Below are 115,343 nucleotides of genomic sequence, written 5' to 3' on the forward strand. Positions count from 1 at the left end.
ACTTCCACTAAATGAAAAAGAAAAAGTAAAAGCATAATAGTCAAATACGTAAAAATGGAGGAAAGCATATGTTGCAAAATATAGGGGTTCCCGGTCTGATCCTGATTCTGGTTATCGCTTTGATCATTTTTGGGCCATCCAAGTTACCTGAAATCGGCAGGGCATTTGGTCATACATTAAGAGAGTTTAAAAACTCAGCTAAGGACCTTATGACAGATGAAAAGGAAGAGGAACGTACCAAGTAAGTGATTAGGGGCTGACTCAGGTTAGAAAGCTTTACCTTTCTTGAGTTGGCTTTCTTATTTTTATAAGAAAGAAGGTTGTATCTGTATGAGTACTGAAGGGCAAACACTTGTAAACCATCTGGGAGAGCTGAGAAAGCGTATTATCATCACATTACTCTCTTTTCTTACTTTTCTTGTTGGTTCCTTTATCTTCATTCAGGACATGTACAAGTGGCTTATTCGGGATCTAGATAAGGAATTGGCTGTATTGGGGCCAAGTGAGATTCTTTGGGTATATTTCATGATTTCAGGCGTTTGTGCCATGGCGCTGACGATTCCGATAGCGGCCCATCAAACGTGGCTGTTTGTGAGACCGGGACTGACGGAGAAAGAAAGGAAAACCACGCTAGCGTATATACCGGGATTGTTTTCATTATTTATCACTGGACTTAGCTTCGGATACTTTGTGGTGTATCCAACCGTCCTCACTTTTTTATTGACCTTATCTAATGGACAATTTGAAACGATGTTCACGGCAGAAAAATATTTTAAATTCATGATCAATCTGACATTGCCATTTGGTTTTTTATTTGAGATCCCACTCATTGTCATGTTTCTGACATCAATAGGGATCATCAATCCCATGCTGTTGTCCAAAGCGAGAAAGATGTCTTACTTTGTCTTGACGGTTATCGCCATATTCATCACTCCACCGGATCTTATATCCGATATCTTGGTGATCGTGCCGCTACTGGTCCTATATGAATGCAGCGTGACTTTATCAAAGATCGTGTATAAAAAGAGGAATAAAAGACAATCAGAAGATGACAATGTGATTCGTATGAAGAAAACGTCCTAATAGGTCGTTCATCAGCCTTGATCATGAAAGGTCTGATTGTAAATGAATTTAGATCCTACAAGAAAAAAAGTTAATTGAATAGGCTCTTTTCGCAAAGATTGTTGTTTTCTAGCATAGAATCTGCCAGGGTTCTGTCAACCAGTTTATGCTGGATGGTGAGGGGAACTGCTCCGCTTGCAGCTAGCGTTCGGCCGAGCCTCCTCAGCTTAGCCGAACGGGGTCTCGGCACGCCTGAAATCCGCCGGAGTCTGCGCAGTTCCCCTCACCATCTTTAACAGAATTTTCATGACAGAGCTTCAAGATTGCAAGAAAACAATGTAACTAGAAAAAATATTTCTTCTTCCTTAAAAGGAAAATCAATCTCTACTTACCTTAAATGAGATTGTTTGCAAAATTCTTGTTATTATTAATATCCATTAAGGATACATGCTCAGAAAGTTGATTCTCGCTGCAGGATGCTCGACTCCTGCGGGAAATAGCTGGACAGGTGAGACCCCGGAGGCTCACCGCCAGCCCCGCGGAAAGCGAGCATCCTGGAGCGGAAACCGACTATTACATTCTCCTCTACAATAGCAACAAACTATACAAAAAGAGCCATTGAATAAAAAGTATTACCTAAAACGTACTGGAGGTTTAACCATTGTATTGCGATTACCATGTGCATTTAGAAGAAGGTCCTTATTCATTCAACTGGATGAAAAGGACCTATCTATCCTATGAAATGCTGAAACAAGTCCATGATCAAACTCATTCCAAAGAATGGCTCGAACATACATTGAGGCTTATACTCAATCGGGTTCAAAAAGGATCGTATGATGAACAATGGCTGGATCTATATTTACAAGTGGCCATTGAGAAAGGTCTTAAAGAAGTGGGAATTGTGGAGCACTTATATCGATTTAAAGAGATGCGAGGATATTTTGAACACCATATCGATCTTGGTTCCTCAGAACTTGGGAAGCTTCAAACAAAGTGGTTAGATCAAGTCATGACAGAGGGAGTAGATGAGTTTCTTTACGCAACTGAAAGAGCGAAGAAGAGATGGGAAGAAAAAGGGGTCAGGCTAAGAGTCGGAATAGAAGCTGACTATTTTGATGGTGGGGAGCAAGAGTTGGCTAGTTTCATTCAGCCAATTGACTGTGATTTTATCAGCGGCTCTGTGCACTTCCTTAATGGCTGGGGTTTTGATAACCCGTCTGCAAATGGGCTATTCCTTCAATATGATCTTAAGACATTGTATTCACAATTCTATCAGACGATTGAGAAAGGGATTAAAACGGGATTGTTTCAATACATGTCACACCTTGATAATTTGAAGGTCTTTGGACATCGTCCGGATGAAGCGGATCTTATACCTCATTACCAATCAGTTGCGAGAGCCTTAAGGGATCATGATGTAGCGACTGAAATGAATTCCGGATTATACTACCGCTTTCCAGTCAAAGAAAAGTGTCCTAGTCAATCATTCACATCTATTTTAGTAGAGCATGGCGTACCTTTTACTCTATCATCAGATGCTCACTTTCCAGAGAACATAGGAGCTTATGTTCATGAGAGCATGTCTAATTTGAAGAGTCTGGGAGTTAGAAAGATTGCCACTTTTGAGAAAAAGAAGCGAATAATGGCAGATCTACCGAAAACAATATAAAACAACAAAAATTATGAGTACGATCCTAAACTTCCGGGTAGAGTGGTATATGAGAATGGTAAATTAATTCAGGTTCCTCCATTTGCCCGTCCCAGAAAAATTGAGTTACCCGAACCTTATGGAGAAGGAATTCAATATATCATTCCTCATGCTGAGACAAAAACCCTGGCTAAAGCACTAAGATCCAAAGGAGTTCAACTCATTGAAGTCCGTGGAACATGGCCAGAGAAAAACATGAACTTGATTAAGTCCTTATATGAATATGGTATTTTGAGAAACGACAAGGTTGAAATCAACGGAGGGGAGGTAGGGGTCAAAGCCACTTATCGAATAGCAGAATTTGACCAATTTGACTTCATCATCAGTGACATAGATGGTCCCGAAGAATGGGAAGATGCAATACTGAAAAAGAAATGGGTCATCGGGTGAAATAAGAGGAGGGACGGACCTAGAAAAGGTCCGTCCCTCCTTACTTCTCATTTCATTTGTGAATCTTTTACTTTCTTCATGAAATAGTTAAGGTCGATTCCATCATAAATAAGTAAAAATAATATTGCTCCTAAAATGGCACAAATGGCGACTTCAGGACCGATGAAAGCGAAGATGCCTCCTAAAATAAACCCAAGTAAAATAAATAAAAGCCTCAATGTATCCACTCCCAATTAAAATTGCTTTTAAATGGTAACATGAATTTAGACTTATATGGAGGATGAATAGAGGTTTCACTTCTATTTCCTTCACCTTGATCATCTTCCATAATCACTTCTTACTCCTCACGAAATTCTACTTCGTCTGTCCAGTCACTTGATCAAACGGTGTGTAAAAGAGGGGGACGCTTTTCTTTTTAACAAACACTTCATAAAAACCGATCAGCACCAATACGGTTACCGCTGTTGGGAAACCTACAGTAAAAAGATCGATCGAATCCATATTATGAATCGGCACCGGCGGTTGTCACGGAAACAGCCGAAATGGTTGCAATCATCGTTGCTTGCTGCGCTTGTATGAGTGTCTCAATGGCAGTCGATAAACTTGCTTGCATCACAGGAGAGTTCTCAATCTTATCACTGATCAAAAGGTTCACGGCCATCATCAAATTGATATCTTTGTGCCATTTGAAGTGCTTTTCAGAGTTAAGCTCTTCCCAAACATCCTTTACTTGATTTACTAAGTTCGAGTCTGCATTCACAAAAGATAGTAGAGCGATTTGAGGATAGAACATCGCCTTCGTCTTGATGCCTGCTTGCTTCATGGTGTCAAACAAATGGATGCAGCGGCTGACAAGCTCATCTTGATACGCTTCATCGTGCAGGGAAAGGATGTGACTCATGCTTTGGAGATCATTCCCTTTCCTGAATCCGGCAACGTTCAATTTCGTATAGAAGCCTTCAATCGTATGGATCAACTCACCCTGATCCTCTTCTCTTAGAGCAAGCAGAGTGGCAAAGGGATAATCACTATGCCCTGTTAAAAAGATATGCTGCTCTCTCATTTTTTTATAAACCTTCATTGCATGAAAGGACATGTCTGTACTGTAATCATCATTCGAAAGCAGGGTCATGGCTGCTATATAGGTGAACGTTCCTCTTGAAAATCCAGCTTTTACTAAAGAATCATATATGGCAAGGAACTCATGGAACTTTGCTTCTGGCGTTTCAAAACGCGTAACAAGCATCGCCGCAAAAGTAAATCGGATTTCATGCTTTAACGTCGAAAATGTACCGACTTCATTTTTAATAAAATCACTGAACTCTACAAAACGGTCGAGGTCAAAAGCGCGTTCATTCGTTACGTACAACGAAGCGACCATCATTAAAGACCGGGAGTCCGATACCTTCCAGCGCAGTCGCTTCTTTAATTGTGAATAAATATCCTTATATCCCTTCACTTTATTCATCACATCTTCCATCCAGTTCACATCCCTTATTTTGATTGTTAGTAAGATATACGATTGAATGGTAAAAAAGTTTCGTGCGAAATATGTAAAGGACCCTTGACGTTAAGTTTCCTTTACATTAAGATATGGAAATATAAGGAGGTATCCTTCTTTGAAAAATAAACTAGTAGAATACCGTAAGACGTTTGGATACTCCCAGGAAAGATTGGCTGCTAAGTTAGGCGTATCAAGACAAACCATCATTTCGATTGAAAAAGGGAAGTATGACCCTTCTTTGAATCTGGCTTTTCAGCTGGCAAATGTATTTGAAGCTTCAATTGAAGAGATTTTTGTATATGAAGAGAAAGGGGAAACAAAATAGTGCAAACAAAGGCATATCTGATTTTAGGGTGGGTTCTGACCATACAGACTGCTTTCTTGTTCTTCGTCGGCATAACGGCAGAGGAATTTCCATATTTCGCGCTAACTCCCATGTCCTTGACAGTGTTAAGTTTTTGCATGCATTATCTTTATCCACAGTTTAAGCAAAAGGATGAGCGGATGAAGATGATCCGGGAAAAGGGGATCTTTTACTCGTACTTTGCCATCCTGGTGTTTCACGTCATTTTCATGACAATCCTGCAATTTGATGTGATTCAGCTAACAGCCTTGAATCTATTAAATGTCTTCACCAGCCTCACCATCATGACCGTATTTATCTCTATGGTGATTGTGGCGAAAATCTACTAAAGAAGAGAGGGACGGACCTTGTAAAGGTCCGTCCCTCGTCATCAATCCTTTTCCACATCCACCATTTTCAATGGGGAATCATCTTCACTATCTTCCACTATATGTTTAAGCTTGGAGAGCTTATTGGCCCAGAACTGCTCATAATACGATAGCCAGTCCTTTAATTCTGCCAATGGTTCAGGCTGCAAGTGGTAAATTTTTTCCCTTCCTACCTTTTCACCCTTTACCAATTCAGCTTCAGAAAGAACGGTGAGATGCTTCGCAATGGCGGTCCGGCTCATAGGGAAGTGAGAGGTCAGGGCAGAGATCGGCATCTCTTTTTCAGAAAGTAGTCGAAGTACTTCCCGGCGTGTCGGGTCTGCAATCGCTTGAAACACATCATGTTTAACAGCAGACATTTAACCTTCTACAACCTTTCTCAGCTTCTCATCCACAATGCCAACCCACCCTTTGGCCATTCTGTCGCGAATGATAGAGCTTTTTTCATGAGCTTTGGAAACAACCGCATCATCATGTTTCCAGCCGCCATGGATAAGCGTAAATTCTGTTTGATCTCCTACCTCTTTTAAAATAAATGAAACGACCCAGCCATCTGTATCCCATGAGAATGAGAGCTTATGGGGAGGATCAATCTCCAATACCTTACAAGGAGAAGGTCCAAAAGGGGATTGAATATGAAATCCGTGACCTACTTCCGGTTCAAAATCATTGGGCATGAACCAAGAGGAAATCCCATCTGACGTAGAAACCGCGTCCCATACTTTTTGGATGGAAGCGTTGAATAGAACGGTTTGTTTAATATCTTCTAATTGATTTGATTTCATGAATGTCTCCTGCTTTCTTTGGGAATAAGTAACACCAATTGGTTTTGTTTTCATGATATAACACCATATGGTTTCAAGTCAATGGGTTGAAATCAAAAAGAAGGATATAGATGGACGTTTGTAGAAGTAGAGTCTCGGAATATAAAATTAGAGTAGTTTGTAGTATATGTTTTGCAGGTGAAATTTAATCGGTAAACACGGTGGTCATATCATAATATAGCCACCGGTCACACAAAAGCACAGAATGACAGGATGACTCAAATTGAGAATGATACATTTAGATAGCGGGAAGGAGAAACGAGAGTGGAAATGCTGCACAGGATGAATGATTGCATTCAGTATATAGAGGACAATCTGGATGGGGCAGTCGAGATGGAAGAACTTGCCCGGTTGTCACTCAGTTCAAAGTTTCACTTTCAAAGGTTGTTTTCTCTTGTAACCGGGTATACAGTGGCTGATTATGTCCGGAAGAGAAGACTCACATTAGCCGCCCAGGAACTGATCAATCAGAATGCAAAGGTCATTGACGTTGCTTTCAAGTACGGATATGAAACACCGGAATCCTTCTCGAAAGCCTTTCGGAAGGCCCATGGAGTTTCGCCATCCCAAGTAAGGGAAGCCGGAACATCCTTGAAGGCATTTCCGCGAATCTCCTTCCAAATACAACTTAAAGGAGAAGTTGAAATGGATTATAAAATTGTGGATAAAGAAGCATTTCAAGTGATTGGAAAAGGAAAAAGAGTTTCTACCTGTAACGGTGAGAATTTGAAAGACATCCCTGCATTTTGGGATGAAGTGAACACGACCGACTTGGACAGGAAGATTTGTGAAGCAGCAGGAAATAACGAGATGCTCGGAATTTGTATGGAGTTTGACCATCCTAATGAAGAGTTCACCTATTTTATCGGGGCGGAGAAAAAGAGTGAAAAGAATCGTTCATTGGAGGTAAAAGAGATTCCGGCTGCGACCTGGGCTGTCTTTGAATCCGTCGGTCCGATGCCACATGCAATCCAAGGCGTATGGAAACGAATCTACTCTGAATGGTTTCCTTCGACCGGATATGAACATGGCGGAGGTCCCGAATTTGAATTGTACCCGCCTGGAAACCCGAATGGTGAGAATTATCGTTGTGAGATATGGATTCCGATAATGAAGAAATAAGGTTAGATGGCCCCTGTACGGATGACGTAAGGGGGCTTTTCGTATGAATAAGCTTTCAACATAATGAAGTTTAAAACTATTCATTATGTAGAGAGCATTTTGATGGAGATAGCATGTAATTTAGAGGAGTCGAAATTTTAAAAGGGATTTTGTTATCGACAATGTTTATTTTATCAACTTAAGTTTAATTATATAAATATCTTTATTTTCCTTCAAAACGCTTCATTAACTCCTCAAGATAAGGTCAATTTCACATTCTCTCATTGCGTTTCATACTCACTTGACTCACCCTTATCCATCATGTTACTATATGGTCACACATTACATGTGACCAATCATTCACATGTAAATCACAATGAAAGGATCGTTAATATGAAAGACGAACTTTCCACTTTATTTAAGGCGCTGGGGCACCCGATACGAAGGGAAATCCTGGACCTGTTGAAACAGACAGCAAGAACAACCGGTGAACTGAATGAACATTTTCCCGAGGTGACAAGATACGCGATCATGAAGCATTTGACAATTTTGGAGGAAGGGAATTTGGTGGTGGTGAAGCGGGAAGGCAAGTACCGACGAAATTACCTTAACGCGGTTCCACTACAGGAAATGCACAATCGGTGGGTAGGGAAGTATATGGAATCTACCGCCAATTCGCTGTTAAAGTTACGGGCATTAGCAGAAAACAAAGGAGGAGAAGAAGGAATGGAACAAAGTAAAGTATTTCGTATTGAGCAAGAAGTGATGATAGATGCACCAAGGGATCAGGTATTTAAAGCGTTAACCGAGCAAGCGGGGGATTGGTGGGAGTTTAAATTGGCTCCTGAGGGAGTAAGTTCACAATTCACATTCGATCCTGTACCCGGCGGGCAATTTATTGAGAAATGGCGTGAAAATGAAGGAGCTCTATGGGGAACGGTGTATTACGTAAACGCTCCGGAAGAAATCCGTCTTCACGGGCATCTTGGCATGCAAGGCGCAGTCAACAGTGCTTATACCTATAGACTCGTTGAAAAAGGTGAATCCACTTTACTTCAATTATCCCATGCTGCTTCAGGAGTCATCGAAGACGATTGGGAAGAAAAACATTCTGAAGGATGGACCTATTTACTCGGGACGCTGTTAAAAAATTATGTTGAACAGAAATAATCAAACAAGTATTGATCGTTTCGTTCAAGGAGAAATATGATGGTAGATATATATACAGCTATCACAATTAAATGTCCAGTTCAAAAAGTTTCAGAGTATACTGCCAATCCAGATCACGCACCACATTGGTATGTAAATATTGATTCGGCAGAGTGGTTAACGGAAAAATCCTTCTCCAACCACTCTCAGATCGAATTCAAAGCGAGATTTTTAGGACGTGACCTCTCTTATGTATATGAGATTGTAGAGTTTGTTCCCAATAAAAGACTTGTGATGAAAACGGCCAATGGTCCGTTCCCGATGGAGACTACGTATTTATGGGAAGCTTTGGACGAGAAGACTACAAGGATGACCCTCCGAAACAAAGGGAATCCCAAAGGCTTCTCTAAATGGTTGACCCCTTTAATGTCGATTATGATGAAAAAAGCGAATAGAAAGGATTTAATAAGAGTCAAGGGAATATTAGAAAACTAGGCCAGGAAACGTTTTCTTAGCTGCCCCTTATCCTTTGGGAACCGATCTCCTCAAGTTAAAAATAGGAGCTACCTGATCAGGTAGCTCTATAAACTAGTAGCATCTTCCATGAAGAGATTGAATTTGCCCCCGGATTTCTCCACCAGGATTCTGTTCAGTGTGGACATTTACATACGTAAGCCCCTTTTCCATTAGATGGACCAATTCTTTTACGTTTTTGACCCCTACATTATTCATTACAATATCTTCATCTGTTATGACTCCTTGAACAATTCCTTTTCTTGTTGAGATTCCATTCTGCTCTGATAACGTATCCAGATCAGCTCCGAAAAGGAAAACAAGTACAGGTCCATTTTCGTTTCGACGGCCAAAATGGATATGGGCTTGTACGAAGTTACGGATGTTTTCGACTTTTAAAGTGAATCTTATCTTCGTACATTGCTTATTCACAACAAATTTTGCAATACCGAATGCTTGTGAATTGACGGGTGGGACCTCGTTTCTTCCTTTCAATCTGGCGAGAAAGTATCCTTCCATTTAATCACCTCCTTTTAAATGTTTAATGCATCTTATTCATCAAATGAAGGTCTGTATAGTCAATGGGACCAGCTTTTCCCCAAAACCCTGTAACCTTAAGAAAACAACCCATGGGTATAATGGTGAAGTCTCAACTTAACCACTGAAATGAAGTTCTAGATTGCCTCACGAAAAGGGATAAATAAACGATTACTAGAGAATGTAATGGGGCTACTTGACCTGACACAGGCTGAATTCTCTATCTTCTGTCAGGAATTTGTTATACTGGTTAGGTTACTCCTTGTATTCACTTTTCAGCTGAGGAGTGTTTAAGCAGTCTATCTTTGATTTTTGCGGAGGAAGTCATGTCAAATCGAAATAAAGGAATACTCCTATTACTTCTATCAGCGTTTGGTTTCTCCCTTATGGCGGCGTTCGTGAAGCTGTCAGGAGATGTGCCGACGATTCAAAAAACATTTTTCAGGAACATCGTTTCTGCATTTATTGCATTCGGTTTTGTCCGGTATCATAAGGAACGTTTATTCGGGAAGAAAGAAAATCAGAAGCTGCTGTTGCTGCGCTCCAGTTTAGGTGCTGTCGGGATCGTCTTGTTCTTCTATGCAATTGATCATCTGGTGTTATCCGATGCCGATATGTTGAACAAACTAAGTCCGTTTCTGACCATCATCTTCTCGGCTATTTTCCTGAAGGAACGAACGAAGGTGTTTCAAGTGGTGGCCATCATCATAGCGTTTATCGGAACATTGTTTATCATCAAACCAGCGTTTTCCTTTGATACCATCCCTTATCTCGCGGGAGTTTTCTCGGCTATTTTCGCAGCAGGTGCATATACAGTCCTTCGAGTGTTGGGAAGCAGAGAAAAATTCTATACGGTAGTCTTTTACTTTTCATTCTTTACGACCGTCGTACTTATTCCGTTCGTTATCGCTTTTTATGAACCGATGAGCGCTCAGCAGTGGATTTATCTATTATCCGCCGGCGTTTTCGCCACAGTTGGTCAGTTCGGAATTACGATGGCCTACAAGTTCGCACCTGCAAGGGAAATATCAATTTTCTTCTATTCAACAGTCGTATACTCCGCCATGATCAGCATCTTCTTATTTGGGCAGATTCCTGATGTTCTAAGCATCATCGGATACATCATCATCTTTGCTGCTTCGTTTTATATGTTTTTGAAAAATAATCAAGCAAATAAAAGGCAGGAAGCATAATCGACATGTACCCATCCATCAATATATGGATGGGTATTTTTTTATGGAGATAAAATGAAACATTTTCCATTTTTCATTCGTAGATATACTATAAAGGTTATGACAGGAGGATGAAAAAGAGTTCATGATGAAAAAGGTGCCTGACTCTTGATCAGCCAGGCACTTACTTCTTACATTATCCGGTATACCCAATCACAATCCCCGATCATCGTTTCATCATGCGTCACCATAATGGTGTAAATGGGGATCGTCATCCACGACAAGTATTGAAATCATAACTCATCCTCTTTTCCGTCACCTGTTTTTATGAATCAACTTTAGCACAACTCACGCTGCATAAACTAATTTATTACCCATTCCAGTACTGTTGGATATAATATAGATAAAAATATCTTTCACCCATATCTTTTTCACCAATTCATCCGTTATAAGTATGAGAGGATTCAAAGGAGTGAGGACAATGCAAACGAGGTCTGGCTTAAAAAAGAATGAAGGACAGCCAAACGATGAAGTCATGGAAGAGCTTGTTCCCAAGCTCTATCGATACTGCTATTTTCTGACGAAGAGCAAATGGGACGGGGAGGACTTGGCTCAAGAGTCCATCTGTAAAGCATTGAGTCATTACCCTGCTGTACAGAATTGGAGTTCATCTTTACTCAATAAAATCGCTTATCATCTATGGGTGGATAAAGTCCGCAAACAGAGTAAGGAATCGATTGGCGGAGTCCCGGAAGTGAAGGCAGAAGACATTTCTAAAGAGGGGATCAGTCTTGAAACCATTGAGAAGCTTTCAAGAAAGATGACCCCAAAACAGTTAGTCACCTTTGTTTTGAAGGAAGCGTTTCAATTCAAGATTTTTGAAGTGGCAGATGTTCTGGGGATGAAGGAAACCGCTGTAAAAGCCTTGCTGAATCGATCGAGGGAAAAGCTGAAAAAATTCTCCGAAGATGGAGACGGGAGCGGGGTTCAAACCTACTGGAATGAAACTCTTCAGGAAGAATTGAACGCGATTTTATACCGTAGCCTAATGGCCCAGGACCCCAGCCTTCTTTTGGCATACATTCCCATCTTGCTTGCGCACGCTCCTGCCCAAGGCCGAATTGTACGAACGTCTGACTCTCCTTCAAGCATCCTCTCACTAGCTGCATAATGAATGAAGGAGGAAGTAAAAGATGAATACCATACCTTATGTCATTGAACAGTCAAGCAAAGGGGAACGATCCTACGATATTTACTCAAGATTGTTAAAAGACAGGATCATCATGGTAAGTGATGAAGTAAATGATCAAATGGCCAACAGTATCGTGGCTCAGCTATTATTCCTGGCTGCAGACGACCCCGAAAAAGACATTTCCTTATATATCAATAGCCCGGGTGGCTCAACTTCAGCAGGGTTCGCCATCTTTGATACGATGAACTATATAAGTCCCGACGTTCGAACGATCTGCACTGGAATGGCGGCTTCTTTTGGCGCAATGCTCCTGCTCGCGGGGACAAAAGGTAAACGTTTTGCCTTGCCAAACAGCGAAATTATGATCCACCAACCATTAGGTGGTGCAAGGGGGCAGGCGACAGACCTGGAAATTTCAGCGAAACGGATTCTGAAACTTAGACAGCACATCAACGAAATTATTGCTGAAAAAACGGGCCAGCCTGTTGAAAAAGTTGCACTTGATACTGATCGTGATTATTTCATGAGTGCGTATGAGGCGAAGGAATATGGCATTATTGATGAGATTATTGAGAAGAAATGATGGAAGAGGGAGCGGTTATAGTGACCGTTCCTTTTTGTGTTTATGGGAGGTGTGGCGATGCCAGACACATGGGGCTATAGTCGTACCTGGTACATTGAAGGGAGATTGTACCAGGTACAAACCAAACCCTAACCGATATGCCATTATCCTGGTAACGAGTATGGCATTTCCCGCTTATTTAGGAGCATGGTATTTTCACAAGTTGAAAGGCAGATTTACCAGGATTCTGATTCTTTATTTTTCCCCTCCTATCTATTATCCTTAGATAAAACAGTCTGACAAAAAAGAGGGACAATCATGAAAAAAATACATAGCGATGTGATTCAATTCCGTGGATCTCATTATGATTTTGGTTATATGCAAGGGTTAAGGATAAAGGATTCGATCACAGTGAGAAATCGTGAGAATCAGTGGAAGGTAAGAAAGCCTCGTTTCTCTATTAACATGGAGGAAGCGAAGCAGGCGATCCTGAGATTTGCTCCTGGTGTATGGGATGAGCTTATCGGATTACAGGAAGCGCTCGGGTGGAAGATGGAGAAGGTTCTGCAGGAGTTTGGCGGATACCGTGTTGAATATACGAAGTCCGGCTGCTCGATTATGACGGGGGAAAATTATTTGATAAGGAATTATGATTATCATCCGAAGACGTATGAGGGAAGATATACGTTTTACCAGCCGACGGACGGCGGGTATAGTATCATCGGACCGAGTCAGCGGGTAACAGGGCGAATGGATGGCATGAATGAAAGGGGATTGGCAATTGGATATAACTTCATGCATCGTAAAAATCCAGGGGATGGCTTTATTTGCTGTATGATTGGACGTTTGATTCTGGAATCATGTGGAGATGTATCGGAAGCCGTTGAGATGCTAAAAGAAATTCCTCACCGGCACTCGTTTAGTTATGTTGTGTATGACAGAAGCGGTGAAACGTTTATTGTTGAAACGTCTCCTCGTGGCGTGGAGATCCGGCAGTCAAATACGTGTACGAATCATTTTGAAGTGATGAAGCATGAAAATAGAAATCATTTAGTGGATTCGAAGCGAAGATTAGGAATCCTTCAAGAAAATGAGTCTTCAGATGCTATTAGCGCCTTTCGCTTAATGAACGACACGGATAAAGGCGTTTTCTCAGATTTATACGGAAGCTGGGCTGGGACCATCCATACATCGGCTTATTTTCCTAACGAACTGAAAGCATGGTTTGCCCTGGGGGGAGACCGGGAACCGGTTGTCTTTGATTTTGCCAAGTGGCTTGAAGGGGAAGATGTTGTCCATGAAAAGATCATGGGTGAGGTGGATACGCATATTCCGTTTGTGCACTTAGATTCAGGAGCCGATTGGTTTAAACATTAGAATTTCATAAAAATGACCCCGGTACTGTAATCGGGGTCATTTAAGATTAAACGAACTTCACGATATCTTCATACGGTCGACGCGTTTTCGGTGCTGGATCCTTCACCCGGTAACCGAATGCCACCATGACTGAAATGCTGAAACGGCCATCTTCCAACAATCCTTCTTCATCTAAAAGCGAGTTCATCTTGTTGATGTCAAAGCCTTCGATTGGACACGAGTCGACACCGATTTGAGCGGCTGCTGTCATCATATTTCCAAGGGCTAAATAGGTTTGCTTTCCGGCCCAATCGTATAGGGGACGATTGCCTTCGAGCAAATCGAAATCAACCTTTTGGAACTGCTCGATCTTTTCTAAGTATTTTGACATATGATCTTCTGGAAGGTGTTTCACATTTTTAAAATGATCCTGTAAGTATTGTGAATCGTATTTCGTATCTTTTTTCGTTCTGGCCAGGATCACCACGAAATGACTGGCTTCAGGCAGTTTTCCGTATGCTCCCCAAGCTGTGTTTTTGATTTTTTCCCTAAGTTCAGGATTTTGAATCACGACGAATCTCCAAGGCTCGAAACCAAATGAACTTGGTGACAGACGACCTGTTTCCATGATGAACCTGAAATCGTCATCGGGTACTTTCTTATTTGGATCGAATTCCTTTGTTGCATGTCTGAAATGGTAAGCATCTAAAATGTCTTGCTTTACTTGTTCTTTACCAGCCATTGAACATTCACTCCTTATCCATTGATTCAATCATGTTAAATTTATCATAAGTGAAGAGGTGAATCATGTGATGTGCCTGAATAACTCAATTTTGATTGGAATTTTGGGAAAATTGAAACATATGGCCTATTTGGTGCGTAGATAAGGAAAAAGTTCAGCAGGGAAAGGAGATGAGAGTGATGGAATTTGTTTGGATTTTAATTTCAGCCATTGGTCTATTTGTTTTATTTTATTGGCTTATGGGCTACCGAAAAGGACATATCCAAATCGATTTTGAAGAACGATATTTTAAGGAGAAAGAATATATAGAGGCAATCAAAAGAGAGCTTGAAGACCAGGGAAGGGTCGTTCAATATAAAGGGAATCGAAAATTTGTGGCAGATGGACAATCCTACTTATTTATAGAGCGGAATGTACCGATGCAGCGGACGATTTTAAAGCCTGTAAAAGAGTGAAGGCGTGCCGAGGCACGCCCTTTGAATGTCTAGTATAATACATATGATACGACAATATATAACACGGTTATAATAAAGGATGGGGCTATATATCTCCACTTGTTCATCACTCTTGTCGGGCGAAGAAGCAAGTATACGATGACGAGTGTCATTAATAATCCTAATCCCGCGATAAAGATATGGGAGGTGTCGACTGCTTCAAGTATGGCACCTTTTCGGTAAAGGACATCGGTCAGGACGAGCAATTGTATGTTAAACAGATTGCTTCCGAGAATTGAGCCGATCGCCATATTGTAGTTTGCCAGTTTAAAAGCAGCAAGGACCGTCACGAGCTCAGGCAGGGAAGTGGAGGCAGCGATGAGAAAGCTCCCGACAAAGCTTGCATTCATGCCCGTTGCCTTTGCCAATTGGTCACCTGCAATCGATAACACACTTCCTGATGCAAATACTATAATCGCCGCGATGATAAAACCTATGACGGCCGTTCTCAGGGAGTAATCCTTCGTTGATGCGGATCCCCCTTCAGAGTCATCTCCGGAGACAAATTTCATCGCAACGAAGTATAGGGTGATGATGATGAACATCTCGATTCCAACGCCAAAAAATTCAATGGAACCTGGCAGGAAAAGGGAGAAAATGATGATCGTGAGAAACAGGAATCCAAATAGGGCAGAAGGAACATTTGCCTTCCTGTTCACCTTTTGGAACAATCTTCTTTTACGATAAATCAGATCGACCGCTGCCAGGATAAAAAGATTGAACACATTACTACCGAGCATGTTTCCTACGGCAATATCAGGGTTATCGATATAAACCGCCGTTAAGCTCGTTGTCAATTCAGGAAGTGACGTTGCCCCTGCAATGAGGAATGTCCCTACGACAGCCCCACTTAATGAAGACTTCTTACTGATGACATCTCCGAACTGATTCAGGTAAATAGCAGCCGCAACCACGATGGCGGCAGCGAGTAAAAAAACAATGTAAACCATATAATCTCCTCCAAGCCAGCGCATACAAAAAAGACCCCGGCACAAATTTTGTACCAAGGTCTTGCGTGCTGAAGAATGAGCTAAAGCCTGATGAACCAGGTATTTTCATACCGGGATGACGATTCACCAGCCGTTTACCGGTCGCTACTCCCCTTGTTACTATTAATGTATTAGGATTTTGAAGGTTTGTCAATGAAAGTGCTTATATAACTTTATGAGGAGGCGAACGTGTGAAAGTGGAAAGGGAATATCAAGTGAAACAAATAGTTGATTATGATATCAAAGGGAAAATGAAAGCTGAAATACAAGAATTATTATGTGAATGTTTTGGAGATGACTATCCTGATGATAGAATTTACTTTAAACAGATTCCTCATTTCAGGTATCTCGTACATAGCGAAGATCGACATTTAGTGGGGCATGTAGGGGTGGATTACCGAGTCATGAATTTAGAAGGTGAGCCTATAAATGTATTGGGGATAATCGATTTGTGCGTTTCAAAGGGGAGTCGCTCCCTGGGAATCGGATCACAGCTTCTCTTCGAAGTGGAAAGGTTCTGTGATGGCCGTAACATCGATTTCCTGCTTTTATTTGCCGATGATCGATCCTTATATGAAAAAAATGGCTTCCAATCGGTGTCCAACCAATGCACTTGGATGAAAATCAACGACCAAAACCAGACCACCCGAGGCATCGGCACAGAAACCATAAACGAAATCATGATCAAACGAGTAGGTACCAAAAAATGGTCAAGCGGCCAGCTGGACATGCTTGGCTACCTCTACTAAACTTTGGGTCCGAGAGGGACGGACCTTCATGAAGGAGTATGTATGAAGGAAGAGTATTATGATGTATTGTTAGGTGTTCGAACGAGTGAGTTGCAGATGGGGTTTCACCGGTCTTTTCATTATCATCGGTATGAGCCGACTCCGTATCAGGCACTGGATGAATTATTCCAACATTATAAATTAAATGACAGTGATCGTGTGGTCGATTTCGGATGTGGAAAAGGGCGATTGAATTTCTTTATCCACCACCTATTTCAATCCACCGTTGTTGGCATTGAAATGAATGACGAGTTTTATGAAGAAGCTGTGGCGAACCGGGAAAGCTATTTAAAAAAGGCGAAAACCAAACGTGATAATCTCTACTTTTATCACTGCCTGGCAGAAGAGTATACAATCCATCCAAAGGATAACCGATTCTACTTTTTCAATCCGTTCTCTGTTCAAATTTTCATGAGGATCCTCAATAACATCCTCTTTTCAGTGGAACAATCACCACGTGATATCGAGATCGTGTTGTACTATAGCTCGGATGATTATGTGCATTATTTAGAAGATCACCCCCTTTTCGTTTTGCGGAAAGAGGTGAATTTGTCAGGGGATTATGAAAAGAATGAGTATGAGAGATTTTTGGTGTACGGGTTGATGTATTGAATGGGGTGTCTCCTGACTATCTTTGGGAGGGCATCTTATTTTTCTGAAAAGCCAATATTTTTGATTTATGCGCTTTCATATCGGAGAATAGTGACATGGCATGTGAAAAGTAAAAGGAGGCGGATGGAATGAGAATACTAGTTGTTGGTGCAGGTGCAGTGGGTGGCTACTTCGGAGGTAGATTGATAGAGAAAGGCGAGGATGTTACGTTTCTCGTCCGTGAGCGAAGAGAGCAGCAGTTGAAAGAGCATGGATTGCATATTGAAAGTGTACATGGTGATTTTCACTGCGAGCCGAAAACGCTGAGATCAGCAGAAAAAGCAGAGCCCTTTGATGCCATCATCCTTTCAACCAAGGCATATCATCTTAAGGGAGCAATCGAGAACCTTCACACCTTTGTAGGTGAAAATACGATGATACTGCCACTTTTAAACGGAATGTCTCACGTTGACGATCTTATAGACGCATTCGGGGAAGAAAGAGTGATAGGCGGTTTATGTTTTGTGGAGTCGACGCTTGATTCCGCAGGGAAGGTCATTCAATCGAGTCCGATTCATGATCTCGTTTTTGGAGAAAGAAGTGGTGAGCGAACGGATAGAATTGTGAAGCTTGAAGAGGCCTTTTCAGGAACGAAGGCAAACTTTCGATTATCTGACACCATCGAACAGGAAATGTGGCATAAATATTTATTTATCACCACTCTTTCAGGAGTCACATCCTTATATCGTTCACCGATCGGACCGATTCGGGAAATAGGAGAGGGTGCAGATATGATCAAAGGAGTCCTTTATGAAGCGGCTGAGATTATGAGAGACTTGAAAGCGCCACTTGCTGAAAAAATAGAAGAAGCTCAATATGATAAAATCAATCAAATGGGCTATAGTATGAAGTCATCCTTACAGCGGGATATGGAAAAAAACCTCTCCGTGGAAGCCGAGCATTTATACGGATATTTATTGAAGGCTGCTGAAACACAGGGGATTGAAGCCCGTGTGTTGCGTTTGATTTATGGAAATCTGAAGATATATGAAAGAGCGAATTCGTAAGGAATGAGAAACATCCGATACTTTAAAATGGTGTCGGGTGTTTTTTATATGGGATCGGCTTTTGAATTTGGTGGGATGGTCAGCTGAATACCACATCACCCAGCTGACCATCCCAAACACATGTCCATTTCTCATATAACTTACTTATAAAAAGAGGTGCTCAAATTCCTTGAAGGAACGACCTTATACAAGCGTTGCAGGACCACAAGAGAAACAGAGGTCACGACTATATCCAGCGGCAGATACGCAACCATCCATCCCCAGGCAACCGTGTAACTGAATCCGCCCGGTGCTTCCGCCCAAAATATTAGTGCCAGGTACATGAAATTCGTTCCGATTATGTAATTTAACAATAAGGCGAGGATTCCTGCAGTGAGATATCCTCCAAATGTGCGCTTCCTTTCCAAGACCATTCCCACGGTGAATGCGACCGCGATAAAGGATAGAATAAATCCAAAGGTAGGACTGAGTAAACTTGAAGGTCCTCCTTTAAATTGCGCAAACACCGGTGCCCCTACTAATCCCAGAGCTAAATAAACCGTCATCGCCTTCGCTCCCACCCGGCTTCCAAGCATTCCTCCGGCAATGATGGCAAACATCAACTGAAGGGTGACAGGAACTCCTCCAATCATTAAAAACGGAGAAACATTCGCCCCTACTGCCATTAAAGCAGCCAAAAGACCACATAAGACCATTTCTCTAGTTTTTCCCATTTCCATTTTCTCCTCCTTAAAACTGTGATATGATTGTTATTATCTTAAATGTTAACCTATTTGTAAATAAGGTTAACATAAATGGAGGGAAATTATGAAAGGGTTTTTCATTACCGGCACAGATACGGATATCGGAAAAACGATAACGACTGGATTGTTAACAAAGTACTTCTTGGAAAAGGGCATTGATGTATTTCCATATAAGCCCGTGCAAAGTGGAGCTGTCTTGAAAAAAGATAGACTAGTAGCACCCGATACTGAATTTTATGAAGAGGTCACTAATCGTTCTTTTGGAAAAGATGCGAATACATATTTATTAAAAACGGCAAGCTCTCCTCATCTGGCAGCTGCAATTGACGGGGTGACGGTTGAATTGAAGTCAATTTTAGAACAGGTGGAGAAGTTACAAAGTACTCACGAACTTTTATTGGTTGAAGGAGCGGGAGGACTGATTGTCCCGTTAAACGAAGAAGAAACCATTCTTGATTTAATCGAACGAGTGTCACTGCCTGTCATTCTTGTCGCGCCGGCTGGACTTGGCACAATTAATCATACGGTCCTGTCTGTGATGGCATTGAAACAAAGAAGTATTGATATCGCAGGAATCATCCTTAATCAGACATCCATAGATGAAATGCCGGAGATTGAGCGGGACAACAAACGAATGATCGAAACATTAACCGGTGTAAAGGTAATCGGTGTGCTGCCATACATATCGCAGGATTCTTTTGCAACAATCGATGTAAATGAGTTATTCAAGAATTGGAAACTAGAAAGGTCGGAGGAGGACGTTCAGAATGAATCAACAGCAACTTATTGAAAAAAGCAGTCAGTATATGTGGCTTCCGTTTACACAGATGAAGGATTATGATGAGAGCCCGCTGGTGATTGAAAGCGGGGAAGGCGTTTATCTTCGGGACATCTACGGGAACGAATATCTTGATGGTTATTCTTCCCTTTGGTTAAATGTCCATGGCCATCGCAATGAGGAAATCAATCAAGCGATCAAGGATCAGCTCGATATAATCGCTCACTCGACCTTGCTCGGTGCCACCAATGTTCCATCTATTTTGTTAGCCGAGAAATTGGTTGAACTTTCCCCGGAGAGATTAGCGAGAGTATTTTATTCAGACAGCGGTGCAACCTCTGTTGAAATTGCCATTAAAATGGCTTATCAATATTGGCAAAATAAAGGGAAACCGGAAAAGCAGAAGTTTATCACTCTTCAAAACGCATACCACGGAGATACGGTCGGTGCGATCAGCGTCGGGAAGGTGGACATTTTTCACAGAGTCTACAAATCTCTAATGTTCGAATCACTCGTTGCTCCGTTCCCCGACGTGGTCCATCATCCTGATTTAGTAGATGAGGAAGAGATTCGAGATTTTGCACTTCAGGAACTGGAAGAGATTTTTAAAGAGCATCATCATGAAATTGCCGGGATGACAGTAGAGTCGTTGATACAAGGTGCTGGCGGCATGAATATTATGCCAGAGGGCTACTTTAAAGGGGTCGAAAAGCTTTGCCGGAAATATGAGGTTCTCCTGATTGTCGATGAAGTGGCTACAGGCTTCGGCCGCACAGGAAAAATGTTTGCTGTCGAGCATGAACAAGTCCAGCCTGACATCATGACTGTGGCAAAAGGGATTACAGGTGGATACCTCCCGATTGCAGCAACCCTCACCACCGAAGAAATCTATGAAGCTTTCTATGATGATTACACATCACTGAAAACCTTCTTCCACGGCCATTCCTACACAGGAAACCAGCTTGGTTGTGCTGCGGCATTGGCGAACCTGGAGATCTATGAAAGAGAAAACCTGATTGAGAGAGTTGAAGAGAAAGCGGGGATCATTGAATCCCTGTTAGCTCCATTAAAGGAACATCCCCATGTGAGCAGCATTAGACAACTTGGTATGATATGCGGCATTGAGTTGGTACATGATAAAGCCAGTAAAAAGCCGTTCCTGTGGGAAGACAGAGTCGGCTACCGGACCACCATCAAGATGCGTGAACTGGGTATGCTGACACGGCCGATCGGAGACACCATCGTCTTCATGCCGCCACTCGCCACAACCGAAGAAGAACTTAAGAAAATGGTACGGATTATGGAAGATGCAATAGAAATCACAACGAAGAAAGCAGTTGGGGTTTAGGGACGGACCTTCAACCACCCCGCGTAGCTACACAATATGTTAGAGAGAGGGACGGACCTTGGAAGGGGTTCGTCTTTTTTTTGATATTACGGTAGTTTAACAGGTGAAAAAACGTTGAAAATTCACAGGCAAATTATAGAGGGGTTTTAACAGTCAAAATAACGTTTTAATTCAACAGGAGAAAGATGGTGATTTGAAAGGGAGGCAAAAAAGAGAGAATGTACCAGGTACAAAACCCCTGAATTGTACCAGGTACACCAAAATAACCACCTCTCAACAACAAAAAAGGAAACCATTCCCCCGAAAAAACGTATATATCAATATCCATCACTTTGGATCAAAAGGAGGTCCGAAAATGAACAAAACAATCTGGATAAGCACACCAATAGTTCTCATCGCTGCCATATTTACCTGGCTTACATCAAATGCCTCTAATGCCCTCACCCTATTAGCAGCCTATGGAATCATCCTTTCCTTCCTCGTCTACTTCTCTTTCTTCAAAATTAAAAAGTGAAAAAAGAAGGGACGGACCTCCAATCACCCCGCCCGAAAACCAAAACGTTGATTTAACGGGATTTGAGTAAATGAAGAGGTCCGTCCCTCTCACTGAATTGCTTCCAATAAGAAGTCTACGATGTGGATTGCACGCATTTTGTTGGATAGGCCTTCTCGTTCGATGCCGAGTTTCATTTGGAGGAGGCAGCCCGGGTTTGATGTGATGATGGTGGTTGCCTGGGTTTGTTCGACGTTGTCCATTTTGTGATCGAGGATCTTCATGGACATTTCGGATTCAACGATATTGTAGATCCCGGCTGACCCACAACAGTGATCGGCTTGCTTCATCTCGATGTAGTCAGCACCTTCCACTGATTGAAGGAGGAGCCTTGGTTCCAAAAATGTGCGCTGCACGTTTCGCAAGTGACATGAATCCTGATACGTGATTCGTTGAGAGGAAACGTTCAATTTCTTTTTATGAAACTCTAATTCTACAAGAATGGACGAGATGTCTTTGATTTTATTTTTAAACTGAACCGCACGATCTTTCCAATCGGGATCATCCTTCAGTAAGTGATCATAGTCGACGAGAAAGGCTCCGCATCCCCCGGCATTGGTGATGATGTAATCGACTCCATCCGCTTCAAAAGCCTCGATGTTTCGCTTTGCTAAATCCTTTGCCGAGTCCTTTTCACCGCTATGACCATGCAAGGCTCCGCAACAGGTTTGTGTTTTCGGAATCACGATGTCACAGCCTGCCAGCTGTAATAGTTTCGTAGTGGCATTATTTGTTTCCAGAAACATCGTATCCATTAAACAGCCAGAGAAGAAAGCGACTTTTTTACGAACGTCACCAATCGAGGAAAGAGACGTTGGGCGTTCCTTCATGCCTTTCAACTTTGGAACTTGAGGAAGTACGCGTTCCATTGTCGCCATGCTTTCTGGAAAAAGTTTCATAACCCCCGTCGTGTGTACCGCCTTCTGCAGTCCCGAGCGTTGATAGATTCCAAGAAGGTTTGTGACCATTCTCATTCTGCCAGGGTGCGGGAATAATCCTTCAAAAACGGTTTTTCTAAGAACCCGTACAGGAAGGGAGTGTTTTTTATTTTGATTGATGATATCTCGTGCCTCTTCTAAAAGGTGACCGTAGTTAACACCGGAAGGACAAACAGGTTCACAGGCTCTGCAGCCTAAGCATAGATCCAATGTTCGTTCGACTTCTTCATCAGGTTCTATGACACCATCCACCACTGCCTTCATTAGGGCGATCCGACCGCGCGGGGAGTGGGATTCTTTAAATCCTGATTCAATGTAAGTAGGGCAGGAAGGGAGACAGAAACCGCATCTCATACAATTCAATAGTTCATCTTCATCCAAGCGGTCTTTAAATTCCTGTTGTATCTTTTGTTTTTCTAGAAGGGTTGTCATCTTGAAATCACCACACGTTTTCTTGATTCTTTAGCGAATACTTTGTTCGGATTCATAATGTTATTTGGATCGAATGATTGCTTGATCATTTTCATGGCTGCAATGCCCTCAGGTCCCAGTTTCCATTCGAGATAAGGGGCTTTCATCATGCCGACTCCGTGTTCTCCGGTGATGGTGCCGCCCAATTCGATGGCATGAGCGAAAATTTCTTCGAATGCCGCTTCGACACGTTCCATTTCATCATGGTCCCTGGCGTCAGTCGCAACCGTAGGGTGAAGGTTTCCGTCCCCTGCATGACCAAAGGTACAAATCTTCAACTCATAGCGCTCGGATATATCATTGATTGCTTTTACCATCTTGGCGATTTCCGAGCGTGGAACCGTCGCGTCCTCTAAAATCGTCGTCGGTTTGAGACGGGCGAGTGCCGATAGGGCAGAACGGCGGGCGGTACGAAGGGCATCTGCTTCTATCTCCGTTTTGGCTAATTGAACGGATACAGCTTTGTTCTGTAAACAAACTTCTTCCATTCGTTTCATATCACGTGCAACCACTTCCGGAGGACCATCCTGTTCGATCAAGAGCACCGCTTTTACATCGGTTGGCAAGCCGATTTTGGCAAAATCCTCAACCACCTCAAGTGTAGGCTGATCTAAAAATTCAAGGGTAGTCGGAATGATACGATTGGCGATAATGCTGGAAACACTTTGGGCTGCTGCTTCAATATCCTGATATAGGGCGAGCATCGTTTGCTTCGTTTCCGGCATGGGAACTAGCTTTAAAGTCGCTTCGGTGATGACACAAAGCGTTCCTTCCGAGCCGACAAATAGCCGGGTCAGGTCATATCCAGCAACATCTTTCGCTAGTTTTCCCCCGGTACGGATGATGTCTCCGTTAGGGAGAACGGCTTCCAATGCCAGCACATAATCTCGGGTAACGCCATATTTCAGTCCTCTCAAACCACCGGAATTTTCGTTAATATTCCCACCGATTGTTGAGATTTTCATGGAGCTAGGGTCAGGAGGATAGAAGAGCCCCTTTGCTTCAACTGTATGAATGAGATCCAGGGTCACAACACCAGGCTGGGCGGTTACGGTTAGATTTTCTTCGTCCACCTCGAGAATCTTGTTCATATGGGTGAATAAGAGAACAAGTCCGCCTTCAGTAGGGCAGGTGCCTGCGCAAAGATTCGTTCCGGATCCCCTTGGGACGATGGGAATGCAATGCTCATTGCAGATTTTCACGACTTCTGATACTTCCTCTGTCGAGCGGGGAACGATGACCCCGTCAGGCATGGACTGGTAGTTAGGAGTTGCGTCATAGGAATAGACAAGCTTTTCCGCGGGAGTATCCCGATAATTTTCGTCGCCGACGATTTCGATGAACCGTTTTTTGATGTCAGGAGTGATCATACTAATTTCCACCTTTTTTAACATGTTTTTCAAATCTTGTATAAAAAGAGTAAAGAGACGATACCTGACGATGGGTCAAGGTCCGTCCCTCCTAAAAGGTTATTTAATTGCGGCTTTGATGGCTGAGCGCAGGTGGCCTTTGTGAAGGGTGAGAAGGTTGTAGACTTCTTTTTCTTCGAGGCCTGTCAGAAGCGATAGGATGGCAGGTTTGACACTGCCGTATATTTCAAGGGCTTCGGTTGCTTCTTGTTCGGTGACGTCCGCTGCTTCCATGATGATGTTGTGCGCTCTGACTTTCAGTTTTGCGTTTGAAGGCATCACGTCGACCATGAGGTTACTGTATACTTTGCCAAGTTTGATCATGGATGCGGTTGTGAGCATATTCAGAATCAGTTTTTGGGCTGTTCCGGCTTTCATGCGTGTCGAGCCTGTGACGACTTCCGGACCGACTTCAGCGATGATCGAGTGATCGGCCACTTCACACATCGGGGATTTAGGTGAGCATACAACAGAAGCCGTTACAGCACCTCTTGATTTTGCTTCCTTTAAGGCCCCTATTGTAAAAGGCGTCCGTCCGCTTGCGGCAATGCCAACGACGACATCATTTGCACCGACTTCACGGATGGCGATTTCGTTGCGGCCTCCTTCTTCATCATCCTCTGCGCCTTCTAAGGGGAATTGGATGGCCCTTTCACCACCCGCGATGATCCCGATCACCTGGCCGGGATCAGTGCTAAAGGTAGGCGGGCACTCTGATGCGTCAAGGATGCCCAGGCGTCCGCTTGTACCTGCACCTACATAAAGAAGTCGGCCGCCATTTTCTAAACCTGCAACGATGGAATCGACCACACGTGAAACAACAGGGATGGTTTTTTCCACGGCGTATGCAACTGTTTGATCTTCTCCGTTGATTTTTTCTAAAATCTTCTCCGTGCTTATTGTATCTATGTTCAATGTATTAGGATTTCTTGTTTCCGTCAGTATCTTATGAAGGTCCATTTGTATTGTTACCTGCCTTTCATATATATGGGCGTGGTGTGATGGTGCCTAAAATAACAGACCTACTGGCCCCTGTTGCACCTGGAACGTTGCTTGGATTGCCATGCAGTGTTTCGTTTGCCAATAGGGCAAAGGCAATCGCTTCTTTCGCATCGGAAGAATAACCGATATCTTCCTGAATAAGAATTCCTAACTCTGGAAGAAGCTCCCGCATCATACGGAGAAGCGTCCCATTATAGCTTCCTCCTCCGCCGATGATCACTTCATTTATCGAATGTTCAGGGAGAACAAAATTCTCATAGGCATCCGCAATCGTCATAGCTGTAAAGTAGGTTGCCGTCGCAATCAGGTTTTCTTTCGAAAGATCACCAAACTCGTCAAGAATCCGATTTACGAATACTTCTCCAAACAGCTCACGACCAGTTGACTTTGGAGGTTTTTTAAGGAAGAAATCCTTCTCCCATTCCATCCATTTCTGTGCGACGTCTTTATGGACCGTTCCTTTCGCAGCAATAGCTCCATTCTCATCAAAAGATAGACCTAATAGTCGCTCGCATAATCCATCTATAACCATATTTCCTGGACCAGTATCAAACGCGAATACTTCGTGAAGAGCGCAATCTTTAGGAAGTACGGTCACATTCCCGATACCGCCAATATTCTGCAGAAGTCTTCCCTGGTCTTTTTTTCGATAGAGAAGGAATTCAGTATAAGGTACAAGTGGTGCCCCTTCACCGCCGGCGGCCATATCCATGGAGCGGAAATTGGAGACGACTCTGGTGTTTGTACGGTACGCAATCACGCTCGGCTCACCGATTTGCAGAGTGGAAGGAACCGAATCTTCCGTATGAAAGGGCTGGTGATAAACCGTTTGCCCGTGAGATCCGATAAAGTCTAACTCCTCTACAGAAATGCCAGCCTCTGCACATACCTTCAAAACTGCATCAGCATAAACGTCTCCAAGCTCAAAATGCAAGCTGGAAAGGAGGGGAGTGGACGATTCTGTGACACTCATCACTTCAAAGATTTTCTTTTTTACTTTTGGAGGGAAGGGAGCCGTTGAATAATGGGCGAGCTCCACTTTTGTATCCGTGCCGCTGCCTTCAATTGAAACAAGAGCAGCATCCACCCCATCCACAGACGTACCGGACATTAACCCGACAGCTAAACGTTTACTCATTTGACAACCTTCCTTCCCTGATGGCTTTGGTCACATCGACTGCCCCGGTGGCAGGGGAGGTTGAGTCGACGATATAGGATGCGTTTGGAAAACGCTCTGAAATTCTTTCTTTAAAAACGGATTGCACCACCACATTATGTTCAAGGACACTTCCTTTTAAGGCGATAACCGGTTTCGTACCGATCTGTAGTTTCTCCAATAAGGTAATCGTTTGTCGGGCAAGTTGCTCCCCGGCATTTTTGAATAAAAGAAAGGCCGCGTCATTACCATCCTCAGCTTGCTTGTGAACCACTTTCGCAAGCTTTGCAATTTCACCTTTGGAAGAAGAATAGATAAACCCTTTTAACCCTTTCCCATCACTTGCACCGATTTCGTTTAATATGTCACGGGAGAGAGGGGAAAGAGGTTTGCCGGAATCCATCTCCATGGAAATCTGTTTACAGGCTTCAATTGCAATATGATAAGCACTGCCTTCGTCACCAAGTAGATGTCCCCAGCCTCCGGTTGTTCCTTCCTCTTTCCCGTTTCGTCCATAACAAATCGAGCCCGTTCCCGCAATGGTCATCACACCGTTCTGATTCCCGATTAAACTGAAATAGGCGAGGGTGGCATCATTCAAAAGGATAATAGGCAGGGAAGTCACCCTTTGTAACTCCGTCTTGATTCGATGTGCGAGATTTCCAGACTCTGCACCTGCCATCCCGATCACAATATGGGACACCTCTTCAGAAGAAGTATGATCCAAGCATTGTTGAATCACGGATGAGAGATTGGTTAATGCCTCTTCAAAGGAAACCGTGGGATTACCGTGTCCGGATAAGCTTTGAAACAGGATGTTCTTCTCTAAGTCAAGAACGAGTCCCTGTATTTTTGTCCCGCCTGCATCGATTCCTATTACTCTAGTCATCTAAAGAAACCTCCACTTTACTTGGTTTGAAAGGCAAATTTACCCCAAGGCTCAAGGTAATCCAATAAGAAGATTTCTTCTTCGCGGATACGTCCAACCACATTGGTTTTGCCTGAGTTCTCCATATCTTGAAGCGCGATCTGAAGTTCTCCTGCATACTGGGCATATAGGTCGTTTTCAATCACAATATCACCGCGTTTAATGTCTGCCGTATTATGTGGAGCGAATTCTCTTCCACGATATTTCACGCGGCTTTGAGTCGAGCGGATCAAATAATCAGACACGTCACCACGATAGAAGTGCGGTTCTTCAAATATAATCGTCTTTTCTAAGTCTGTTGTCGTTTCATGGGTGTCGACTGTAAAGGTCAGCTTCGATGTGTTCAGTTTGCTAAGCAGCTGCATTTCACGTTCTGATGCATAAGCGTTACTGATAATGACATCATCAATCAACCCAGTTGCAAAAAGATGCTTAGCCTGGACATCGATCGGAAGGTTCCGGTGCATTTCTAGCGTGGGCAACCCTTCCGTGACCGGCCAAGGACCGAATGTTGCATCGGAAGAAGAGACAAACGCAGCCGTTCTCATCCCGAAGTCTTTAAACTTTTTACTGCATTCAATAAAGAATGGATAGGATAAACCGGAGTAGCGATGCGGATAGAAGTTATGACATCCAAGCAATTGATCCTTATTAGGCTGATATGTCATAATGTTGTCGATGTATTTCGTTGCATTACTCATATTGAGTTCTATTTTTAAATCATAAGGGTTATACGACATCATCGATTCTTCGTGACCTGTATATCCAAGGTCAAGTCGGATACCATGAGCACCCAGATCGGCAAAAAAGGATAAATCATCATACGAAATGTTCAGTTCTTTGAAAATACGGGGACTGATGTCAGCGATGACTTCCATGTTTTTTTCACGGGCAAACTTAATCGTTTCTTTAAAATTTGAGATGATTCCATCCTTGTCCCCCTCTACTGATAATAAGCAGGTGAACACACGCTTAAAACCGTAAGACGCAGCCAGTGCCAGATATTCTTTGTCCTTTTCAGTCGTGGAATGGTTTGGGTAAATTGAAACTCCCAGTCTTTTACTCATTGGTAGGCCTCCTTAAAATTAGTTGTTTTCAAGTTTATCTATTCTTTTTAACAAGGGTATCATTTGTTCAATTAACGAGATTTCACTGATAGAGGTCATCAAGTGGTCCTGGGCATGAATCATCAGAAGTGATTTTTCAAAGTCTTCTCCATTGATTTCAGCCTGAATGAGACTGGTTTGCGTTTTGTGAGCTTTGTTCAGTTCTTCATGGGCTGTTTTCAGCATCTCTTCAGCTTCATCAAACTTACCTTCATGTGCCTTTGCCAGGGCTTCATATGCGGTGCTTTTTGCATTCCCGCCGTTTGATATAATTTCAAAAATCTCCATTTCTACGTTGCGTACCTCTGCCATTGTGTATTCCTCCTCATTTCTGTTTAGAACTGGTTTCTACTAGAATAGTAAAATAAAAGTTTAAATATTTTAAAATAATATTGAAATTTAATTTCATTATCGCATATAATCATATTAAACTGAAAGCCTTTTCAAGACAATCATTTTTTTGGAGGTGACCATGACGGAATTTCAAGTATTAAAACACATCAAAAGTCAGATGGAGAACTACACCCCGTCTGAAATTGCGGTTGCTCAATATGTGTTGGAGTTTCCTGAGAAAGTAATGGAAATGACGACAAAGCAACTTTCACAATCATGCGGCAGCAGTGAAGCAGCCATCATCCGGTTCTGTAAACGGATCGGAATCAATAGTTTCAGCGGTTTGAAGATCGAACTGGCCAAAAGCAGCAACATCGAAGAAACAAAAAGTCATGACATCAATACACTCCTGCACTTTGAAGACAATCTTGAAACCGTATTCAACAAAGTACTGGTGAATACCTATCAAGCGATCAAGAACACGGAAAAGCTTTTCTCCATAGATGAACTGGATCGGGCTGTGAACGCGTTCCATAAAGCTGAAAGGGTATACCTGTATGGAGTAGGCGGTTCAGCCGTAGTAGCGGAGGACTTTACGCAAAAGCTATTACGACTGAACTATCTCGCATTTCAAGCGAGTGATATCCATGTGCAAATGATGATGGCCGCAAACTTAACCGAAAGAGACGTTCTCTTCGTCGTCTCCACATCTGGTCAGACAAAGGAAATACTGAAGCTGATGAACGTCGCTCAAGAAAAAGGGGCCACAATCGTTCTATTGACACAGCATGGGAAATCCCCGGCAAGAAAGCTTGCTGATATCGTCTTGACGATTTCCGAGGAAGAACACAATATCAGAATCGGGACCATGACGGCAAGAATTGCTCAACTCGTCGTGATTGATGCTTTATTCGTCGCTTTATGCATGAAAAAAGGACATGGCGTTTACGAGCAAATTATTCATACACATGAAGTAGTTCAAAGGATGAAAGAGGAGGAAGAGTAGAAATGAGAGTATTATTCGTATGTTCAGGTGGAATGTCCAGCGCAATTGTTGTGAATGCACTGAAAAAAGAAGGGGACAAAGCAGGAATTGAGATGGAAGTCCATGCAATCGGGACCGGTGAAGTATCTGAGGAAATATCCAAGGGATGGGATGTTTGTATGGTAGCACCGCAGATTCGACACCGTTTTGACCAAGTGAAGAAAGCCGCTGATGAAGCGAATGTCCCTTGTGGTCCGATTCCTCCACAAGCGTACACGCCACTTGGCGGTCCTACTTTACTGAAAACAGTAAAAGAATTAACCAACTAATTTAATAGGAAACAAGGGGGTACAAACATGCAAAAGTTTGTGAATTTTCTAGAGAACAACTTGTCAGGTCCAATGGCCCGACTCTCTGAACAAAGGCATTTACAAGCAATCCGGGATGGGGTTATTTCAGCACTGCCATTTATCATCGTAGGTTCTTTTTTCCTGATCTTAGCTTTTCCACCGCTTCCTGATGGCGGAATATTCGGAGACATCAAGCAGTGGGCCGCTGACAACATCGTCGAAATCCTGATTCCCTACCGACTGACCATGTTTATCATGTCGCTCTATATAGCCTTCGGGATCGGATACAACCTCTCGAAAAGCTATAACCTGGATCCATTATCCGGTGCACAAATTTCAGTAGCTGCACTTCTATTAACGATCACACCTAAAGTAATGGACGGAGAAGGATGGGTCCTGCCAATGACCAACCTCGGGGGTCACGGATTATTCGTCGCCATGGTCGTCTCGATTCTGGCAGTTGAAATTTTACGTTTCTGTAAAACGAAAAACATTACGATCAAAATGCCTGAACAAGTACCGGCATCTGTATCACGAAGCTTTGAAGCACTTATTCCTGTAGCGATTGTTATCATTTTAGTTTCATCCATCACAGTCTTAGCTGGAGTCGACCTCCATCATATAGTTGGTGTCGCTGTTGCTCCATTGGTTACAGCAGGTGACAGTATTTTCGGAGTATTGGTTCCAGTATTCCTTATAGATTTCTTCTGGTCATTCGGAATTCATGGTGTGTCAGTTGTAGGAACGGTGGCACGTCCGCTTTGGGAAGTATTCCTTGTGAACAATGCCGATGCTGTTGCCAGTGGCAATCCGATTCCACATATCGCTCCAGAAACGTTCTATCAGTGGTTCATATGGATCGGTGGATCAGGAGCAACTCTTGGATTGGTTCTTGCTATGGTCTTCTTTGCACGTTCGAAATACTTGAAAGCACTGGGGAAAACATGTCTAGTACCAGGTGTATTCAATATTAATGAGCCTATAATTTTTGGAGCTCCAATCGTATTGAATCCGATTCTAATCATACCTTTCATCACGGTTCCTTTAATAACGGCAACAATTTCGTATGTGGCAACGACAGTCGGATTAGTATCACCAACTTACATTATGCCGCCATGGACACTTCCTGCACCGATAGGAGCTTACCTGGCAACGGGTGGTGACTGGAGAGCGATTGTCATGGTTCTGATTAATATCGGAATTTCCTTCGCAATCTACTTCCCATTCTTAAAGATGTACGACAAAAAAATGTTGAAAATGGAAGAAAACGAGCAACAAGCGGCGTAAAAGAAAAGGGGAGGCGGCTCGATCAGCCCCGACAAGCATAAGACAAGTCCACCGGAAAGGCGTTCTTTGCCTTTTTGGTGGGCTGGACTTATGACCTCGAGGGGCTAGCCGCCGCAGCTGGACAAAGAAAAGCGGAGGCGGCTTGATCAGCCCCGACAAGCATAAGGCAAGTCCACCGGAAAGACGTTGTTTGCCTCTAGCAGAATACGATCATATCAAAAAGAAGAAGTGGGGGTCCTAGGATTCCCACTTCTTCATTAGCATTAGGAGTGATTCAAATGACAGAAACGGTTGTCCCGAAGCGAATCGGTTTTAGAAGTGTGTTTGTTCTTTTAATCTCCGTATCTATTGGACTTTTACTTCTTTCCAATCCTTTGATGAGTGCGGGACTCGCAAAGGATTGGAGCGTATTTTTGGCAACGGGGATTTCGGCTTCGATTGGACTCTCATTTGTTCTTTTGAAAATTGAAGGTCCCGTTGAAGATGCTTCCGTTAAAAAGAAGCGCGTTTTATTAGCAGTGTTTGTCAGTTTCTTAATAAGCTTTATTCTGGCCTTTGTTGCCAAGTAATCTCGAGGAGGCATTCACAATGAAGAACGGAATCAAGGTCGTTACGATCGGCGGGGGCTCAAGCTATACTCCCGAGTTTGTTGAAGGATTGATCAAGCGTTATGATGAGCTTCCAGTGAGTGAATTGTGGTTGGTGGATATTGAAGCAGGGATAGAAAAACTTACTATAGTCGGGAATTTAGCGAAGAGAATGGTAGAAAAAGCAAAAGTACCGATGGAGACTCACCTTACACTGGATCGGAAAGAGGCGTTAGTAGATGCTGATTTTGTCACGACTCAAATGAGAGTCGGACAACTAAAAGCGAGAATTCAAGATGAGAGGCTCCCGATCAAGTATGGGATGATCGGCCAGGAAACAAATGGGGCCGGGGGATTGTTCAAGGGAATGAGGACTATTCCTGTTCTGCTTGAAATTTCTGATGAAATGCAGGAGCTTTGCCCAGACGCCTGGTTGATCAACTTTACCAATCCGGCAGGCATGGTGACAGAGGCTTTACTGCGTTACGGGTCACATCCTAAGGTCGTCGGTGTATGTAATCTTCCCATTAATACAAGAATGACATTGGCCAAGCTTCTAGATGTGGAGGTAGAACGACTCCATATCGATTTCGCAGGATTGAATCATATGGTGTACGGCTTGGACGTTTTGGTGGACGGTGAGTCAGTTTTAGGGGACGTTCTGGAAATCATGAGTAACCCTGACAAGCAGGTCAGCATGAGGAATATCGCGCCGCTTCCATGGGAACCGGAGTTCATTAAGAGTCTCGGAGTCATCCCATGTCCTTATCACCGTTATTTTTATAAATCGAGTGATATTTTAGAAAAGCAGCTAGAAGAATTCAAGACGGGGACCACCAGGGCAGAAGTAGTTCAGCAATTAGAAAATGAGCTTTTCGAACTTTACAAGGATGAAAACCTTGATATCAAGCCTCCACAACTCGAACAAAGGGGAGGGGCTTATTACAGCGATGCGGCTTGTAATCTCATCTCATCCATTTATAATGACCATGGAGACATTCAAACGCTGAATGTCCAGAACGACGGTGCAATTAGCGATTTACCACGGAGATCTGCTGTAGAAGTGAACTGCGTCGTTACCAAGTCTGGTCCTAAGCCGATTGAAGTCGGCGATCTGCCGGTGGCTGTGAGTGGACTTGTTCATCAAATTAAATCTTTTGAACGTGTTGCTGCGGAAGCATCAGTTACAGGATCCTATGAGAAAGCGTTGCTTGCCATGTCGATCAATCCGTTGGTGACGAGTGATGTGAAGGCGAAGCTACTGCTGGATGAAATGCTTGAGGTTCATAGAGAGTATTTACCGCAGTTTCGTGAACGATTAAGCCATAGTTAAGGAAAAAGAGTGTCTCAAATGTTGATTTGGGGCACTTTTTTCCGTGGATTTGCGAGGAGAATGGGGGTTGGAAGTGGTTTTGGTTGAGATATTATCGACTTTGACCAGTTTAATATCAACTTTCGATGAATAGGCGATGCTTAAGCGGGTCCGGAATCAGTTTATTTTCAACTTCACACAACTTATTTTCAAATTCCCAGATTTATTTTCAAAACCGCCTAAACTCATCCCACACTAAATTCCACCACAATCCCCATATCTTTCCCTCCCGGACGAGCATACCATGATACAAAGACCCTTTTCCGAAAGGATACCACGCCCATGATGCCAGTTAAAACAAAGATTGCCGCCTCATTATATGCTACGATGTCAATCAGCTTCTGGGGCATATCATTTGTATCAACGAAAGCAGTGTTGGACGCCCTTGATCCTTATACACTACTCGTTCTACGGTTTGCGATCGGAGCTCTGTATCTGCTCATGCTCTTACTTTTAAAAAGATATCGCCTCACCATTCCGATCAGATATATCCCTCACTTGATAGTGCTGGGTGTACTTGGCGTCTTCATTCATCAAGTAATCCAGGCGACAGTACTCCTTATCATTGATGCATCTATGAAGAAGGGGAGAGGGGAAGACCTGGTGACCCTCCATCACTATTCTCCGCCCATTCAGGGTATGATGGTGTACGACTTGGAAAAATGTGCTACCTATGTGGTATCGGAAGAATGCGGGGCATGGTGGCCGGATCATATCAGACAAAAGGTAAAGGAAATGCAGTTGAAGTAGAAAGAGAGTTTCTCCATAGCGGAGAAACTCTCTTTCTATCATTATCGTACTCTTACCCGTACTGTTTTGGCATCCTTACTTTCCACACCTGTCGGAGAAACGGACGTAACTCCATATGTGTACATTCCACCTTCTTCAGCTGAAGTATCTTCATATGTTGTAAGCCCTTCTTGAGAATACACGACATCCACAATGTTAGCTGGATTCTCGTAATCTCCTTCTTTCACGCCATCAAAGCGATAGATGACATATTTTCTTGCATCGGTGTGCTTTTTATCATCTATCTTTATCGTGATACCTTCTTTATGTTTATCCGCTTTCACCGTGTTCGGTTTCTTTGGAAGTGTTTCATTGTTCCAAGGAGTGGCAGGGGTTAAAGCAGGCTCGGTGTAAACCTCGTTACGTATAATATCGGCGTAACCAAGCGGGTTTTCAAATATTTGTTTGAGAGAGAAATGCATTTGCCCAAGTGCCGTTCCATTTTCACGGTTGTCCACTATTTGTTCAGGCAGCTCGTATGGATTGAACCATTCCTGGTCAAAGTTGTCCCCTACTTTATAGTCTGCCATCCCTATATAAAGATTAACAGGATGATTGTACGCATACTCATTCACTTCCTGACTCCACCAATCTAATAGAACGGAGTAGTTGGCAACAGCCAGATTCCTGGACCAATAGATTTGAGGGGTAATATAATCAATGCTTCCATCCTTGATCCATTGACGTGTGTCTGCATATAGATCGTCATAATTCGTTTGTCCCGCTTGTGTATCGCTTCCAGTCGGATCATCAGCAATATTTCTCCATACACCAAATGGGGAAATCCCAAATTGAACCCATTCTTTAATGTCTTTGATGGCTGAATTGATGTCAGCTACAAGAACGTCAACGTTATTTCGTCTCCAATCTTCAATATCGTCAAAAGTGTTGCCATATTTCTCGTATGTATCTTGATCTGGGAAGGTTTCTCCTGCAATTCGGTAAGGGTAGAAATAATCGTCCATGTGAACGGCTTCGATATTATAATGACTCACCAATTCTTCAACTGTATCAATCAAGTATTCTTGGACTTCAGGTATACCCGGATCCAAATAATATTGCTTGCCATATTTCACCACCCATTCAGGATGAAGCTTGGCTACGTTATCATCTGCAAGTGACTCAATCGTTTGATTTGGCATCGTGATTCGGTAAGGGTTCACCCATGCATGAACCTCGATTCCGCGCTTATGAGATTCATCGATCATGACCTGAAGTGGATCATAACCCGGGTCCGTTCCTTGCTGTTCCCCTGTAATATATTGGGACCAGGGAGCCAGTTCAGAAGGATAGAAGGCATCTACAGTAGGTTTCACCTGATAGATGACGGTATTAAACTTCAACTCTTTTAGCTCGTCAAGGGTCTCTGTAACCCAATCCGTATACTCCTGCTTGTCCATTCCGGCTTTCACATCAATGTTTTGAACCGTTGCAATCCATGCTGCACGCATTTCATGTTTTGGCGCCTGAGTTTCCGAAGCTTTTGCTTTTCCTGTAGAAAAAGGAAGAGCAAGCGAGAACAATAAGACGGCCATGATCATGTACTTCACTGCTTTCATCAACAAATCCCCCGCTTTCATTAACTGATTTCTTATAAAAGAAATCGTTTTCATTTTGTTGAAATAATACTTCATGAAATAAAAATAAAACATGAAATATTATTTCTAATTTCATTATAAGGTGTTGGGTTCTTATGGTATATAGTACCAATGAGGTGAAAAAACTGAATATTCTATCACTTATAAGGATGATTTGACTAGATAAATAGTTCTGAAAACAAAAGAAAGGGAAAGAATGAATACAGAATGTTTCGAACAATCGGGTTGCAGTGGTGGTAAAATAGGATTGAGAAGTGAAGAGGAGAGTTGATGAAATGTTCAAGGATATAACGATAGATCAATGTGATGTCAATAACTATACATTCGTAGATGTGAGATCTCCTTCTGAATACAGGGAGATGACGATTCCGGGCAGTATAAACATACCCGTCTTCAATGATGAAGAGAGGGCAGAAGTCGGGACTCTCTATAAGCAAGTGAGTAAAGAGAGGGCTACGGAACGGGGGCTGGAAATCTTCTCAGGAAAGCTCCCGGATTTTATTAAAGAGTTTCAAAAACTGGATGGTGAGATTGTGGTTTTCTGCTGGCGGGGAGGGATGCGTAGCAAAGCGGCTGCCACCTTCCTGGATTTAATGGGTGTGAAAACTTCCCGTATTCAAGGAGGGGTCAGGGCGTATCGTCACTGGGTGTTGAATGAACTGGAGAAATTCGATTTAAAGCCTCAAGCCTTTGTGTTAAACGGTGGAACCGGTATTGGCAAAACAGCCATCCTCAAACAGCTTCAAAATGAAGGGTATCCGGTCCTGGATATTGAAACGTTAGCCAACCATCGAGGCTCCATTTTTGGACAAATCGGATTGACACCAAGCAATCAGAAAACCTTTGATTCCCTTCTGCTTAAAGACTTGATGGAGCTTCAGGAATCTCCCTTTATATTATTTGAAGCAGAAAGCAAACGGATCGGTAAGCTGCTTCTCCCTGACTTTTTAGTGGAGAAAAAGCAGAGTGGTTTTCATATCTTTATTGAGATGCCAATGAAAGAGAGAGTCAATCATATTTTAAATGAATACCGTTTACACGAGCATCATGATGAATTTGCAGAAGCGTTTCGATGTATCAAGAGACGTATACATAGCCCGATTGCCAACCAAATAGAGGACGAGCTGAAAGAGAAGAATTATAAGCTGATTTTAGAGCTTTTAATGGAATACTATTATGATCCAAGATACTACCATACGGCGAGTCAGTATCCTGGAGATCAAAGGGTGACGATAAAAGCTTCTTCTATTGAAGAGGCATGCGAAGAAGTGAAGAAATTTATAAAAGGAAGCGTATCTATTCATGAAAACCTCAGTTTACAAAGATAGGGTCGAAAAAATCATTTTATAGAAAGGGATTGACCGTGTGGTGCACCACATGGTTTATGATTTAGGTGTGAGGTGGAAAGAATGTACAAGGTAAGCGAGTTTTCCAAGATGACAGGACTGAGTAAGGAAACACTGCGGTATTACGCAGAGATCAAATTGCTTGAACCTGTGTATATCGATCCTGCAAACAACTATCGCTATTATGACAATGGATCCTATCTGGTGGGACGTTTATTGGTCTATTTAAGGAGATTTAACTTTTCCATTCAAGAAATGTTAACCGTCGTAAATGACGAGTCCTTTGAGAATTTGGAACAATTGATCCGGGCCAAGAAAAGGGATTTAGAATCTGAAATAGAGCGCATACAATCAGTGATCGAAGAAATGGATGATTTCTTTGAGATAGGAATAGGAGAGGATAAGGATGATTAAATGGCATGAAGAACGGATCATTCCAGTCAATATTGAAACGATTTGGCATTTGTTTGAAATTGAGAACATTCAACGGATAATGCCGAACGTCGTTGAAAACAAGGTACTGGAGCAAAAGGAAGGCGTGGTAGGGTCCACATATCAGCAGAAATACAAAGAAGGGAAAAGAATCGAGACGTATATTGTAGAAGACCTCGAGTATGAGAACACCCCCGAGAAAAAACACAATAAAATTGGTTTCACACTCGCCAAAGCATTTGAAATCAAAGCTGAATTCACCCTCCATAAAATAGACGACTACCAAACCAGATTCATCTATAAAGGCGAAAACAGAGGTGTGAACTTCCTGGGAAAAGTCTTATTAAAACTGGGAGGGGAAAAAAACAACAACAAAGTCGTCACCGAATTCATGGATCTGGTAGAAAGCGAAGCATTGAAAGAAGCGAATAAGTAGCTCAGAAGAGGGACGGACCTCCACGAATCGTGGAGGTCCGTCCCTCTTCATCTGTTTGAATTTTGGAATCGAAGGGAAAAGAAGAAGAGTTTCAGGAGCTGGATTTCAGGGGTGAAAAAATTTTTTTAATTAAAATTTTGCATGAAAATTCATGTTGGGTTTTGGTGAAAAATGTTTTAGTGAGTGATTTTTTGAAAGCGATTTCTTTATGATTATATCAAGCTTTTAAAGATTCTGAATATTAAGTTAAAATAAACATTTATATATCAACGTTCATCCTTATTATTACATATATATTTGGAAAATAACCACTTTTCCCGCTAACTTAATTTTTCGTTTTTTCTAAATTTCATGATATACTAACGAAAATTAAGAAAATTTAATTAACCGGTTAATTATTCAAAAAATATACAAGTTTGGTAGAGGAGGACATTGGATGAAAACGAATCTTCCTGTAGCGCAAGGCATGTATGATCCTGCGCAAGAACATGAAGCATGTGGAATCGGAATGATCGCAAATATTGATGGGACGAAAAGTCATAACATCGTCCAGAATGCCATTAACATTCTGTGTAACTTAGAACACCGCGGAGGACAATCAGCCGATACAAGTACTGGTGACGGTGCAGGTATCCTCACTCAAATCCCTCATCATTTCTTCAAAAAGCAATGTGAGAAAGAAGACATCATCCTTCCACGAAAAGGAGAATATGGGATCGGGATGGTGTTCCTTCCTGAAAATTATGAGAAGCGCATGAAGAGTAAAGAAATCTTCGAACGCATCATAGAAGAAGAAGGTCAGAAGACACTTGGTTGGAGACCTGTTCCTCTTAATGATTCCTTTGTAGGTAAAGTAGCATCGAAGTCAAAACCGTTTATCCGTCAAGTCTTTATTGGTGTATCCGAAGACATAAAATCCCGGATGGATTTCGAGCGCAAGCTGTATGTCATCCGGAAACGAATTGAAAAAGAAGTGGCGACTGTTGAGGGACAAGAAGATGTCTATCTTTGTAGCTTGTCGTCCACGACCATCGTTTACAAAGGGATGCTCATACCTGAACAGCTCGATTCCTTTTATATCGACCTCAACCATCCTGAGTTCCGGTCAGCTTTAGCCCTTGTACATTCCCGTTTTAGTACAAACACTTTCCCAAGCTGGCAGCGATCTCATCCAAACCGATATACGATCCATAATGGTGAATTCAATACATTACGAGGTAATGTGAACTGGATGCGGGCACGTGAGAAGCTGTGCCATTCAAGTGCTTTTAAAGAAGAAGATCTGGAAAAGATCCTTCCTGTCATTGATGAGACAGGCAGTGACTCCTCTATGTTTGATAACTGCTTTGAATTCCTTCATTTATCAGGAAGATCCCTTGCTCACACTGCCATGATGATGGTACCGGAGCCTTGGGAAAACGATGACACGATTCATCCGAAGAAAAAGGACTTCTACGAGTATCATAGCTGTTTGATGGAGCCGTGGGATGGACCGGCAGCCCTTGTGTTTACGGATGGAAAACAGATTGGTGCTTGCCTTGACCGAAATGGACTTCGACCTGCACGTTACTATGTGACTAAAAGCGGTATGATCGTTCTAGGTTCTGAAGTAGGGGCCCTGGATATTTTTGCTGATGACATTGTGTACAAAGATCGATTACAGCCAGGAAAAATGCTGCTTGTTGATCTGGAAAAAGGAAGAATCATTCCCGATGAAGAGATTAAGCTGCGCGTTGCCTCTGAGCATCCGTACAGACATTGGTTGGACAACAATAAATTTGAACTTGAGGAATTACCTGAAACGACACATGAGCCAGTTCAACTGGATTCAGAAGAAGTGGTATTGCAGCAGCAGGCTTTTGGCTATACAAATGAGGAATTGAACAAAATCATTAAGCCGATGGTGACGGACGGAAAAGATCCGGTTGGTTCCATGGGATATGATTCACCTCTTGCGGTATTATCGAAAAAGCCACAGCTTCTATATAACTACTTCAAACAGCTATTTGCTCAAGTGACAAACCCGCCGATCGATGCGATTCGAGAACAGATCATTACATCTGTAGGAACAACGATTGGAGCAGAAGGTAACCTGGTTAACCCGGGTCCTGAAAGCTGCAGGCATATCCATTTAAAGACACCGATTTTAACCGGGGAAGAGCTTGAAAAGATTCGTCACCAAAACGAAAAGGGCTTCAAAGCCGTTACTTTATCGATTTTATTTGATGTAACAGATGAGGAAAATCAGCTTGAAAGCACGCTGGATGCTCTGTATGAAAAAGCCGACAAGGCCGTTGAAGCCGGTACGACACTCCTTATTTTATCTGACCGTGGAGTTGTGAAGGACAAAGCAGCCATTCCAGCACTCCTTGCCGTTTCAGGACTGCATCATCACTTAATTCGCCAAGGAACGCGTACAACTGTCAGCATCCTTTTGGAATCAGGGGAACCAAGAGAGGTTCACCATTTCGCAACCCTACTCGGATATGGTGCAGAAGCAATCAATCCGTACTTAGCCTATGAAACACTGCGTGATCTGATCGATAAGGGCGAGCTGCAGGACACCACTTACGAACAAGCGGTGCAAAGATTTGTGAAATCAGGGACAGACGGTGTTATCAAGGTTTTATCTAAAATGGGAATTTCGACGATTCAGAGTTACCGTGGAGCACAAATATTTGAAGCGGTAGGCATTCATAAAGATGTGATTGATAAATATTTCACCCGTACAGCGTCTAGGTTAGGCGGAATCGGGATGGATATCATCGAAAAAGAAGTGCTTTTGAGGCATCGAAAAGCGTTCAATGACCGAAAAGATAATCAACGCACATTGGATTCGGGAGATGAATTCCAATACCGAAAAAATGGAGAAGATCATGCGTACAATCCAAGTACGATTCACACTCTTCAACATGCATGCCGTACGAATAATTATGAGTTATTCAAAAAATACTCCAGCATGCTGACAGACGAAAAGCAGAATCTTCAATCGCTGCGCGGACTTCTTTCGTTTAAAGAAACGAAGCCTATCCCGATAGAAGAGGTTGAATCAGTGGAAGAAATCTGTCGCCGCTTCAAGACTGGTGCCATGTCATTCGGATCCATCAGTCAGGAAGCCCATGAAGCATTAGCGGTTGCCATGAATAAAATTGGCGGAAGGAGCAACTCAGGTGAAGGTGGGGAACACCCCAGCCGTTTCACCCCGGACGAAAATGGGGATTCAAGACGCAGCTCGATCAAACAAGTTGCTTCTGGACGCTTCGGTGTAACGAGCCATTATCTGGTGAATGCCGACGAAATACAAATCAAGGTTGCTCAAGGAGCGAAACCTGGTGAAGGGGGACATCTCCCTGGAAAAAAAGTATATCCTTGGGTTGCTGAAGTGCGGGGATCTACTCCTGGAGTGGAATTGATTTCACCACCCCCTCATCATGATATCTATTCAATTGAAGACCTTGCCGAGCTGATTTATAACCTGAAGAATGCAAACCCGCAAGCCCGCATCAGCGTAAAGCTGGTATCAGCTGTAGGTGTTGGAACGATTGCTGCAGGTGTGGCAAAAGGTCGGGCGGACGTTGTGTTAATCAGTGGATATGACGGGGGAACAGGTGCTGCACCGAGAACCAGTCTGAAACATACAGGATTGCCATGGGAGATCGGTCTTGCCGAAGCTCATCAGACCCTATTACTGAATCGTCTTCGTGACCGGATTGTCGTCGAGACTGATGGGAAAATGATGACGGGCCGGGATGTTGTTGTTGCATCGCTTCTAGGGGCGGAAGAGTATGGATTCTCCACTGCACCGCTTGTTGTTCTTGGATGTGTAATGATGCGTGTTTGTCATATGAATACATGTCCAGTCGGTATTGCGACACAAGACCCTGAGTTACGTAAAAAATATACAGGTGACCCTGAACATGTAGCGAACTTCATGCGATTTGTTGCCCAGGAAACAAGAGAGCTTATGGCTCAACTTGGTTTCAGAACGATCAATGAAATGATTGGGAGAACTGATATCCTTGAAGCAAACAAAGCGATTGATCATTGGAAGGGGAAAGGAATCGACCTTTCTGCTCTTCTGCATCAGCCGGATGTACCTGAAAAGGTGGGCCGCTATGCGACAAGAAAACAGGATCACGAACTTGAGAAAACCCTGGATTATCAAGAACTGATTCCTCGTTGCCGCCAAGCGATTGAAACGGGAGAACCGGTTGAATGGACGACAGCGATTCGAAACATTCACCGTGTAACCGGCACGATGCTTGGAAGCGAAATTACAAAACGTTATGGGGCTGAAGGCTTACCGGAAGATACAATCCGCTTGACGTTTAAAGGATCTGCAGGACAAAGCTTCGGTGCCTTTATTCCAAAAGGTCTGACGCTGAGACTTGTCGGGGATTCAAATGACTTCGTAGGAAAAGGTTTATCAGGCGGGAAAATCATCGTTCATCCCGATCCAACCGCTACGTTTATTCCTGAACGAAACACGATCATCGGCAACGTATCCTTCTACGGGGCGTCTGGTGGAGAAGCATACATTTATGGAGTAGCCGGCGAGCGCTTCTGTGTCCGTAACAGTGGAGCGCAGGTAGTCGTTGAAAGCGTCGGGGATCACGGATGTGAATATATGACAGGTGGAAAAGTGGTTGTACTCGGCCTTACAGGTCGAAACTTTGCTGCCGGTATGTCAGGTGGAGTCGCCTATGTACTGGATGAGGATGAAAACTTCCGATCAAGATGTAATCAAGAACTGGTTCTTGTTCAACCATTATTTGACCCGGAAGAAATGAAAGATGTATACGACATGATCGAGAAATACGTTCATTATACAAATAGTAACAACGGCAAGAAGATTTTAGCGAACTGGGATTCTTACGTGTCAAAATTTGTACGCGTGATTCCGAAATCGTATCTCAAGATGAGAGAACGGATCAGTCAGCTTGAAAATAGTGGATTAGAGAAATTCGATGCTGAAATGGCAGCATTTGAAGAAGGTACAAAAGAAGAGAAAAAAGTGTTAGAACCAGCGAAATAAAGAGGGAGGGGGATACTATGGGAAAACCAACTGGATTCATGGAATATAAAAGACAAACATTAGATGAAAGAAATCCAGCTGAACGTACGAAGGATTGGAAAGATTACACCTCTCCTCTTTCGGATGAAGAAGTCAAGAAACAGGGGGCGCGCTGTATGGATTGCGGCGTTCCTACCTGTCAGTCTGGAATGGAAATCAACGGAGCGACAACTGGTTGCCCCGTATATCACTTAATACCGGAATGGAACGACCTTGTGTACCAGGGACAATGGAAAGAAGCACTTAAGCGCGAGCATCAGATGAACAACTTTCCCGAATTCACCGGTTTTGCTTGTCCGGCACCATGTGAAGGAGCATGCGTACTAGGGATCAACGAGCCGCCTGTAGCGATCAGAACTGTGGAACGCTCGATAATCGAAAAAGGGTTTGAAGAAGGCTGGGTCATTCCAGAACCACCCGAATACCGCTCAGGTAAACGGGTGGCGGTCGTAGGTTCTGGTCCAGCAGGATTAGCCTCAGCTGCTCAATTGAATAAAGCAGGCCATCTTGTGACCGTTTTTGAAAAAAATGATCGTGTAGGCGGACTGTTAACATATGGCATTCCAGAAATGAAATTACCTTATTCAGTCGTTAAGCGCCGCGTCGATATTTTAGAGAAAGAAGGCATTGAATTCGTTACGAATACCGAGGTTGGGAAAGACTACACAGTCGAAGACCTGCGTGAAAACTTTGATGCAGTCATACTTTGCGGAGGAGCGGCCGTTCATCGTGACATCCAAGTAGATGGACGAGATTTGAAAGGCGTTCACTATGCAATGGAATTCCTTCATTCGAATACAAAAAGCCTATTGGATTCCAACCTGGAAGACGGAAACTATATTTCTGCTGAAGGAAAAAACGTCATCGTCATCGGTGGTGGAGATACAGGTACAGACTGTTTAGCCACTTCGGTAAGACATAACTGTAAAAGCCTCACTCAGTTTGATATCTATGATAAAAAGGGTGCCATACGTGATGAAGTCGGAAACCCTTGGCCGCAATACCCAGTCATTCACCGGGTCGAGTACGGTCAAAAAGAAGCAGCAGAAGTACTTGGAGAAGATCCACGTGCGTACGCTGTCATGACCAAGAAGTTTGTCGGTGACGAGCATGGTCATATCAAAGAAGTTCATACGATTAATGTAAAGCTTCGTTATGACGAAGATGGAAACAAGATCCGTGATGAAATTCCTGGAACGGAAAAAGTATGGCCAGCAGATCTTGTCCTTCTGGCAATCGGATTCAGTGGTCCGGAACAAGACCTGATCAAAGAGCTTGAAGTCGAAACAAATAGCAATTCCACCGTTAAAGCAGAATACGGCAAATACCTGACCAACGTCGAGGGAGTCTTCGCAGCAGGAGACATGCGCCGGGGCCAAAGCCTCATCGTCTGGGCCATCAACGAAGGCCGCGAAGCAGCCCGCGAATGCGACCGCTACCTCATGGGCACAACTGAATTACCTTAATAGAGGGACGGACCTCCTCGGGCATGATGCCTGATGGGGGTTTTTCTTTGTTTTATGGATTGTATGTAGTGAATTATGGTAGGGATGATTGTTTAGGGTTGAATATTCACATATTCAATTCTAAACAGGTTGGAACCAGAATATTTTTTATGGGAGAGGTTTTGTCCTATTTACTAGACAAAGCAGCTTGAAGTGAAAAATAGACTGATAGGGGGAAAACAAAATGATGAAATATCTTCAGCGCATTGGTCGTTCGTTGATGCTTCCGGTTGCCGTTTTGCCGGCTGCTGCGATTCTGATGGGGATTGGGTATTGGATCGATCCGACCGGCTGGGGCGCGGATAGTCCGATTGCAGCCTTCTTAATCAAGGCTGGCGCTTCGATCATTGATAATATGTCGATTCTGTTTGCAGTCGGTGTAGCACTGGGTATGGCCAAAACAAAGGATGGTTCTGCAGCACTGAGCGGCTTGGTCGCTTATCTCGTGATTTCGACGCTCCTTTCAACGGACTCGGTTGCACTGCTTCAAGGTGTGGATACCGCAGCGGTCAATCCGGCATTTGAGAAAATCGGTAATCAGTTTGTCGGGATTTTGTCAGGGATCGTTGCGGCAGCTATGTACAATCGATTCAGTCATGTGAAGCTTCCGGATGCACTTGCCTTTTTTAGTGGAAAACGATTGGTTCCGATCATGTCGGCGGTTGCCATGCTGGTTGTATCAGGCGTGATGCTGTTTGTTTGGCCGGTTATTTACACTGCTCTAGTTTCATTCGGGAAAGAAATCAGTGGATTAAGCTTCACGGGTGCGGGTTTATATGGATTCTTTAATCGATTATTAATTCCTACTGGATTGCATCATGCCTTGAATTCAGTGTTCTGGTTCGACGTTGCCGGTATTAATGATATCGGGAACTTCTGGTCAGGTAAGGGTGAAAAAGGTGTGACGGGTATGTATCAGGCTGGGTTCTTTCCGGTTATGATGTTTGGTCTTCCTGCAGCGGGGCTCGCCATCTATCATGCTGCGAAGCCAAGTAAGAAGAAGCAGGTGGCGTCACTGATGCTGGCAGCCGGTTTTGCTTCCTTTTTTACAGGAGTGACTGAGCCTCTCGAGTTTGCCTTCATGTTTGTGGCACCTGCCCTATATGTAGTACATGCGGTGTTGACAGGATTATCCCTGGCCATTGCCTCCTTCTTTCAATGGACGGCAGGATTTGGTTTCAGCGCAGGGTTCGTCGATTTTGTCCTGAGTTCAAGACTTCCTTTAGCGAATTTTCCGTACATGCTGCTCATACAAGGTGTCGTATTTGCCCTTCTCTACTATTTCTTGTTCCGTTTCATGATCACGAAATTCAATCTTATAACTCCGGGGCGTGAAGAGGATAATGAAGATACAGTAGTGGGGAGTGAAACAGTACTTACTCAAAGCGAAAGGTTTGCTGTGATGGCAACGGAGATTTATGCAGGGCTCGGCGGAAATGATAATGTAACATCGGTTGATAACTGTATAACAAGATTGAGAGTGGAAGTGAAGGAGATGGATGCGGTGGATCAGGCTCGAATCAAAGCGACAGGGGTTCCGGGACTTCATGTGGTTGGGGAAAATAGCATTCAAGTGATTGTCGGGACGTCGGTGCAGTTTGTGGCTGATGAGATTGAGCGGATTCGAGGGTAGGGATTGTAGTTAGTTCAAAAGAATGGATAGCAAAATGAGTCAGATTTTGCAGAATGGCATATATATCGTAAATATGGCAGATAAATCCCCAACACGGCAGATAAACGAAACCGAAAGCCTTCCGCCCCAACTCCCGCACCATGAGTTGGGGTCTCTTTTTCTTCCAAACTGCAAAAATCTCTCGAATAGTCTATACTTTACCCTATAGAATTCTTTCCCAGAAAGGTTTTTACCATGAAGAAACTTAAAGAATCGGATCTTTATCATCCGATCCAAAAACATTTTCATAAAAAGGGTTACCAGGTGAACGGTGAAGTGAACGATTGTGATGTGACTGCCTTTAAAGAAGACGAACTTGTGATTGTAGAATTGAAGCTTTCATTGAATGTCGAGCTTCTTATTCAAGCGACAAAGCGGCAGAGACTCACAGACCTTGTGTACATTGCGATCCCGAAACCAAAGCGTCCCCGATCAAAGCGGTGGAATGATGTCTGTCACTTGGTTCGCAGATTAGAGCTTGGTCTGATCACCGTTTCATTTACAACGAAAACGCCAAAACTTGATTTTGTCATACATCCGGAAACCTTTGACCGGAATAAGAGTATGAAGAACAGCAAGCGGAAAAGAGAAGCTCTTGTAAAAGAAATCGAAGGGCGCAGTGCAGATTACAATGTAGGCGGAAGCAATAAAACGAAAATCATGACAGCTTACAAGGAAAACTGCATTCAGATTGCCTGTTACCTGGAAACACACGGGCCCATGTCACCGAGGAACTTAGCTAAGTTGGGTACGGGTGCGAAAACTCCCTCCATTCTTCAGAAAAATTATTACCGCTGGTTTGAGCGGGTAAAAAGGGGAGTTTACCAGATAACGGAGCAAGGAAAAAAAGAGCTGGAGAAGTATCCCGAACTTGTAAGCTACTACTCTAAGAAAATAGAAGAACAATAGAAAGAGCCTGCCCCGCAACCGGAGAGCAGGCTCTTCTTTGCATCTCACTACTAGTATCCGCATTCTTCACATATACATTACATCAGAGCAGATATCGGGAGGAAGGATAAATGTATGAAAAAGAAGATTGAGAACACGATTCATAAAATGGTGAGTGATCTTCAGCATAAACAGAATGCAGACGGAAGCTGGTCCTTCTGCTTTGAAAATAGCGTGATGACCGATGCATATATGATCATTCTTCTACGTTCCCTTGAGATGGATGATGAAGAGCTTGTGGGACGGCTGGTGAACCGCCTTTGGAAAGTGCAAACAAGGGAAGGGACATGGAAACTTTTTGAGGATGAGAAGGAAGGAAATCTGTCTTCAACGATTGAGGCTTACTTTGCCCTCATGTATAGCGGAAAGGTGAAGGATGATGATAAGAGACTTGTGAAAGCGAAACATTTTATAGAGAAAAAAGGGGGGGTTCACAAGGCTCATTCAATTACGAAAAGTATGCTTGCTATTCATGGACAATATGATTGGAAGTATTTAGTTCCGATTCCCGTTGAATTTTTATTGATTCCTAAACAATTCCCTCTGAACTTTTGGGATTTCAGCAGCTACGCACGAGCTCATTTAGCACCACTGCTGCTCCTGAAAGATCAGCGATTCTCATTAAAAACAAAAAACAGACCACAAGTACAACATCTGTCCCGCGGACCATATGAAGTGAGATACAGTGAAAGGGAGCTGAAATTATTTTCGAAAATCAACGAAGGCCTACAGTCCTTAATAAGTATTCCATCCCATCTTCATCAACAGGCCCGGCAGTTTGCACAGCAGTACATGCTGCAACGGATAGAATCAGATGGAACGTATCTTAGTTACTTCAGTTCGACTTTTTATATGATTTATGCCCTTTTGGCTTTGGGATATAAGAAGAGTGATTCCATCATTGTAAAGGCGATACAGGGATTAAAAGAGATGGCATGTGAAACGAAGAAGGGCATACATGTTCAAAATTCTCCCTCAATCGTGTGGGATACAGCCCTGATCACCCATGCCCTTCAGGAAGCGGGGGTGGATGCACGAGACCACTCTATAGAGAAAGCGGTGGAGTACCTTGGTAAGAAGCAACACTTTCGTTATGGAGATTGGGCGATGGAGAGCAGAGTGAAGCCCGGGGGATGGGGCTTTTCAGAGAGCAATAACATTCACCCTGATGTGGATGATACGACAGCGGCTCTCAGGTCCATTACCTATTCAGCTGCAGAGAATCCACTTGTCCGGCAATCATGGGATCGTGGGATTGAATGGATCATCGGTATGCAAAACCGTGATGGAGGCTGGCCGGCATTTGAAATAAACAAGACGAAAGGTATCCTTACTTCTTTTCCAATGGACGGGTCTGAGGCAGCGGCAATCGATCCATCAACTCCTGATCTAACAGGAAGAACACTGGAATTTCTCGGCAGCCGGGCAGGTCTGACCAAAGACCATCCACAGGTGAATAGGGGGATTCAATGGCTGAAACTGATGCAAAAGGACGAAGGATCCTGGTACGGGCGCTGGGGTGTCTGCTATATCTATGGAACATGGGCGGCCATCACGGGTATGAAAGCAACGGGAGTGCCTTCTTCTGATAAACATATCCAAAGAGCAAAAGCTTGGCTGGAAAGCATTCAACACAAAGACGGTGGCTGGGGAGAATCCTGTTACAGTGATCAGGAAAAGACATACGTGCCTCTTTCCTTCAGCACCCCCTCGCAAACAGCATGGGCACTTGAATCTCTCATCTGTATCGAAGACAAACCAACTCCTGCAATTGACCTGGGTATCATGGCGATTCTCGAATTAATGAATGGAGAAGCAGATGACTCATCCAAAACGTACCCCACGGGAGTCGGTCTGCCAGGGAACTTCTATATTCATTACCATAGCTATCAATGGACTTGGCCCCTGATCACACTCAGTCGGTACAGAGAGAAATACGGGTGAGGGACGGACCTCTTGAGGTCCGTCCCTTCATGCGATAAAATAAAAGTAAGAATTTTCGGACAAAGGTGTGGTTGTATGGTAAAAGTGGATTCGTTTCCTTATCCTTTTAAGGGGGAGGTGTACCGCCGGTATTCCAATAATTCGGTTCCTTTGGATGAGCCGTGTAGTGTGGAGATTACATCGTCTTATCAAAAAGAAATCAAGCTTAAACGGGATCTGCTTACGCATCATCCCGAGCGGTGCTTTCAGTCCCAGCGGCATACCTTGAAAGCTCAATGGGAAATAACAGAATTGGTTATTCACCATCTCACTACGTATTATCCTCAACAGTTTTCCCTTGGAAAAAATGAAGGGAAATGGACGTTCCACAATCACATTCTAAATGAACAAACAACATTTATACTCGGGGATGAATCCACTTTATCCATGGAACCACTCGATTTTATCGGTCGACATGTGCAAGAAGATTTAATTTTGATGATGCAGCGGGATGGGGATTTATATTTGGATGCGGGTCAGCTTTGTTTTCCTGCTAATTGGTCCCTTGCGTTTAATACAGGAATGAGTTTTAAGGAGATTCATAAGCCGATTCCAGGTTTTAAAGAAGAAGGCTTGGATCAACGGATTCTGACGTTTTTAATGCGTATGGAAGCAGGAGACCCATGGATTAGGAGGAATTGGTCGTTAATGGCGGGAAATCGCTTGGATACTTCACTTGAAACCTTTGATCAGTGGGGGAAGAACAGAAGACAGGTTACAGTGGAAAATGCGGGTGAATTCGTTCATTTGCGAGTAGAGGTACAGAAATTGTTCCGATTACCGGGCTCGAATGGATTACTGTTCACGATTCATACCCACCTCCTCTCACTGGAAAAGTTCACTCGAAACCCGGAATGGACCGAAGAGTTTTATCAGATCCTGCAGGAGCTTCCTGCACATATCTCTGATTACAAAGGGATTTCCTTATTTAATGATGTGGTCATCGAGTATTTGAACGAGAAGCGGGTGATGAAATGAAGAACGAGATAAAGCCAGCGTTCGTCCCGAGGAAACGAAAGTACTTATTTTTTGGTGATCAAAAGGGGATGAAACGGCTGACTCACATCATTAAAAAAGTAATGAAGGAGAATGTCTCCTTTGAAGTGGTTTTCCTGGGTGAAAAGGAAGAAACCGATATCTCACTGTGGTTGCGAAATCAGAAGATGGGCACTTTTCTTTACATAGCAATGGAGTGGAGTAAGCTGGAAGAGTTCATGCACCTAGTCGTGGAAAGTGGTTTTTCTGAAGAGGAAGCGCAGTTTATTGGCAACGGTGTCAGAATGATCGATGTGTTCTGTTGCAAATGTCATCAGAAAACAAAGATTGATAGCGGAAAATTGGATAGACTCCCGGCGACCTGTTCCCATTGTCACTTAAAGCTGTCCGTTTCCGACCATTACTCTCCATTACAAGGTTCATATCTCGGTTACGCTACCTTAGAAACGGGGAGTGACGGAAGGTGAATCTTCATAAAACAATCCCTGTCCAAGTCAGGTCTATTCATCAGGAAACCCCTGTTGTCAAGAGGTTTACTCTTGTTCATGAACATAACGGACCCCTTCCTTATTTTAGCGGGGGTTCCCATATCACTACATATGTTGAGCTGGATGGACAAACCATAGCCAGATCGTATTCCTTAACGAATCCACCTGGTCAAAAAGCCGCCTATCAAATCGCCATCCGTCTAAATGAAACGTCTCAGGGAGGATCTCTGTATTGGCATGAACAGATGAAGGTGGGGGATACCTTACGAGTGGGATTTCCTCAAAACCATTTCCCACTGAGTTTTAAAGCAAAACATCATGTATTCTATGCGGCGGGAATCGGCATTACCCCCTTCATGTCCATGATGGCTGAACTCAAAGATGAGGGACGGACCTTCGAACTTCATTATGCAGTGAAATCAATTGAGACTTGTCCTTTCTACTTCTTTCTATCGGAAACCTATCCTGAGCAGATTCACTTTTATTTTTCAAAAGAAAAGAGATTAACAGATGCAAGTCTTTGGGAACACAGAGTGGGAACCCACGTTTATTTCTGTGGTTCCCCTTCATTTATCGAAGAATTCACCAGAAGTGCCCTTGAGATCGGATATCCTTCGTCGAGTGTTCATTACGAACGATTCACTCCTCAACAGCCGCTAATACGTCGAAGATTTGAAGTGGAATTAACGAGTGGCGAAACCGTTTCTGTTTCGGAAGAAGAGACACTGTTAGAAGCACTGCTCAAGTCAGGGATCCTGGCTCCCTATTCCTGCCGGGCTGGCCGTTGCGGGACGTGTGAATTACAAGTGTTAGAGGGAAAAGTCGATCATGCTGATTCCTTTCTGGATGAGGAAGAACGGAAGGACCATCGCTCGATTCTGTCTTGTGTATCCCGTGCTCAGTCTGGGAAGTTGCGAATTCAGTTGTGACAGTGGCATACAGGATGTTTTTCTTATAGAGTAAATAATATACAGATCCAGCATAATGTAGAATGACGCTTAAGAAATGGAGGGTTCGCCATCACCGATCTAAATACATTATTTCGCAAAAGAATACATTATCCAGCCACCGGGAAAATATCCTTTCACCAACTAGATACCATTTTAGAAGAGACAGCTAAAAGCATCCCATTCGAAAATCTATGTGTTATTGGAAATACATTCGCCGATCTTACCAAAAAAAATCTAGTGAATAAAATGCTCGTGAAGAACGAAGGTGGTCTATGTTATGAATTGAACTCATTGTTATATTTATTTTTGATCGAAAATCAATTTGATGCGGTTCTTGTTCGGGGAGTTGTTTACAATCATGATAAAGAGCAGTACCAGTCGATAGGAAGAACCCATGTGGTCATATTAGTCTCTCATAAAGATACAACATATGTGATTGATACGGGTTTTGGAGGGAATCTCCCGTTAAAACCAGTACCATTATCGGGAGAAGCTGTGGTCTCTTCAAATGGGGAATTTAGACTTAAAGAGGTCGACAGTATCCATGGAGATTACATCTTTGAAATGAAATTAAAGCATAAGCATTCGGAATGGAGAACCGGATATGCTTTTGATTCGGGTGATCCCATAAAGAATGTGACTCAATTGAATGACATTCAAACAATTATTGCCAACCATTCAGATTCCCCTTTTAACAAACATCCATTATTGACAAAACGGACGAATGACGGGAATGTGACCTTAACGGATACGTCCTTTACCCACTGGAAGGCCGGAGAGTTAACGAAAAGGGAGATAGACCTTGAAAGTTATAAAGAACTGCTGAATTCCTGGTTTGGTTTCCAGCATAATAAAAAAGACCCGGAATAAATCCGGGTCTGCTTATTCACTTCCCTAGTATGGACATGATGCCTTTATAGATAAGGAAAAGTGAGAATATGAGAATAGCTAAAACGCCTATGATGTCCGTTACTGGGGATACACTTGCTAAGAACGTACCTGCTAAAGGAACCTTCAACAATGCGAAACCGGATAGAATACCCGCTACTAACAAAAGAATAAAACGATCCATTCTGTTCCCCTCCTTTCGAGGTATTATATGTTCAAGGTGATAGGAAGTTGAACCCATTCTTTTGTCAAAATTCATAAAGAAAAAAGGAATGAGCCTATTCGATAGGTTCATTCCTTTTGTTTCATCAATGAATTATAATCCCAGTTCTTCCAAAATAGATTCAAGTGTTTTCCCATCTACTGACTCTACTGGAGAAGGTGCGTCCTCAACTTGTTCATTCTGTAATAAATAGTTCTTCTGCACAAACTTGATATCGTTAGCGTTGACCCTACCATCAAAATTGATATCTGCTGCACGATGATCTGTATTCCAAGCATCCTGAATGGCAATGGCATCATAGATATCGATGACGTTGTCCTGGTTGACATCTCCCCCGACAGGATTCAGGTTCGTAGGTCTATGATACTTTCCATAAAGCTCCCCGTTATACTCATAACCGATTCTTTCTGTGTTTTTGGTCAAGAAGTGGCCAGGTACCTGAACTTTTACTTCATATGGATCTTTGCTTAATGGAAGTTTCTCAATGGAATACTCCCCATTTTCCGTGATGGAGGATGGAGTAAAGACGTCTCCGGTTGACTTCTTAAATTCTATTGTTGCGCCAACTTTAGTCCAATCTTTCTTAGCATTGTAGCCACTTCCACTATCGAATCCTTCCGGGCTTACAAAGCCCCTAATTGAGTTAAAGTCCGGATTTACAGTGAATTCTGCACCAGCATGTAATAGATCCATTGTTTCATTGTTAGAATTCGTTACGGTAACAGTTGGATCCAGGGCGTCTAATTTAGTGAACAGTTCATCTTGAACCTTCACTTGCACATCAACAATCGCGCTATGATCGAATGATTGAATAGGTTCATTGAACGTAACCTTGATCTGGTTTCCATCAAGTGTCAGCGAAGCTTTATCGGAAAATTCCCCGGATAACTTGGCATCGATCACTTCTGGTTGAAATCCGTAATAATCTTCAAATGTCCAAGTGGCTTCCTTTGCATCTTGAATATTATCCAGTGCTAGAGTTGCCTGTACGGTTTCACCAGTTGTAACGGTTTTCGCATCAGTTTTAAGATACGCATTCGGTGTACCTTCTTTAATGAAGAAATAGTTCTTCATCGCACTATTGTTACCGGCCATATCATAGCCCTTCATTCTGAAGTTAAGGGCTTTCACCTTTTCATTCATCGCAATTTCTTCGACAAACTTACCGTTTTCATCCATATAAAGCGGGGATGAAGGAAATGCTGAATTCCAGTAATAAATCATAAAGTTTTTGGATTGATCTGCGTCCATTCCTGCTTCTTGCATATCTTCAATAAGTGGATCTGTAATTTCAATCTCAAATGGATAGGTTTCCTGACCTGGTTGATATTCAAGGAACGGTGATTCACCATCCAGGGAACTCTTGAATTGAGGTCCTTCAATGTCGATATAGAAATGCTCTGTTTTTGTTTTTACTTTTCCTTTTGGATCTGTCATCGCGTACTTGATTTTATAGTGACCAGGTTTGGCGATGGTGACTTCTTCAGAAACCGGATCCTTCTTATCACCTGTAAATGCGTAATAGCTTCCTTGGAATACTCTTAATAAATAGTTGTTATCGATCAGGGCATTCTCCAGATCAAGTGTACCGATCAGCCCTAAATCTTCCTCTGTTTCCCCATCCTGTAGGATAATATCCATACTTTTCATCGGTGAACTCAGATTGAATTCAGCTATTGCCCATGGGTAGCGGAAAGGATCATATCCATGTGTATATTGAGAAGGGGCAAAGGCAGGTGATAATAATTCAAGTGTATTAAAGCCTTCTTCCGCCCTCTTTACACTAAATGGCACCCGGTAACTTTCGGATGGATCATGACTGTTTGTAAAGACCAGGTACCCTTCATATATCCCCTTCGCAGCGGTTTTCGGCATCGTAAGGAATAGATTTGAGGTCTTTTTCTTCCCTCCGTTCACCTTGATGGACTTGTCAGCATTTACGACAACTCCATTTTCTTTGAGGCTTAAGGTGCCTTCCTGTACATTTTCTACAACACGAATGTCAAACGTTTTCTTTTCATCACTATTGTTGGTGATTTCAAAGCTTTTTTGTACGCGGAGGTGAGCCCCTTCAGCCACTACCTGATTACCGAAGCTCAATCCGCCTGTCGGATTATCGATCGGGATCAGTTCTTCTCCACTAGGAATCAACGTCTCATCTTTGATTTGAATCTTTGTCTGACTGTGAAGGGCTTGATACGGATCCAATCTTCCTGCACCTACTTCAAATACACTGTAATCCCCATTTAATGGATCAGCAGAGTTCATGAGAATGGTTTTAATATCAGCAGGCTCAAGATCCGGATTCTCTCCTAACAGTAAAGCTGCAACTCCTGCAGTGAAAGGAGAAGCCATAGAGGTTCCTGATAATCTCGAGTAAGCATACTTATAGTCATCCGTTTTTTCTGGATCGATCATATAGGAAGGGAAGGTCGACAGAACGCTGACTCCGGGAGCTACCACTTCAGGTTTCGTATCATAGCTCTTATTAACAGGACCTCTTGAACTGAAATCGGCTAAATGGTCACCTTCAGTCATGCTTTCTTCTAAGTTTGTAAAGGTGAAGTTGGATGTTCCACTGGTCATCGCAGCTTTCAATTCTTCCCCGGCAGCCAGTGTCATAGAGAAGGCAGGGACATAATTTGTTGATTCACCAAGATTATATCCTACATGGCCTTCAGCATTGTTATACATAATCACAGCTTTGGCTCCATGTTCCTTAGCAAATTTCACTTTGTCATTCAGTGCGAAATTTCCTCGCTGAACAAAGGCAATCTTTCCTTCTACATTTTTATTCTCATAGTCTTCTTCATAACCGAATCCAACATCTACCAATTCTAATGTTTGATCTTCTAAACTGGCAAATGAATGTGCGAACCCTCTTGCCATACTTACAATTTCCGCTGACCATCCATCTGACGTTTGACCGGTAAAAGTGGTTTGTGAGACAGGAACATCACTTGCACCTACTGTTAACGCTAAAGCAGCTGTACCAGGGGAGCCGAGGGTAAAGTCATTTGGTCCTGCATTCCCTGCTGAAACAACGGCTGTCACACCGTTTAATACGGCATAGTTAAGGGCTGTGCTTGTAGGATAATATGGATCATTGACACTGGCGCCCAATGAAAGGTTGATGACATCCATTCCATCCTGAACAGATTTTTCAATTCCTGCAAGGACGTCTTCTGTGTAACCACTTCCATAAGGGCCGAGGACGCGATACACATATAGATCTGCATCCGGGGCAACACCCTCTACGGATACTTCACTATCATTCTCGTTTTGTCCTACGATGGTTCCGGATACATGAGTACCATGAGAAGTATAATAGGAACTTCCCGTATAACTGAACTCCGGTTCACTCGTATTCTCCCAATCTTCATACGTTGCTTCCATTGGGTCAGCATCATCGTCAACAAAGTCATATCCACCTTTGTAAGCATCTTTAAGGTCAGGATGGTTATAGTCAATACCTGTGTCGATGACACCGACTTTGATTCCATCTCCTGTAATTCCTTCCTTATGTAGTTCATCTACATTTAAATAGGGGATGCTTTCAACAGACGTTGTGATTTCTCTCTCAACATCATTTGGAAGGTCTTGTTTAACGGGATCGATCGTAAATGCCTGATTTTTAAACACAGCTTTAACGGCTTCGGATTTAAGCAGTTGTTCTACTTGATTAGCCGGAAGGGTCATTGCTACACCGTTATACGCTTCTTTATAGGCTTGGGTGATTTTGGGCACTACCTTTTTTCCTTTTAAGTGGCTTGTTGATAGGTGCGCTGCTACATCTTCTTTGAAAATCTTATGTTCTTTCTCCACTTGGGCTTTGGCGTCTGCTTTCTTTATTGATTTTCCTTGTACTGCCGCTTCTAATACAGCTACATGTCCAGGTTTGGATTTAAATTGGACGATAACGGAGATCTCTTCGTCAGATGCCAATTCATTCGACTGAAATCCTTGGAGGCCCTCTACGTTATTTATCTCCAGTTGATGCAAGGCTTGTCTTTGGGCTTCAGTCAGGGAAGATAAAACTGTTTCTGCTTTCCAATCCTCAGCTGTAGCTGTTGGCATGGAGTAGTTCGACACTGGGGATAACAGTAATCCAGTGGATAGTGCAATCAAAGCCGATTTCTTTGTGATGGAAGATCCTTTCATCATTTCTACCTCTTTTCTGTTGTTGGTTAGATTATTCTAAAGATTAGTACAATTCTTATTGTAAATACAAAGTTATCATGTTTGTATGGGGGTTTGTTTAGGGACCATTTGACTATTAAGTAGTGTAATTTCATTGATTTTTGTCTGATTTTGAAAGGAGTTTCAGGAGAAAAGATGTAAAAAAATGTTGGTGAATGGGGGTTGTGACCAATGCCAACGGTCTACGTAAAAAAAAGAAAAATGAGGCTGGGACAAAACTAAAAAACCACGATAAAAAGACGAACAATAGAAGTGTAGGTTCTTTATACCGCTAATGATTTCCGTGCAAGACTACGCTTTCCGCGGGTAGCCCGTGAGCCTCCTCGGCAAGCCTGCGGGGTCTCACATAAGCTACTTTCCCGCAGGAGTCTTCGTCTTGCACTCCAATCAACCGCTGGAAACAGCTAAAATCAAATGATTCGAAAATAAATAATAAACCCGAACAAATCTGCACACTAAGAAGCAGGTTTGTTCGGGTTTGACTTAGGATAAAAAACTTTTGTCCCAGCCTCATTCAATACGAGGGCTACTCTAATTCATAATAACTAATTTCATTTGACATCTTATCGGATGCAAGTGTGAAACCTTTCTCTGATTGTCCGGTTTTCACATAATATAAAAATAGTTGTCTTTCATAATGCTGATACATCAACTGGCTCCCCGTTTTTCTGAAATGGGGGAGGGCTGTTCGTTCAATATACTCGTATAATTCTTTTTCATTCTCATTTATGGTAAGTAAGTAAATCTCAAAGAATACGTGGCTTGGATCCTGATGCTGAGTGGCCATATTCAGTCCTTTTGTCGCTAAGTGATTGAGTTCCCGGGAAGATAGTAGGCGCCCTTTCATGCAAGCAAGTATATATCCACTGAGCGTAACTAAATAATTTGATGCCGGTGTTTCGTCATGGATAAGCTTTAATGCGCTTTCATAGGATGCCTTTGATTCAGAATATCGTTTTCTCCTAAAATATTCGAATCCAAGATTGTTATGGATCTTATGCGCCCGATCGTTTGAATTGACTGATTCACAGACTCTGAGGAGTTTATCATACTGCTGTTTTGTTTCTTCCATATCAAAGGGTTCTTTGGCATTCAATTGGATTAAAATTAAGGTTTCCGAATCGATAACCCTAAGGATATTCAATGTTTTCTGGAAAAATTGCAAAGCTTTTTGCCCATAATAATAGGCAAAGGTATTTGAATGAATGGAATGATACGCTAATGCCAAATGAAAATAATATTCGGAGTTGGGATATTCATCGTCAATCTGTTTTAATACTTTTATGCAAGAGTTAAATTGTCTTGTTGAATGATAGTAGATCCCTTTGACATGAAGCAATAAATTTTGTTCGAAAGGGGATAGAGAATAGTTTTTGTTTTCGAACATGCCCAGGATTTCTTTTGCTTTTTCATGTTTGTTCAAAAATAAATAATATCTTGCCAGGAAAAGGTTGTATTGGATGATGAAGTCAGATAGAAACCTTAAAGGTTCCTTTTCAATTTCCCCTTTAAGTTGATGGATTTCATTGGTTCGAATCATAATAATCGCATCGTTCCATTCTGATAGTTTAGCCTGTAATGAATGGTAGCGGGAACGTTCAACATTCATATCGATTCCAAGCTTCCTAGCAAGTAAATCAGTAATTTCACTTGAATACTCTGTGATGCCTCTTTCGATTTTACTAAGATGTGTAGTGGAACAGATACCCTGTGCAAGCTGTTCCTGAGTCAATCCTGAATCTTCTCGATGAAATTTAATTAATTTACCTTCAATCATAATACACCCCGAGTGAACAGTTTATTTATCATTATAGGGAAATATCTTTGTTTGTTCTATAGATGGGGGACAAGACGGAGGTCTGAAGGCAATAACATCCAAATCCGATAGAATCTGAGTAACTATACGAAAAGAGGTAGTGCTACATAAATCAACAAGTCCAATAAGACAAAATTCCTATTCAACTTTATCCCTCTTCCTTTTTTTACTGATACTATTCATACGGACAAAAAGGGAAGAAGTTTCACAATATGATTTACCTTTCCAAATGTGTCCCAATTCTCATTTGAAAGTGAGATGATAAATGCCTTTTTAAACACTCAGAGCTTAGAAGACTCTGAGTGTTATTGTTATATTATTTAGTCAGTGAATCAAGATTGTTTATAAAATAAGCGCGCGATTCTTTCTATGCTCTTTTCGTAAGGAAGCCGTTTTGAATAGTCTCGTTTCTTCTTCCGTTTGAGGAATGACTTTTGGTACCGGCTTCGGTTTCCCATCTTCATCAACGGCGACCATTGTTAGGAATGATTCCGTCGTCAAGGTTTTGACACTCGTTACGAGATTCGTAGAAAACACCTTTACATATACTTCCATTGATGTCCTCCCTGTGGAAGTGACGTATGCCTCCAGGCTTAATGCATCGCCGACCGTGGCAGACGATAAGAAGTCGACGGAGTCTATCGATGCTGTGACGACTACTGAACTTGAATGTTTCATGGCGGATAGTGCCGCAATCTCATCAATATAGGATAGGACCTTCCCTCCAAAGATGGTTTGCATATGATTGGTGTCAGGTGGCAATACCAATTTTGTTTGTATGGTTCGTGAACGTTCGACTGAATAGGCTTGCTCCATTTTCTCATCTCCCTGTTTGCATTATGAAACAAAAAAGCATCTCCTTTTAAAAAAAGAAGATGCGGCTATTCCGGGCGAACGTTCAGAGTACAGTGATTCCTCTGGTGACGTCTCATTAGCGCAACACCCTCCTATCTCCCGTAGGAACTTTCTGTGTTCTTCCCATTTTGGCAGGTCTCCTGGCTCAGCGTCAGCGAATTCGTATTCCTTCCCATTTCGATTCGAAACAGTGGATTCATACGATTCTCAGCCTTACAGTGGCGGGACCGCGTTGGACTTTCACCAACTTCCCTTTTAAGAAAATGAACTGAAAATCATCTTCACCAATGAGCAATGATTAAATTGTGAACGCTTTTATTTTATCATAACCCTTAGTGAGTGAGGAGAATGATTATGGTAAGATTTGTGCTTTTCAAAAAGGTAGTGAGGTCTGAAAAATGCCACAAGACAAAATACAAAGAAATCAAATCGATAAAGTAGTAGAGTTTATCGATTTACATCTAAGCGAAGACTTATCCTTAGAACAGCAAAAGTGAAGATTGCTTATTTTCCAGAGTGTTCAACCGTCAATCGATATCATATGGGTTCCTATATAGAAGGCATTCCAGAAACGTGGCAGGATCTTTATCGTTGGGGAAATGCAAGAAGTCTATTTGGGTAATATAAGGATTGCTCTTTGGTACACCACATATCAAAGGGTCGTAATAGGAGATCATCTTGTTATTTTTACCGGGCTTGGGGCAGTACATGGATTGTTCTTATAGCTTGAATGCTTGAACCTTTTACAGGTTCGGGCTTTTTTTATATAAAATCAGGGAATTCGCCCATTTTATTGAAACTTTTCGTCATCTTTTTCGTAGATAGTATTGTAGCTAGCACTTTTATTTAAAATTAAATCAGATTCCATTCTGGTTTAAACAAAATGTCGAGAGGGGTTGTCAGAATGCTAGGATCATTAAGTATTATCGGATTTTTTATGTTCCTGATTCCTGTTCTGGTTATTGCAGCTATTGCAGGAATTGCCTATTATTTCTGGATGAGGTTTCGTTATCGTACAGCGAGATCCAACCAGGCACTGATCATTACCGGACCTAAACTGGGGGATCCTGAGAAGGAAACGAATATTTTCACCGACCAGGAAGGGCGTTCCATGAAAATCATCAGAGGTGGGGGGTACAGATTAAGACGTTTCCAAACATCCACACCTGTTAATCTTACATCCTTCCAATTAAAGCTATCGACACCAAGAGTATACACAAATGGCGGAGTACCGATCGTTGCAGACGCAGTGGCGATGGTGAAGGTGGCCGACACATTAAACGGGATAGCGAACTATGCCGAGCAGTTCCTTGGTAAGGATCAAAAAGAAATTGAAGATGAAATCATCGAGGTACTAGGAAGTAATCTTCGTGCGATTCTTTCAAAAATGACTGTTGAAGACATTAACAGCAACCGTGAAAAATTTAACGCTGACGTATCAGAAATTGCCCAGAAACAGCTAGATCTCATGGGCTTCAAAATTACGTCACTCGGTTTAACTGACATAAGAGATGCAGACGAAGAAAATGGATACTTAAAAAATCTTGGTCGTCCACGTATCGCCGAGGTTCGTAAGCAAGCTGAAATTGCAGAAGCAAACACCGAGCGTGAAACCCGTATTCACCGAGCCCAAACCGATCAGGAAGCGAAAGAGGAAGAATACAAGCGTCAAATTACCATTGCCCAATCGAAAAAAGAGAAGGACATCAAAGACGCAGCCTTCAAAGAAGAAACAGAGCGGGCAAGAGCAAAATCCGAACAGTCCTATGAGTTGGAAAAAGCCAAACTTACCAAGGAAGTGAAAGAAGAAGAGTTAACCCTTCAATTCCTTGAGCGTGAACGTGCCGTTAAGCTAGAAGCAGAAGAATCAAAAGTTCGTAAAACGAAAGCCGATGCCGAATACTACGAAACCACCCGTAAAGCGGAAGCCGAAGCTCGCAAGGCTGAAATTGACGGGGAAGCAAAAGCCAAAATCCGAAGAGAAGAAGGTTCTGCCGAAGCCGATGTTATCAGAGAACGTGGTAAAGCGGAAGCAGAATCCCGTAAACTGCTGGCAGAAGCAATGGAGAAACATGGCGATGTCATCATTACCGAGAAATTAATCGAAATGCTGCCCGTTTTCGCAGAGAAAATTGCTCAGCCTCTTAACAATATTGACTCTGTTAAAATCATTGATTCCGGTAATGGCCAAGGAGTTCCTTCCTTTGGGAAAAGCATCACCAGAACGATGCTTGACATGCAGGAACCGTTACGGGAAATGACTGGCATCGATGTAGGTGAATTACTGAAGTCATATGCAAACAGATCCCATGAAAGACCTTATCAGCCAGCAATTTCAGAGTCGGCTGACAAGGAAGTTGCCGTGACGACCGAAAAGGAAGAAGCAGATATAAAAGTAGAGAGTCAAAGTAAATAAAGAGAAGGAGATGTCTCGGGGTGTGTGGAGACATCTCTTTTCTTATGTTATGGAAAAAAATCGAGTTCTTTGAAGTGCCTAATAGAGGCTGGGACAAAAGTTTTTTATCCTAAGTCAAACCCAAACAAACCTGCCTCTTAGTGTGCAGATTTGTTCGGGTTTATTATTTATTTTCGAATCATTTGATTTTAGCTGTTTCCAGCGGTTGATTGGAGTGCAAGACGAAGACTCCTGCGGGAAAGGAGCTTATGTGAGACCCCGCAGGCTTGCCGAGGAGGCTCACGGGCTACCCGCGGAAAGCGTAGTCTTGCACGGAAATCATTAGCGTTATGAAGAACCTACACTTCTATTGTTCGCCTTTTTATCGTGGTTCTTTAGTTTTGTCCCAGCCTCCTATTGTGTATGAAATAACTGGTACTCAGATTTATTTAGGTTCAACTGCTGAATATAGAGAGATTTAACAGTTGAAATCAACAGAAAATTTGCCTGTTAAAAATATTTGAAAATTCAACAGGCAAATACCTCAAGAAATTCAACAGTCAAACAAACCCATCAACCCTTTACCCCAACCTCAATATGCCGGGAATCTTTAACATCAAACAATCCTAAATCTGTCAGCTTCAACTCGGGGATCACAGGCAAAGTGAGAAAAGAGAGAGTCAGAAATGGATTAAAGTCCCCGGAGAATCCTAATTCTACAAACGCATTTTTCAACTCCCGGAGCCCTGATACCACTTCTACAAATCCTTGATCGGACATTAACCCTGCAATCGGTAATGGAAGAGAGGCTATGATATTTCCTTCTCTCACCATCACGAGGCCGCCATTCATTTCGTTAAGCGCCTCAATCGCTTGCAGGATATCACGATCATTTGTACCAGTTGCGACAATATTGTGGGAATCATGAGCAATGGTGCTAGCGATTGCTCCTTTTTTCAATCCGAATCCTTTTACAATGCCCAAACCAATGTTTCCTGTCCATTTATGTCTCTCAACGACAGCCATTTTAAGGTGATCCTGTTGAATAGAAGGGGAAAAGAATCCACTTTCAACTTGAACCTTTTCAATCCGTTTATTGGTCCTAAGGTGGTTAGGGATGATTTCGATGATATGTGCTTTTTTTGTACCGCCAATTTCAATTTGGAGATGCTTTTCAGTGAGCTCAGGAATATGAACAGTTGAAGTCAGAGATGGCTTTGGCGCCGGTTTTACAAATGAGTTGCCGACAAACTGACCATGTGCAGCTACTTGTTTCCCATCTTTGTACACCTCTGATATAGAGACCGTCTTTATATCATCCAATAATACAAAATCCGCATCGTATCCAGGTGCAATTGCACCTTTGCTGTTTAATCCATAACATTCAGCAGCATTCAAAGTGGCGATGCCAATCGCCAATAGAGGATCGAGTCCTTCTTTGATGGCTAAGCGGATATTGTGATCGATACTGCCTTCATCCATTAAGTCATCCAAATGCTTATCATCTGTACAGAATAGACAACGTCTGGCATTTCTTTCGTTCACTACACCTATAAGTGCCTTCAAATCCTTGGCCACGGATCCTTCGCGAATCAGAACATACATACCTCGTCGTATTCGTTCCAATGCTTCAGGAACGGTGGTGCATTCATGATCGGTTCGAATACCTGCGGTTTTATAAACATTGATCGCATTTGTATCAAGCCCCGCTAGATGTCCGTCCATATTGTGACTATACTCCGAAGTGACAGTGATTTTATCAACAATGGAATCCTCACCTTTTTGAAGGGAAGGGTAGTCCATTACCTCTGCCAGTCCAAGGACACGCTCATGCGTATAGAAAGGTTCCAGCTCTTTTGCTGTCAGCGTTGCTCCTGCATTTTCAAATGGAGTTGCCGGCACGCAGGATGGAAGCATGGTAAACACATCTAATGGTATGTCCCCTGAATCATCGAGCATGAATACAATTCCTTCTTCTCCGGCTACATTCCCGATTTCATGGGGGTCTGTAATAACGGTCGTGACCCCATGAGGAAGGACGACTTTTGCAAATTCGGATGGGGTGACCATGGAGGATTCAATGTGAACATGGGCATCGATAAAGGACGGACTTATATATCTCCCTTTGGCGTCTATTACCTGTTTCCCTTCAAATTCTCCAACTCCAACGAACATTCCATCCGTAATCGCGACATCTCCATTCATGATTTCAAGATTAAACACCTCTATTATTTTCCCATTTTTTATAACAATGTCTGCGAGGCTTTCTTTATTCGCAGCTGCAATCCTTTTTTTCAATATATCTGTATTTGTATCCATGGAATCCTCTCCTTATCTAAATAAAAACCCCGGGATTCACCCAGGGGTTGTCATAGAGAGAGAAGAGAAGGGACTCCTGCCCCTGCTCCCTCTCGTAGTCAAACCATTTACGGTAGTTTGGTAGAAACTTTTGGACCATATTTCCAATATTATACGAGTGTGTGGATGAAATTATTATTTGTTGAAATGATTATTTCACATTTTATCTGCATCGGATGGAATGTGTCAATGGAAAAGTAGCTTATCAAAAAGATGACGCGCCTCTTTGAATCATTTTCGGTCCCAGTGAAAAACGCATGCTTAATCTGATTACGTGCACAGGTTATTTTGACCGGGAAATCCATAATTACATAGAACGATTGGTTGTCTATACAGAACTGGTCGAAGAGAATAAAGGGATTTGAAGAGCTCCTCTCCTATTACAAGGAAGATACGCTCTTTTATTTCCATAAAAATCCTTTACACAAACCTGATTTCCTTTACTATTAATAGAGAGAGTTTTCTGAAAAACATTTTGGAGGTTAAGATGAAATTAAAAATTATTCATACCAATGATCTACACAGCCATTTTGAAGCCTTCTCGAGAGCAGCATCCTTGATAAAAGGGCATAAAGACGAGAACACACTTATTCTTGATGGGGGGACTTTGCTGACTTCAGAAGCGTCGAGCTTCAAGGAACGAGAGGAATGGCAGCTATCGAACTGTTGGAATCTGTAGGCTATGATGCGTTAACAATTGGAAACAATGAAATGTTCAATGGATTCGATACGCTTGAGCATATGGCAAGCAATACTCCCGTACCGTTTATTAGTAATAATCTTTATAGAAAAGATAAAACGGTGGCCAATGGGGTAAAATCAAGTGTCATTCTGGAAATAAAAGGTTTGCGTATCTTGATTACAGGCTCGTCCCCGGACTTAGAGGGCTTCAATGACGGTCTGGGTGTTCATATTACCGATTATAAAAATGCAATCGTTGAGGAAATAGAACGTAATCGTGGAAACTATGATGTTTGTATTCTTCTCAATCATGTAGGGACACTAGCAGATGATGAGCTGGCGAATGAACTGGATGGAGTCGATATCATCCTATCTGCTCATGACCACAAACTTTATCCACAAGCAAAAGTAATAAACGGGACAGTGATGAATAGTGCCGGTTGTTATGGGGAATACGTTGGTATTGTGGATGTGGATGTAACAAAGGATGGTGTCAAATTACTCCGGGGGGAAACGATTGCAACCGGGTCTTCTCCTATCGATAAAGAGGTCGTTGCTATTTTAAAAGAAAATAAAGAGAAGGCGATTGACATATTAAGCAGGTCATTATATAAACTCGACCAGTCACTCTGGCATGATGTGATTGAAGAGAATCCAATTACGAATTTAATCGCCGACGGTTTGCAGGACATGCTGAAATGCGATCTTGGCTTGATCAATAGTGGAATAGTGAACGCTGGTGCATTTGATTTTATCAGCAATAAAAAGTTGATCGAAATCTGTCCATCGCCCCTGAACCCAACGTCCTTTGACATTCAAGGAAAGCATATTCGTACGGCCATCCAGCAGTCTCTGGATGCTGGAGTTTGTTTAGCTGATGGAAGAGGTCCAGGATTCCGGGGGAAATTCGTTGGAAGGCTCCATGTTTCAGGGGCAGAGATTACTCATGATGGTAAAAGAGTATCGGAAATCCTCATTGGGAATGTTCCTCTCGAAGATGAGAAGTGGTATTCCGTTGCATCCTCTGATTATTTGCAAAGAGGATCCGGCTATGAATCCCTCGCCCATAACCGGAATGAAAAATACCTGGCGGAAGAAATCCGCGATGTGATACGGATGTATGGGGATCGGAAGGATTTTATCGAGAAAGCTTATGTGACCAGGTGGAAGGAAAGTAGTGAGGTCATGGTTTAGAATTCATATGAGGCGCAAGAGTGCATGGGTGCTTTTGAATGTGAATGTAGAAAAACATCAGCTAAATAGCACATATGAATATGCCTTATTGTATGAAACTCACACCGGCTTCAAGTAAAATAGACTTAACTACTTGTATGACTTGTTCCTACCGAAATGGCCAATCGCCTGTACGAAACAACGAATAGCATGAAAGAATTATGGATAGTACCAGGGGCCGGTCACACAGAAGGTTTTACGATGGAAGAGGAGGAATACAAGAAACGAGTGAAGGGGTTCATTGAAAAAGTGATGAACTCATAAAAGGGGGGCAAATCGATGGGAGAAAAGACATTATTGGAAGCGTATAAACAGACTGCTTATCAACTTCAGGGTCATGGGAAACGAAATCTGGATGTTCTTAAAGATGCTTTAGTAGGTGTAGATGGTGACTTGGAGAGTGATATTTACGGATCGGGTAGGCTAATAGAGGACTTCCAAAAGAAGATGGCAAACTTCCTGGGAAAAGAAAGTGCCGTTTTCTTCCCGAGCGGAACGATGGCTCAACAGATCGCCCTGCGTATCTGGTGCGATCAAAAAGATTTGCACAGAGTGGCGTACCATCCTTTATGTCATTTAGAGATTCATGAAGAAGATGGGCTGAAGAAATTACATGGAATTGAACCGATTCTTTTGGCTGACAAGGAGCGTGTGATTGGACTGGATGACGTGATTGGGCTTGAAGCGGACATTGCATGCTTACTGTTAGAGCTGCCTCAAAGGGAAATCGGTGGTCAACTACCAGACTACGAGACTCTTGAAGCTATCTCTGAATACTGCAGGGATAAAGGAATCAAGCTTCATTTAGACGGTGCCAGGCTTTATGAAATTCTGCCCCATTATGGGAAAACAGCAGAGGAAGTCTGTGCTCTTTTCGATAGTGTCTATATTTCATTTTATAAAGGGATTGGTGGAATTGCAGGTGCGATCCTGGCAGGAAGCGAGGAGTTTACCAAAGAATCTATGGTATGGAAAAGACGTCATGGCGGTGATCTCATTAGCCTCTATCCATACATCCTGAGTGCAGATTACTATTTTGATCAACGAATCAACAATATGGAACAGTATTATGAAGGAGCAAAAGAACTTGCCGGTTTTTTTAACGGCTGCCAAGGTGTATCGACTCTTCCTGAAAAGCCTGTTTCCAATATGTTTCATGTCTTCTTTCACTACCAACAAAAAGAAATAGAAACGATTTTAATGGATGTGTATGACGAGACAGGTATTGGTTTAACGGGGTATGTAAAAGAAGTGACTGAAAATGAGTGTGCGTATGAAGCAAGTATAGGGGATCAATACGAGAACGTTTCGAAACAAGAATTGACTAAGTTATTTGTGGTGTTGGATGAGAAATTGAAGAGATTGATGGAGAAATAAACGATTGTATTGTGGTACCGGATGATTCCGGTGCCACTTTTTTGAGGGACGGACCTCCATTTTTTCCCTTTATTTAACACAGAATCCCGACCCTATAACATTCCTCTAACATAAACAGAGGTCCGTCCCTCTCCGGAGAAAGAAATATCATATTTACTATTGAAATATTCTGATTATTAGGTATAATTCGATACATTATACATTTTTTAGAAGGGGAGAGGGCATATGAGTGTGAAGGATAGTCGTTTAGTGGATGAACTGGGGGAAGTAGTAGATAGTCATCGGGTGACGGTGAATGAAACGATTTTAGAGCAGCATGGGAAGGATGAATCCTATCATAGGCCGAGCTCTCCGGATATAGTGGTGTTTCCTGAGAGTGCCGGGGAAGTGAGCGCAATTGTAAAGTTGGCAGCCGCTCATCACACACCCATTATCCCATTTGGTCTTGGTACAAGCCTTGAAGGTCATGTGATTCCATACGATAAGGGAATCACCATTGATTTTTCCCGGATGAATAAAGTACTCGAGGTGAGGGAGAAGGATTTCCTGGTAAAGGTCCAACCAGGTGTTACACGTTCACAGTTAAATAAAGAATTGAAGAAATATGGTCTCTTTTTTTCAGTTGATCCCGGTGCCGATGCGACCCTTGGAGGCATGGCTGCCACAAACGCAAGTGGGACAACTTCTGTAAAATATGGAGTCATGCGGGATCAGGTCCGGGATTTAGAAGTGGTGCTTCCGGATGGAGAAGTGATCCACACAGGAAACATGGCTCAGAAATCGTCGTCTGGCTATCACTTAAACAGTTTATTCGTAGGTTCAGAGGGCACGTTGGGATGTATCACGGAGCTGACCCTCCGCGTATATGGCATACCTGAGCATATTGTTGCGGCACGTGCATCGTTCAATCATATAAGTGATGCAGTGGAAGCGGTCGTATCCATTTTACAAGCCGGCATTCCGATTGCGAGAGTGGAGCTGGTGGATGAACCATCAATGATACAAGTGAATCGATTCAGTGAGACGGATTATAAAGAAAAACCTACTCTTTTTCTTGAGTTTCATGGTAATGAAGCAGGTCTCCAACAAGACGTAGAATTCACCAAAGAAATTGTCGCTGATCATGACTGTGAAGAGATTGTGTTTGAACAAGACACTGCAGGAAGGAATAGATTGTGGGAAGCAAGACATAATCTTGCCTATGCTTATGTACATGGAAACCCAGGAAGGAAGCTCATGGTGACAGACGTGTGCGTGCCCATATCAGAACTGTCCGGTGCCGTGCAGCATGCACGAAAAAGGCTGGAAGAATTAGAGTTGATAGGGGGAATCCTCGGACATGTCGGAGATGGGAATTACCATACATCACTCATGATTGACTTAAACGACCCTGAAGAGGTGAAGAGAGCGGAAATATATAACGAACAAATTGTGGAGTATGCCCTTGAGCGAAATGGCACATGTACGGGTGAACATGGTGTAGGAGTCGGAAAGATGAAATATCAACAACGGGAACACGGTGGTGCTTTGCAGGTCATGGAAAAAATCAAGCTGGCCATAGATCCAAATGGAATCTTTAACCCTCACAAACTAGTACATAAAAAGAAGGAGGAACAGAAATGAAACTACTCGAAACGATCAGCAATCTGGCAGGTAAATATTTCGCTGTTTGGGTCATCCTCGTAGCGGCGGTAGCCTATTTTGTTCCTGCTCCATTCCTCCCTTTAGGCGGCTATATAACGATTCTATTAGGTGTCGTGATGTTCGGTATGGGACTTACATTAAAGCCAGTCGACTTTCAGCTTGTTCTGAAGAAGCCGTTGCCAGTCATCACCGGAGTACTGGCGCAATTCATCATTATGCCACTGGGTGCCCTATTGATAGCATACATGCTGAATCTACCGAGTGAATTAGCGGCTGGATTGGTATTACTGGGATCGGTTCCCGGTGGGACAGCTTCCAATGTCATGGTGTATTTGGCAAAAGGGAATCTGGCATTATCCGTGGCTATGACATCATTGTCAACATTATTGGCACCAATCGCGACTCCACTGATTTTGCTTGCATTAGCGGGCCAGTGGCTTCCTGTCGATCCAATCGCCATGTTTCTTTCCATTGTTCAAGTGATCATCGTACCCATCACTCTTGGATTAGTCATTCGAAAGCTTTTCCCGAGCGAAGTGGAAAAAAGTTTAAATGTCATTCCGTTGATATCAGTATTGGCAATCATTATCATCGTATCGGCAGTTGTTTCAGCAAATGTTGAAAATATCGCAACATCGGGCGCGATCATTTTCACGGCTGTGATTCTGCATAATCTATTTGGACTTGGACTGGGATATGGCACAGGAGTCCTTATGAAATTAGATGAAAGTAAGCGGAGAGCGATTTCGATTGAAGTCGGGATGCAAAACTCTGGACTAGGAGTGGCGTTGGCAACGGCTCATTTTGGACCACTGGCTGCTTTACCAAGTGTCATTGCGGCCGTTTGGCATAATATTTCAGGACCGATTCTTGCGACGTTTTGGAGTAAGAAACCTGTGAAGGAAGAGGAAGAGGAGGAATTTGTGCCTCGGGCAGCTAGTCCGAATGCAAGGTTATGAAACCTAGAGGACTTTATATGGTTGAAGTGAAAAAACAATGGGATTCACACTTTTTTATAAGATTGAGACAGTAGGGGAAAAGGACTGATTTACTTTAAGTGGACCAGTCCTTTTTAATGAAAATATTCCCAACTATTTTATGAGCATCAATTTAAAAAAGATCCTTAATACAAGAATAGCAACAAGATGGTTGTAATAAAGCCAACCCAGATAGCCAGTAAGAAGCAGTAACCCATGATGTGTCTAATATGAAGTCCAACAATACTCAAAATTGGAAGAGCCCAGAATGGTTGAATCAGGTTCGTCCATGCATCTCCCCAGCCAACGGCCATTGCAATCGTTGAAGGGTCAACCCCTAACTTCATTCCTGCTGGAACCTGTAAAGGACCTTGTAATGCCCATTGCCCTCCACCAGAAGGAGCCAATATATTTACAACCCCTGCTGACCAATAAGTAAAGACATCAAAGGTTTCCTTATTTGCAATGGAAGTCATACCATCAATAATGGTTTGACCAAGCCCGGAACTTGAAAGAACGGCTATGATACCGGCGTAGAATGGAAATTGCAAGATAATCGGAGAAGTTGAACCAACAGATTCTTTAAAAGCATTCCCAAACTGTCCAAGAGAACGATGAAGGATAAGGCCAAGTGAAAGAAATAAGATATTAATAACATTCAAGTCCAAAATCTCTTCCGATCACGAATGCATTTATCACATAAATCAATCCAACAACCCCTGTTAAAATTCCTAATACGGGCGTTTGTTCCAGTTTGAGGGCAGGTGTATCCGCATCTTGTGGTACGGTTTCTCTTTTCAAAGAAACTTCTTTTTCCTGATAAGGTTTAATATTTGTTTTAGGGGCCATGAGGCATATAACGATAGGCATAGTAACAAATAAGACAGCAAAAATAATGAGAGTGGAAGAATTGAATATGGTCTCTGAAGTAGGGATGACACCCATAACATCTGATAAGAAATGATCTTTGGTAGCGACAGTTAAACCGATTGAACTTGATAAACCAGCGGTGTAAAGGACAGTTGGTGAATAGGCTGCTGCCACAAGAAGAGGAAAGTGTGCATTCTGATTCCGTTTACCTACCTCACGTACAAATATAGCTCCAACGACAACCGCAAGTCCCCAGTTAATATAATAGGCGAAAGCAGATACTACAAACGTAAGAACATAAGCTTTAGTAGGAGTATTTGCGAGTCCAGCTACTGATTCCAGTCCTTTTTTAACGACGGGTACAGCTGCTAATACCATCCCGGTTAGTAAGAGGAGAACCATTTGCATGGTAAACGTAAGGTAAACCCAAAATCCATCTCCAAATGATTTAACGAGAGTTATGGGTTCTTCAGGGTTAGTAATAAATCCCACTATGAAAACAAAAAAAGTAAGGAGAACTGCAATGACAAAAGCATCTGGTAAGTAACGCTCTACAACTCTTGAGACTCGATTTGCAATAGAAGATAACATTAGAACAACTCCTTTAGGTGGTTGTTAAATTATATTAAATGTAAAATAAATACATGTCCTTAATTCAAAAAAAGGAAATGCAGATTTTACATGAAAGTATTTCATGATAGGGCAGTGAGAGGCTTTATTATCGACTTTGAAAAAGCACAGATGGCAGAGAGGAATGGACCTATATGTACCTCCTCCAACACACAAAATCCCGTTCCTACCACATTCTTCTATAAAATGACATACACTAAGGTCCGTCTCTAAAGCCGCCGGTAATCTTTTATCTAATTAGCATTGGAAATTAACTTTTACCTAATAATGGATAATGTATCTGCTGTACTAGTGAAGAAGGATCGAATTTAGTGGGGAGGTATGACCATGGTTGAAGTGAAAAAAACAATGAAATTCACATTTTTTAGAAGTGGAGGTACCGCAGGAGATACATACGATGCTCATTGAGGGGGAAAGAGCAGAAGTAGCTTATAAAACAGTAAGGGATGTTGCTGTTGTTACCAATAAGAGAATCATGATAGCGGACATGCAAGGCATCACAGGGGAAAAGCTTGAAGTCTACACGATTCCTTTCAAGTCTATCATAATGTATTCAAGCGAGAATGGCGGAGCACTTGATATCGATGCGGAGATTGAATTGTGGACCAAGGTGGGAAAGCTTAAACTGAGCCTTAATAAGAAAGCGGACATCAGGAAGCTTGATCGGATGATTGCTGGACATATTTTGTAAGGAAAAGGACTGCTTTACCATTCGTAAATGGTAAAGCAGTCCTTTTCAATTAGTAGTTTCTCAATCAATCTTATTTTTTTAACAACAAATACATGAAATAAGGAGCCCCGATCAAAGCGATCATGATTCCGGCTGGAATGCCATCGGGTTCCAGGATATTACGACCGACTGTGTCAGCGAGTAATAATAGCCATCCGCCAAGCAGTATGGCAATCGGGATAAACATTTGATTGCGTGGTCCGACCAATGCTTTAGCAATATGGGGAGCCATTAATCCGATAAAGGCGATTCCTCCTGTGACCGAAACAGCCGATGCGGCTAAAGCAACAGCTACCATCAGCATGATGAAACGTTCACGATTGATGGAAACTCCTACACCTACAGAGACAGGTTCACTTAGTCCCAGAAGATTCAACATCTGAGATTTATAGATTGCAAATGGAATCAGAATCACCAACCAGGGTAGAAGCGCCCAGATAAACGGCCAGTCTGACCCCCAGATATTCCCCGCCAGCCACATGGCAATGAAATCCACTTTTGCCCGTTCGGCACTGGAGATGAGAATGATCATGAGCCCCGACAGTGCCATGGAGAATCCGACCCCTACTAAGACTAACCTGACAGGCTGAATCCCATTACGCTTACTATACGAAAACATATAGATGAGGCAAGCTGTAAGAAGAGCTCCTGCGAAAGCAACAACCGGCAACAGATACGCAAATGAACCGGCATCTATAGGGAAAAATAAAAAGAAAATGGCAATGGAAACTCCTGCACCGGAATTGATTCCGATAATACCTGGATCCGCTAAGTCATTACGTGTGATACTTTGTAAAATACAACCGGAAAGGGCCAGGGCCATTCCTGCCAAAATCGTAATGATGATTCTGGGTAAACGAATGGAAAATAGTATGAATTCTTCTTTAAATGACCCTTCACCTAAAATAGTAGGCAGTAGACGATCATATGAAACAGAAGAATAGCCCAGTCCAATACTAATAAATGTTGTTGCTGCAATAAGGATTAGTAGTCCAATAAGAAGTAATCGTTGTTTTTTGATCAAATCCGGATGTATCATCAGAAACCTTTCCCTCCTTTATGCACGATAAATAGGAAGAAAGGTAAGCCCATCATCGCGACGATCGCTGCCACAGGTGTTTCGTATGGGGCGTTGATTGTTCGGCCGAGCGTATCTGCGAGCAGCATGAATGTTGCTCCAAACAGGGTGGAGATGGGGATGATCAAGCGGTAATCTGTCCCAACCACAGCCCGCACAATATGGGGGATCATCAAGCCGATGAATACCATATTCCCGACAAGGGCAACGGCAGCGCCTGCAAGTAGAACTATCACGATAAACAGGATGGTTTTCACAATAGCAGTACGTTGACCCAGCCCGACGGCAACTTCCTCATTTAAACTTAGTATGGTTAGTTGTCTGGATAAAAAGATTGAAACTACAATACCGATTAAAATAAATGGAACAATCACTTGAAGCTGATTCCACGTTGTCCCGATCATTCCACCGGCCGTCCACATTGACACATCTTTGGAAAGCTTAAAATACAGACCGATTCCTTCAGAAATGGCAAATAAAAAGGCGGAAACGGCAGCACCGGCTAATACAATTCTAAAGGGAGAGAAACCGCCCCGTTTCATTGAACTGATACCGAATACCAACAATGCCCCTACAGCAGAGCCGATGAAGCAAGCAATCATAATGCCGTAGTAGCTGATAGAAGAAGAAAAGGCGAGTGCAACGGCTAATGCAGCGTTTGCTCCTGCTGTCAATCCAAGTAACCCCGGGTCTGCAAGGGGATTTCGTGTCATGCCCTGCATGATGGCTCCTGAGACGGCTAAAGAAGCTCCAACAACAATGGCGGCAACTTCTCTAGGGAAGCGGATCTCCCGCAGGATGGTCACCTTATCTCCGTCACCGGCAGGCGTCATGGCGAGCCAAACGTCCTTCACCGTTGTCTCCGCAGCCCCATACAACACAGATACAAGAAAAGCAGCAGCAAATAGGAAGGTGGTTCCGATTAATTTATAAATAAATGGAATTCGCTGATTTTGAGTTTTCATATACAATCATCTTTTCTTTATTGGAGTAGAAAGAAAGGGAATTCTTGTGATAAGAATCCCCTTTACGAATTAGTTGCCTAGAAATTTCTCTTTGAAGAAATCCAGCTGGTAATCAAGTGTTAATGGATCATTAAAGTAGAATTCCATCATGTTCACTTCATATACTTGGTTGTTCTTTACTGCAGGAATGTTTTTGTATGTTTCTGTTTCCATAAATGAGTTATCTGCTTTCGGATCTTTGCTTATTATCAGATAATCTCCGGCATACTCAGGCATAACCTCTGTTGAAAGAGCGAAATATCCAGGTTCCAACGCTTGTTCTTTTACATTTTCAGGCATCTTCAGGTCCATTTCCTGGTAAAGGATCTCGGTACCGCGACCCCAGTTGTTTCCATATACGTATAATTGCTTATTGAAGCTTTCAATAACGGAAACGGTTGTATCTTCTCCAATTTTCGCTTTGATGTCATCTCCGGCAGTTTGGGCACGCTTCTTGAAGTCATCCACCCATTCTGTCGCTTCTTTTTCTTTATTTAGTAGTTTACCAATTTCGATGTGCTGTGTTAAATAGTCTACTTTTCCATAAGTGTATGTAACAGTAGGGGCAATTTCATTTAACTTTTCGACATTTTTAATATTGGATAGACCGACGATTAAATCAGGATCAAGCTCAATGATTTTCTCCAAGCTTTCGTCGGTTACTTCTTCCACATCTTTTAATTCCTTATCCCAACGTGGATTCATTTTAGACCATGAGTCAACACCTACAACATCCACATCCAACGCCATGACGTTACCGGCAAATGAGGATAGGACGACTACACGTTGTGGATCTGCCGGTACTTCAACCGGTCCATTTTCTGATTGGTAGGTGATGGTATCAGAAGACTTCGTGTCCTTTTCTTTTGAATCCGAGCCTTCTTCTTTCGTAGAACTGTTGCCGCAGGCACTAACGAGCAGCACTAACAGCAGAGTAAACGGGATGAGCCATTTTTTCATGTTGATTTTCTCCTTTAAGTAAATTGTATGTGTAACACATTGGCTTGTTTGTTCGAGGGTCTCTACCTATCTCAGCATCGATTTGAAATACCTTTTTCAGGACATCATGGGTGATGACTTCCTCACAATTTCCGGCTTTCACGATTTCTCCTTCTTTTAGAGCAACGATATAGTCGGCAAATCGTGCAGCTTGATTTAGATCATGGAGGACCATCACAATGGTGCGTTCCTGTTCTCTATTAAGCTTTTGTAAAAGCTCTAAAACTTCCAGCTGGTGGGCCATATCTAAATATGTAGTTGGTTCATCGAGGAAGATGATATCTGTTTCCTGGGCGAGAGCCATGGCAATCCAGACTCGTTGTCGTTGACCTCCTGATAAGGCATCGACTTCCCTATACTTAAATTCCAGGGTTCCTGTCACTTCAAGAGCCCAGTTGATCACGTCATAATCTTTCTTCGATAGACGGCCCATACCTTTTTGATGAGGGAAACGACCATATGAAACCAATTCCCCAACCGTCAGTCCACTGGCACTCTCAGGGGTTTGCGGAAGAATCGCCATCTTCTTCGCTAATTCCTTTGTGTTCCCTTTAGAAATGTTTTCACCATCTAACAGGACGTTACCAGAGTGATGTGGGATGATACGGGTAATCGCTTTCAGTAAAGTCGATTTTCCACATCCATTCGAACCTATGATGGTTGTGATTTTTTTATCAGGGATGTCCACGCTTAAGTTTTTCACGATGAGGCGTTCACCGTAGCCAATGTTTAATTCGTTTGTATAGAGGCGAACCATATTAAGACCTCCATTTATAGATTAATAAAATGATAATGATTCTCAGTCTCGAACAACTTAAATACTATAATCCTTTTTTACTAATGTCAATAGAAATTTCTATTGTCAAAGCATAAAAAAAGATGTAGGATGTAATTGAGAATGATAATCAATTATATTTTGGTTACTCAAGGAGTGGACGGAAATGGATAATCACGAACTATTTGATGTGACAGTCATTGGGGGAGGTCCAGCGGGACTTTACTCTGCTTTCTATAGTGGACTTAGAGAAATGAAAACAAAAATCATCGAGTTTCAGCCATCATTAGGTGGAAAGATACATGTGTATCCTGAGAAAATGATTTGGGATGTAGGGGGACTCACTCCGATTCCCGGGGCGAAATTAATTGATCAGCTTGTTCAACAAGGATTGACTTTCGATCCGTCTGTCGTCTTGAACGAAAAAGTTGAATCCATTACACGCAATGAAGAAGGTATCTTTATATTAGAAGGTTCATCAGGGGAAAAGCACTACTCAAAGACGGTCATCATCGCAGTGGGAAGCGGAATCATCAACCCTCAAAAGCTTGATATTGAAGGGGCAGAACGATTTGAAGTTTCTAATTTAAACTACACAGTCAAGTCATTAAAAAGGTTTAAAGATAAGACGGTCATTATATCAGGTGGAGGGAACTCAGCCATCGATTGGGCAAATGAATTAGAACCCGTTGCGAAGAAAGTGTATGTTACCTATCGAAAAGAAGCATTGAACGGACACGAAGCTCAGTGTGCCCAGCTCATGAACAGCTCGGCCACCTGCCTGCTCAACACATCGATTACCAAGCTGATTGCGGCCGCCGATCACGAAGCTATTGAAAAGGTGCAACTGACCAATCATCAGACAGGAGAGGTTTCCTATTTACCTATTGATGAAGTAATCATAAATCATGGGTATGAAATAGATACTTCCCTGCTTAAAAATAGTTCATTGAATATCGACATGATCGATCAGTATTACATAGCTGGTACGACTACCAGTGAATCTTCAATAGAAGGTCTTTACGCAGCGGGTGACATCTTGAAACACGACGGAAAAGTGAACTTGATTGCAGGAGCATTCCAGGACGCTGCCAACGCAGTCAATAAAGCGAAGCAATTCATTCAACCTGAAGCAAATAAAGTCGCCATGGTCTCTTCCCATAACGAAGTATTCAAGAAGAGAAATAAAGAACTGGTCAGGCAGATGATGAAATAATGAATAAAGCTCCCTCCACATGTGAAGGGAGCTTTATTTATACAAATAGATCTTAATGTGCTCTTGTTTATCAATCGTGGCAAGTAATACATCATGCACGGTGACACTGTAAGAGATTTTGAGCTGATCATGCAGCCAGTGTTCATCCTTTTCCAGTTTCAGTAATAGAGATTGATTGATTTTCCTATCTTCAATAATAGGCATGGGAAGATCGAACCCCTTTGGAGATAGGGAAAGGTCCTTTTGAGTCACAGGCTGGTATTGTGGTTTGAGAAATACGGATATTTCTCCGCCAGTTTCCCACAGGGCCAACGCCACATTCTCAACTTCTTCCGTCTGCTGCTTTCTTAATTCAGACAAAAGGCTGTCTAAAGGTATTCGTGCTCTCTTGAGATTTTGATAAAGGATTTCCCCGTTATCGATCAATGGGATAGGGGAGGGGTCGAGTATTTTCCGTATGAAGGTTGAATGCATACTGAGGTATACCCCAATAAGATAAAGTGCCACTAATGTACCCATGGTGAGCATGGAACCTTTCAACCCCAGTCCTTCGTCAGATAATGGGTGAGCCATGATGTTCCCTATTAGGAGGGCCATAACAAAATCAAGGAATCTTAACTGTGAAATCGATCGTTGTCCCATTAATTTAGCTATGACAATTAGAAAGATGAATCCAAAAATAGCGCGTAATATCCATTCAAGGGAAGTCAATGATTCCTTACTCATAAAGAAATCCAAACGAACACGTCCTCACTTCTATCAACTGCCCTATAGTATCCCCAAAAGTTTCTTTCATAAAACAAAAAAGATGCCTACAAATGTAAGCATCTTTTGGAATTAAGCATTATATTGTTCAACGTTTTTATTGTGGGGTGAAACAGATTTCTTATTTACTAAGTATCCAATGAGTAAAACCCCAACTGTAAGACCGATTGTGATTAAATACGTAACCGGACCATGATGGATATTAAGTATATTTAAGAATTTATCGTCTCTGACAATCATTTCACCTGCTGTAAATGCTAGAATTCCTGCACCTAGATAGGCAATCCATCGATATTTTTCAAGTACTCTAACAATCGCTTTTGATCCGAATATCATAATTGGAATCGAGATGAATACGCCCAGGGCAATCATACCGATATGTCCATGTGCTGCACCCGCAACGGCCACCACATTATCAAGGCTCATGACGGCATCTGCGATAATGATGGTCGTGATCGCTTGTCTAAGGCCTGTGTGAGATTTAATATTGGCTTCTTCTTCACCTTCAACCAGTACTTTATAGGCGATCCATAAAAGAAGGAGCCCGCCGATCAGATGAACATAAGGAATTTTTAATAAGTAAACAATAATGGCAGCAAAGAAAATGCGCAGGATGACAGCTCCTGCTGTTCCCCAGAAAATCGCTCTGTTTTGATGTTCTTTCGGTAACCCTCTTGTTGCCATAGCGATGACAATCGCGTTATCCCCAGATAGTATGATATCAATTGCAATGATTTTTAATAGTGCAATGATAGCTCCGGATGAGATGGCAAGTCCAAGTGGAAATAAGAAATCCATATTCAGTTCCTCCTTGATTCTACTAAACTATGAACGAAACACTAACTAATCTATATTACCACAATTGATAGAATATTGAACTGCTATTATTTCTAAGGTGAATATTTCCAATTAGTACTAAATAATCAATGAAGGATAAGTATACCTAAATGATAGAAAAGCCCCATCTCTCTTTTACTATGAGATGGAGCTTTCTTTTTTGACATTTTTCTTTTAAATACGACATGAGTCAATTCCATGAACTTTATAAACAATATACCCACAAAGTTCCTTTTGCCGTTTATTTACGATTTATTTTATTAAGTTTCTGAATTTTCTATAATGAAAGCGTTATCAATAATATTCTAAGGGGGAAATGGTTGATGAAAATGAAAACAGGCATCATGGCTATTATTTTATCGAGTTTACTAGTTGTCACAACGGCGTGCGGAGGGGAGAATTCTGCAAGTAATTCTGAAAGTGATGGGGAATGGAGCCCGTCTAAACCAATTGAAGTCGTTGCTCCAGCAGGTGCCGGCGGAGGTTGGGATACGACGGCCAGGACCGTTTCAAAGGTAATGGAAGAACAGAAAATCATTGAAGAGCGCATGGCTGTAGTTAATAAACCAGGTGGTGGGGGCTCTGTCGGCTGGTCATATATTGATAGTAAAAAAGGAGATAACCACACGATGTTCGTTACGTCTCCACCGATGTTCTTTGTTCCACTTAATGGACAGTCGACATTGTCTCATAAAGACTTCACACCTATAGCCGGGGTGATTGCTGACTATGCAGCCTTTGTTGTAGACGCGGATTCACCTTTCGATACGATGAATGATCTTGTCGATGCATTAAAAAAGGATCCGACATCAGTATCCATTGTAGGGGTATCTTCACCGGGAAGCATGGATCATATGCAGTTCGTAAAAGCGGTTAAGGCAGCAGGTGTAGATGTTAAAAAGTTGAAGTATGTTTCCGCTCAAGACGGATCTGGAATGAGCATGCTCCTCGGAGGAAAAGTGGATGTGTACTCGACGGGCCTTGCGGAAGCTTCTGAACAAGCCCGTGCAGGTAAAGTGAAGGTTCTGGCGATAACAGCTCCCGAACGTTTGGAAGGAGATACGGTTTCAGAGTTCCCGACGTTAAAAGAACAAGGGATTGATGATGAATTTGTTGTGTGGCGTGGATTCTTAGGTCCAAAGGATATGGATCCCGATGCCGTTTCTTATTATGAGAAAGCGTTTAAAGACATGATCGAAACGGATCAGTGGAAGGAAATGCGGGACAAGTTTGGCTGGACGGACAACTACATGTCTTCAGAAGAGTTCAGTACCTTCCTGGATGAAGAGTACAAAGAAATTGAAGCATTAATGGAGGAAATCGGCTTGAAAAAATAATGGGGTCTGGAGCAGAAACATCTGCTCCTTCCTTTTCATGATTAGGAGTGAATCACATGAGGACAAAGCCAGATCGGATTATCTCAATACTTTTACTAGTTTTTTCCGGGATCTATTTAGCTCTCAGCTTTCAGCTTCCTGCATTTCCATACGCCATTATCGATAGTGATGTCCTTCCAAAAGGGCTTGGATTTCTGCTCATTATTTTAGCGGTTGTCCTGTTTTTCCAGGCGAAGGATGATACAGAAGAAGATAAGAAAAGACGTTATGTGAAAAAAGAAGATGTCATCATTCTAATATCAGTATTAGGAGCATTGCTCGTATATATATTTTTACTGGAACCGATAGGATTTTTATTATCTACTATTCTATTTTTGTTAGTTATCCCGTTTGTATTGGGATTCAAAAAGAAACTCACTACGGTATTAGTAGCCTTTCTATTTTCAGGCATCATGTATTATTCATTTAACTATTTACTCAACATTACTTTACCACAGGGGATTCTACCCTTTTAGGAGGTGACGGGCATGATTGAAAGTATTTTATATGGATTTCAAGTAGCTTTTACCCCGGAAAACTTATTTTTCGCATTTATCGGGGTATTGGCTGGAACGATTATCGGGATGCTGCCAGGATTGGGTCCGATCAGCGCCATTGCGATCATGATTCCCCTGAGTTATGGGATGTCTCCGGCTTCCGCCTTGATTCTGATGGCAGGGGTTTATTATGGTGCCGTGTTTGGCGGCTCGACTTCTTCAATTCTATTAAATGCGCCTGGTATTTCAGGGACAGTGGCAACAGCTTTTGACGGATATCCCATGGCAAAGCAGGGGAAGGCAGGCAAAGCACTCGCCATAGCCGCCATATCGTCTTTTGCGGGTGGAACAATAAGTGTGGTGGCACTTATGTTAGTGGCTCCTTATATGGCTAAGCTTGCCATTACGTTTGGACCAACTGAGTATTTCGCTCTGATGCTCCTGGGACTGACAGCGATATCCAGTTTATCTGAAGGGTCCACCAATAAAGCACTGATCTCGGCGACGATTGGATTGATCATTGCAACTGTCGGGATCGATCAGCAAACAGGTACACAGCGTTTCACATTCGGGAACCCGGGTTTATTAGAGGGAATCGACTTTCTGATCATTGCTTTAGGATTATTTGCATTATCCGAGGTTTGTCAGTTGATTATTTCGCGGAATGAAAATACATTGAAAGGGAAGAAGGCTGTAGGAAGTTTAAAGCTTGAGAAGAAGGAATTAAAGGAGATGGCAGGACCGATTGGCCGTCATTCCGTCCTTGGGTTTATTTTGGGGGTACTGCCTGGAGCCGGGGCAACGATCGCTTCATTCCTTTCCTATATTTCAGAGAAACGTTTATCCAAAGATCCATCTTCTTTTGGAAAAGGGAATATCAAGGGACTAGCCGCCCCAGAAACGTCCAATAATGCAGCGACAAGCGGGGCGTTCGTTCCCTTGTTAACATTAGGGATACCGGGTTCTGGAACCACTGCTGTACTGCTGGGTGCCTTACTTGTTGTAGGAGTGCAGCCTGGACCATTAATGCTTCAGGATCACCCGGACGTTTTCTGGGGAGTCATCGCAAGTATGTATATCGGGAATCTTTTTCTATTGATACTTAACTTACCGCTCATTCCGGTACTGGCAAAAATCTTATATATTCCGAAACAGCTGTTGATCGCATTGATCATTGTGTTCTGTTTAATAGGGGTATACGCAGTCAGCTTCAACACGTTCCATCTGTACTTGCTTGTAGGATTTGGCGTGTTAGGCTATTTGTTGAAAATGTTTAAATTCCCTGCGCCACCATTTATTCTGGCGTTTATATTGGGGGGGATGATGGAGCAATCCTTCAGACAGGCGATGACGATCTCAAACGGATCTTACAGTGTGTTTTTTCAAAGTAATATCACCATAGGATTACTGATCGTTTCATTCCTTTCACTTGTTCTCCCTACCATTTTAGGATTTATTAGAAGAAGGAAGGCCACGGAAAGTCAGGATCTGAAGAAAGAAGCATAATCAATAGAAAAGCAGTGAAGCCCCCAATGCCTCACTGCTTTTCTCTTATTCTTGAAAGAAATATTTTCTCTGAGGTCTCCCAACACCTCCATAGGTAAGCTCCACTTTGATTTTCTTTTGGGAAACAAGATACTCCAGATAGCGCCTGGCCGTTGTACGGGTCACGCCGACTTCCCCGGCCATTTCCTCAGCCGTATAGCCTAGACCGTGATCGGTGGTTCCTATCCTTTTGAGTATGGAATCCAATGTAATCGTATCAATCCCTTTCGGGGGGGATTGGACGATTTGAATATTACTCGTGCTTTTCTCTCTATTAAACAAGGTGTCCACTTCAAATTGATTTTCTACTTGAGAATCATTCATTCTCTCTTTATACTGTTGATATTTTAGTAGAGTATCCTGAAATCGGCTAAAGATGATGGGCTTCAGGATATAATCGAATGCCCCGCCACGGATGGCATTGGAAATATGTTCGGTTTCCTTTGCTGCTGTGACGAGGATGACATCTGTACTGCGATAATGCTTTCTGATCTCCCAGAGAAATTCACTGCCGGTTCCATCAGGAAAGTACACGTCAAGTAAGATTAAATCAGGATTAACAACAGGTAAGACTTTCTTGGCTTCTGCGATGGTAGTGGCGATACCGCCTACCTGAAATCTTTCCATTTGAGCGATGTACTGACTGTTGATCTCAGCTGTTTGAATATCATCTTCTATAATGAATACGTTCCACTTACGCAATACTTTCTCCCCCTAATGTTGCTTCGGAATACTTATCGTAAACAAAGCGCCCCCAAGTTCACTATTTTCCAATGTCATATACCCGTTCAGATGCTCCACACATCTTTGCACCAGGTGAAGACCGATGCCCCTGTCTTTGCCGGCTTTTGTAGAATAGCCCCTTTCAAATATTGAGTCTATATCCTGGATTCCTGCACCGCTGTCTTCTATTTCAAAAATAAAATCATCACCTAAATCAGTCATAAACAATTGAACCTGCCTGATATGCAATGGCTGGGATAAGACTTCTTCAAAGGCATTATCAAGAATGTTCCCAATGATGGTAATCAACTTTTCCTGCTGCACATCTATAAGTGGCGTTGTAATTGAGCTATCAGGATGAATTGAGAAAGAGACCTTCAACTCTTGAGACCGATTATATTTTCCAATAATCAGGCCAGCCAGGACAGGATCAGGAACCGCTTTCAATAGAAATTGAATTAAGTCTTCATATCCAGAGGATTCCTCCTGTATAAGGGCTAATGCCTCTTCGTGATGGTGAAGTTGAATGAGGCCTGCAATCGTATTCAGTTTGTTTCTGTATTCATGTGTCTGTGAGCGCAATATGCCTGCATATTCTTGAACCTGAGAGAGTTCTTTAGTGAGCTGATCGATTTCATCTTTTCTCCTGAAGCTGGCTACCACTCCGACGATTTCTTCCTCTTCAAAAATAGGGAGCCTGTTGACGATGAGGTCATGATGGTTTAATGAAATTTCATCATCCAGCTGGCTTTCTCGCGTTTCCAGAACATCCATCATTTTCGTATCGGGAATGACTTCTAAAATATTTCTCCCCCTATTGGAGGATTGATGATCAAGAGCCAGGATACTGTGGGCTTTAGCATTTATTTCCGTAATCGATCCATGTTGATCGATTGCAATGATCCCTTCCCGGACCGATTCGATGATGGCCCGCTTTTCCTTGAACTGCATGGCGATTTCAGCAGGTTCCAAACCGAAGATCGCTTTCTTGATTCCTTTCCCTATAAAAAAGGAGCCGATGATTCCGATCAATAGGATGATGGTGACGAGAATCAGTACCTTAGTACGATAGGGAATGACGATATCACGGATACTGTCTTCAAGAAATCCGACTGACACTACTCCAATGATTTCGTTTTGGGAGTTTCTTATGGGAACCTTACCTCTAACAGATGGTCCTAATGACCCCATTGCATGGGAAACATAAGATTCACCCCTTATTAAGGCTCTTTCATTGTCCCCACCGACCATCTTTTTCCCGAGCCGTTCAGGCATGGGATGAGAGTAGCGAACAGAGTCTCTATTGCCGACAACAATAAAGGTGGCCCCTGTTTCTTTTCGAATATCTTCTACTAAGGGCTGGATGATGTCTTCGGGCTGATTTGCATTAAATGCCTCGATGACAGCGGGCATCTTAGATACAGATTGTGCCACCGCCAGTGCTTGTTTCCCTTTCAAGTCCGTTAATGTATCGGACAACATCCTGAAATAGATGATTGATAGGGATAAAATCAATATTGAAAGAAGTGCTAATACAATAACGATAATCTTGGATTGAAGTGAGAACTTTTTCATTGCAGGTTCCTTCTTTTCGGAAAATTCTATTATTACTAGAATAAAAGAGTTGATTGGTTTGTACAAGGGGAGATGAGAATCTACTATAGTTTAGTTTCAAACATACAACACGTGGTATATGAAACATAGTACATGAAAGAGGAGGATTCAAACGTTTTGGCAAGCATCGTTACAATCGGAGCTATCATATTCATCCTGGTAAACTTAATTTATTTCTTTAAGGATAAGCATTTCAAGTACAGTTATTTTAGTACAACACTTTTTTATAAGCTGTTTTTTGTACTTCTCAGTATCATGATCGCATTTGCTGTACTCTATTATGCCCTTTCATTAGAGAGTCCGATGCTGCGTATCAGTTCACCAAGTGGCAAGCCGGTGGAGCATACGTTTCTCAATTATCTCTATTATAGCGGGGTGACGATCCTGTCTGTCGGGTACGGAGATTACATCCCGACAGGACATATCCGATTCTTTGCACTGCTTGAGGCTGCCATCGGGTTGCTGCTTCCTACGGCCTATTTTATGAAGGTTTTGGAGTCGAAGGGAAAAGAGAATAGGGAGAATGAATAGAAGAGAGGATCTGATAATGGTGTGAGCGAATACTTCACCAATGTCAGATTCTTTTTCTGTATCTTGCCAGCATATATCATCATGAATAGAATAGAGAGGGAATGAAGGGTTAAAAAGGAGTGGCCGTAATAAAAAAAATTAAGAAAATGATTTATATATTATTAGGTTTATTATTTATGGGATTAGGAATTGTTTGCATCGTGCTGCCCCTTATTCCAACGACTCCATTACTATTGTTAGCATCCTTTTTCTTTGTGAGGGGATCTGAACGTTTTGAGGTCTGGTTTAAAGGTACCAGTGTATATAAGAAGCATTTAGAAGGATTTATTCGTCATCGATCCATGACACTGCGCCAGAAGGTAACGCTGCTAATTTTTTCAGACATCATGATTCTCATACCGCTGATTTTATCGGATCGCATGATTGTGAAGGTGATCCTGAGTTTGATTATTGTATATAAGTATTATTATTTTATTTTTAAGATAAGGACTGTAGCAGTTCGGGAGTATTGATGATGATGGGGTCATGGAGACTAGTTAATTTATCTTCAAAAATAGCGTGTACCAGGTACAAATGACATCCATTGTACCTGGTACACGCTATGAGTCAACTCCATTACATCCACAAGCTAGGCTTCACGACCATAAACCACAGCATCGCGAGCAAGAGAATGAGATAAGTCCATACTGTTCTATTTAATTTCCTCACCAGCCATTCCCGGTTAGCATCCTTCTCTCCAAATTTTCGAAGTGTCGGTGAGAATGCTCTGGCGAGAAAGAACAGGGAGCAGAACATAATGACAAGGGTCATGATGATCCACGGTGTACTCCACGTCCAAGGTCCGAGTATAACCAGGAGAATTCCTGTTCCGACGAGAACATGCCCTGCATGCTTGGAAAGTTGGACCGTGAAGCGGAACGTGTCCAAGTACGAGGGAAGCACGTACTCAGAAGCCGACCGTAATTTTTTCATCATCGGCAATAGAATGAAAAATGGGCCGATGGAAGCCACGACGCTGATCACATGAAGATAGATGAGCGTTCTGTATAATAAATACTCCATCCGTTGTACTCTATTCGTTCACTAATGTGAATTCGTGCACCCATACTTTCATGCTCGGGTGCCATGGCATGCCTGGGTGATAAGAGAGGATGGCTTCTTTATATTCCTCTACCGATTGAAACCCTTCTTGTTTGGCGTGGTCATCTGTCAACTCACCAAGTGATTGGGAGTAGACGCTTTCTACTATGTATTTCTTTCCTTGAAGCTCCATGATTTCTCCAATATCAGCGTATCGTCCGTTTCTGCGGGTCGCCGTTTTTTCACCCTTAATCACTTTCTCAACGTCCTCAGTTTTAGTAACTAGACGGTCGATTGTACACGTTTTTGGCGGTAGTTGTTGATTTGTCATTTTACAAAACCCCTTTCGACCTTTAACTATAGCATAGTCCGGGTTTAGGAAGATGGTCTATTACAAAAATTGTTTCACGAATCGAATTTATTTTCTGGCAGGGAACTTCATGGGGTGCTATGATGGGTGAATACTAAATACAGAAAGAAGGCCTCAGGGAAGTGAAAAAGTGGCAAACATATTTGATACTTGTGTTGATCATGTTGGTTTGGGGCTTTAACGTTCCTGCATTAAAGGTATTGGTGAGTGAATTTATGCCTGTAACGATTACTTCACTCCGCATCTTCACAGCAGGGATTACCGTATTTATCATTCTTGGTTTTATGAGGAAATTAAGAAAACCAACGGCTAAAGAGTTCTTGTTCATTATTTCAGGTGGCTTGTTGAATGTGGTCAGTCATCATTATTTTTTATCTGTTGGTTTAACAGGTACGTCGTCGACAAACGGTGGACTCATATTGGGAACCGGTCCGTTGTTGACTGCTTTAATGGCGACGATCCTCCTGCGGAACCGGCCTACAGTGATTAAAATCCTCGGGTTTCTGTCTGGTAGTGTCGGTGTCACAATCATTGTGTTGTCAGGCGGAGAGGGGTTAGCTGGACTTAAGACCGGGGATCTGTTTATCTTTATCTCCATCTTTTCACAGGCCTTAAGCTTCATTATCATCAGCCGGGCAGCCAAAACATTGGACCCTCGATTACTTACGGGGTATATGATGGTGTTTGGTTCCATTGTCTTGTTTGCGATTAGTTTGGTCACAGAGCCGGGAGCATTGAAAGAACTGAGAGGTGCCCCAAACTCCATATGGCTTCTATTCTTTGCTTCAGCCATATTAGCAACCGCAGTCGGGCATATGATCTACAATCACTCGATTGGAAAAATCGGTGCTGCCGAAACGTCGATTTTCCTTAATCTAAATACCTTCTTCTCTCTTGTTGGAGCAGCCCTATTCTTAAATGAAATCGTTACATATTATCATTTGATCGGGCTGATATTCATCGTACTTGGGGTAGTATGTGGATCCGGTACCCTTGAAGAGATCGTCATCAGAAGGAAACAAAAGCGATTCCTTGAAGGAAAACAGAGACATCAGATGTAGATGGCTCTGTTTTTTTTATGAATTTTTTTCTTAATTGGTGCTCACGTTCAGCATATATTTCGCCTGTTAAGCTCATACTGTAATAAACGATTTTCTCTAGGGTGGTCCAATGATATATATCTACAATGACTTTGGCGGAACTCATACAACATCCCTGGCAGCTGCCTATCATCTGCGTCTGTTAAAACCAACAGCCCTGACAAAGGAAGACATCCTTTCTGTTCCTTACTTCAATCAGCTAACGAAAAAAGAAGCGGGGCAAATACTCTATCGAGGGATGGATGAAGAGAATAATCCAGTGTATACGATTGGAAGGAGATCTTCTAGATATGTTGTTCCTGCAATGACGGACTTAAGTACCATCTTGATCAGGAGATATGGAAGTAATGAAAAAATCATTCTTTCCAATACCTCTCCCACGGTCCCGCCACTCATGACAGCAGGAGGTTTTTTGTCAAGAGAATTAGGGATCGATTGGATTGGCGTTCCTCTTCTCGTAAAGGGAGCACAGCAATGTCACCGGCTTATCGAGCAACTTGTCAAGGAAACGAAACAAGTGGCCAAATCCTCTCATGAACATGTGGTAGTTATAGAAAATAAAAAATATCAATATAAAATGGGAAAAAAGGATATATACTGGAAATAAATGTAGTATAATGAGTATATAATACTAGGGAAAAGGTTGGTCCTGCCGGATACGGGTCGAATCGAATAAATTCATACATAAAGGTAAAACTACAGTAAAACGGAGGTGTCGACATTGGAAGGTAAACCATTTCATTATGATGGCAGTCACCAAATCGCAACAGGGGAAGCACAAGAGAACACTCCATTTGAACTAACAGCTGAAATGAGAAAGAATATCGGGGGAAACCCTTTTGAAGCTTCCGCAGAGGAAGAGTAAGAAACGATTAAAACCTATGAACAATCGGATGTTGTCTATCGGACAGCATTCTTTTTTTGCTAAGATGATAAATCTTGAATAATTCCATTTTTTTCTCACAAAATAATACAGCGGAAAATATGAGTAAAGGATGGATGAAGAATGGCACAAGTACTATATATTACGGCACATCCCCATGATGATACTCAATCGTACAGCATGGCGGTAGCGAAAGCATTTATGGATACCTACAAAGAAGTGAATCCTGACGATCAAGTAGTTCACATTGATTTGTACCGTGAACATATTCCCCATATTGACGCTGATGTATTTAGTGGATGGGGGAAACTGCAAACTGGAAAAGGATTTGAGGAGCTTTCATCGGAAGAAAAGTCGAAAGTGAATCGTCTGAATGAGTTATCAGAACAATTTATTTCTGCAGATAAATATGTATTTGTTACACCAATGTGGAATTTTTCCTTCCCGCCTGTGATGAAAGCGTATATTGACTCTGTAGCAGTTGCCGGTAAGTCCTTTAAGTATACAGAGCAGGGACCGGTAGGATTACTGACAGACAAGAAAGCTATTCATATCCAGGCAAGAGGCGGGATTTACTCAGAAGGGCCTGCAGCCGGCATGGAAATGGGGCATCGTTATCTGGACATCATCATGCAATTTTTCGGTGTACCTTCCTTCGAGGGTGTATTTGTGGAGGGGCATGCAGCGATGCCTGATAAAGCCCAAGAGATCAAAGAAAATGCCATTGCAAGAGCGAAGGATGCTGCTCATACATTTTAAACAAAGGGAAGAGCCTGAACACATGTGTTCAGGCTCTCTTATTATACAATTGTAGGCTTCTCAATCTCATTTCCTTTCGGCTCAGGGACGAAGGCAAGTATGACAAGTCCGATGATAAAGAGGACGACGAGACTGAAAACACCGCTATTGGACTTGCCTGTCACTTGGGCGGTGACCGCCACTAACAATGGTCCGAGGATCGAGGCGAATTTACCGAAGATATTATAGAATCCAAAGAATTCATTGGCATTTTTCTTCGGAATTAATTTTGCAAAGTATGCCCGGCTCAATGCCTGGATGCCGCCTTGGGAAGAAGCAACGAGCATTGCAAGGATCCAGAAATCCATTGTAGTCTCCAGGAAATAAGCATAAATGCATACGATGATATAAACGAAAATTCCTACATACAACATCTTTTTCCCCGTGAATTTCTCTGCCAGCCTCCCGTAAAGGATAGCAAAAGGTCCAGCCACCACCTGAGTCACAAACAGGATGATCAAGAGATTAGTGGATGTGATTCCGAGATCCGTTCCGTATGCAGTGGACATCGTAATGATGGTGCCGACTCCGTCAATATAAAAGAAATAAGCAAGAAGAAACAAAAATAGTGCACGGTATTTCCTGATTTCTTTCATCGTTTTACCGAGACGCTTAAAGCTATTGGCGACGGGGTTCTTTTCACGCTCAATAAAGTAGCGCTGATGGACATTTTTTATTAAGGGGATGGCAAAGAGTCCCCACCATAAAGCGGTAATGATGAACGCGATTTTACTGGCGATGGTAACGGAGAAAGGAAGTACCCCATTTTGAGATAATATGATGATGGCGATGCTTAAGATAAACGGAATCGTGCTCCCGATGTACCCGAATCCAAATCCACGGGATGACACCCTGTTCATTCGCTCTTCTGTCGTTACATCAGTTAAAAAGGCATCATAGAAAACATTGGAACCAGCTGAACCTACCGCTGCCACTGTATAAAAAATTAACAAAAGCAGCCACTGATCACTTGGAACGAAAGCAAGCAGTGCAGTAAATGTAACACCGAGGGCAAAGAAGAAGGTAAAGAATTTCTTCTTGTAGCCTTCATAATCGGCAATCGTTCCCAGGATCGGACCGATCATAGCGAGGATAAAGGTGGCAATCGCAATGGTGTAGCCTAAATAAGCAGTGGAATTAGCGGCACTGACCCCTGCATTAGTAGCGGCAGCCTTATAAAATAGCGGAAAGACCGCTGTCGAAATGATAATGGAATACGCTGAGTTTGCCCAATCATAAAAGATCCAGCTATTTTCTTCTTTTGAGAAACGCTTCATTGTTTTTCCCCCTAAGGAAACAAAGTCTCTTCTTTATATATCCAACAAATCTTCGATCACTTTTCCATCTGTTGTACCCAGGCTAAGGCCGAGCAGGCGTGCTAGTGTTGGGCCTTCATCTACTAAATGCATAAAAGGAATTTCAACATTTGACTTGATCCCTCTTCCGGAAGCCATGAAGATGGTGGAGTAGTCTTCTTTATCAGGGGAATACCCGTGAGATCCATACGTATAACGTTTTTCCTCCACATCCTCCGGGGTGATGGTATGAATGAAGGATCCTGCTAAAGAATCTTTAAAGTAAAAACCGTGTCGTGCTTCGAGCATAAACGAACAATGTTCATCGGCTCCTTTTCTCCCTGCTTCTTCACCAGTGAGAATGGCTTCAATTCCGTTAGAAGGGTCACCTTGGAGCTCGAAAACAAGGGATTGCACAACTTCCATCGTTTTCTGATCCTTTGTGTACACGTAAGCCGATCCATCACAGCCTTTGCAATATGCTTTCCAATCGGTTACCTTTCCCCTGGCATTCATTGTGATTAACCCATTTTCCTTGAAAAGGACGTTCAATTGAATAGCCTTCGATTCATCCAATGCACTATGATCTCCAAGAGCAACAATGGTTGACTGATCATACATGCCGTTTTCCTTTAATGCCCGAATGATTTTCCCTAAACGGGCATCATGACGACGAATGGCAGCATGTGCTTCTTCTGAATAAAACCCATGATAATGACGCTGTGTATCAAGGTCGGTAAAGTGGACAAGCAATAGGTCTGGTTTCTTTTTGATCGTTGCAACCGTCGATTCAAGAACGAAATCATCAAGCTCCGGTTGATTCAGGCCATTACGGATGTGACCAAAGAGACGGTTCATGTGTAATTGATAGAGAGGGCTGCCATTGAACAGGGATACAAGAATTTGGTTATGCCACGAGCGATTGGCGAAAATCTCCGGCATGTTATAATCAATGTCCCCTTTGGCTGTAACAGGCCAGAGAAGAGAGGCAGTGGTCATCTGAGCTTTCTTTGCTTCGTCATATAAGGTGGTACCCTTAATAGCGCTTCGATGCCAATGCCAATCAGGAGAAATCCGACCTGGCTGAAGGAGAGTATTGTTTACAACACCATGCCGGTTAGGGAACTTACCGGTGACGATTGTTGCATGACAGGGATATGTCACAGAAGGGTAGATGGTCTCGACATTTTTGCAAAAGGATCCATGGGCAAGCAGTTCTTGAAAGTGGGGAAGATCCTTAATAATGGGGTAATCCAAAGCAGATAAACAATCGAAAGACATGACAATAAGGTAATCCGTAAGACGAGTCATAATGGCCTCCAGCTTTCGCATAGGATTGTACTATATACCTATTAATATAGCAGAACATTCAGAATAAAAATATGAAATTTCGATTATGCATGTTAATGAATCGTAATGACGGAGGTTTACATAAAAAACAGAGATGGTAAAACCCATCCCTGTGCATAGTTATGTTATCATTTAAATCTTCACCTTTTCCCCGATTCGACTATCTTTCTTCACATCCAGGTTACCTGAATATTCAACCGTATCAATGTCACAATTCTCACCGATCACAACATTTTTACCACGAACGAGTTTCGCCTTCGTGTTCTCAAGATACACCTCGTCACCTTCGATCAGTTCTGAAAATAAGCAATCTTCCTTTTGGAGAAAGAAGTTAACCACTTGTTTGATCAGTCCGTTCGAGTTGTGGTGTTTTACTTCAATCGTCTCGCCACCGATTTCTTTAATGGAGGATTCATGATTGATTTCAATTCGAATCCGGTCAGCGTTCAACAGCCCCTCGATATGGACCGAGCCGGAAGATGAAAAGGCTTCGACTTCACAATCTTTTTCAACCCTTAAAGAACCGCTTGCTTTAATCGATCCCCCTTGAATTTTTCCTCCAACCCTACATGATCCGCTTACCTTGAATGTCTTAAAGATAAGGTCTTTCGACACAATGCTTGATCCACTTGTGTTCATTTCTGCCGCCATCACTGAGCCATCATATTTGGAGCTTCCACTTGTTGTAATCGTTTCTGCTTTCGTATCACCTTTAATGGTGGAAGAACCGCTTGTTTTAATGTATCCCGCTTTTACGTCACCTGAAATCGTACCTGAACCTGAAATTTTTAGCTCGTGGCAGTCGATATCGCCAACGATTTTTCCGCTTCCACTAATCTTTACTGAATCAAATTTTCCTCCGCCGGACGTTCCGGATCCACTAATCTTCAAGTCATGCAGTTCTTTCTTTTCAATTGTATTCATTCTTTTCTCCTCCATTTCAGGGACGTTAAACCCCTTTTGAATTCGTTAACGTGATTTTCAATTCTTCCATCAACTGTTGTAAATCAAATTTCAATACGGTATGTGCTAAATGGTCAACAAGCAATTCGGAATGAAGAGGAAGGAGTACCCATATATATTCCTCCCCTTTACGAAGACCTACAAGTTCAAGGGAAGAATCTTTCAATGGAGTGAACTTCTCATGAAGAAAAAGGAATAAGGTTTGCAGTTCTTCTCTTGGGATTTGTATCCTTTTCGCCTTCTCAATGATCAACATATTTAATATATCAGGAAACTCAAATACCTTTCTTGCCGGTAGAAATGCTGTGCAGAAGGATAAGGTATGATCCGATAGAATGTTGTGCAAAGGTAATTCATCTGCACGGACTTCAATCTTAGTTGGATTTGGTGAAAAGAAATCGGATAGTTCATCCAGTGAATAATCATCCTTCATTTCTTTGATTGTATCGATTCGTGACAGCATTTTTTCCCTGGGAAAGAATGTTTCTTGACCCGTGAAGCTTGATTTCTTAATAAACCAACTCTCCGGAATAATGTTCTTTCGTTTCCAACGGTAAAGCTGGCCATACGAAATCCCGGTCAGTTCTAATACTTCCTTCTTAGAAATAAGATCTGTTTCCAATGAGGGGATCACCTCTTTTCTGTAACAAAACATTGTTACGATACTTAATGATCAGTTTAACAGAACATTGTTACGTTCGTAAAGGAGAATTCGTAATATTTACAAAAAGGCCTCCTCGAAACTATCCAATAAATGTTTAATTACGAGGATCAAGGGTACTAGAGAAACAGAAATGTTTTACATAGTAAACATTAATAATCGTTGAGAGGGATGAAAGAATGGGAGACGATCGTCGTACGAAAGTAAATGAGAATGGTAAGGATGAACAGCTTGAACAGTATCGAGTGGAGGATGAAGGTAAGCATCTTACAACCAATCAAGGATTGAAGGTGTCAGAAGATGAGTTTTCGTTGAAAGCTGGAGAACGCGGACCTACCTTAATGGAGGATTTCCACTTCCGCGAGAAGATGACTCACTTTGATCACGAGCGCATACCAGAACGAATTGTCCATGCACGAGGCTTTGCTGCACATGGAGAGTTTGAACTCTATGACTCCTTGAAAGAATACACCAGGGCTAAATTTCTTCAGGACACTTCAACGAGAACCCCTGTTTTTGTGCGTTTTTCAACTGTGGCGGGCTCCAAGGGTTCTGCCGAAACAGTACGTGATGCACGTGGATTTGCTACCAAATTTTATACAGAAGAAGGCAATTATGATCTTGTAGGAAACAACATTCCTGTGTTCTTCATTCAAGATGCGATCAAATTCCCGGATCTTGTTCATGCACTTAAACCGGAACCTCATAATGAAATGCCTCAGGCAGCTTCTGCCCACGATACGTTCTGGGATTTTGTAGCGAATAACCAGGAGTCCGCTCATATGATCATGTGGGCAATGTCCGATCGAGCGATTCCACGCAGTCTCCGTATGATGGAAGGATTCGGTGTTCATACATTCCGGCTGGTAAACGCGGAGGGGAAGGCGCATTTTGTGAAATTCCACTGGAAGCCGGTATTGGGAACTCACTCTCTCGTTTGGGATGAGGCTCAGAAGATCAACGGGAAAGACCCGGATTTCCACCGCCGTGATTTGTATGAGTCCATCGAAAATGGCGATTATCCAGAGTACGAGCTGGGAGTTCAGCTCATTAAGGAAGAAGATGAGTTTAACTTTGACTTTGATGTTCTTGATCCTACCAAGCTATGGCCGGAAGAAGAAGTTCCTGTGAAAATCGTTGGGAAAATGACCCTTAATCGGAATGTGGACAATGTGTTTGCAGAAACGGAGCAAGCGGCTTTCCATCCTGGTTCCGTTGTTCCCGGGATTGATTTCTCAAATGATCCGTTATTACAAGGACGCCTTTTCTCCTATACTGATACACAATTAATCCGCCTAGGTGGACCTAACTTCCATGAGCTCCCTATTAACCGACCGGTGTGCCCATTCCATAATAATCAGCGTGATGGATACGGCCGTCAAACGATTAACAAGGGTCAGGTGAGCTACCATAACAACTCACTTGCTAAAAATACACCAGCGCCTGCGAGTCAGGAAGAAGGAGGCTACACTCACTATCAGGAGAAAATGGAAGGGCGTAAAGTCCGCACAAGAAGTGAAAGCTTCAAAGATCACTTCTCACAAGCTACTCTTTTCTGGAATAGCATGAGTGAGCCTGAGAAAGAGCATATCATTCAAGCCTTCAGTTTCGAGCTTGGAAAAGTGAAGAGCAAATCGGTTCAACAGCAGGTAGTCGACATGTTTGCCAATGTAAGCCTGGATTTGGCAAAAGGTTTTGCAGAAGCGATAAGTGCGAAAGTTCCTAGGGGAGAAGGTTCAAAAGTAATCAAATCCTCTCCAGCCTTAAGCCAGGAAAATACGATCAAGAAACCTGCTACCCGTAAAGTAGGGGTCATCGTAGGAAACGGCTTTAAAGGAGAAGAGGTGAAAATGGTACTATCCGCTCTTAAAGAAGTTGGCACCCAGCCGGAAATCATCAGTGACAAGCTGGGGACGAGAATAGGGGATGACGGTACGGAGCTTGAAGTGGACCATACCTTCTTAACAGGGGAATCTGTAATATTTGATAGCCTTTACGTAGTAGGCGGAGAGAATGTAGATAAAAAGTTCTATCAAGATACAACCTACTTTGTCAAAGAAGCGTATTCTCACTTCAAACCGATCGGTGCAACCCATGAAGGGATACACTGGTTGGAAGAAGCAGGTGTCAGCGGCTCAGGTGTGGTAACTGGGGAAGACATGAAGTCATTTGCAAAAGAATTCACAGTAGCCATTGCAGAACACCGTCATTGGGATCGCGAATTAGTATAAGATTTAATAGGAAGACAGAGGAGTAATTCTCTCTCTTTTATTTGAGAAATGAGGCTGGGGCAAAATTGTTTTAGTCTAAGTAAAACCCGAACTAACTTGCTATAAAGGAGGCAAGAAAGTTCGGGTTTTTAATTTGTTCTTGTACATTTAGATATTAGGCGTTTTCCAGCGGTTGATTGAAGTGCAAGACGAAGACTCCTGCGGGGAGAGTAGCTTATGTGAGACCCCGCAGGCTTGCCGAGGAGGCTCACGGGCTACCCGCGGAAAGAGAAGTCTTGCACGGAAATCATTAGCGGTATTAAGAACCTACACTGAAATCGTTCTTATGTCGTGGTTATTTAGTTTTGTCTCAGCCTCTTTATATATATGGAGTCAAATCCATTTTTCCATCGTCCAAATCAATCACTTGATTCACTTCGTTATACCTACTAAACTCTTCACTCAACAGGCAAATCAGCGGATGAAAATGAAAAAATTCCCATAAACAAAAATCTTGAAAGTCAAAAAAGGTCAAAGTATACTATGTTTACAAGGTCAAAGAAAGTCAAAGTCAAACTTAGTTTAATTGAATACTTACGACACTGACCTTATCCATCATACAATCTGAAAAATATTTATATAAAAATTCAACCATAGGAGGTCATGTTTAATGAAATGCCAAGTATGTCAACACAACCAAGCAACAGTTGAAGTCTATAAGCAAGTGAATGGTCACAAGTCCAGTATGAAGATATGTTCAGCTTGCTTTCAAAAGCAGCAAACACCTTCTGGAATACATGGAGGATTTCCGTTTGATGAGTTGTTTAAAGGGATGAGCACGGGAGGAAACCCAAATCATGGTTTCCATAATCAGCAATCATCTCCTCAAACCAAAGGCGGAAATGTAGGAAATGGCGTTCTCGATCAGTTTGGACGCAATGTGACTGGAGCAGCTAAAGCTGGATTGATTGACCCTGTTATCGGGCGGGACAAAGAAGTGGACCGCGTCATTGAAATTTTGAATCGCCGTAATAAGAATAACCCGGTACTCATCGGTGAGCCCGGCGTGGGTAAAACGGCTATAGCTGAAGGGTTGGCCCTTAAAATCGTAGCAGGTGATGTTCCATCCAAGTTATTAAATAAAGAAGTGTATGTAATGGATGTTGCTTCACTAACTGCCGGTACAGGGGTTCGCGGTTCTTTTGAAGAACGTTTAAAAGCCATCATCAACGAACTTCAGAATAGACAAAACGTCATGTTATTTATTGATGAGATTCATCAATTAGTTGGAGCCGGTTCCGCTGAAGGCTCTATGGACGCCGGAAACATTCTAAAACCCGCTTTAGCCCGGGGTGAATTGCAAGTAATTGGGGCTACCACATTGAAGGAGTACCGCCAAATTGAAAAGGACGCAGCACTTGAGCGCCGTTTACAGCAGGTCATGGTCAATGAGCCGACACCTGAAGAAGCTATTGAAATCCTTAGAGGATTAAAAGATAAATATGAAGACTATCATGGAGTTGAGTTTACAGACGAGGCCATTGAGGCTTGTGTGAAACTATCCCATCGATATATTCAGGATCGATTCTTACCGGATAAGGCCATTGACTTAATGGATGAAGCAGGTTCTAAAGTAAATCTACAGTCAGAGGGTAAAGACAAGACTGCCCTTCTTAAAAAATTGAAAGATGTAAGAGAGAAGAAGGATCTGGCAACAAAAGAAGAGAACTATGAACAAGCCGCTATCCTTCGCGATCAAGAAGCAGAATTAGAAAGACAAGTTGGTGAAGGTGGATCAGACTCCAAAGCACTTGTAGAAAGAGAATTGATCCAGACGATCGTTGAATCGAAAACGGGTATTCCTGTTGGGAAGCTGCAAAGTGATGATCGGAAACGAATGAAAGCACTGGAAGAAAACCTGGCGGGTAAAGTAATTGGACAGGAAGAAGCAGTGAGAAAAGTAGCGAAAGCGATCCGCCGCAGCCGTGCAGGATTGAAAGCGAAGCATCGTCCAATTGGTACTTTCCTCTTTGTAGGACCAACAGGTGTAGGTAAAACAGAATTAACGAAAACACTGGCAGAAGAGTTATTCGGATCTAAGGATTCGATGCTTCGATTAGACATGAGTGAGTACATGGAAAAACACTCAGTATCTAAACTGATCGGTTCACCTCCAGGCTATGTAGGACATGAGGAATCCGGGCAATTGACTGAAAAGGTAAGAAGGAACCCTTATTCGATCATTCTCCTGGATGAAATCGAGAAAGCCCATCCGGATGTTCAGCACATGTTCTTGCAAATTCTTGAAGATGGACGACTTACAGACAGTCAGGGAAGAACGGTCAGCTTTAAAGAGACTGTGATTATCATGACAAGTAACGCAGGTGTGACGGACAAGAAGGAAGCAGTGGTCGGTTTTAATACAGGGGGTACAGATGCGATTAAAGAAACGAATATTCTTCAATCACTCGGTGCCTACTTTAAGCCGGAGTTCCTGAACCGTTTTGACAGCATCATTGAATTTGAATCTCTTGAAAGAGAAGAGCTTCTTCAAATTCTTGATCTAATGCTGGTCGAGTTGCAAGTTGAACTTGAAGAGCAGGGGATTACTGTAACCATTGACGAAGATGCGAAGAGTAAACTCGTTGAGCTGGGATATCATCCTGATTTCGGTGCACGCCCATTACGTCGTGTGATCCAGGAAAGAGTGGAAGATAAAATCGCTGATTTACTTCTTGATGAAGATGGCATAACGGACGTAGTCATTTCACTCGAAAACGATGAGATCATCGTCAAATAAGAAAAGAAGCATCCTTTATGAACTGTAACCCGAATAATGGTCACTTATAAAAAAGTGCCCCGTTATTCGGGTTCTTTCTGTTTCTAGAAATAAAACCCGTTTATAATGAAACAAAGACAATGAACGGAGTGAGCGAGTGAGTAATCGTATATTCACAGAAATGGAAATGAAGCAGCTTGAGAATAACCCAAATGTGTTACGTGTATCAGACCGTACTATCAGCTATCAACCTGCATTTAAACAGATCGCTATCGAAGAATATCAGAAAGGAAAGTTTCCTAGCCAAATTTTTGAGGAACATGGATTTGATGTCGCCATTATTGGCAAAGATCAACCCAAACGCTCGTTAAAAAGGTGGCGTGAAACCTTTGAGAAGTATGGAAAAGCAGGATTAGAAGGGGAACGAAGAGGCAAGGGAAGCCAAGGACGACCTACAAAACGAGAGCTTTCAACTGAAGAAAAGCTTAAGAAAGCCGAAGCACGGATCAACTACTTAGAGGCTGAGAATGAATTCTTAAAAAAGCTAGAAGAACTCGAAAGCCAGGCGTTGAAGAAGAAAAAATAGCTCCACAAGAGGTCTATACGCTCATCGAGCACGTGATAAACAAGTATGGATTAAAGAACGTGGTCTCCTATTTATGCACCGTTATCGGGGTGAGCCGAAGTGGTTATTATGCCTGGTTAAAGTGTAAGGCTAAAAAAGAATGGAAAAATGCGAAAGATGAACAAGATGTCACATTAATTCGGTCTATCTTTCAACGGGAAGATGAAAAAGTAGGCGCCCTTCAAATCAAAATGTTTTTAGAGAATGATTACGATGTCATCATGAATCATAAAAAAATCAGAAGGTTAATGAAAAAGTTTCACCTTGTGACGAAAATTAGAAGAGCAAATCCCTATAAGCGAATGATGAAAGCGACCCAGGAGCACCGGACGTGTCCAAACCTACTCAACCGTGAATTCAAACAGGAAAAGCCTGGCCTCGTCTTCTTAACAGACATTACCTATATTTATTATGGTAAAGGTCAAAAAGCTTATCTTTCTTGCGTAAAAGATAGCACAACAAATGAAATTGTAGCTCACCATGTTTCCACGTCGCTTGGAATGGACTTGGTTTATCGTACCTTAGAAAAGCTCAAGGTCTCTCAAAATGGTTTCCACCCTAGGTCCTTAATTCATTCAGATCAGGGTTTTCATTACTCTCATCCCTATTTTCAACAGAAAGTAAAGGAAGCTGGACTTCAACAATCCATGTCGAGAAAGGGAAACTGTTGGGATAACGCTCCAATGGAGTCATTCTTTGGCCATTTTAAAGATCATGTTAATCACAAAGCATGTAGGAATTTGAATGAACTGAAAGAGAAAGTAGATGCCTATATCCAACGCCATCAAAGGTATCAATGGGGATTAAATAAAATGACCCCGGTTCAATACCGAGGTCATTTACTAACAGCATAGGCCCTTTTTATAAACTGTCCATATTATAGGTTACAGTCCATTAATGGGTGCTTCTTTTTCTATTCTTTCCTCTTTAAAAAAGCGATAAATACTGCCATAGCGAAATAAACCCCCAAAACCAAGACAATAAAAACAGGTGTAGGAAAAGAAATCATAGAAACACCCTCACTTTAAATCATGGAACGATGGATGGAATATCAATAAAAGGATAGCGATAATTGGAACAGATAATATGATGGCAAGTAAAGGCCTTTTATGGTGTAATCCTAAGATTGAAAACATGATGAAATTAAAAATGGCAGACCATCCTAAATTCCAGCCATTTTCATAAAGAAACAGTCCTTTTTTATGAAATATGTATTCCAATAACGTGAAGTAAGAAATCCAACAGGCAAGATATAGCCATTTCTTTTTTCTATATGGAAAATAACGAAGAAAGATCATGATGACTACAGGAATGATAAGAAAAGTGAAAACGAGATCAATAAATGTATGATTAAGCCAGTCTACAGTAACAGCTTTATATTCCCAAAGTGTGTGGTTATAAAAGATCACATTGTATGTAAGATTACAAATAATATAATATTGGACCGTTGGATAATAATCCTTCCAGCGTTTCCAATCAACAAAGAGCTTTGCGAATATCAAATAAACAACCACTACCAGTAATAGATACATTCGGGTACAATCCTTGTTTTTATTAGTCAGTATGGACGTAACGTAAAAAGAATAGACATTCTGGACAGATAAAGTGCCTGATTCACATTGAATCAGGCACTTTAATTGGAGTATCTATTCCATTTCTGACAGCACTTTATCAATCGCTTGGGCAACCCCATGATCTGTATTGATGCCGGTGACCCAGTCAGCGGCTTTTTTCACAGTTTCCTGTGCGTTCCCCATAGCCACTCCGAAACCGGCTTCACGAATCATAGCTATATCATTCATACTGTCCCCGACCGCCATGACTTGTTCCATGGACAGGTCCAGCCATTTGCATACTTTCACCAATGCCGCTGCCTTATTGACCCCTGCAGGATTGATTTCAATATTCGTCGGCGAAGAATTTGTGATTTCCAGTGCTTCATTTTTCAACAGTTCGTCCATCATGACTTTCCGGACGTCATCGTCCTGAATATCGAAACCAAACTTCAACCAGTTATAGGTATCGATCTCTTGATCAAAAGGCTTGTTCGTATTGAAAAGTCCTTGGGAAGTAGAAGACCAGAAGTAGACACCATGCTCTTCCTTTAATTTCCAAAGTTGTTTCACAAGAGCAAGATCAAGTGGGATGCTGTCTACTAGATTGTATTCATGATCGTAAATTTCCCCGCCATTCACGGTCACCAGATAAGATGAACGTCCAAGCTCATCTGAAATATCCCGGCATGTGGGAAGGGAGCGGCCAGTACTTAACACCACATGAATACCTTTCTCCTTCGCACGCTGAATGGCTTGTGCGTTTTCAGGAGATACTTCTCCTTCGTGATTGACCAGTGTTCCATCCATATCCAAGGCAATTAATCTTATATCCATTATACCTATCACGTCCTTCTATTAATTCATATCCAGTGTAATATAATTCGAGCAAATCTTCTAGAAAGCCGACTTGATGAAGGTATTATTTCCTAGGTACTGTACTTCATATTACAATAGAAATGAGTTTATATTTGAGAGGAAGAGAACAATAGAGTCTACATATGAAAAGGGTGAGTGAATTAGCATGAAACCTTTTACAGAACGAGTGGTGAAAATCATACAGAGCATTCCTTCTGGAAAAGTGATGACGTACGGTCAAATCGCTTTATTGGCAGGTAGTCCAAGAGCTGCCAGGCAGGTCGTACGGATTCTTCATTCCATGAGTGAAAAGTATAAACTTCCCTGGCACCGGGTTTTGAATAGCAAAGGGGAAATTGGCTTCCAGGATGAAGAGCATGCAATGACCCAAAGGCTATGTTTGGAAGCTGAGGGGATTCATTTTATAGGGAAGAATCGGATTAGGTTAGAGGAGTATCAGTATTTGTCTGAACACCTACATTGATTGTAAAAAAGGTAACCTATATTTCAAGGTTACCTTTTTTTGTTAATTCAGCTGTCCATTCCTAAGTCTCTTCAGCCAACGTTTTTGTCGGGAGCTGATGAACAAATAATTAACTAAACTTAATCCAGATACCACGAAACTACCTTGCCAAATGAAATCCGCATCGAACCCTAATCCTGTGAAGACGCCAACGCCACTGAAGAGTAGAAGGATGAATGCCTGCTTCTTTTGGTTTTCAAATACCATAAACTGAAACTCATTTTGCTGATGATGGTCCTTTTGTTCAAGCACTTTTTCTGGTACATCCAACAACTGTTGGATTTTCTGAACGGCCTGAAAGAGAGGTTGGGCACTGACCCATTTCATAAGGAGCTCCCACTTGTTTGTGTTACTCTCTTTTACCCAATCTATGAAGGCAGGTTTGACCACATCGAGGGTTTCTTCATCGGGGCTCAATGTATGAACAAGTCCTTCTATTGTTGCAAAAGACCGACCTAAAAAGATGAAACGGGTAGGCACTTGTACAGGTAATGATTTCACCATATCATTTATTTCTTTCTTCACGGTTAGCAGATCCATCTGTTTGAACTGCTCCATATCGAGTGTGACAAATTCCTTCAGCACGGGTTCGATCGTTTTTGGACTTGCATCAGGAAGCAAGAAACCTAATTGAGCCAGCGCTTCTGCTGCTTTCCGGAAATTCTTTAGAAGGATTCCCTCCAGAAGATCTTGAAAGTGAGTGGAATCCCTCTTGGAAATTTCCCCGATCATTCCGTAATCCAGGAGAACGAAGGTACCATCCGGCTGAAGAAGTATATTCCCTGCATGTGGGTCGGCATGGAAAAATCCCGGCTCGAGCCATTGGGGAAGGAAGAGGCGAAACAATTCCTGAGCTAGCTTCTGCCTGTTCAATCCATACGATTCAAATGCTTTTTTGTCATTCAATCTTACGCCATCCACCCACTCCATCACCAATACTTTATCTGTGCAAAGTTCAGGATACATAGCAGGAACCTTCACGTTAGGATGGTCCTTGAACCGTTGTTTGAATGAAATAGCGGTGTTCATTTCTTTTGAAAAGTCGAGCTCTTGTTCGATGACTTGCTTAAGTTCCTGATAAAGCATTTTAAAATCAATGAACCCCTTGGGAACTGGAGCGAAACGTCGGGCGAACCAAATAATGATGGCAAGGGAGCGGAAATCCGTCTTTACCAGGGAAGGAATCTCAGGGCGCTGCACCTTTATAGCCGCTTGGGTACCATCTAACAACGTCGCCTTGTAAACTTCTCCTATTGAAGCTGAAGCAACAGCCTCTGATACGATGGCCTGTACCTTAGTAGTCACCGAGCTGTCCCATTCACGTTCCAGAACCTTTTCAATCTCCTTCCATGGTGAAGGAGGAACGTGATCGACTAAATCCTGAATTTGATTGATAAATCCTCTCGGAAGCAAATCCTCACGTATACTAAGGAGTTGGCCAACCTTGATCAAAACGCCATTTAAATCAAATAAAGTTTCTTTAAACTCTTTTCCAATGCGTTCCCAGAGCTTCTCTTTCTCCCATTGGGACTTACCGCGGATACGGTACCAATAGACTCTCACCACTATGGAAAGCGCCAGTGATAATACCTTCCACATTCTCCAAAGCTTCTTCTCTGATTTCATCGTTTCATCCCCCGTAACTGGACTGTCTAGTTCTATTATGTAATACGGATAAAGAAGAAGAAAGTTTCTCTACCTTTTCATCAAAATATTTCATTTCTTATTGGGGTTTTATGGTGATATATACACAATTCTATATTTTGCAAAATATCAATAAAAGAATTCTAACGATACCAAAGTTTGTGAATCTCATAATGAGGGGGATTTAATACAATTCATCGTGAAAGAGATAACCAGTTAGTAACAGAGCGGCAAAAGATGAAATTCCCTTGAAAGATACTGGGAATTCATTTCTGCTAAAAAACTATAAGAAAAAAACAATACACTTACCGTTTTTGACACCTTTGTGAACTGCTTAAAAGCCTATTGCAATAAGGATGGAGAAGGGGTATATTATAAGTGTAAAGAACATGTGAAACATTTCACAAATAAAGCAACTATCGTATCAAAACCATCACAAACTTTATCAACTATTTTTTTAATCACTATTGTGAAATAATTCACAATAAAAATCCAAAAGGAGATGATCCATCATGAGATGGTGGGAAAATCAAAAGGTGAGCATGGTTTGGGCAGTGATCAGAATTTGGTTGGGCATTCAGTGGCTGGAAGCGGGTTGGCATAAGGTGAACGATGGTTTTGATGCAAGCGGCTTCTTGCAAGGAGCATTGGCTAAGGCGACAGGAGATAATCCAGCCGTTCAAGGGTGGTACGCAGAATTCCTAAAAGGGTTCGCAATACCGAATGTCGATTTATTCAATATCTTGATTCCTTGGGGAGAAATGCTGGTAGGTGTTGGCTTGATTGTCGGATTCATGACAATACCGGCGCTACTCGCAGGTGCCTTCATGAACTTAAATTTCTTATTAGCGGGAACAGTGAGCACGAATCCAGTTCTCTACACAGTTGCCATCATCCTTCTTTTTGCCGGTAGAGGGGCTTTCTGTTGGGGAGCTGACCGCTGGGTGATCCCATACATGAAACATATGGTTCTTCCTAAAGGCAAACAGCATAAAAAGCCTATGCTGGTGTGATAGTACGTCTAATTAAAACCACCCATGCTGTTCGCTCATGGGTGGTTTCTTAATGAATTCCTCGTGACCTATCTTTTTTTACCTACCGGGATTGCTCTATTGGTTTTTCTTCACTCGTACTCGCTGGTTAGCAGCATTGGCGCGAGCTTGTGCTTCCATATCAGCCTGGTCGGCAAGTTCACGTGAGAACTCTTCGTCAACACCGTCAGATTTGAGCTGAGCGGGTGTTTGAGGCAAGCTGTTTTTGTTTCCTCGTTTCCTATTTCCGCGTGATCTGCCCAATATGAACATCCCCTTTTCAGTTGGTTAAAAAATAAAGGTACAGACTAAGGAGTCTGTACCTTTATTCTTCTTCAAAGTAAGTGTTTTTAGTTAGGTAATAATTGTCTATCTATGGGTTTTGGAGCTGAAGCCGCCTGCGCGATCAGCTGCTTTGAATTCTCGTGAATACTTTACTTCCTGTGCACTGGATAGAACCGATTTGGTTTTGTCTTTCTTTTTCTTATTATCCATTCGTATGTACATCCCTTCTTTTCAAGATTAGTTCTATTTTTGCCTTGAAAGGAAGGGGGCATACGTGTGATTTAATGATAAATGTCAATCAGTGCACTTTTTAATTCAGGGTATTCAAATTGAAAACCGTTTTCTGAAAGGACACTCGGAAGTACTTTTTGGCCTTCTAGCACTAAGGCGCTCATTTCACCCATTGCTACTTTTAAAGCAAGGGAAGGGGCAGGAATCCAGTGTGGCCTGCCAAGTACGGCGCCGAGGGTTTTCCCAAACTCTCTCATGGTAACGGGAGAAGGTGCTGTCACATTCACCGGTCCCGAGATGGATTCTGTTTCAGCAATGAAATGCACCGCTCTTGCGATGTCTTTTATATGGACCCACGACAACCATTGGTCCCCGGAACCAACCCTTCCTCCCAAAAACATTTTATAAGGAAGAGCGATTCGGGGGAGGGCTCCTTCGTCTTTCCCGAGAATAATTCCAAAACGTGCATATGCAACCCGGATGCCCAGCTGATTCGCCTTGCTCGCTTCTTTTTCCCATATTTGAACGGTTTCTCCTAAAAAGTGGTCTGCCGTTTCCGTTGAGGCTTCCGTATATGTCTTCGTTCTTGAAGAAGGATAGTAGCCGATTGCACTTGCGTTAATAAGACACGCCGGTTTCTCTTTCAGTGCCTTAATAATGTTCATTACCTCTTGAGTTGAATTGATCCGGCTATTGATGATTCGTTTCTTACGCTCATCCGTCCAACGGCCGCTGTTGATGGATTCCCCTGCAAAATTAATGAAGGCTTGGATTCCTTCGAGGTCCTCTTCGGGTTTCGCCCCGTCGGATAGCCAGTTTACGTAGGTAACACCTGAACGATTGTCGTATTTATCTGGATTTCGAGTAAGTATCATGACTTCGTGATGGTGTTCGAGAAGTTCCTCCGTCAGAGCCTGCCCGACAAAACCCGTACCACCTGTTATAGCGATCTTCATCATCATCCCTCCAATACTTATTATTTTACCTATCTACAGAATAAAAAACATATGCTGAATGTGTTAGGATTACTATGAGGTGGAAAAAATGGGTAAGATTACGAAAATAACGAAGCAAGTAAAGAACGATGAGCGTTACAATTTATTTATAGATGGAAAATATGCCTTCAGTGTCGATGAAGCAGTACTGGCGAAGTTCCAGCTTAGAAAAGGCTTGGAAGTGGATGAGCTTGAGATTTCGGAGCTTCAATACGAAGACGATGTGAAAAAAGCATTCAATAAAGCCATTCAGTATTTAGCCTATCGCATGCGTACGGAAAAAGAAATCAGGGACCATTTACAAGAAGGTGATCCTGAAGATGGCGTCATACAGGAAGTGATTCATAAATTAAATGATATTAAATACATCAATGATTTAGAATTCGCTCAAGCATTTGTCGGGACTCACATGAATACCTCTGATAAGGGGCCGACCTGGATTCGGGGGGAATTAAGGAGAAAAGGGGTGGATGACTCTTATATCGAAGAGGCTCTTGCTCCATTTACCGAAGAAAAGCAGGTGGATAAAGCGGTAGGTCTCACCGAAAAACTCCTTCAAAAATACCGGAAAGATTCAAAGATGATCGCCAAGCAAAAAATTGAGCAGAATTTGATGCGAAAAGGATATCCGGGTTCTGTCATGAAAATTGTCTGGGAGATAGTAGAATCTGATCGGGATGACGATGAAAAATGGGATGCCGTCTATCACCAAGGATTAAAGGCTCATAGAAAGCTGAGTTCAAAGTATGAGGGATACGAGTATGTCCAGAAAATGAAACAGGCCTTGTATCGAAAAGGTTTCTCTATGGAGGACATCGAAAGACTTTTGGAAGAACTAAAAGAAATCGAAGAATGATTTGATGTTTTCAAGATAGATTGAACTATAGGGGTATGACAAGGGGGAATTCCTGTGGAGATTTTCACGCTTCTGTTTGCTGGTTTAACACTTCTGCTTCTCATCGGTACGACTAAAAAATTCAAGCTTTACACAGGTGGAATTATCGTGGGGGCAGCCGCACTATTTATCATTGGTGAAATCATCATTAAAGTCCAAACCGGATTCTATACTCTGGGGAAGCAAGAATGGTATAATCAAGGGTACGCCGAAACCATGGGAAAATGGGTGATGCCATTTTTTCTCTTAGGGGTGGCGATCTTCCTCATCCTCGTGAACATCCGGATGATCAAGCAGTTTCTCAAAAGAAAAGACGGTATCCGCTGGGTGTGGATGGCATTTGTCGTGGTGATTGATGTCTTCGCTGTATTTTTTGTGCCTGTTTTATTATTTGTTGTGGCCTTTATGTTCTTCCCGTTTGCTCCATAATTGAGAAGGCAGTCTTCCTTTAGGGAAGGCTGCCTATTTAGGTTTATTTTTTAGATTCAATGACGATTTCGTCTTTTTCTTTGTATTCATTCAAAATCAATTCCGCAACTTCTTTAGGAGAGCGCAGCCTTGAAGGATCACTGATATGGTCACTGTTCTCCCAGAATGGGGTATCCATCCCACCCATATATGCATTCACGATACGAAGATTCGAATCTTCGTACTCCTTCTGTAAACTTTCACCAAATCCTCTGAGGGCAAACTTGCTCGCTACATACAATGATTCGTTCTTTTTACCTCTAAGACCAGCTGTTGAAATAATGTTAATGATTGTACTGCTCCCTGGATCAAGTCGATTCAGAAGTGCCTTGGTAAGTCGAATGGGACCCAGTGCATTTGTTTCAAACATGCTTACTAATTCCTCATCGTCTGAATTCTTGAAGGAGCCGAAATAGCCTACCCCTGCGTTATGTATGAGTAATTCAACATTATAATCATTAAGATAATGTTTGCCAAATTGTTGAATGTCATGAGTTGAACGAATATCCAACGTGGCAAATGAAACCTGTCCGCCCATGCTTTCAATTTCTGATGCAGCTTCTTTTAATCGGTCTTCCGTTCGGCCAAGAAGGAAGATATGATATCCATTCTGGCTAAGCAGTTTTCCTAATTCTTTTCCAAGGCCGGATCCTCCGCCTGTGATGATGGCTGTTTTCATGATGGTGTCATCCTTTCTGGTGAATTTGGTTAGATAATTATCTTGGAGTAGGGCCCTTCATATGCTTGTCAGGACTGACCAAGCCGCTTCCGCTTTTCTTATTGTATCATTTTCTCTATACTACTATTAGTAGAGGTGATGAAGAATGGAACAAGAGAGAAGATATAGTGAGATGACGGAGCATGAGCTGAAGCAGGAAATTGCTTCGTTGAAAGAGAAGGCGAGAAAAGCTGAACAGCTGGGTATTGTGAATGAGTTTGCCGTATTGGAGCGGAAGGCTCTTATGGCACAGTCTTATTTAATGGATCCTGATAGCTATAAGCCTGGTGGAATCTACGCGATAGAAGGGGATCCCGGTACATATTTCAAAGTGGACTACTTAAACGGAGTATTCGCCTGGGGATATCGCTTGGGTGGCGATGGAAAAGAAGAGGCTCTTCCTATCTCCCTTTTAGCTGGAGAAAAGAAATAATGAAGAGGTCCGTCAATAGGGACGGACCTCGGAATCAGTCTAGGAACGCTTGCGTGTCTGGTTCTCTAGGATGATTAAGTCTTGAGTTTGTGTGGTTTGTCCATTAGCTTGGGAATGGGCATGCTTTGGGTTGTAGAATGCCTTGTTAAATGGACTACTGTACTTATTTCGGTAAAAGTTGTTTTTCATGTTTGCCATCGTAACTACCCCCTAAACAAATTTCACTTCATTAAAGTGAGTCGTGATCTCTTTCTCCAGAAGCTTTCATACGTTCTTGAGGATGGGTATTGATGGTGCCGTTGGCCCTTTTAGATGCAAATTCCGCTTTAGCTCTCGGTTCACCTTCGAATTTATTGTTATTCATGTTAGGGAACCCTGTCGTTTTATTTCGCATAAAGTGCCTCCTAAAAGGTGAATTTTCTGACTCATACCGTGAAGAAGCAAAGGTTCACAACTAAGCTTAACCACGTACTAATAGTATGGGTGAATCGGTGTACATTATCATAAAAGCGGGGGTTAAATATATGGAAAAGGAGGAGACAAAATGGAGTCAACATTCCACGAATTAACACAATTGTTAATTGAAAAAAATAAAAAGCTCTCGTATGAAAAAGCGAGAACCTGGATCGAACTTGTTTGGGAAGATTTTGAAGCAACATACGCAAAAGCAGGTTATGATTATAAAGGGAAAGCAGTAACGGAAAAAGTCGTTCGCCAATGGGTCAATACATACGGAGAACAAATCCACGAATTTGCTGCACAAAACCCTAAATACAAACACCTGATCGATGACAAAGATGATGACGATTTAGTGCATTAAAGTGATGAGGGACGGACCTTGAAAAGGTCTGTCCCTCACTGCTTTAATCGATTAAAATGTCGATGTCGACTTTTGAGCGGAGTTTTTCTTCGCTGAAGACCCATCCTGTGTAGGAGCTGACGATGTTCAGGTCTTTGTCGAGCTGTACCAGGGCGACAAAGGGATAGTGTCCATTATTTCTGTAGCGAAGATCGATGAAGCGTACTTCAAAGTGATCATCGTATTCGTCCAATTCCCAGCGGAAAACCGGGGAAAATGAAAGAAAGGCTGCGAGATTTTTATCTTTCTTAGCAGCGTGGATTACTGGATTTTCAGGTATCGGTATACGTTCAAATTTATCAAAAATCGTAATCGACCGTCTGAATGCCCGTGCGACATAATAATGTTCCTTAGTCACAATCGCAAGGCGCCATTGGAAAAATCGAATCGTAGGTGAAACGATGATTTTTTCTGCTTTAGGGATTCTTCTCTTCACCGCATTTTTCACAGCTTTTTGAACTTGGAATCTCAATACATAATAAGCAAAAATCACAATGTACATGACCAAAAAGGTCTTTCCGGGTGGTAATCCTATGCCCCAAAGGATCAATCCCCCAATATGAATCCCGAAAATAATCGGGTCAAACGTGTTAATGACCCCTAAAGCGACCCATCTCGACGAAATCGGCCTTATTGCCTGGGTCCCATAGGCGTTGAAAATGTCGACAAATACATGGAGGAATACGGCCACAAATGTCCAAATCCATAAATGAAGCAAATCTGCCCCCGGGAAAAATGGATAAAGACAAGCGACAATTAAAAGCGGCCAAAAAGCAACGGCTGGAATGCTATGGGTGATGCCTCGGTGATGACGTATATAAACGGCATTATTGCGTAATTTCAAAACGGTATCAATGTCTGGTATTTGAGAGCCGATGACTGCTGCAACCAGCACACTTTGAGAAGTGGCTGCACTTTCAGCAACAACGGGATCCAGGGTGGCCAAGCCCCCTAGAGCGAAACCCATGACGATATGAGTGCCTGTATCCAAAAAAAGTCCTCCCTTGGCTCGCATTTCTTTGTTTTCTTTATGACTTGTATTCATTTTTGAACATGATATGGTTAAAATGAGTTTATTTCAATGAAAAACACTTTACACATTTACTTAGAATATGAAATAAAACCAAACTTCCAACCTCAATATAAGCAGATTATGAACAATATAGTAGAGACATTACCGCAATACGACGCCTGTAATATCAAATGGGAAAAGTCTGAAGCCGACTCTAATCGTTACATCGAACGGTTTATTGTGCCAACGGAATCCCATTTCCATGTTTTGAAACGTTTACGAACTTCCCGTCGTCATTTATTATTTGGATTATTGGACGAATGTATTTGTGGAGGGTTAAAAGAAATAAACCTTGTTGGCTTAAAAACCCAGCCTTAATTATTTATTCCCTATTAAACGTAACATTTAACATCCTGGAGGTACAAAATTGACTGAAGAACCATTAAAACATTTACAAACCATCAACCGTGAGGAGTTCCAGAATAATTTACTATCATGGTTTTCAAGAGAACAGCGCGATCTTCCATGGAGGAGAGATCAAGATCCATATAAAGTGTGGGTATCTGAAATCATGCTTCAGCAAACAAGAGTGGATACGGTCATACCTTATTTTAACCGATTCATCGAGAAATTTCCTACCATAGATGCTCTTGCTACAGCAGACGAAGAAGATGTGCTGAAAGCATGGGAAGGACTCGGCTATTATTCGAGAGTCAGAAATCTTCAATCTGCTGTAAAAGAAGTGAGTGAAAAGTATGAAGGAATCGTCCCGGATACACCGAAAGAAATATCGTCATTAAAAGGTGTGGGACCATACACTGCTGGGGCGATTTTGAGTATTGCCTACAGCAAACCGGAGCCTGCTGTCGACGGAAATGTCATGAGGGTATTTTCAAGGATCCTCTCCATCTGGCTCGATATTGCCAAACCTGCTTCACGCAAGGTATTTGAACAAGCCGTCAGAAATTTAATTTCTGAAGAGAACCCCTCCTGCTTCAATCAAGCACTGATGGAGCTTGGAGCACTGATTTGCACACCGACATCCCCATCCTGCTTATTATGTCCTGTCCGGGAGCACTGTCAAGCATTTGAAGAAGGAGTGCAAACAGAACTTCCAATTAAATCGAAAAAGAAATCTGCACGTAAAATGAATATGGCGGCAGCCGTTCTGTTTACGGAAGATGATCGAGTAGTTATCCACAAACGCCCGAGTAAAGGGTTGCTCGCTAATTTATGGGAATTCCCTAATTTTGAAGTGGGAAATTCAAGCAGTGGCCGAAAGCAATTGCTTGATTTAATGGAGGAAGAATACAAGGTAGATTGCTCATTAAAAGCAGGGGTTGTCACGAAAATCCAGCATATATTCTCTCACATAGTTTGGGATATTGAAGTATATGTTGGTTCTATCGACAGCATTACTCTCGATGCCACCGACCTGATTGCCGTTACGACCGATGAATTAGAGAAATATGCCTTTCCCGTTTCCCATCAGAAAATTTGGAAGGAAGCCCGAGTAGGAATACTACAGAAATAAAAAAGAGCAGCCGGGTTGAACTGTAACCAGAATAATGGACACTTATAAAAAAGTGCCCCGTTATTCGGGTTCTTTCTGTTTCTAGAAATAAAACCCGTTTATAATGAAACAAAGACAATGAACGGAGTGAGCGAGTGAGTAATCGTATATTCACAGAAATGGAAATGAAGCAGCTTGAGAATAACCCAAATGTGTTACGTGTATCAGACCGTACTATCAGCTATCAACCTGCATTTAAACAGATCGCTATCGAAGAATATCAGAAAGGAAAGTTTCCTAGCCAAATTTTTGAGGAACATGGATTTGATGTCGCCATTATTGGCAAAGATCAACCCAAACGCTCGTTAAAAAGGTGGCGTGAAACCTTTGAGAAGTATGGAAAAGCAGGATTAGAAGGGGAACGAAGAGGCAAGGGAAGCCAAGGACGACCTACAAAACGAGAGCTTTCAACTGAAGAAAAGCTTAAGAAAGCCGAAGCACGGATCAACTACTTAGAGGCTGAGAATGAATTCTTAAAAAAGCTAGAAGAACTCGAAAGGCAGGCGTTGAAGAAGAAAAAATAGCTCCACAAGAGGTCTATACGCTCATCGAGCACGTGATAAACAAGTATGGATTAAAGAACGTGGTCTCCTATTTGTGCACCGTTATCGGGGTGAGCCGAAGTGGTTATTATGCCTGGTTAAAGTGTAAGGCTAAAAGAGAATGGAAAAATGCGAAAGATGAACAAGATGTCACATTAATTCGGTCTATCTTTCAACGGGAAGATGAAAAAGTAGGCGCCCTTCAAATCAAAATGTTTTTAGAGAATGATTACGATATCATCATGAATCATAAAAAAATCAGAAGGTTAATGAGAAAGTTTCACCTTGTGACGAAAATTAGAAGAGCAAATCCCTATAAGCGAATGATGAAAGCGACCCAGGAGCACCGGACGTGTCCAAACCTACTCAACCGTGAATTCAAACAGGAAAAGCCTGGCCTCGTCTTCTTAACAGACATTACCTATATTTATTATGGTAAAGGTCAAAAAGCTTATCTTTCTTGCGTAAAAGATAGCACAACAAATGAAATTGTAGCTCACCATGTTTCCACGTCGCTTGGAATGGACTTGGTTTATCGTACCTTAGAAAAGCTCAAGGTCTCTCAAAATGGTTTCCACCCTAGGTCCTTAATTCATTCAGATCAGGGTTTTCATTACACTCATCCCTATTTTCAACAGAAAGTAAAGGAAGCTGGACTTCAACAATCCATGTCGAGAAAGGGAAACTGTTGGGATAACGCTCCAATGGAGTCATTCTTTGGCCATTTTAAAGATCGTGTTAATCACAAAGCATGTAGGAATTTGAATGAACTGAAAGAGAAAGTAGATGCCTATATCCAACGCTATAACCATCAAAGGTATCAATGGGGATTAAATAAAATGACCCCGGTTCAATACCGAGGTCATTTACTAACAGCATAGGCCCTTTTTATAAACTGTCCATATTATAGGTTACAGTCCAGGTTGGTTGCTCTTTGTATATTATCATCTTAATCGTAACTAACCTTTGTGCCGTGAGTATAATCGGCTTCGCCACGCTTCAATCCGCCGCGGTTTTCAATTTCTTCGACAATTTCTCGATGAATCGATTGTCCTTCTGCGTTCAAATAGGGTACTATTTGTTGTAGTGAATGATGAAAGAAAGCGAGCTCGCTTTTCTCCCATTCATTTTTAGGAATCATTGAAAGCTCAGTCATATCTCTGCCTACATACATAACTCATTCCTCCATTTAACTGACATGCTCTTATTAGTGTGCATGTTCAAGGCCTGATTATGCTTTACACCAAATGGAAAATGAAATTGAAAGGATGATCAACATGAGTCAAAAAGTAGCATTAGTCACAGGAAGCAGCCGCGGACTTGGGCGGGAAATAGCGATTCAACTAGCAGAAAAAGGTTACGATATCGTCGTCAATTATGCACGGAGTAAAAAAGGTGCACTTGAAACGGCAGAACAGGTTGAAAAGTTGGGAAGAAAAGCATTTGTCGTACGGGCAAATGTAGGAGACGTCGATAAAATCAAATCTATGTTCGAACAAATCAAAGATGAGTTCGGCCGTTTGGATGTATTGGTAAGTAACGCAGCATCCGGGGTTCTTCGTCCAGTCATGGAACTTGAAGAATCTCATTGGGATTGGACGATGAACATTAACAGTAAGGCACTACTATTCTGTGCCCAAGAAGCCGCAAAGTTAATGGATAAGGGCGGACGCATCGTAAGCATAAGCTCATTGGGATCCATCCGCTATTTAGACAATTATACAACTGTGGGAGTT

The 115,343-nt window shown here is 42.3% G+C and carries 115 protein-coding genes, 2 pseudogenes and 2 riboswitches (2 of these 119 cut by a window edge); of the genes and pseudogenes, 69 read left to right on the forward strand and 48 right to left on the reverse strand.

Annotated elements, in window-relative coordinates; translation table 11 throughout:
- The 5 genes and pseudogenes from ACYH0O_RS06630 to ACYH0O_RS06650 all read left to right on the forward strand — a co-directional run.
- Positions 1-37: the 3' end of a metallophosphoesterase family protein gene (locus ACYH0O_RS06630; RefSeq protein ID WP_482631700.1), read on the forward strand. It extends 1,169 nt beyond the left edge of the window; 37 of the gene's 1,206 nt are visible here — the last part of the coding sequence; its start codon lies off the left edge, out of view; its stop codon occupies positions 35-37.
- A gap of 31 nt (positions 38-68) precedes the next feature.
- Positions 69-245: a twin-arginine translocase TatA/TatE family subunit gene (locus ACYH0O_RS06635; RefSeq protein WP_149157532.1), complete on the forward strand. Its 177-nt coding sequence runs from the start codon at positions 69-71 to the stop codon at positions 243-245.
- Positions 246-330: 85 nt separating this feature from the next.
- Entirely contained in the window at positions 331-1,083 is a 753-nt protein-coding gene (gene tatC, locus ACYH0O_RS06640) for a twin-arginine translocase subunit TatC (RefSeq protein WP_482631701.1), read from the forward strand.
- Between the two features lie 640 nt (positions 1,084-1,723).
- The gene (locus tag ACYH0O_RS06645; RefSeq protein ID WP_482631702.1) at positions 1,724-2,731 is read left to right on the forward strand and encodes a histidinol phosphate phosphatase domain-containing protein; all 1,008 of its coding nucleotides are present in this window, start codon (positions 1,724-1,726) and stop codon (positions 2,729-2,731) included.
- 12 nt (positions 2,732-2,743) lie between these two features.
- A pseudogene (locus ACYH0O_RS06650) lies at positions 2,744-3,046 on the forward strand (saccharopine dehydrogenase); the annotation flags it as partial.
- 161 nt (positions 3,047-3,207) lie between these two features.
- Here the strand turns inward: ACYH0O_RS06650 and ACYH0O_RS06655 are convergent.
- From ACYH0O_RS06655 to ACYH0O_RS06665, 3 genes are all read right to left on the reverse strand, one after another.
- Positions 3,208-3,378: a hypothetical protein gene (locus ACYH0O_RS06655; protein ID WP_482631703.1), complete on the reverse strand. Its 171-nt coding sequence runs from the start codon at positions 3,376-3,378 to the stop codon at positions 3,208-3,210.
- A 136-nt stretch (positions 3,379-3,514) separates the two neighbouring features.
- Positions 3,515-3,661 (reverse strand): DUF3951 domain-containing protein, encoded by a 147-nt coding sequence (locus ACYH0O_RS06660; RefSeq protein WP_482631704.1) that lies wholly within the window; start codon positions 3,659-3,661, stop codon positions 3,515-3,517.
- A gap of 1 nt (position 3,662) precedes the next feature.
- Positions 3,663-4,640 carry a DUF4003 family protein gene (locus ACYH0O_RS06665; protein ID WP_482631705.1) on the reverse strand — a complete coding sequence of 326 codons (978 nt, stop codon included), beginning with the start codon at positions 4,638-4,640 and terminating at the stop codon, positions 3,663-3,665.
- A gap of 139 nt (positions 4,641-4,779) precedes the next feature.
- Here ACYH0O_RS06665 and ACYH0O_RS06670 point away from each other — a divergent pair, with 139 nt between their 5' ends.
- Entirely contained in the window at positions 4,780-4,989 is a 210-nt protein-coding gene (locus ACYH0O_RS06670) for a helix-turn-helix transcriptional regulator (protein ID WP_482631706.1), read from the forward strand.
- Positions 4,989-5,357, forward strand: coding sequence for a permease (locus ACYH0O_RS06675; protein WP_482631707.1), 369 nt, complete (start codon positions 4,989-4,991; stop codon positions 5,355-5,357). The genes ACYH0O_RS06670 and ACYH0O_RS06675 overlap by 1 nt, the downstream gene beginning before the upstream one ends.
- Before the next feature lie 41 nt (positions 5,358-5,398).
- Here ACYH0O_RS06675 and ACYH0O_RS06680 read toward each other — a convergent pair whose 3' ends face one another.
- Complete coding sequence (locus ACYH0O_RS06680; protein ID WP_482631708.1) at positions 5,399-5,755, reverse strand: ArsR/SmtB family transcription factor; 357 nt, start codon at positions 5,753-5,755, stop codon at positions 5,399-5,401.
- Positions 5,756-6,181 carry an SRPBCC family protein gene (locus tag ACYH0O_RS06685; RefSeq protein WP_482631709.1) on the reverse strand — a complete coding sequence of 142 codons (426 nt, stop codon included), beginning with the start codon at positions 6,179-6,181 and terminating at the stop codon, positions 5,756-5,758. It lies immediately after the preceding gene.
- A 303-nt stretch (positions 6,182-6,484) separates the two neighbouring features.
- Between ACYH0O_RS06685 and ACYH0O_RS06690 the strand changes: the two genes are divergently transcribed.
- The 3 genes from ACYH0O_RS06690 to ACYH0O_RS06700 all read left to right on the forward strand — a co-directional run bounded on the left by ACYH0O_RS06690 (position 6,485) and on the right by ACYH0O_RS06700 (position 8,965).
- Entirely contained in the window at positions 6,485-7,342 is an 858-nt protein-coding gene (locus tag ACYH0O_RS06690; protein ID WP_482631710.1) for an AraC family transcriptional regulator, read from the forward strand.
- 372 nt (positions 7,343-7,714) lie between these two features.
- Complete coding sequence (locus tag ACYH0O_RS06695) at positions 7,715-8,491, forward strand: SRPBCC domain-containing protein (RefSeq protein WP_149157525.1); 777 nt, start codon at positions 7,715-7,717, stop codon at positions 8,489-8,491.
- Positions 8,492-8,527: 36 nt separating this feature from the next.
- A complete protein-coding gene (locus tag ACYH0O_RS06700; RefSeq protein ID WP_482631711.1) occupies positions 8,528-8,965 on the forward strand; it encodes an SRPBCC family protein in 438 nt (145 codons plus the stop codon).
- 93 nt (positions 8,966-9,058) lie between these two features.
- On the opposite strand, the gene ACYH0O_RS06705 is transcribed toward ACYH0O_RS06700, so the two are convergent.
- Positions 9,059-9,502, reverse strand: a complete 444-nt coding sequence (locus ACYH0O_RS06705) for a CHRD domain-containing protein (RefSeq protein WP_482631712.1) — start codon at positions 9,500-9,502, stop codon at positions 9,059-9,061.
- A 344-nt stretch (positions 9,503-9,846) separates the two neighbouring features.
- On the opposite strand from ACYH0O_RS06705, the gene ACYH0O_RS06710 reads away from it, so the two are divergent.
- The 4 genes from ACYH0O_RS06710 to ACYH0O_RS06725 all read left to right on the forward strand — a co-directional run bounded on the left by ACYH0O_RS06710 (position 9,847) and on the right by ACYH0O_RS06725 (position 13,823).
- A complete protein-coding gene (locus ACYH0O_RS06710) occupies positions 9,847-10,713 on the forward strand; it encodes a DMT family transporter (protein ID WP_482631713.1) in 867 nt (288 codons plus the stop codon).
- A gap of 460 nt (positions 10,714-11,173) precedes the next feature.
- Complete coding sequence (locus tag ACYH0O_RS06715) at positions 11,174-11,863, forward strand: sigma factor-like helix-turn-helix DNA-binding protein (protein ID WP_482631714.1); 690 nt, start codon at positions 11,174-11,176, stop codon at positions 11,861-11,863.
- A gap of 22 nt (positions 11,864-11,885) precedes the next feature.
- On the forward strand, positions 11,886-12,467 hold the full coding sequence (gene clpP / locus ACYH0O_RS06720) for an ATP-dependent Clp endopeptidase proteolytic subunit ClpP (protein WP_148968019.1): 582 nt from the start codon (positions 11,886-11,888) through the stop codon (positions 12,465-12,467).
- Between the two features lie 297 nt (positions 12,468-12,764).
- Complete coding sequence (locus ACYH0O_RS06725) at positions 12,765-13,823, forward strand: C45 family autoproteolytic acyltransferase/hydrolase (protein ID WP_482631715.1); 1,059 nt, start codon at positions 12,765-12,767, stop codon at positions 13,821-13,823.
- 46 nt (positions 13,824-13,869) lie between these two features.
- Here the strand turns inward: ACYH0O_RS06725 and ACYH0O_RS06730 are convergent, their stop codons facing one another.
- Positions 13,870-14,544, reverse strand: coding sequence for an NAD(P)H-dependent oxidoreductase (locus ACYH0O_RS06730; RefSeq protein WP_482631716.1), 675 nt, complete (start codon positions 14,542-14,544; stop codon positions 13,870-13,872).
- A gap of 179 nt (positions 14,545-14,723) precedes the next feature.
- Here ACYH0O_RS06730 and ACYH0O_RS06735 point away from each other — a divergent pair, with 179 nt between their 5' ends.
- A complete protein-coding gene (locus tag ACYH0O_RS06735; RefSeq protein ID WP_482631717.1) occupies positions 14,724-14,999 on the forward strand; it encodes a hypothetical protein in 276 nt (91 codons plus the stop codon).
- Between the two features lie 29 nt (positions 15,000-15,028).
- Here ACYH0O_RS06735 and ACYH0O_RS06740 read toward each other — a convergent pair whose 3' ends face one another.
- Complete coding sequence (locus tag ACYH0O_RS06740) at positions 15,029-15,988, reverse strand: sodium:calcium antiporter (protein ID WP_482631718.1); 960 nt, start codon at positions 15,986-15,988, stop codon at positions 15,029-15,031.
- 230 nt (positions 15,989-16,218) lie between these two features.
- Here ACYH0O_RS06740 and ACYH0O_RS06745 point away from each other — a divergent pair, with 230 nt between their 5' ends.
- The 3 genes from ACYH0O_RS06745 to ACYH0O_RS06755 all read left to right on the forward strand — a co-directional run bounded on the left by ACYH0O_RS06745 (position 16,219) and on the right by ACYH0O_RS06755 (position 18,473).
- Complete coding sequence (locus ACYH0O_RS06745) at positions 16,219-16,776, forward strand: GNAT family N-acetyltransferase (RefSeq protein ID WP_482631719.1); 558 nt, start codon at positions 16,219-16,221, stop codon at positions 16,774-16,776.
- Between the two features lie 42 nt (positions 16,777-16,818).
- Positions 16,819-17,427, forward strand: coding sequence for a methyltransferase (locus ACYH0O_RS06750; protein WP_482631720.1), 609 nt, complete (start codon positions 16,819-16,821; stop codon positions 17,425-17,427).
- 128 nt (positions 17,428-17,555) lie between these two features.
- A complete protein-coding gene (locus ACYH0O_RS06755; RefSeq protein ID WP_482631721.1) occupies positions 17,556-18,473 on the forward strand; it encodes a ketopantoate reductase family protein in 918 nt (305 codons plus the stop codon).
- 140 nt (positions 18,474-18,613) lie between these two features.
- On the opposite strand, the gene ACYH0O_RS06760 is transcribed toward ACYH0O_RS06755, so the two are convergent.
- Positions 18,614-19,192 carry a biotin transporter BioY gene (locus ACYH0O_RS06760; protein WP_482631722.1) on the reverse strand — a complete coding sequence of 193 codons (579 nt, stop codon included), beginning with the start codon at positions 19,190-19,192 and terminating at the stop codon, positions 18,614-18,616.
- Positions 19,193-19,280: 88 nt separating this feature from the next.
- On the opposite strand from ACYH0O_RS06760, the gene bioD reads away from it, so the two are divergent.
- The 3 genes from bioD (at position 19,281) to ACYH0O_RS06775 (ending at position 21,856) form a co-directional block, all read left to right on the forward strand.
- On the forward strand, positions 19,281-20,006 hold the full coding sequence (gene bioD / locus ACYH0O_RS06765; protein ID WP_482631723.1) for a dethiobiotin synthase: 726 nt from the start codon (positions 19,281-19,283) through the stop codon (positions 20,004-20,006).
- Positions 19,984-21,342, forward strand: a complete 1,359-nt coding sequence (bioA, locus tag ACYH0O_RS06770) for an adenosylmethionine--8-amino-7-oxononanoate transaminase (RefSeq protein ID WP_482631724.1) — start codon at positions 19,984-19,986, stop codon at positions 21,340-21,342. The genes bioD and bioA overlap by 23 nt, the downstream gene beginning before the upstream one ends.
- Before the next feature lie 355 nt (positions 21,343-21,697).
- Positions 21,698-21,856, forward strand: a complete 159-nt coding sequence (locus ACYH0O_RS06775) for a hypothetical protein (RefSeq protein WP_482631725.1) — start codon at positions 21,698-21,700, stop codon at positions 21,854-21,856.
- Between the two features lie 89 nt (positions 21,857-21,945).
- Here ACYH0O_RS06775 and ACYH0O_RS06780 read toward each other — a convergent pair whose 3' ends face one another.
- The 7 genes from ACYH0O_RS06780 to ACYH0O_RS06810 form a co-directional block, all read right to left on the reverse strand.
- Positions 21,946-23,265 carry a (Fe-S)-binding protein gene (locus tag ACYH0O_RS06780; protein WP_482631726.1) on the reverse strand — a complete coding sequence of 440 codons (1,320 nt, stop codon included), beginning with the start codon at positions 23,263-23,265 and terminating at the stop codon, positions 21,946-21,948.
- Positions 23,262-24,674 carry a glycolate oxidase subunit GlcD gene (glcD, locus tag ACYH0O_RS06785; protein ID WP_482631727.1) on the reverse strand — a complete coding sequence of 471 codons (1,413 nt, stop codon included), beginning with the start codon at positions 24,672-24,674 and terminating at the stop codon, positions 23,262-23,264. Before glcD ends, ACYH0O_RS06780 begins: the two co-directional genes overlap by 4 nt.
- A 99-nt stretch (positions 24,675-24,773) precedes the next feature.
- Positions 24,774-25,673: an N-acetylmuramic acid 6-phosphate etherase gene (murQ, locus tag ACYH0O_RS06790; protein ID WP_482631728.1), complete on the reverse strand. Its 900-nt coding sequence runs from the start codon at positions 25,671-25,673 to the stop codon at positions 24,774-24,776.
- A gap of 19 nt (positions 25,674-25,692) precedes the next feature.
- Entirely contained in the window at positions 25,693-26,853 is a 1,161-nt protein-coding gene (gene anmK / locus ACYH0O_RS06795) for an anhydro-N-acetylmuramic acid kinase AnmK (RefSeq protein ID WP_482631729.1), read from the reverse strand.
- Complete coding sequence (locus ACYH0O_RS06800; protein ID WP_482631730.1) at positions 26,846-27,760, reverse strand: BadF/BadG/BcrA/BcrD ATPase family protein; 915 nt, start codon at positions 27,758-27,760, stop codon at positions 26,846-26,848. Before ACYH0O_RS06800 ends, anmK begins: the two co-directional genes overlap by 8 nt.
- Before the next feature lie 17 nt (positions 27,761-27,777).
- Positions 27,778-28,866 carry a DUF871 domain-containing protein gene (locus ACYH0O_RS06805; protein WP_149157505.1) on the reverse strand — a complete coding sequence of 363 codons (1,089 nt, stop codon included), beginning with the start codon at positions 28,864-28,866 and terminating at the stop codon, positions 27,778-27,780.
- Between the two features lie 18 nt (positions 28,867-28,884).
- Positions 28,885-29,217 carry a PTS lactose/cellobiose transporter subunit IIA gene (locus ACYH0O_RS06810; RefSeq protein ID WP_044339790.1) on the reverse strand — a complete coding sequence of 111 codons (333 nt, stop codon included), beginning with the start codon at positions 29,215-29,217 and terminating at the stop codon, positions 28,885-28,887.
- A 160-nt stretch (positions 29,218-29,377) separates the two neighbouring features.
- Here ACYH0O_RS06810 and ACYH0O_RS06815 point away from each other — a divergent pair, with 160 nt between their 5' ends.
- The 6 genes from ACYH0O_RS06815 to ACYH0O_RS06840 all read left to right on the forward strand — a co-directional run bounded on the left by ACYH0O_RS06815 (position 29,378) and on the right by ACYH0O_RS06840 (position 34,569).
- Entirely contained in the window at positions 29,378-30,244 is an 867-nt protein-coding gene (locus ACYH0O_RS06815; RefSeq protein ID WP_324747475.1) for a MurR/RpiR family transcriptional regulator, read from the forward strand.
- Between the two features lie 2 nt (positions 30,245-30,246).
- Positions 30,247-30,552 (forward strand): PTS sugar transporter subunit IIB, encoded by a 306-nt coding sequence (locus ACYH0O_RS06820; RefSeq protein ID WP_044339788.1) that lies wholly within the window; start codon positions 30,247-30,249, stop codon positions 30,550-30,552.
- 27 nt (positions 30,553-30,579) lie between these two features.
- A complete protein-coding gene (locus ACYH0O_RS06825) occupies positions 30,580-31,860 on the forward strand; it encodes a PTS sugar transporter subunit IIC (RefSeq protein ID WP_315635648.1) in 1,281 nt (426 codons plus the stop codon).
- 278 nt (positions 31,861-32,138) lie between these two features.
- Complete coding sequence (locus ACYH0O_RS06830) at positions 32,139-32,429, forward strand: hypothetical protein (protein WP_482631731.1); 291 nt, start codon at positions 32,139-32,141, stop codon at positions 32,427-32,429.
- Positions 32,430-32,448: 19 nt separating this feature from the next.
- A complete protein-coding gene (locus ACYH0O_RS06835; RefSeq protein ID WP_482631732.1) occupies positions 32,449-33,780 on the forward strand; it encodes a 6-phospho-beta-glucosidase in 1,332 nt (443 codons plus the stop codon).
- Between the two features lie 321 nt (positions 33,781-34,101).
- Complete coding sequence (locus ACYH0O_RS06840) at positions 34,102-34,569, forward strand: EamA family transporter (RefSeq protein ID WP_482631733.1); 468 nt, start codon at positions 34,102-34,104, stop codon at positions 34,567-34,569.
- A gap of 41 nt (positions 34,570-34,610) precedes the next feature.
- Here the strand turns inward: ACYH0O_RS06840 and ACYH0O_RS06845 are convergent, their stop codons facing one another.
- The gene (locus ACYH0O_RS06845) at positions 34,611-36,167 is read right to left on the reverse strand and encodes a glycoside hydrolase family 10-like protein (RefSeq protein ID WP_482631734.1); all 1,557 of its coding nucleotides are present in this window, start codon (positions 36,165-36,167) and stop codon (positions 34,611-34,613) included.
- 314 nt (positions 36,168-36,481) lie between these two features.
- Between ACYH0O_RS06845 and mnmH the strand changes: the two genes are divergently transcribed.
- The 12 genes from mnmH to ACYH0O_RS06905 all read left to right on the forward strand — a co-directional run bounded on the left by mnmH (position 36,482) and on the right by ACYH0O_RS06905 (position 52,906).
- Positions 36,482-37,534, forward strand: a complete 1,053-nt coding sequence (mnmH, locus tag ACYH0O_RS06850; RefSeq protein WP_482631735.1) for a tRNA 2-selenouridine(34) synthase MnmH — start codon at positions 36,482-36,484, stop codon at positions 37,532-37,534.
- An 81-nt stretch (positions 37,535-37,615) separates the two neighbouring features.
- Entirely contained in the window at positions 37,616-37,966 is a 351-nt protein-coding gene (locus ACYH0O_RS06855; protein ID WP_482631736.1) for a MerR family DNA-binding transcriptional regulator, read from the forward strand.
- Positions 37,959-38,420: an SRPBCC family protein gene (locus ACYH0O_RS06860; RefSeq protein WP_149157497.1), complete on the forward strand. Its 462-nt coding sequence runs from the start codon at positions 37,959-37,961 to the stop codon at positions 38,418-38,420. Before ACYH0O_RS06855 ends, ACYH0O_RS06860 begins: the two co-directional genes overlap by 8 nt.
- Before the next feature lie 436 nt (positions 38,421-38,856).
- The gene (gltB, locus tag ACYH0O_RS06865) at positions 38,857-43,455 is read left to right on the forward strand and encodes a glutamate synthase large subunit (protein ID WP_482631737.1); all 4,599 of its coding nucleotides are present in this window, start codon (positions 38,857-38,859) and stop codon (positions 43,453-43,455) included.
- A 17-nt stretch (positions 43,456-43,472) separates the two neighbouring features.
- Complete coding sequence (locus tag ACYH0O_RS06870) at positions 43,473-44,960, forward strand: glutamate synthase subunit beta (RefSeq protein WP_482631738.1); 1,488 nt, start codon at positions 43,473-43,475, stop codon at positions 44,958-44,960.
- Between the two features lie 223 nt (positions 44,961-45,183).
- Positions 45,184-46,632, forward strand: coding sequence for an N-acetylglucosamine-specific PTS transporter subunit IIBC (nagE, locus tag ACYH0O_RS06875; protein ID WP_482631739.1), 1,449 nt, complete (start codon positions 45,184-45,186; stop codon positions 46,630-46,632).
- Positions 46,633-46,866: 234 nt separating this feature from the next.
- Positions 46,867-47,580 carry a DUF2161 domain-containing phosphodiesterase gene (locus ACYH0O_RS06880; protein WP_482631740.1) on the forward strand — a complete coding sequence of 238 codons (714 nt, stop codon included), beginning with the start codon at positions 46,867-46,869 and terminating at the stop codon, positions 47,578-47,580.
- Positions 47,581-47,694: 114 nt separating this feature from the next.
- Positions 47,695-49,563 (forward strand): squalene--hopene cyclase, encoded by a 1,869-nt coding sequence (shc, locus tag ACYH0O_RS06885; protein ID WP_482631741.1) that lies wholly within the window; start codon positions 47,695-47,697, stop codon positions 49,561-49,563.
- A 75-nt stretch (positions 49,564-49,638) separates the two neighbouring features.
- Positions 49,639-50,580, forward strand: coding sequence for a heme-dependent oxidative N-demethylase family protein (locus ACYH0O_RS06890; RefSeq protein WP_482631742.1), 942 nt, complete (start codon positions 49,639-49,641; stop codon positions 50,578-50,580).
- Positions 50,577-51,065 (forward strand): hypothetical protein, encoded by a 489-nt coding sequence (locus ACYH0O_RS06895; protein WP_482631743.1) that lies wholly within the window; start codon positions 50,577-50,579, stop codon positions 51,063-51,065. Before ACYH0O_RS06890 ends, ACYH0O_RS06895 begins: the two co-directional genes overlap by 4 nt.
- Positions 51,062-52,015 carry a PDR/VanB family oxidoreductase gene (locus ACYH0O_RS06900; RefSeq protein WP_482631744.1) on the forward strand — a complete coding sequence of 318 codons (954 nt, stop codon included), beginning with the start codon at positions 51,062-51,064 and terminating at the stop codon, positions 52,013-52,015. Before ACYH0O_RS06895 ends, ACYH0O_RS06900 begins: the two co-directional genes overlap by 4 nt.
- A 147-nt stretch (positions 52,016-52,162) precedes the next feature.
- Positions 52,163-52,906, forward strand: coding sequence for an arylamine N-acetyltransferase family protein (locus ACYH0O_RS06905; RefSeq protein ID WP_482632516.1), 744 nt, complete (start codon positions 52,163-52,165; stop codon positions 52,904-52,906).
- Positions 52,907-52,922: 16 nt separating this feature from the next.
- On the opposite strand, the gene ACYH0O_RS06910 is transcribed toward ACYH0O_RS06905, so the two are convergent.
- From ACYH0O_RS06910 to ACYH0O_RS06925, 4 genes are all read right to left on the reverse strand, one after another.
- The gene (locus ACYH0O_RS06910; RefSeq protein WP_148968056.1) at positions 52,923-53,108 is read right to left on the reverse strand and encodes a hypothetical protein; all 186 of its coding nucleotides are present in this window, start codon (positions 53,106-53,108) and stop codon (positions 52,923-52,925) included.
- A 132-nt stretch (positions 53,109-53,240) separates the two neighbouring features.
- Complete coding sequence (locus ACYH0O_RS06915; protein WP_482631745.1) at positions 53,241-57,311, reverse strand: S8 family serine peptidase; 4,071 nt, start codon at positions 57,309-57,311, stop codon at positions 53,241-53,243.
- 562 nt (positions 57,312-57,873) lie between these two features.
- A complete protein-coding gene (locus tag ACYH0O_RS06920; RefSeq protein ID WP_482631746.1) occupies positions 57,874-59,124 on the reverse strand; it encodes a helix-turn-helix domain-containing protein in 1,251 nt (416 codons plus the stop codon).
- A 381-nt stretch (positions 59,125-59,505) separates the two neighbouring features.
- Entirely contained in the window at positions 59,506-59,979 is a 474-nt protein-coding gene (locus ACYH0O_RS06925; protein WP_482631747.1) for an acyl-CoA thioesterase, read from the reverse strand.
- 152 nt (positions 59,980-60,131) lie between these two features.
- Positions 60,132-60,322: riboswitch (cobalamin riboswitch) on the reverse strand.
- Between the two features lie 600 nt (positions 60,323-60,922).
- On the opposite strand from ACYH0O_RS06925, the gene ACYH0O_RS06930 reads away from it, so the two are divergent.
- Complete coding sequence (locus tag ACYH0O_RS06930; protein ID WP_482631748.1) at positions 60,923-62,434, forward strand: flotillin family protein; 1,512 nt, start codon at positions 60,923-60,925, stop codon at positions 62,432-62,434.
- A gap of 552 nt (positions 62,435-62,986) precedes the next feature.
- On the opposite strand, the gene ade is transcribed toward ACYH0O_RS06930, so the two are convergent.
- Positions 62,987-64,732: an adenine deaminase gene (gene ade, locus ACYH0O_RS06935; protein WP_482631749.1), complete on the reverse strand. Its 1,746-nt coding sequence runs from the start codon at positions 64,730-64,732 to the stop codon at positions 62,987-62,989.
- Positions 64,733-64,807: 75 nt separating this feature from the next.
- A riboswitch (purine riboswitch) is annotated at positions 64,808-64,909 on the reverse strand.
- A 349-nt stretch (positions 64,910-65,258) separates the two neighbouring features.
- Between ade and ACYH0O_RS06940 the strand changes: the two genes are divergently transcribed.
- The 5 genes from ACYH0O_RS06940 (at position 65,259) to ACYH0O_RS06960 (ending at position 70,665) form a co-directional block, all read left to right on the forward strand.
- A complete protein-coding gene (locus ACYH0O_RS06940) occupies positions 65,259-65,450 on the forward strand; it encodes a hypothetical protein (RefSeq protein WP_482631750.1) in 192 nt (63 codons plus the stop codon).
- Complete coding sequence (locus ACYH0O_RS06945; RefSeq protein ID WP_482631751.1) at positions 65,420-66,646, forward strand: bifunctional metallophosphatase/5'-nucleotidase; 1,227 nt, start codon at positions 65,420-65,422, stop codon at positions 66,644-66,646. Before ACYH0O_RS06940 ends, ACYH0O_RS06945 begins: the two co-directional genes overlap by 31 nt.
- A gap of 318 nt (positions 66,647-66,964) precedes the next feature.
- Positions 66,965-68,062 carry a threonine aldolase family protein gene (locus ACYH0O_RS06950; RefSeq protein WP_482631752.1) on the forward strand — a complete coding sequence of 366 codons (1,098 nt, stop codon included), beginning with the start codon at positions 66,965-66,967 and terminating at the stop codon, positions 68,060-68,062.
- A 225-nt stretch (positions 68,063-68,287) separates the two neighbouring features.
- Complete coding sequence (locus ACYH0O_RS06955) at positions 68,288-69,685, forward strand: FAD-binding oxidoreductase (protein WP_482631753.1); 1,398 nt, start codon at positions 68,288-68,290, stop codon at positions 69,683-69,685.
- On the forward strand, positions 69,682-70,665 hold the full coding sequence (locus ACYH0O_RS06960) for a bile acid:sodium symporter family protein (protein WP_482631754.1): 984 nt from the start codon (positions 69,682-69,684) through the stop codon (positions 70,663-70,665). Before ACYH0O_RS06955 ends, ACYH0O_RS06960 begins: the two co-directional genes overlap by 4 nt.
- A 164-nt stretch (positions 70,666-70,829) precedes the next feature.
- Here the strand turns inward: ACYH0O_RS06960 and ACYH0O_RS06965 are convergent.
- A pseudogene (locus ACYH0O_RS06965) lies at positions 70,830-72,144 on the reverse strand (short-chain fatty acid transporter).
- A gap of 436 nt (positions 72,145-72,580) precedes the next feature.
- Here ACYH0O_RS06965 and ACYH0O_RS06970 point away from each other — a divergent pair.
- Entirely contained in the window at positions 72,581-72,874 is a 294-nt protein-coding gene (locus ACYH0O_RS06970; RefSeq protein WP_482631755.1) for a PH domain-containing protein, read from the forward strand.
- Positions 72,875-72,944: 70 nt separating this feature from the next.
- Here the strand turns inward: ACYH0O_RS06970 and ACYH0O_RS06975 are convergent, their stop codons facing one another.
- The 4 genes from ACYH0O_RS06975 to ACYH0O_RS06990 all read right to left on the reverse strand — a co-directional run bounded on the left by ACYH0O_RS06975 (position 72,945) and on the right by ACYH0O_RS06990 (position 76,751).
- Positions 72,945-73,952, reverse strand: a complete 1,008-nt coding sequence (locus ACYH0O_RS06975; RefSeq protein WP_426891956.1) for a FecCD family ABC transporter permease — start codon at positions 73,950-73,952, stop codon at positions 72,945-72,947.
- The gene (locus ACYH0O_RS06980) at positions 73,952-74,956 is read right to left on the reverse strand and encodes a FecCD family ABC transporter permease (protein WP_482631756.1); all 1,005 of its coding nucleotides are present in this window, start codon (positions 74,954-74,956) and stop codon (positions 73,952-73,954) included. The genes ACYH0O_RS06975 and ACYH0O_RS06980 overlap by 1 nt, the downstream gene beginning before the upstream one ends.
- A gap of 69 nt (positions 74,957-75,025) precedes the next feature.
- Entirely contained in the window at positions 75,026-75,955 is a 930-nt protein-coding gene (locus ACYH0O_RS06985; RefSeq protein WP_482631757.1) for an iron-hydroxamate ABC transporter substrate-binding protein, read from the reverse strand.
- Complete coding sequence (locus tag ACYH0O_RS06990) at positions 75,906-76,751, reverse strand: ABC transporter ATP-binding protein (protein ID WP_149157479.1); 846 nt, start codon at positions 76,749-76,751, stop codon at positions 75,906-75,908. The genes ACYH0O_RS06985 and ACYH0O_RS06990 overlap by 50 nt, the downstream gene beginning before the upstream one ends.
- Before the next feature lie 184 nt (positions 76,752-76,935).
- Here ACYH0O_RS06990 and ACYH0O_RS06995 point away from each other — a divergent pair, with 184 nt between their 5' ends.
- Complete coding sequence (locus tag ACYH0O_RS06995) at positions 76,936-77,985, forward strand: NAD(P)/FAD-dependent oxidoreductase (RefSeq protein WP_482631758.1); 1,050 nt, start codon at positions 76,936-76,938, stop codon at positions 77,983-77,985.
- A 33-nt stretch (positions 77,986-78,018) separates the two neighbouring features.
- Here the strand turns inward: ACYH0O_RS06995 and ACYH0O_RS07000 are convergent, their stop codons facing one another.
- Both ACYH0O_RS07000 and ACYH0O_RS07005 read right to left on the reverse strand, forming a co-directional pair.
- Positions 78,019-78,723, reverse strand: coding sequence for a DUF421 domain-containing protein (locus tag ACYH0O_RS07000; protein WP_482631759.1), 705 nt, complete (start codon positions 78,721-78,723; stop codon positions 78,019-78,021).
- A 99-nt stretch (positions 78,724-78,822) separates the two neighbouring features.
- The gene (locus tag ACYH0O_RS07005) at positions 78,823-79,548 is read right to left on the reverse strand and encodes a TerC family protein (RefSeq protein ID WP_482631760.1); all 726 of its coding nucleotides are present in this window, start codon (positions 79,546-79,548) and stop codon (positions 78,823-78,825) included.
- 368 nt (positions 79,549-79,916) lie between these two features.
- Between ACYH0O_RS07005 and ACYH0O_RS07010 the strand changes: the two genes are divergently transcribed.
- The 3 genes from ACYH0O_RS07010 to ACYH0O_RS07020 are packed head-to-tail and all read left to right on the forward strand — an operon-like array spanning position 79,917 to position 82,966.
- Positions 79,917-80,924: a tripartite tricarboxylate transporter substrate binding protein gene (locus ACYH0O_RS07010; protein WP_482632517.1), complete on the forward strand. Its 1,008-nt coding sequence runs from the start codon at positions 79,917-79,919 to the stop codon at positions 80,922-80,924.
- 56 nt (positions 80,925-80,980) lie between these two features.
- Complete coding sequence (locus ACYH0O_RS07015) at positions 80,981-81,439, forward strand: tripartite tricarboxylate transporter TctB family protein (RefSeq protein ID WP_482631761.1); 459 nt, start codon at positions 80,981-80,983, stop codon at positions 81,437-81,439.
- A gap of 12 nt (positions 81,440-81,451) precedes the next feature.
- Positions 81,452-82,966 carry a tripartite tricarboxylate transporter permease gene (locus ACYH0O_RS07020; RefSeq protein WP_482631762.1) on the forward strand — a complete coding sequence of 505 codons (1,515 nt, stop codon included), beginning with the start codon at positions 81,452-81,454 and terminating at the stop codon, positions 82,964-82,966.
- 45 nt (positions 82,967-83,011) lie between these two features.
- On the opposite strand, the gene ACYH0O_RS07025 is transcribed toward ACYH0O_RS07020, so the two are convergent.
- Both ACYH0O_RS07025 and ACYH0O_RS07030 read right to left on the reverse strand, forming a co-directional pair.
- Positions 83,012-83,707: a response regulator gene (locus tag ACYH0O_RS07025; RefSeq protein WP_482631763.1), complete on the reverse strand. Its 696-nt coding sequence runs from the start codon at positions 83,705-83,707 to the stop codon at positions 83,012-83,014.
- Positions 83,708-83,719: 12 nt separating this feature from the next.
- Positions 83,720-85,303, reverse strand: coding sequence for an ATP-binding protein (locus ACYH0O_RS07030; RefSeq protein ID WP_482631764.1), 1,584 nt, complete (start codon positions 85,301-85,303; stop codon positions 83,720-83,722).
- Positions 85,304-85,459: 156 nt separating this feature from the next.
- On the opposite strand from ACYH0O_RS07030, the gene ACYH0O_RS07035 reads away from it, so the two are divergent.
- Entirely contained in the window at positions 85,460-85,873 is a 414-nt protein-coding gene (locus ACYH0O_RS07035) for an ion channel (protein WP_482631765.1), read from the forward strand.
- Between the two features lie 119 nt (positions 85,874-85,992).
- Positions 85,993-86,385: a DUF454 family protein gene (locus ACYH0O_RS07040; protein WP_482631766.1), complete on the forward strand. Its 393-nt coding sequence runs from the start codon at positions 85,993-85,995 to the stop codon at positions 86,383-86,385.
- A gap of 103 nt (positions 86,386-86,488) precedes the next feature.
- Here ACYH0O_RS07040 and ACYH0O_RS07045 read toward each other — a convergent pair whose 3' ends face one another.
- Both ACYH0O_RS07045 and ACYH0O_RS07050 read right to left on the reverse strand, forming a co-directional pair.
- The gene (locus tag ACYH0O_RS07045; protein WP_482631767.1) at positions 86,489-86,935 is read right to left on the reverse strand and encodes a hypothetical protein; all 447 of its coding nucleotides are present in this window, start codon (positions 86,933-86,935) and stop codon (positions 86,489-86,491) included.
- A gap of 10 nt (positions 86,936-86,945) precedes the next feature.
- Complete coding sequence (locus ACYH0O_RS07050; RefSeq protein ID WP_482631768.1) at positions 86,946-87,284, reverse strand: ASCH domain-containing protein; 339 nt, start codon at positions 87,282-87,284, stop codon at positions 86,946-86,948.
- A 161-nt stretch (positions 87,285-87,445) separates the two neighbouring features.
- On the opposite strand from ACYH0O_RS07050, the gene ACYH0O_RS07055 reads away from it, so the two are divergent.
- The 4 genes from ACYH0O_RS07055 (at position 87,446) to ACYH0O_RS07070 (ending at position 90,065) form a co-directional block, all read left to right on the forward strand.
- Positions 87,446-88,384 carry a DMT family transporter gene (locus ACYH0O_RS07055; protein ID WP_482631769.1) on the forward strand — a complete coding sequence of 313 codons (939 nt, stop codon included), beginning with the start codon at positions 87,446-87,448 and terminating at the stop codon, positions 88,382-88,384.
- 109 nt (positions 88,385-88,493) lie between these two features.
- Entirely contained in the window at positions 88,494-89,030 is a 537-nt protein-coding gene (locus ACYH0O_RS07060) for a DUF3189 family protein (protein ID WP_482631770.1), read from the forward strand.
- A gap of 114 nt (positions 89,031-89,144) precedes the next feature.
- Positions 89,145-89,288 (forward strand): hypothetical protein, encoded by a 144-nt coding sequence (locus ACYH0O_RS07065; protein ID WP_482631771.1) that lies wholly within the window; start codon positions 89,145-89,147, stop codon positions 89,286-89,288.
- Positions 89,289-89,429: 141 nt separating this feature from the next.
- Positions 89,430-90,065 carry an FMN-dependent NADH-azoreductase gene (locus tag ACYH0O_RS07070; RefSeq protein ID WP_482631772.1) on the forward strand — a complete coding sequence of 212 codons (636 nt, stop codon included), beginning with the start codon at positions 89,430-89,432 and terminating at the stop codon, positions 90,063-90,065.
- Between the two features lie 41 nt (positions 90,066-90,106).
- Here ACYH0O_RS07070 and ACYH0O_RS07075 read toward each other — a convergent pair whose 3' ends face one another.
- The 4 genes from ACYH0O_RS07075 to ACYH0O_RS07090 form a co-directional block, all read right to left on the reverse strand.
- Positions 90,107-91,381, reverse strand: a complete 1,275-nt coding sequence (locus tag ACYH0O_RS07075; protein WP_482631773.1) for an MFS transporter — start codon at positions 91,379-91,381, stop codon at positions 90,107-90,109.
- Positions 91,382-91,414: 33 nt separating this feature from the next.
- Positions 91,415-92,710 (reverse strand): alkaline phosphatase family protein, encoded by a 1,296-nt coding sequence (locus ACYH0O_RS07080; protein WP_482631774.1) that lies wholly within the window; start codon positions 92,708-92,710, stop codon positions 91,415-91,417.
- A gap of 171 nt (positions 92,711-92,881) precedes the next feature.
- A complete protein-coding gene (locus ACYH0O_RS07085; RefSeq protein WP_482631775.1) occupies positions 92,882-93,673 on the reverse strand; it encodes a polymer-forming cytoskeletal protein in 792 nt (263 codons plus the stop codon).
- A gap of 25 nt (positions 93,674-93,698) precedes the next feature.
- Positions 93,699-94,334 (reverse strand): DUF4004 family protein, encoded by a 636-nt coding sequence (locus tag ACYH0O_RS07090; RefSeq protein WP_482631776.1) that lies wholly within the window; start codon positions 94,332-94,334, stop codon positions 93,699-93,701.
- Between the two features lie 218 nt (positions 94,335-94,552).
- Between ACYH0O_RS07090 and ACYH0O_RS07095 the strand changes: the two genes are divergently transcribed.
- From ACYH0O_RS07095 to ACYH0O_RS07105, 3 genes are all read left to right on the forward strand, one after another.
- Positions 94,553-96,604: a catalase gene (locus ACYH0O_RS07095; protein ID WP_482631777.1), complete on the forward strand. Its 2,052-nt coding sequence runs from the start codon at positions 94,553-94,555 to the stop codon at positions 96,602-96,604.
- 649 nt (positions 96,605-97,253) lie between these two features.
- The gene (locus ACYH0O_RS07100) at positions 97,254-99,383 is read left to right on the forward strand and encodes an ATP-dependent Clp protease ATP-binding subunit (protein WP_482631778.1); all 2,130 of its coding nucleotides are present in this window, start codon (positions 97,254-97,256) and stop codon (positions 99,381-99,383) included.
- Between the two features lie 136 nt (positions 99,384-99,519).
- Positions 99,520-100,841, forward strand: a protein-coding gene (locus ACYH0O_RS07105; RefSeq protein ID WP_482631779.1) for an IS3 family transposase whose coding sequence is annotated in 2 segments (ribosomal slippage) — positions 99,520-99,892 and positions 99,892-100,841 — 1,323 coding nt in all. Because the reading frame shifts where the segments join, the coding sequence is not laid out codon by codon here.
- Between the two features lie 165 nt (positions 100,842-101,006).
- Here the strand turns inward: ACYH0O_RS07105 and ACYH0O_RS07110 are convergent.
- A complete protein-coding gene (locus ACYH0O_RS07110) occupies positions 101,007-101,519 on the reverse strand; it encodes a CBO0543 family protein (RefSeq protein WP_482631780.1) in 513 nt (170 codons plus the stop codon).
- Positions 101,520-101,633: 114 nt separating this feature from the next.
- The gene (locus ACYH0O_RS07115) at positions 101,634-102,377 is read right to left on the reverse strand and encodes a Cof-type HAD-IIB family hydrolase (protein ID WP_149157460.1); all 744 of its coding nucleotides are present in this window, start codon (positions 102,375-102,377) and stop codon (positions 101,634-101,636) included.
- 187 nt (positions 102,378-102,564) lie between these two features.
- Here ACYH0O_RS07115 and ACYH0O_RS07120 point away from each other — a divergent pair, with 187 nt between their 5' ends.
- On the forward strand, positions 102,565-102,882 hold the full coding sequence (locus ACYH0O_RS07120) for an MGMT family protein (protein WP_482631781.1): 318 nt from the start codon (positions 102,565-102,567) through the stop codon (positions 102,880-102,882).
- 42 nt (positions 102,883-102,924) lie between these two features.
- On the opposite strand, the gene ACYH0O_RS07125 is transcribed toward ACYH0O_RS07120, so the two are convergent.
- Positions 102,925-104,547, reverse strand: coding sequence for an ABC1 kinase family protein (locus tag ACYH0O_RS07125; protein ID WP_482631782.1), 1,623 nt, complete (start codon positions 104,545-104,547; stop codon positions 102,925-102,927).
- Between the two features lie 530 nt (positions 104,548-105,077).
- Here ACYH0O_RS07125 and ACYH0O_RS07130 point away from each other — a divergent pair.
- A complete protein-coding gene (locus tag ACYH0O_RS07130) occupies positions 105,078-105,578 on the forward strand; it encodes a DoxX family protein (protein ID WP_482631783.1) in 501 nt (166 codons plus the stop codon).
- Positions 105,579-105,674: 96 nt separating this feature from the next.
- Here the strand turns inward: ACYH0O_RS07130 and ACYH0O_RS07135 are convergent, their stop codons facing one another.
- The 3 genes from ACYH0O_RS07135 to ACYH0O_RS07145 form a co-directional block, all read right to left on the reverse strand.
- Entirely contained in the window at positions 105,675-105,860 is a 186-nt protein-coding gene (locus tag ACYH0O_RS07135; RefSeq protein WP_482631784.1) for a YfhD family protein, read from the reverse strand.
- A 105-nt stretch (positions 105,861-105,965) separates the two neighbouring features.
- Positions 105,966-106,091: a YfhE family protein gene (locus ACYH0O_RS07140; protein ID WP_482631785.1), complete on the reverse strand. Its 126-nt coding sequence runs from the start codon at positions 106,089-106,091 to the stop codon at positions 105,966-105,968.
- A 71-nt stretch (positions 106,092-106,162) separates the two neighbouring features.
- Positions 106,163-107,068 (reverse strand): TIGR01777 family oxidoreductase, encoded by a 906-nt coding sequence (locus tag ACYH0O_RS07145; RefSeq protein WP_482631786.1) that lies wholly within the window; start codon positions 107,066-107,068, stop codon positions 106,163-106,165.
- An 88-nt stretch (positions 107,069-107,156) separates the two neighbouring features.
- Between ACYH0O_RS07145 and recX the strand changes: the two genes are divergently transcribed.
- Both recX and ACYH0O_RS07155 read left to right on the forward strand, forming a co-directional pair.
- The gene (gene recX, locus ACYH0O_RS07150) at positions 107,157-107,963 is read left to right on the forward strand and encodes a recombination regulator RecX (protein WP_482631787.1); all 807 of its coding nucleotides are present in this window, start codon (positions 107,157-107,159) and stop codon (positions 107,961-107,963) included.
- A 54-nt stretch (positions 107,964-108,017) separates the two neighbouring features.
- The gene (locus ACYH0O_RS07155) at positions 108,018-108,431 is read left to right on the forward strand and encodes a hypothetical protein (protein WP_482631788.1); all 414 of its coding nucleotides are present in this window, start codon (positions 108,018-108,020) and stop codon (positions 108,429-108,431) included.
- 43 nt (positions 108,432-108,474) lie between these two features.
- Here the strand turns inward: ACYH0O_RS07155 and ACYH0O_RS07160 are convergent, their stop codons facing one another.
- On the reverse strand, positions 108,475-109,149 hold the full coding sequence (locus ACYH0O_RS07160; protein ID WP_482631789.1) for an SDR family NAD(P)-dependent oxidoreductase: 675 nt from the start codon (positions 109,147-109,149) through the stop codon (positions 108,475-108,477).
- A gap of 145 nt (positions 109,150-109,294) precedes the next feature.
- Here ACYH0O_RS07160 and ACYH0O_RS07165 point away from each other — a divergent pair, with 145 nt between their 5' ends.
- Positions 109,295-109,621 carry a YfhH family protein gene (locus ACYH0O_RS07165; protein ID WP_149157449.1) on the forward strand — a complete coding sequence of 109 codons (327 nt, stop codon included), beginning with the start codon at positions 109,295-109,297 and terminating at the stop codon, positions 109,619-109,621.
- A gap of 39 nt (positions 109,622-109,660) precedes the next feature.
- Here the strand turns inward: ACYH0O_RS07165 and ACYH0O_RS07170 are convergent, their stop codons facing one another.
- Positions 109,661-109,819, reverse strand: a complete 159-nt coding sequence (locus ACYH0O_RS07170) for a YpzG family protein (protein WP_082051311.1) — start codon at positions 109,817-109,819, stop codon at positions 109,661-109,663.
- A gap of 31 nt (positions 109,820-109,850) precedes the next feature.
- A complete protein-coding gene (locus ACYH0O_RS07175) occupies positions 109,851-110,015 on the reverse strand; it encodes a small, acid-soluble spore protein K (RefSeq protein WP_044339716.1) in 165 nt (54 codons plus the stop codon).
- 150 nt (positions 110,016-110,165) lie between these two features.
- On the opposite strand from ACYH0O_RS07175, the gene ACYH0O_RS07180 reads away from it, so the two are divergent.
- The gene (locus ACYH0O_RS07180; protein WP_482631790.1) at positions 110,166-110,441 is read left to right on the forward strand and encodes a YfhJ family protein; all 276 of its coding nucleotides are present in this window, start codon (positions 110,166-110,168) and stop codon (positions 110,439-110,441) included.
- Between the two features lie 43 nt (positions 110,442-110,484).
- Here ACYH0O_RS07180 and ACYH0O_RS07185 read toward each other — a convergent pair whose 3' ends face one another.
- Positions 110,485-111,471, reverse strand: coding sequence for a metal-dependent hydrolase (locus tag ACYH0O_RS07185; RefSeq protein WP_482631791.1), 987 nt, complete (start codon positions 111,469-111,471; stop codon positions 110,485-110,487).
- A gap of 90 nt (positions 111,472-111,561) precedes the next feature.
- Here ACYH0O_RS07185 and ACYH0O_RS07190 point away from each other — a divergent pair, with 90 nt between their 5' ends.
- From ACYH0O_RS07190 to ACYH0O_RS07200, 3 genes are all read left to right on the forward strand, one after another.
- On the forward strand, positions 111,562-111,870 hold the full coding sequence (locus tag ACYH0O_RS07190; protein WP_482631792.1) for a hypothetical protein: 309 nt from the start codon (positions 111,562-111,564) through the stop codon (positions 111,868-111,870).
- 49 nt (positions 111,871-111,919) lie between these two features.
- Positions 111,920-113,026: an A/G-specific adenine glycosylase gene (gene mutY, locus ACYH0O_RS07195; protein WP_482631793.1), complete on the forward strand. Its 1,107-nt coding sequence runs from the start codon at positions 111,920-111,922 to the stop codon at positions 113,024-113,026.
- Between the two features lie 134 nt (positions 113,027-113,160).
- Positions 113,161-114,488 (forward strand): IS3 family transposase gene (locus ACYH0O_RS07200; RefSeq protein ID WP_482631794.1). Its coding sequence is split into 2 segments (ribosomal slippage): positions 113,161-113,547 and positions 113,550-114,488, totalling 1,326 coding nucleotides; the frame shifts between segments, so codons are not numbered across the junction.
- Positions 114,489-114,556: 68 nt separating this feature from the next.
- On the opposite strand, the gene ACYH0O_RS07205 is transcribed toward ACYH0O_RS07200, so the two are convergent.
- On the reverse strand, positions 114,557-114,781 hold the full coding sequence (locus ACYH0O_RS07205) for a hypothetical protein (RefSeq protein WP_148968111.1): 225 nt from the start codon (positions 114,779-114,781) through the stop codon (positions 114,557-114,559).
- Between the two features lie 103 nt (positions 114,782-114,884).
- Here ACYH0O_RS07205 and fabL point away from each other — a divergent pair, with 103 nt between their 5' ends.
- Positions 114,885-115,343 carry the 5' portion of an enoyl-[acyl-carrier-protein] reductase FabL gene (fabL, locus tag ACYH0O_RS07210; RefSeq protein ID WP_149157443.1) on the forward strand. Its footprint extends 285 nt past the window's final position, so 459 of the gene's 744 nt are visible here — the first part of the coding sequence; the start codon lies at positions 114,885-114,887; its stop codon lies beyond the right edge, outside the window.

It is taken from the genome of Rossellomorea sp. H136, assembly GCF_056838065.1.

Bases quoted from the DNA above. Each gene is read 5' to 3' on its own strand.
- ACYH0O_RS06635 (WP_149157532.1), top strand. From the start codon at position 69: ATGTTGCAAAATATAGGGGTTCCCGGTCTGATCCTGATTCTGGTTATC.
- tatC (WP_482631701.1), top strand. From the start codon at position 331: ATGAGTACTGAAGGGCAAACACTTGTAAACCATCTGGGAGAGCTGAGA.
- ACYH0O_RS06660 (WP_482631704.1), bottom strand. From the start codon at position 3,661: ATGGATTCGATCGATCTTTTTACTGTAGGTTTCCCAACAGCGGTAACC.
- ACYH0O_RS06665 (WP_482631705.1), bottom strand. From the start codon at position 4,640: ATGGAAGATGTGATGAATAAAGTGAAGGGATATAAGGATATTTATTCA.
- ACYH0O_RS06680 (WP_482631708.1), bottom strand. From the start codon at position 5,755: ATGTCTGCTGTTAAACATGATGTGTTTCAAGCGATTGCAGACCCGACA.
- ACYH0O_RS06685 (WP_482631709.1), bottom strand. From the start codon at position 6,181: ATGAAATCAAATCAATTAGAAGATATTAAACAAACCGTTCTATTCAAC.
- ACYH0O_RS06695 (WP_149157525.1), top strand. From the start codon at position 7,715: ATGAAAGACGAACTTTCCACTTTATTTAAGGCGCTGGGGCACCCGATA.
- ACYH0O_RS06700 (WP_482631711.1), top strand. From the start codon at position 8,528: ATGATGGTAGATATATATACAGCTATCACAATTAAATGTCCAGTTCAA.
- ACYH0O_RS06705 (WP_482631712.1), bottom strand. From the start codon at position 9,502: ATGGAAGGATACTTTCTCGCCAGATTGAAAGGAAGAAACGAGGTCCCA.
- ACYH0O_RS06710 (WP_482631713.1), top strand. From the start codon at position 9,847: ATGTCAAATCGAAATAAAGGAATACTCCTATTACTTCTATCAGCGTTT.
- ACYH0O_RS06715 (WP_482631714.1), top strand. From the start codon at position 11,174: ATGCAAACGAGGTCTGGCTTAAAAAAGAATGAAGGACAGCCAAACGAT.
- clpP (WP_148968019.1), top strand. From the start codon at position 11,886: ATGAATACCATACCTTATGTCATTGAACAGTCAAGCAAAGGGGAACGA.
- ACYH0O_RS06725 (WP_482631715.1), top strand. From the start codon at position 12,765: ATGAAAAAAATACATAGCGATGTGATTCAATTCCGTGGATCTCATTAT.
- ACYH0O_RS06730 (WP_482631716.1), bottom strand. From the start codon at position 14,544: ATGGCTGGTAAAGAACAAGTAAAGCAAGACATTTTAGATGCTTACCAT.
- ACYH0O_RS06735 (WP_482631717.1), top strand. From the start codon at position 14,724: ATGGAATTTGTTTGGATTTTAATTTCAGCCATTGGTCTATTTGTTTTA.
- ACYH0O_RS06740 (WP_482631718.1), bottom strand. From the start codon at position 15,988: ATGGTTTACATTGTTTTTTTACTCGCTGCCGCCATCGTGGTTGCGGCT.
- ACYH0O_RS06750 (WP_482631720.1), top strand. From the start codon at position 16,819: ATGAAGGAAGAGTATTATGATGTATTGTTAGGTGTTCGAACGAGTGAG.
- ACYH0O_RS06755 (WP_482631721.1), top strand. From the start codon at position 17,556: ATGAGAATACTAGTTGTTGGTGCAGGTGCAGTGGGTGGCTACTTCGGA.
- ACYH0O_RS06760 (WP_482631722.1), bottom strand. From the start codon at position 19,192: ATGGAAATGGGAAAAACTAGAGAAATGGTCTTATGTGGTCTTTTGGCT.
- bioD (WP_482631723.1), top strand. From the start codon at position 19,281: ATGAAAGGGTTTTTCATTACCGGCACAGATACGGATATCGGAAAAACG.
- bioA (WP_482631724.1), top strand. From the start codon at position 19,984: ATGAATCAACAGCAACTTATTGAAAAAAGCAGTCAGTATATGTGGCTT.
- ACYH0O_RS06775 (WP_482631725.1), top strand. From the start codon at position 21,698: ATGAACAAAACAATCTGGATAAGCACACCAATAGTTCTCATCGCTGCC.
- ACYH0O_RS06780 (WP_482631726.1), bottom strand. From the start codon at position 23,265: ATGACAACCCTTCTAGAAAAACAAAAGATACAACAGGAATTTAAAGAC.
- glcD (WP_482631727.1), bottom strand. From the start codon at position 24,674: ATGATCACTCCTGACATCAAAAAACGGTTCATCGAAATCGTCGGCGAC.
- murQ (WP_482631728.1), bottom strand. From the start codon at position 25,673: ATGGACCTTCATAAGATACTGACGGAAACAAGAAATCCTAATACATTG.
- anmK (WP_482631729.1), bottom strand. From the start codon at position 26,853: ATGAGTAAACGTTTAGCTGTCGGGTTAATGTCCGGTACGTCTGTGGAT.
- ACYH0O_RS06800 (WP_482631730.1), bottom strand. From the start codon at position 27,760: ATGACTAGAGTAATAGGAATCGATGCAGGCGGGACAAAAATACAGGGA.
- ACYH0O_RS06805 (WP_149157505.1), bottom strand. From the start codon at position 28,866: ATGAGTAAAAGACTGGGAGTTTCAATTTACCCAAACCATTCCACGACT.
- ACYH0O_RS06810 (WP_044339790.1), bottom strand. From the start codon at position 29,217: ATGGCAGAGGTACGCAACGTAGAAATGGAGATTTTTGAAATTATATCA.
- ACYH0O_RS06815 (WP_324747475.1), top strand. From the start codon at position 29,378: ATGACGGAATTTCAAGTATTAAAACACATCAAAAGTCAGATGGAGAAC.
- ACYH0O_RS06820 (WP_044339788.1), top strand. From the start codon at position 30,247: ATGAGAGTATTATTCGTATGTTCAGGTGGAATGTCCAGCGCAATTGTT.
- ACYH0O_RS06825 (WP_315635648.1), top strand. From the start codon at position 30,580: ATGCAAAAGTTTGTGAATTTTCTAGAGAACAACTTGTCAGGTCCAATG.
- ACYH0O_RS06830 (WP_482631731.1), top strand. From the start codon at position 32,139: ATGACAGAAACGGTTGTCCCGAAGCGAATCGGTTTTAGAAGTGTGTTT.
- ACYH0O_RS06835 (WP_482631732.1), top strand. From the start codon at position 32,449: ATGAAGAACGGAATCAAGGTCGTTACGATCGGCGGGGGCTCAAGCTAT.
- ACYH0O_RS06840 (WP_482631733.1), top strand. From the start codon at position 34,102: ATGATGCCAGTTAAAACAAAGATTGCCGCCTCATTATATGCTACGATG.
- ACYH0O_RS06845 (WP_482631734.1), bottom strand. From the start codon at position 36,167: ATGAAAGCAGTGAAGTACATGATCATGGCCGTCTTATTGTTCTCGCTT.
- mnmH (WP_482631735.1), top strand. From the start codon at position 36,482: ATGTTCAAGGATATAACGATAGATCAATGTGATGTCAATAACTATACA.
- ACYH0O_RS06855 (WP_482631736.1), top strand. From the start codon at position 37,616: ATGTACAAGGTAAGCGAGTTTTCCAAGATGACAGGACTGAGTAAGGAA.
- ACYH0O_RS06860 (WP_149157497.1), top strand. From the start codon at position 37,959: ATGATTAAATGGCATGAAGAACGGATCATTCCAGTCAATATTGAAACG.
- gltB (WP_482631737.1), top strand. From the start codon at position 38,857: ATGAAAACGAATCTTCCTGTAGCGCAAGGCATGTATGATCCTGCGCAA.
- ACYH0O_RS06870 (WP_482631738.1), top strand. From the start codon at position 43,473: ATGGGAAAACCAACTGGATTCATGGAATATAAAAGACAAACATTAGAT.
- nagE (WP_482631739.1), top strand. From the start codon at position 45,184: ATGATGAAATATCTTCAGCGCATTGGTCGTTCGTTGATGCTTCCGGTT.
- ACYH0O_RS06880 (WP_482631740.1), top strand. From the start codon at position 46,867: ATGAAGAAACTTAAAGAATCGGATCTTTATCATCCGATCCAAAAACAT.
- shc (WP_482631741.1), top strand. From the start codon at position 47,695: ATGAAAAAGAAGATTGAGAACACGATTCATAAAATGGTGAGTGATCTT.
- ACYH0O_RS06890 (WP_482631742.1), top strand. From the start codon at position 49,639: ATGGTAAAAGTGGATTCGTTTCCTTATCCTTTTAAGGGGGAGGTGTAC.
- ACYH0O_RS06895 (WP_482631743.1), top strand. From the start codon at position 50,577: ATGAAGAACGAGATAAAGCCAGCGTTCGTCCCGAGGAAACGAAAGTAC.
- ACYH0O_RS06910 (WP_148968056.1), bottom strand. From the start codon at position 53,108: ATGGATCGTTTTATTCTTTTGTTAGTAGCGGGTATTCTATCCGGTTTC.
- ACYH0O_RS06915 (WP_482631745.1), bottom strand. From the start codon at position 57,311: ATGATGAAAGGATCTTCCATCACAAAGAAATCGGCTTTGATTGCACTA.
- ACYH0O_RS06920 (WP_482631746.1), bottom strand. From the start codon at position 59,124: ATGATTGAAGGTAAATTAATTAAATTTCATCGAGAAGATTCAGGATTG.
- ACYH0O_RS06925 (WP_482631747.1), bottom strand. From the start codon at position 59,979: ATGGAGCAAGCCTATTCAGTCGAACGTTCACGAACCATACAAACAAAA.
- ACYH0O_RS06930 (WP_482631748.1), top strand. From the start codon at position 60,923: ATGCTAGGATCATTAAGTATTATCGGATTTTTTATGTTCCTGATTCCT.
- ade (WP_482631749.1), bottom strand. From the start codon at position 64,732: ATGGATACAAATACAGATATATTGAAAAAAAGGATTGCAGCTGCGAAT.
- ACYH0O_RS06940 (WP_482631750.1), top strand. From the start codon at position 65,259: ATGAAATTAAAAATTATTCATACCAATGATCTACACAGCCATTTTGAA.
- ACYH0O_RS06945 (WP_482631751.1), top strand. From the start codon at position 65,420: ATGGCAGCTATCGAACTGTTGGAATCTGTAGGCTATGATGCGTTAACA.
- ACYH0O_RS06950 (WP_482631752.1), top strand. From the start codon at position 66,965: ATGGGAGAAAAGACATTATTGGAAGCGTATAAACAGACTGCTTATCAA.
- ACYH0O_RS06955 (WP_482631753.1), top strand. From the start codon at position 68,288: ATGAGTGTGAAGGATAGTCGTTTAGTGGATGAACTGGGGGAAGTAGTA.
- ACYH0O_RS06960 (WP_482631754.1), top strand. From the start codon at position 69,682: ATGAAACTACTCGAAACGATCAGCAATCTGGCAGGTAAATATTTCGCT.
- ACYH0O_RS06970 (WP_482631755.1), top strand. From the start codon at position 72,581: ATGCTCATTGAGGGGGAAAGAGCAGAAGTAGCTTATAAAACAGTAAGG.
- ACYH0O_RS06975 (WP_426891956.1), bottom strand. From the start codon at position 73,952: ATGATACATCCGGATTTGATCAAAAAACAACGATTACTTCTTATTGGA.
- ACYH0O_RS06980 (WP_482631756.1), bottom strand. From the start codon at position 74,956: ATGAAAACTCAAAATCAGCGAATTCCATTTATTTATAAATTAATCGGA.
- ACYH0O_RS06985 (WP_482631757.1), bottom strand. From the start codon at position 75,955: ATGAAAAAATGGCTCATCCCGTTTACTCTGCTGTTAGTGCTGCTCGTT.
- ACYH0O_RS06990 (WP_149157479.1), bottom strand. From the start codon at position 76,751: ATGGTTCGCCTCTATACAAACGAATTAAACATTGGCTACGGTGAACGC.
- ACYH0O_RS06995 (WP_482631758.1), top strand. From the start codon at position 76,936: ATGGATAATCACGAACTATTTGATGTGACAGTCATTGGGGGAGGTCCA.
- ACYH0O_RS07005 (WP_482631760.1), bottom strand. From the start codon at position 79,548: ATGGATTTCTTATTTCCACTTGGACTTGCCATCTCATCCGGAGCTATC.
- ACYH0O_RS07010 (WP_482632517.1), top strand. From the start codon at position 79,917: ATGAAAACAGGCATCATGGCTATTATTTTATCGAGTTTACTAGTTGTC.
- ACYH0O_RS07015 (WP_482631761.1), top strand. From the start codon at position 80,981: ATGAGGACAAAGCCAGATCGGATTATCTCAATACTTTTACTAGTTTTT.
- ACYH0O_RS07020 (WP_482631762.1), top strand. From the start codon at position 81,452: ATGATTGAAAGTATTTTATATGGATTTCAAGTAGCTTTTACCCCGGAA.
- ACYH0O_RS07030 (WP_482631764.1), bottom strand. From the start codon at position 85,303: ATGAAAAAGTTCTCACTTCAATCCAAGATTATCGTTATTGTATTAGCA.
- ACYH0O_RS07045 (WP_482631767.1), bottom strand. From the start codon at position 86,935: ATGGAGTATTTATTATACAGAACGCTCATCTATCTTCATGTGATCAGC.
- ACYH0O_RS07050 (WP_482631768.1), bottom strand. From the start codon at position 87,284: ATGACAAATCAACAACTACCGCCAAAAACGTGTACAATCGACCGTCTA.
- ACYH0O_RS07060 (WP_482631770.1), top strand. From the start codon at position 88,494: ATGATATATATCTACAATGACTTTGGCGGAACTCATACAACATCCCTG.
- ACYH0O_RS07070 (WP_482631772.1), top strand. From the start codon at position 89,430: ATGGCACAAGTACTATATATTACGGCACATCCCCATGATGATACTCAA.
- ACYH0O_RS07075 (WP_482631773.1), bottom strand. From the start codon at position 91,381: ATGAAGCGTTTCTCAAAAGAAGAAAATAGCTGGATCTTTTATGATTGG.
- ACYH0O_RS07080 (WP_482631774.1), bottom strand. From the start codon at position 92,710: ATGACTCGTCTTACGGATTACCTTATTGTCATGTCTTTCGATTGTTTA.
- ACYH0O_RS07085 (WP_482631775.1), bottom strand. From the start codon at position 93,673: ATGAATACAATTGAAAAGAAAGAACTGCATGACTTGAAGATTAGTGGA.
- ACYH0O_RS07095 (WP_482631777.1), top strand. From the start codon at position 94,553: ATGGGAGACGATCGTCGTACGAAAGTAAATGAGAATGGTAAGGATGAA.
- ACYH0O_RS07100 (WP_482631778.1), top strand. From the start codon at position 97,254: ATGAAATGCCAAGTATGTCAACACAACCAAGCAACAGTTGAAGTCTAT.
- ACYH0O_RS07110 (WP_482631780.1), bottom strand. From the start codon at position 101,519: ATGTATCTATTACTGGTAGTGGTTGTTTATTTGATATTCGCAAAGCTC.
- ACYH0O_RS07115 (WP_149157460.1), bottom strand. From the start codon at position 102,377: ATGGATATAAGATTAATTGCCTTGGATATGGATGGAACACTGGTCAAT.
- ACYH0O_RS07120 (WP_482631781.1), top strand. From the start codon at position 102,565: ATGAAACCTTTTACAGAACGAGTGGTGAAAATCATACAGAGCATTCCT.
- ACYH0O_RS07125 (WP_482631782.1), bottom strand. From the start codon at position 104,547: ATGAAATCAGAGAAGAAGCTTTGGAGAATGTGGAAGGTATTATCACTG.
- ACYH0O_RS07130 (WP_482631783.1), top strand. From the start codon at position 105,078: ATGAGATGGTGGGAAAATCAAAAGGTGAGCATGGTTTGGGCAGTGATC.
- ACYH0O_RS07140 (WP_482631785.1), bottom strand. From the start codon at position 106,091: ATGGATAATAAGAAAAAGAAAGACAAAACCAAATCGGTTCTATCCAGT.
- ACYH0O_RS07145 (WP_482631786.1), bottom strand. From the start codon at position 107,068: ATGAAGATCGCTATAACAGGTGGTACGGGTTTTGTCGGGCAGGCTCTG.
- recX (WP_482631787.1), top strand. From the start codon at position 107,157: ATGGGTAAGATTACGAAAATAACGAAGCAAGTAAAGAACGATGAGCGT.
- ACYH0O_RS07160 (WP_482631789.1), bottom strand. From the start codon at position 109,149: ATGAAAACAGCCATCATCACAGGCGGAGGATCCGGCCTTGGAAAAGAA.
- ACYH0O_RS07165 (WP_149157449.1), top strand. From the start codon at position 109,295: ATGGAACAAGAGAGAAGATATAGTGAGATGACGGAGCATGAGCTGAAG.
- ACYH0O_RS07170 (WP_082051311.1), bottom strand. From the start codon at position 109,819: ATGGCAAACATGAAAAACAACTTTTACCGAAATAAGTACAGTAGTCCA.
- ACYH0O_RS07175 (WP_044339716.1), bottom strand. From the start codon at position 110,015: ATGCGAAATAAAACGACAGGGTTCCCTAACATGAATAACAATAAATTC.
- ACYH0O_RS07180 (WP_482631790.1), top strand. From the start codon at position 110,166: ATGGAGTCAACATTCCACGAATTAACACAATTGTTAATTGAAAAAAAT.
- ACYH0O_RS07190 (WP_482631792.1), top strand. From the start codon at position 111,562: ATGAAAAACACTTTACACATTTACTTAGAATATGAAATAAAACCAAAC.
- ACYH0O_RS07205 (WP_148968111.1), bottom strand. From the start codon at position 114,781: ATGTATGTAGGCAGAGATATGACTGAGCTTTCAATGATTCCTAAAAAT.